This window comes from Acinetobacter sp. IRS14 (genome assembly GCF_034650275.1).
GTDB classification, from domain to species: Bacteria; Pseudomonadota; Gammaproteobacteria; order Pseudomonadales; family Moraxellaceae; genus Acinetobacter; species Acinetobacter oleivorans.
In genome coordinates, this window is the sequence record NZ_JAOVFN010000006.1 from 115,344 (window position 1) to 219,847 (window position 104,504).

At 39.1% G+C, this 104,504-nt stretch carries 89 protein-coding genes, 1 pseudogene and 1 riboswitch (1 of these 91 only partly in view); of the genes and pseudogenes, 57 read left to right on the forward strand and 33 right to left on the reverse strand.

The genetic code is table 11. From position 1 onward, the window contains the following. From ODQ17_RS08115 to puuE, 5 genes are all read right to left on the reverse strand, one after another. Positions 1–592, reverse strand: the 5' portion of a protein-coding gene (locus ODQ17_RS08115) for an outer membrane protein OmpK (RefSeq protein ID WP_322902845.1). 134 nt of this gene lie to the left of the window's left edge; 592 of the gene's 726 nt are visible here — the first part of the coding sequence; its start codon is at positions 590–592; the stop codon falls past the left edge of the window. A 121-nt stretch (positions 593–713) separates the two neighbouring features. After that, positions 714–2,081 carry a nucleobase:cation symporter-2 family protein gene (locus tag ODQ17_RS08120; RefSeq protein ID WP_013196583.1) on the reverse strand — a complete coding sequence of 456 codons (1,368 nt, stop codon included), beginning with the start codon at positions 2,079–2,081 and terminating at the stop codon, positions 714–716. A 24-nt stretch (positions 2,082–2,105) separates the two neighbouring features. After that, the gene (gene uraH / locus ODQ17_RS08125; protein ID WP_005300580.1) at positions 2,106–2,429 is read right to left on the reverse strand and encodes a hydroxyisourate hydrolase; all 324 of its coding nucleotides are present in this window, start codon (positions 2,427–2,429) and stop codon (positions 2,106–2,108) included. After that, complete coding sequence (gene uraD, locus ODQ17_RS08130) at positions 2,426–2,929, reverse strand: 2-oxo-4-hydroxy-4-carboxy-5-ureidoimidazoline decarboxylase (protein WP_005300582.1); 504 nt, start codon at positions 2,927–2,929, stop codon at positions 2,426–2,428. The genes uraH and uraD overlap by 4 nt, the downstream gene beginning before the upstream one ends. A gap of 100 nt (positions 2,930–3,029) precedes the next feature. Continuing rightward, the gene (gene puuE / locus ODQ17_RS08135; RefSeq protein ID WP_216070612.1) at positions 3,030–3,995 is read right to left on the reverse strand and encodes an allantoinase PuuE; all 966 of its coding nucleotides are present in this window, start codon (positions 3,993–3,995) and stop codon (positions 3,030–3,032) included. A 252-nt stretch (positions 3,996–4,247) separates the two neighbouring features. On the opposite strand from puuE, the gene ODQ17_RS08140 reads away from it, so the two are divergent. The 4 genes from ODQ17_RS08140 (at position 4,248) to dsbD (ending at position 7,922) form a co-directional block, all read left to right on the forward strand. Continuing rightward, positions 4,248–4,598: an HPF/RaiA family ribosome-associated protein gene (locus tag ODQ17_RS08140; protein ID WP_001019316.1), complete on the forward strand. Its 351-nt coding sequence runs from the start codon at positions 4,248–4,250 to the stop codon at positions 4,596–4,598. Positions 4,599–4,751: 153 nt separating this feature from the next. After that, positions 4,752–5,297 (forward strand): ankyrin repeat domain-containing protein, encoded by a 546-nt coding sequence (locus ODQ17_RS08145; RefSeq protein WP_004790092.1) that lies wholly within the window; start codon positions 4,752–4,754, stop codon positions 5,295–5,297. 12 nt (positions 5,298–5,309) lie between these two features. Next, positions 5,310–6,077, forward strand: a complete 768-nt coding sequence (locus ODQ17_RS08150; protein WP_023274357.1) for a transporter — start codon at positions 5,310–5,312, stop codon at positions 6,075–6,077. 18 nt (positions 6,078–6,095) lie between these two features. After that, entirely contained in the window at positions 6,096–7,922 is a 1,827-nt protein-coding gene (gene dsbD, locus ODQ17_RS08155; RefSeq protein ID WP_322902850.1) for a protein-disulfide reductase DsbD, read from the forward strand. On the opposite strand, the gene ODQ17_RS08160 is transcribed toward dsbD, so the two are convergent. Both ODQ17_RS08160 and ODQ17_RS08165 read right to left on the reverse strand, forming a co-directional pair. Continuing rightward, on the reverse strand, positions 7,917–9,110 hold the full coding sequence (locus tag ODQ17_RS08160; RefSeq protein ID WP_322902853.1) for a GGDEF domain-containing protein: 1,194 nt from the start codon (positions 9,108–9,110) through the stop codon (positions 7,917–7,919). The two genes, dsbD and ODQ17_RS08160, sit on opposite strands and share 6 nt — an antisense overlap. 174 nt (positions 9,111–9,284) lie before the next feature. After that, complete coding sequence (locus tag ODQ17_RS08165) at positions 9,285–10,196, reverse strand: alpha/beta hydrolase (RefSeq protein WP_174745722.1); 912 nt, start codon at positions 10,194–10,196, stop codon at positions 9,285–9,287. Between the two features lie 152 nt (positions 10,197–10,348). On the opposite strand from ODQ17_RS08165, the gene ODQ17_RS08170 reads away from it, so the two are divergent. Next, positions 10,349–10,786, forward strand: coding sequence for a DUF2147 domain-containing protein (locus tag ODQ17_RS08170; protein WP_002121971.1), 438 nt, complete (start codon positions 10,349–10,351; stop codon positions 10,784–10,786). Positions 10,787–10,825: 39 nt separating this feature from the next. Here the strand turns inward: ODQ17_RS08170 and ODQ17_RS08175 are convergent, their stop codons facing one another. Then, positions 10,826–11,176 (reverse strand): arsenate reductase, encoded by a 351-nt coding sequence (locus ODQ17_RS08175; RefSeq protein WP_151827220.1) that lies wholly within the window; start codon positions 11,174–11,176, stop codon positions 10,826–10,828. Positions 11,177–11,631: 455 nt separating this feature from the next. Continuing rightward, positions 11,632–12,456 carry an exodeoxyribonuclease III gene (locus ODQ17_RS08180; RefSeq protein WP_005300601.1) on the reverse strand — a complete coding sequence of 275 codons (825 nt, stop codon included), beginning with the start codon at positions 12,454–12,456 and terminating at the stop codon, positions 11,632–11,634. A 38-nt stretch (positions 12,457–12,494) separates the two neighbouring features. On the opposite strand from ODQ17_RS08180, the gene pyrE reads away from it, so the two are divergent. The 3 genes from pyrE (at position 12,495) to ODQ17_RS08195 (ending at position 15,216) form a co-directional block, all read left to right on the forward strand. Continuing rightward, positions 12,495–13,145 carry an orotate phosphoribosyltransferase gene (pyrE, locus tag ODQ17_RS08185; RefSeq protein ID WP_005300604.1) on the forward strand — a complete coding sequence of 217 codons (651 nt, stop codon included), beginning with the start codon at positions 12,495–12,497 and terminating at the stop codon, positions 13,143–13,145. A 279-nt stretch (positions 13,146–13,424) separates the two neighbouring features. Continuing rightward, positions 13,425–14,720 (forward strand): AAA family ATPase, encoded by a 1,296-nt coding sequence (locus ODQ17_RS08190; RefSeq protein WP_322902859.1) that lies wholly within the window; start codon positions 13,425–13,427, stop codon positions 14,718–14,720. Between the two features lies 1 nt (position 14,721). After that, complete coding sequence (locus ODQ17_RS08195) at positions 14,722–15,216, forward strand: hypothetical protein (protein WP_322902862.1); 495 nt, start codon at positions 14,722–14,724, stop codon at positions 15,214–15,216. A 132-nt stretch (positions 15,217–15,348) separates the two neighbouring features. Here ODQ17_RS08195 and ODQ17_RS08200 read toward each other — a convergent pair. The 3 genes and pseudogenes from ODQ17_RS08200 to ODQ17_RS08210 form a co-directional block, all read right to left on the reverse strand. Beyond that, positions 15,349–15,638 (reverse strand): annotated as a pseudogene (locus ODQ17_RS08200) (addiction module antidote protein). 366 nt (positions 15,639–16,004) lie between these two features. Then, positions 16,005–18,197 carry a TonB-dependent receptor gene (locus tag ODQ17_RS08205; protein ID WP_322902867.1) on the reverse strand — a complete coding sequence of 731 codons (2,193 nt, stop codon included), beginning with the start codon at positions 18,195–18,197 and terminating at the stop codon, positions 16,005–16,007. Positions 18,198–18,426: 229 nt separating this feature from the next. Further along, a complete protein-coding gene (locus ODQ17_RS08210; protein ID WP_002122004.1) occupies positions 18,427–18,639 on the reverse strand; it encodes a DUF1737 domain-containing protein in 213 nt (70 codons plus the stop codon). Positions 18,640–18,799: 160 nt separating this feature from the next. Here ODQ17_RS08210 and gshB point away from each other — a divergent pair, with 160 nt between their 5' ends. The 8 genes from gshB to lpxC all read left to right on the forward strand — a co-directional run bounded on the left by gshB (position 18,800) and on the right by lpxC (position 28,036). Next, positions 18,800–19,744 (forward strand): glutathione synthase, encoded by a 945-nt coding sequence (gshB, locus tag ODQ17_RS08215; protein ID WP_322902869.1) that lies wholly within the window; start codon positions 18,800–18,802, stop codon positions 19,742–19,744. Between the two features lie 237 nt (positions 19,745–19,981). After that, entirely contained in the window at positions 19,982–21,079 is a 1,098-nt protein-coding gene (gene murG / locus ODQ17_RS08220; protein ID WP_005300613.1) for an undecaprenyldiphospho-muramoylpentapeptide beta-N-acetylglucosaminyltransferase, read from the forward strand. Between the two features lie 11 nt (positions 21,080–21,090). Next, positions 21,091–22,539 carry a UDP-N-acetylmuramate--L-alanine ligase gene (gene murC / locus ODQ17_RS08225; RefSeq protein WP_322902871.1) on the forward strand — a complete coding sequence of 483 codons (1,449 nt, stop codon included), beginning with the start codon at positions 21,091–21,093 and terminating at the stop codon, positions 22,537–22,539. Positions 22,540–22,576: 37 nt separating this feature from the next. Continuing rightward, a complete protein-coding gene (locus tag ODQ17_RS08230) occupies positions 22,577–23,503 on the forward strand; it encodes a D-alanine--D-alanine ligase (RefSeq protein WP_005300616.1) in 927 nt (308 codons plus the stop codon). Positions 23,504–23,505: 2 nt separating this feature from the next. Further along, positions 23,506–24,360, forward strand: a complete 855-nt coding sequence (locus ODQ17_RS08235) for a cell division protein FtsQ/DivIB (RefSeq protein ID WP_005300619.1) — start codon at positions 23,506–23,508, stop codon at positions 24,358–24,360. Positions 24,361–24,420: 60 nt separating this feature from the next. Then, a complete protein-coding gene (ftsA, locus tag ODQ17_RS08240; protein WP_004790064.1) occupies positions 24,421–25,683 on the forward strand; it encodes a cell division protein FtsA in 1,263 nt (420 codons plus the stop codon). 164 nt (positions 25,684–25,847) lie between these two features. After that, positions 25,848–27,023: a cell division protein FtsZ gene (gene ftsZ, locus ODQ17_RS08245; RefSeq protein ID WP_005300624.1), complete on the forward strand. Its 1,176-nt coding sequence runs from the start codon at positions 25,848–25,850 to the stop codon at positions 27,021–27,023. A gap of 110 nt (positions 27,024–27,133) precedes the next feature. Next, a complete protein-coding gene (gene lpxC / locus ODQ17_RS08250) occupies positions 27,134–28,036 on the forward strand; it encodes a UDP-3-O-acyl-N-acetylglucosamine deacetylase (RefSeq protein ID WP_004790060.1) in 903 nt (300 codons plus the stop codon). Between the two features lie 97 nt (positions 28,037–28,133). Here lpxC and ODQ17_RS08255 read toward each other — a convergent pair whose 3' ends face one another. Further along, complete coding sequence (locus ODQ17_RS08255; RefSeq protein ID WP_151822037.1) at positions 28,134–28,574, reverse strand: DciA family protein; 441 nt, start codon at positions 28,572–28,574, stop codon at positions 28,134–28,136. A 107-nt stretch (positions 28,575–28,681) separates the two neighbouring features. Here ODQ17_RS08255 and ODQ17_RS08260 point away from each other — a divergent pair, with 107 nt between their 5' ends. The 5 genes from ODQ17_RS08260 to ODQ17_RS08280 all read left to right on the forward strand — a co-directional run bounded on the left by ODQ17_RS08260 (position 28,682) and on the right by ODQ17_RS08280 (position 35,555). Continuing rightward, the gene (locus ODQ17_RS08260) at positions 28,682–29,374 is read left to right on the forward strand and encodes a M23 family metallopeptidase (RefSeq protein ID WP_322902873.1); all 693 of its coding nucleotides are present in this window, start codon (positions 28,682–28,684) and stop codon (positions 29,372–29,374) included. 249 nt (positions 29,375–29,623) lie between these two features. Further along, positions 29,624–32,341, forward strand: a complete 2,718-nt coding sequence (aceE, locus tag ODQ17_RS08265; protein ID WP_013196595.1) for a pyruvate dehydrogenase (acetyl-transferring), homodimeric type — start codon at positions 29,624–29,626, stop codon at positions 32,339–32,341. 2 nt (positions 32,342–32,343) lie between these two features. Further along, on the forward strand, positions 32,344–34,326 hold the full coding sequence (locus ODQ17_RS08270; protein WP_322902876.1) for a 2-oxo acid dehydrogenase subunit E2: 1,983 nt from the start codon (positions 32,344–32,346) through the stop codon (positions 34,324–34,326). A 145-nt stretch (positions 34,327–34,471) separates the two neighbouring features. Beyond that, entirely contained in the window at positions 34,472–34,750 is a 279-nt protein-coding gene (locus ODQ17_RS08275) for a hypothetical protein (RefSeq protein WP_077163716.1), read from the forward strand. Between the two features lie 28 nt (positions 34,751–34,778). Continuing rightward, positions 34,779–34,964: riboswitch (yybP-ykoY riboswitch) on the forward strand. Positions 34,965–34,979: 15 nt separating this feature from the next. Continuing rightward, positions 34,980–35,555, forward strand: a complete 576-nt coding sequence (locus ODQ17_RS08280) for a TMEM165/GDT1 family protein (protein WP_013196598.1) — start codon at positions 34,980–34,982, stop codon at positions 35,553–35,555. Between the two features lie 61 nt (positions 35,556–35,616). Here the strand turns inward: ODQ17_RS08280 and ODQ17_RS08285 are convergent, their stop codons facing one another. Next, positions 35,617–37,755: a TonB-dependent siderophore receptor gene (locus ODQ17_RS08285; protein WP_322902880.1), complete on the reverse strand. Its 2,139-nt coding sequence runs from the start codon at positions 37,753–37,755 to the stop codon at positions 35,617–35,619. A 226-nt stretch (positions 37,756–37,981) separates the two neighbouring features. On the opposite strand from ODQ17_RS08285, the gene ODQ17_RS08290 reads away from it, so the two are divergent. The 5 genes from ODQ17_RS08290 (at position 37,982) to recJ (ending at position 44,294) form a co-directional block, all read left to right on the forward strand. Continuing rightward, on the forward strand, positions 37,982–38,779 hold the full coding sequence (locus ODQ17_RS08290) for an MBL fold metallo-hydrolase (protein WP_322902882.1): 798 nt from the start codon (positions 37,982–37,984) through the stop codon (positions 38,777–38,779). 194 nt (positions 38,780–38,973) lie between these two features. Continuing rightward, positions 38,974–40,440 carry an IMP dehydrogenase gene (gene guaB, locus ODQ17_RS08295; protein WP_004790042.1) on the forward strand — a complete coding sequence of 489 codons (1,467 nt, stop codon included), beginning with the start codon at positions 38,974–38,976 and terminating at the stop codon, positions 40,438–40,440. A gap of 148 nt (positions 40,441–40,588) precedes the next feature. Next, a complete protein-coding gene (gene glmM / locus ODQ17_RS08300; protein ID WP_322902884.1) occupies positions 40,589–41,926 on the forward strand; it encodes a phosphoglucosamine mutase in 1,338 nt (445 codons plus the stop codon). Positions 41,927–41,936: 10 nt separating this feature from the next. Further along, on the forward strand, positions 41,937–42,593 hold the full coding sequence (gene pdxH / locus ODQ17_RS08305; RefSeq protein ID WP_267531327.1) for a pyridoxamine 5'-phosphate oxidase: 657 nt from the start codon (positions 41,937–41,939) through the stop codon (positions 42,591–42,593). After that, positions 42,594–44,294: a single-stranded-DNA-specific exonuclease RecJ gene (gene recJ / locus ODQ17_RS08310; RefSeq protein WP_322902888.1), complete on the forward strand. Its 1,701-nt coding sequence runs from the start codon at positions 42,594–42,596 to the stop codon at positions 44,292–44,294. It begins immediately after the preceding gene. Positions 44,295–44,343: 49 nt separating this feature from the next. Here the strand turns inward: recJ and ODQ17_RS08315 are convergent, their stop codons facing one another. After that, positions 44,344–45,111, reverse strand: coding sequence for a putative porin (locus ODQ17_RS08315; protein WP_322902890.1), 768 nt, complete (start codon positions 45,109–45,111; stop codon positions 44,344–44,346). Positions 45,112–45,503: 392 nt separating this feature from the next. Between ODQ17_RS08315 and prfB the strand changes: the two genes are divergently transcribed. The 5 genes from prfB (at position 45,504) to ODQ17_RS08340 (ending at position 50,363) form a co-directional block, all read left to right on the forward strand. Next, positions 45,504–46,599 (forward strand): peptide chain release factor 2 gene (prfB, locus tag ODQ17_RS08320; RefSeq protein WP_107880456.1). Its coding sequence is split into 2 segments (ribosomal slippage): positions 45,504–45,575 and positions 45,577–46,599, totalling 1,095 coding nucleotides; the frame shifts between segments, so codons are not numbered across the junction. Positions 46,600–46,820: 221 nt separating this feature from the next. Continuing rightward, a complete protein-coding gene (locus tag ODQ17_RS08325) occupies positions 46,821–47,123 on the forward strand; it encodes an ArsR/SmtB family transcription factor (RefSeq protein WP_002121891.1) in 303 nt (100 codons plus the stop codon). Positions 47,124–47,151: 28 nt separating this feature from the next. Next, a complete protein-coding gene (locus ODQ17_RS08330; RefSeq protein ID WP_322902892.1) occupies positions 47,152–48,210 on the forward strand; it encodes an alkene reductase in 1,059 nt (352 codons plus the stop codon). A gap of 156 nt (positions 48,211–48,366) precedes the next feature. Beyond that, positions 48,367–49,659 (forward strand): 3-deoxy-D-manno-octulosonic acid transferase, encoded by a 1,293-nt coding sequence (locus ODQ17_RS08335; protein ID WP_322902894.1) that lies wholly within the window; start codon positions 48,367–48,369, stop codon positions 49,657–49,659. Then, entirely contained in the window at positions 49,656–50,363 is a 708-nt protein-coding gene (locus tag ODQ17_RS08340) for a 16S rRNA (uracil(1498)-N(3))-methyltransferase (protein ID WP_322902896.1), read from the forward strand. Before ODQ17_RS08335 ends, ODQ17_RS08340 begins: the two co-directional genes overlap by 4 nt. Here ODQ17_RS08340 and ODQ17_RS08345 read toward each other — a convergent pair. Together ODQ17_RS08345 and ODQ17_RS08350 are read right to left on the reverse strand one after the other, a co-directional pair. After that, on the reverse strand, positions 50,343–51,323 hold the full coding sequence (locus ODQ17_RS08345) for a mechanosensitive ion channel family protein (RefSeq protein ID WP_004790025.1): 981 nt from the start codon (positions 51,321–51,323) through the stop codon (positions 50,343–50,345). The two genes, ODQ17_RS08340 and ODQ17_RS08345, sit on opposite strands and share 21 nt — an antisense overlap. A 113-nt stretch (positions 51,324–51,436) precedes the next feature. Continuing rightward, entirely contained in the window at positions 51,437–52,012 is a 576-nt protein-coding gene (locus tag ODQ17_RS08350; protein WP_013196608.1) for a DUF805 domain-containing protein, read from the reverse strand. A 294-nt stretch (positions 52,013–52,306) separates the two neighbouring features. Here ODQ17_RS08350 and acs point away from each other — a divergent pair, with 294 nt between their 5' ends. Beyond that, on the forward strand, positions 52,307–54,256 hold the full coding sequence (gene acs, locus ODQ17_RS08355; RefSeq protein ID WP_049837519.1) for an acetate--CoA ligase: 1,950 nt from the start codon (positions 52,307–52,309) through the stop codon (positions 54,254–54,256). A gap of 40 nt (positions 54,257–54,296) precedes the next feature. On the opposite strand, the gene ODQ17_RS08360 is transcribed toward acs, so the two are convergent. Continuing rightward, a complete protein-coding gene (locus ODQ17_RS08360; RefSeq protein WP_322902900.1) occupies positions 54,297–54,839 on the reverse strand; it encodes a cysteine hydrolase family protein in 543 nt (180 codons plus the stop codon). 105 nt (positions 54,840–54,944) lie between these two features. Here ODQ17_RS08360 and ODQ17_RS08365 point away from each other — a divergent pair, with 105 nt between their 5' ends. Further along, the gene (locus ODQ17_RS08365; protein ID WP_005066843.1) at positions 54,945–55,358 is read left to right on the forward strand and encodes an Lrp/AsnC family transcriptional regulator; all 414 of its coding nucleotides are present in this window, start codon (positions 54,945–54,947) and stop codon (positions 55,356–55,358) included. A gap of 92 nt (positions 55,359–55,450) precedes the next feature. Here the strand turns inward: ODQ17_RS08365 and sfnG are convergent, their stop codons facing one another. After that, positions 55,451–56,563 carry a dimethylsulfone monooxygenase SfnG gene (gene sfnG / locus ODQ17_RS08370; protein WP_322902902.1) on the reverse strand — a complete coding sequence of 371 codons (1,113 nt, stop codon included), beginning with the start codon at positions 56,561–56,563 and terminating at the stop codon, positions 55,451–55,453. Between the two features lie 43 nt (positions 56,564–56,606). Beyond that, positions 56,607–57,347 (reverse strand): FMN reductase, encoded by a 741-nt coding sequence (msuE, locus tag ODQ17_RS08375; protein WP_005300671.1) that lies wholly within the window; start codon positions 57,345–57,347, stop codon positions 56,607–56,609. Between the two features lie 376 nt (positions 57,348–57,723). On the opposite strand from msuE, the gene ODQ17_RS08380 reads away from it, so the two are divergent. Further along, positions 57,724–58,374, forward strand: coding sequence for a response regulator (locus tag ODQ17_RS08380; RefSeq protein ID WP_013196611.1), 651 nt, complete (start codon positions 57,724–57,726; stop codon positions 58,372–58,374). Positions 58,375–58,417: 43 nt separating this feature from the next. Here ODQ17_RS08380 and ODQ17_RS08385 read toward each other — a convergent pair whose 3' ends face one another. Continuing rightward, positions 58,418–59,185 (reverse strand): hypothetical protein, encoded by a 768-nt coding sequence (locus ODQ17_RS08385; RefSeq protein ID WP_013196612.1) that lies wholly within the window; start codon positions 59,183–59,185, stop codon positions 58,418–58,420. Positions 59,186–59,574: 389 nt separating this feature from the next. Beyond that, positions 59,575–63,072, reverse strand: a complete 3,498-nt coding sequence (locus ODQ17_RS08390; RefSeq protein ID WP_013196613.1) for a hybrid sensor histidine kinase/response regulator — start codon at positions 63,070–63,072, stop codon at positions 59,575–59,577. A gap of 181 nt (positions 63,073–63,253) precedes the next feature. Here ODQ17_RS08390 and ODQ17_RS08395 point away from each other — a divergent pair, with 181 nt between their 5' ends. From ODQ17_RS08395 to ODQ17_RS08410, 4 genes are all read left to right on the forward strand, one after another. Further along, complete coding sequence (locus tag ODQ17_RS08395) at positions 63,254–63,586, forward strand: DUF485 domain-containing protein (protein WP_004790008.1); 333 nt, start codon at positions 63,254–63,256, stop codon at positions 63,584–63,586. A gap of 1 nt (position 63,587) precedes the next feature. Then, entirely contained in the window at positions 63,588–65,303 is a 1,716-nt protein-coding gene (locus ODQ17_RS08400; RefSeq protein WP_004790007.1) for a cation acetate symporter, read from the forward strand. Between the two features lie 171 nt (positions 65,304–65,474). Continuing rightward, the gene (locus tag ODQ17_RS08405; RefSeq protein WP_213066418.1) at positions 65,475–66,167 is read left to right on the forward strand and encodes an ion channel; all 693 of its coding nucleotides are present in this window, start codon (positions 65,475–65,477) and stop codon (positions 66,165–66,167) included. A 167-nt stretch (positions 66,168–66,334) separates the two neighbouring features. Then, on the forward strand, positions 66,335–68,302 hold the full coding sequence (locus ODQ17_RS08410; protein ID WP_151767049.1) for a BCCT family transporter: 1,968 nt from the start codon (positions 66,335–66,337) through the stop codon (positions 68,300–68,302). Between the two features lie 60 nt (positions 68,303–68,362). Here the strand turns inward: ODQ17_RS08410 and omp33-36 are convergent, their stop codons facing one another. Next, positions 68,363–69,268 carry a porin Omp33-36 gene (gene omp33-36, locus ODQ17_RS08415; RefSeq protein WP_005300691.1) on the reverse strand — a complete coding sequence of 302 codons (906 nt, stop codon included), beginning with the start codon at positions 69,266–69,268 and terminating at the stop codon, positions 68,363–68,365. Between the two features lie 1,004 nt (positions 69,269–70,272). On the opposite strand from omp33-36, the gene ODQ17_RS08420 reads away from it, so the two are divergent. Then, on the forward strand, positions 70,273–71,982 hold the full coding sequence (locus ODQ17_RS08420; protein ID WP_312821246.1) for a GGDEF domain-containing protein: 1,710 nt from the start codon (positions 70,273–70,275) through the stop codon (positions 71,980–71,982). 39 nt (positions 71,983–72,021) lie between these two features. Here the strand turns inward: ODQ17_RS08420 and uvrA are convergent, their stop codons facing one another. Then, a complete protein-coding gene (gene uvrA / locus ODQ17_RS08425; RefSeq protein ID WP_322902909.1) occupies positions 72,022–74,853 on the reverse strand; it encodes an excinuclease ABC subunit UvrA in 2,832 nt (943 codons plus the stop codon). Between the two features lie 297 nt (positions 74,854–75,150). Here uvrA and ODQ17_RS08430 point away from each other — a divergent pair, with 297 nt between their 5' ends. The 4 genes from ODQ17_RS08430 (at position 75,151) to ODQ17_RS08445 (ending at position 77,547) form a co-directional block, all read left to right on the forward strand. After that, complete coding sequence (locus tag ODQ17_RS08430; RefSeq protein WP_322902911.1) at positions 75,151–75,753, forward strand: TetR/AcrR family transcriptional regulator; 603 nt, start codon at positions 75,151–75,153, stop codon at positions 75,751–75,753. Between the two features lie 3 nt (positions 75,754–75,756). Beyond that, a complete protein-coding gene (locus ODQ17_RS08435) occupies positions 75,757–76,734 on the forward strand; it encodes a zinc-binding dehydrogenase (protein WP_322902913.1) in 978 nt (325 codons plus the stop codon). Positions 76,735–76,799: 65 nt separating this feature from the next. Beyond that, the gene (locus ODQ17_RS08440) at positions 76,800–77,153 is read left to right on the forward strand and encodes a DUF1304 domain-containing protein (RefSeq protein WP_002053763.1); all 354 of its coding nucleotides are present in this window, start codon (positions 76,800–76,802) and stop codon (positions 77,151–77,153) included. A 52-nt stretch (positions 77,154–77,205) separates the two neighbouring features. Next, the gene (locus tag ODQ17_RS08445; protein WP_312821241.1) at positions 77,206–77,547 is read left to right on the forward strand and encodes a GlpM family protein; all 342 of its coding nucleotides are present in this window, start codon (positions 77,206–77,208) and stop codon (positions 77,545–77,547) included. A gap of 42 nt (positions 77,548–77,589) precedes the next feature. Here ODQ17_RS08445 and ODQ17_RS08450 read toward each other — a convergent pair whose 3' ends face one another. The 3 genes from ODQ17_RS08450 to tenA form a co-directional block, all read right to left on the reverse strand. Continuing rightward, the gene (locus ODQ17_RS08450) at positions 77,590–78,396 is read right to left on the reverse strand and encodes an SDR family NAD(P)-dependent oxidoreductase (protein ID WP_322902914.1); all 807 of its coding nucleotides are present in this window, start codon (positions 78,394–78,396) and stop codon (positions 77,590–77,592) included. A gap of 103 nt (positions 78,397–78,499) precedes the next feature. After that, complete coding sequence (locus tag ODQ17_RS08455; RefSeq protein ID WP_049837507.1) at positions 78,500–78,871, reverse strand: MerR family transcriptional regulator; 372 nt, start codon at positions 78,869–78,871, stop codon at positions 78,500–78,502. Positions 78,872–78,936: 65 nt separating this feature from the next. Beyond that, positions 78,937–79,611 (reverse strand): thiaminase II, encoded by a 675-nt coding sequence (tenA, locus tag ODQ17_RS08460; RefSeq protein ID WP_151768131.1) that lies wholly within the window; start codon positions 79,609–79,611, stop codon positions 78,937–78,939. A gap of 262 nt (positions 79,612–79,873) precedes the next feature. Here tenA and ODQ17_RS08465 point away from each other — a divergent pair, with 262 nt between their 5' ends. The 6 genes from ODQ17_RS08465 to ODQ17_RS08490 all read left to right on the forward strand — a co-directional run bounded on the left by ODQ17_RS08465 (position 79,874) and on the right by ODQ17_RS08490 (position 89,153). Beyond that, positions 79,874–80,956, forward strand: coding sequence for a DUF475 domain-containing protein (locus ODQ17_RS08465; RefSeq protein ID WP_005300706.1), 1,083 nt, complete (start codon positions 79,874–79,876; stop codon positions 80,954–80,956). A 147-nt stretch (positions 80,957–81,103) separates the two neighbouring features. Further along, on the forward strand, positions 81,104–82,468 hold the full coding sequence (locus tag ODQ17_RS08470; protein WP_005300707.1) for an MFS transporter: 1,365 nt from the start codon (positions 81,104–81,106) through the stop codon (positions 82,466–82,468). A 51-nt stretch (positions 82,469–82,519) separates the two neighbouring features. Further along, a complete protein-coding gene (ssb, locus tag ODQ17_RS08475; protein WP_005300710.1) occupies positions 82,520–83,110 on the forward strand; it encodes a single-stranded DNA-binding protein in 591 nt (196 codons plus the stop codon). A gap of 259 nt (positions 83,111–83,369) precedes the next feature. Beyond that, positions 83,370–84,422 (forward strand): DNA cytosine methyltransferase, encoded by a 1,053-nt coding sequence (locus ODQ17_RS08480; RefSeq protein ID WP_322902917.1) that lies wholly within the window; start codon positions 83,370–83,372, stop codon positions 84,420–84,422. Positions 84,423–84,424: 2 nt separating this feature from the next. Continuing rightward, positions 84,425–87,469: an ATP-binding protein gene (locus ODQ17_RS08485; RefSeq protein WP_322902919.1), complete on the forward strand. Its 3,045-nt coding sequence runs from the start codon at positions 84,425–84,427 to the stop codon at positions 87,467–87,469. Between the two features lie 4 nt (positions 87,470–87,473). Continuing rightward, positions 87,474–89,153 (forward strand): response regulator receiver domain, encoded by a 1,680-nt coding sequence (locus ODQ17_RS08490; RefSeq protein WP_322902921.1) that lies wholly within the window; start codon positions 87,474–87,476, stop codon positions 89,151–89,153. 150 nt (positions 89,154–89,303) lie between these two features. Here the strand turns inward: ODQ17_RS08490 and ODQ17_RS08495 are convergent, their stop codons facing one another. Then, on the reverse strand, positions 89,304–89,627 hold the full coding sequence (locus tag ODQ17_RS08495) for an AzlD domain-containing protein (protein WP_004789977.1): 324 nt from the start codon (positions 89,625–89,627) through the stop codon (positions 89,304–89,306). Beyond that, the gene (locus ODQ17_RS08500) at positions 89,624–90,319 is read right to left on the reverse strand and encodes an AzlC family ABC transporter permease (RefSeq protein WP_322902924.1); all 696 of its coding nucleotides are present in this window, start codon (positions 90,317–90,319) and stop codon (positions 89,624–89,626) included. Before ODQ17_RS08500 ends, ODQ17_RS08495 begins: the two co-directional genes overlap by 4 nt. A gap of 68 nt (positions 90,320–90,387) precedes the next feature. Between ODQ17_RS08500 and ODQ17_RS08505 the strand changes: the two genes are divergently transcribed. After that, positions 90,388–90,936, forward strand: a complete 549-nt coding sequence (locus tag ODQ17_RS08505; RefSeq protein WP_322902925.1) for a helix-turn-helix domain-containing protein — start codon at positions 90,388–90,390, stop codon at positions 90,934–90,936. A 327-nt stretch (positions 90,937–91,263) separates the two neighbouring features. Then, complete coding sequence (locus ODQ17_RS08510) at positions 91,264–92,706, forward strand: amino acid permease (RefSeq protein WP_174765308.1); 1,443 nt, start codon at positions 91,264–91,266, stop codon at positions 92,704–92,706. A 60-nt stretch (positions 92,707–92,766) separates the two neighbouring features. Here ODQ17_RS08510 and pdxR read toward each other — a convergent pair whose 3' ends face one another. Beyond that, complete coding sequence (gene pdxR / locus ODQ17_RS08515) at positions 92,767–94,266, reverse strand: MocR-like pyridoxine biosynthesis transcription factor PdxR (protein ID WP_322902927.1); 1,500 nt, start codon at positions 94,264–94,266, stop codon at positions 92,767–92,769. A gap of 156 nt (positions 94,267–94,422) precedes the next feature. Between pdxR and gabT the strand changes: the two genes are divergently transcribed. Together gabT and ODQ17_RS08525 are read left to right on the forward strand one after the other, a co-directional pair. Continuing rightward, a complete protein-coding gene (gene gabT, locus ODQ17_RS08520) occupies positions 94,423–95,715 on the forward strand; it encodes a 4-aminobutyrate--2-oxoglutarate transaminase (RefSeq protein ID WP_199986819.1) in 1,293 nt (430 codons plus the stop codon). After that, on the forward strand, positions 95,712–97,160 hold the full coding sequence (locus ODQ17_RS08525; RefSeq protein WP_151988731.1) for an NAD-dependent succinate-semialdehyde dehydrogenase: 1,449 nt from the start codon (positions 95,712–95,714) through the stop codon (positions 97,158–97,160). The genes gabT and ODQ17_RS08525 overlap by 4 nt, the downstream gene beginning before the upstream one ends. Before the next feature lie 102 nt (positions 97,161–97,262). Here ODQ17_RS08525 and ODQ17_RS08530 read toward each other — a convergent pair whose 3' ends face one another. Then, complete coding sequence (locus ODQ17_RS08530; protein ID WP_322902948.1) at positions 97,263–98,198, reverse strand: LysR substrate-binding domain-containing protein; 936 nt, start codon at positions 98,196–98,198, stop codon at positions 97,263–97,265. Between the two features lie 59 nt (positions 98,199–98,257). Continuing rightward, a complete protein-coding gene (gene ycaC, locus ODQ17_RS08535) occupies positions 98,258–98,884 on the reverse strand; it encodes an isochorismate family cysteine hydrolase YcaC (protein WP_192836192.1) in 627 nt (208 codons plus the stop codon). Between the two features lie 276 nt (positions 98,885–99,160). Here ycaC and ODQ17_RS08540 point away from each other — a divergent pair, with 276 nt between their 5' ends. The 4 genes from ODQ17_RS08540 to ODQ17_RS08555 all read left to right on the forward strand — a co-directional run bounded on the left by ODQ17_RS08540 (position 99,161) and on the right by ODQ17_RS08555 (position 103,034). Continuing rightward, positions 99,161–100,033 (forward strand): pirin family protein, encoded by an 873-nt coding sequence (locus ODQ17_RS08540; RefSeq protein WP_174745466.1) that lies wholly within the window; start codon positions 99,161–99,163, stop codon positions 100,031–100,033. Between the two features lie 439 nt (positions 100,034–100,472). Then, positions 100,473–101,771, forward strand: a complete 1,299-nt coding sequence (locus tag ODQ17_RS08545; RefSeq protein WP_043961653.1) for an FAD-dependent oxidoreductase — start codon at positions 100,473–100,475, stop codon at positions 101,769–101,771. Positions 101,772–101,775: 4 nt separating this feature from the next. After that, positions 101,776–102,603 carry an SAM-dependent methyltransferase gene (locus ODQ17_RS08550; protein ID WP_322902932.1) on the forward strand — a complete coding sequence of 276 codons (828 nt, stop codon included), beginning with the start codon at positions 101,776–101,778 and terminating at the stop codon, positions 102,601–102,603. An 8-nt stretch (positions 102,604–102,611) separates the two neighbouring features. Then, entirely contained in the window at positions 102,612–103,034 is a 423-nt protein-coding gene (locus tag ODQ17_RS08555) for a GFA family protein (protein ID WP_322902934.1), read from the forward strand. 545 nt (positions 103,035–103,579) lie between these two features. Here the strand turns inward: ODQ17_RS08555 and ODQ17_RS08560 are convergent. Beyond that, positions 103,580–103,963 (reverse strand): hypothetical protein, encoded by a 384-nt coding sequence (locus ODQ17_RS08560; protein WP_322902936.1) that lies wholly within the window; start codon positions 103,961–103,963, stop codon positions 103,580–103,582. Positions 103,964–104,504 lie beyond the last annotated feature (541 nt).

The window sequence follows — 104,504 nt, forward strand, 5'->3', positions numbered from 1 at the left end:
ATTTCCACTGAGTTGTCCAGTTCAACTCGCTGGCATGGTCGCCTTCAGCAGTTGACCAGTCAAGGAAACCATCTACCAAGAAATCTTCAGATGCGATTTTAAATGGAATCCCATAAACGAATGTCATTTGATAATCGTCGTCAGTGTTCTCATTATTTGCACGGTAGAAGTTTAAATTCGCATATTGGAAATATGGGATATCTAAATCAACTGCAAAACCATAAAGGAAGTTATCGAAGTTATTGCCGTCTTCACTGTTACCTTCCCAAGTAGTACTAATTAACACATCTTTAATTGGGCCATACGACAGTTTTTTACCAGACACTTCGCCTAAACTTAGACGTGGTGATAACTCAAAGTAAGTACTCTTGTGGTCATTTTCACCGCGCATGTGGTCCATGAAGAAAAATACATCAGCGTATTTAACTTTCGCAGCATATTCCAAAGTAATCGTGGTTTCTTTGTCATCTACAACTTCATAGTTTTCACCATAAAGTCCCGTCACACTAAAATCTTGCCAGATTGGTTTTGCCTGAACCATGGCAGTTGCAGATAACAAGGCACAAGTCGCCGCAAGTTGCTTTAATTGCATTTAAATGATCTCCCCCCAAATAAAGCACGCTAAGGATACAGGGTCTTAAGCAAAAATGAAGCCAAATTTGATCAACGGTTAAAAAAAAGCCCACCGAAGTGGGGCGCTAAAAACTAAATCTTTAATGAGTATTTCTTGTGTTTATTGTTTGGCTTAAATGTGGGGTACGCGAGCCGCGAAATGAGGGTAAATGATTAAATAATAAATTCAACAAGATAGCAAAGATACATGTTGAACTAATGCCCGAATGGAACAAAGTTTGTACCCAAACTGGAAAATGAGCATAAAACTCATGGTTAATAATTGGGATCATCCCTGCTGATAAAGCAGTCGCGACAATAATCAAATTTTTCTGATCGTTATAATCTATTTTTGCCAAAGTGCGAATTCCACTCGCTGCAACCGACCCAAACAAGACCAAACCTGCACCACCAAGTACGGGCATTGGAATCGCGGCAATCAAACGACCCATAATGGGGAGTAGGCCCAAAATAATGAGAATGACACCACCTGCTGCGACTACAAATCGGCTTTTGATGCCTGTAATGGCAACTAACCCAACATTTTGGGCAAAAGCGCTTTGCATGAACGAACCAAAAATAGGCGCAAAAGCACTCGAGAACATATCAGCACGTACACCATTGGCGATCCGTTTCGAATCGACTTCAGTTCCTACAATGTCTCCGACAGCAATAATATCGGCTGTGGTTTCCGTCATAATCACTAAGGTAACGATCAACATCGACAAGATTGCACTAAGCTCGAAAGTCGGCAAACCAAATGCAAATAGGTGTGGAAATTGCAGCCATGTGCCTGAGCTCACCTGACTAAAATCACCAAAACCCATAAAGTAGGCGAGGGTGGTACCAGCAACAATAGCCAACAAAATCGATAAACGTCGGATGCTTGCTTGCGGCAGCATATTTAGAACAATCACAATGCCTAAAGTCAGTAAGGCTAAAGAGATATTTTCTACGCTACCCCAGTCAGGTGCTTTGTTGTTGCCACCCATTATCCAGCGAATCGCAACGGGTAACAGAGATAGCCCAATAATCGTGATGACGCATCCAGTCACAACGGGTGGGAAAAAACGAATAATTTTTGAAAAGTAAGGTGCAAGGCATAGTCCAATCAGAGATGCGACAATCACCGCACCATACACAGCAGGTAAGCCGCCACCTGTAGTGATAATGGCAACCATGGTAGCCACGCCAGCAAAAGACACACCCTGAACTAAAGGTAATTTTGCACCTAGATATTTGGTTCCAATGGTCTGAATTAGTGTTGCCAATCCACCTACAAACAGGGCAGCTGCAATGAGCATTCCGACTTGTGCTGAGCTTAAGCCAGCTGCTGTTCCAATAATGAGTGGCGGGGCTACAATGCCACCATACATGGTCAGCACATGCTGTAACCCGTAAGCAAAACTTTTGGAAATTCCTAAATATTCATGCTCTGGAGAAATCGCATTTTTTTGCTGATGATTCATATTTTTCTCCTATTTATATTTGAATTAACTACCGCGATAAGTGGAGTAAGCAAACGGGCTGATCAGTAATGGAATGTGATAATGCTGATTGATGTCTTCTACAAAAAATTGAATACAAACACGTGGGAAAAAAGTTTTAATTTGCTGCGATGAAAAATAAGGCGCAATCTCAAATTCAAGTTGATAAGCACCTGCTGCAAAGTCTGTTATTTCAAAATCACCCACTCGACCGTCTGGATTAGTGGTTGCGGTTGCAATCAACTCATGGGTTTCTGCATGAAACAACTTCACTTCTACTTGTGCAGCTGGTTTGCCTAAATTCGTATCTAAAATATGAGTGCTGATCATGCTTGTATTTCCTGAGATAGACGTAATAGAGCAATCGCTGAGAGTTGCTGATGTACAATTACTTTTTCGATAGCTAAGTCATGTTGTAAACGTTCTTGTAGCTTTTTTAAAATCTCATCGCTACTGAGGCCCGCTGCTTTAATTAAAAAAATAAAGCCAAACTTTTGTTCATAATCGAGGTTGCCTTGTAGCAGCGCTTGTTGCGTTTGTTCATCTAAAGAAATGCCAGCTTGTTCCTGATTTGAAAAATGTTGCTCTTTTGCATTGAGTTGTTTTTTTGCTTGTCGTTCACCAATTTTTGGATGGGTTGCTAAAGCAGTTTCAATGTCTTGCCATGACCACATTTGACTTAAATTTTCTGCATGCTCTAAAAGAGATGCTTTTGATGAATAGGGACGTCCTGAAGTGATTTTCTCGGCCCATGCTGGAATGTGGACACAGTTTTTTAACAAAGTCTTGAGTTGTTCGGGTGGGGCTTGATTAAACTCGGCTAAAAACACTGTTATTCCTAAACTCGTTGTCGTGATACAGAGTTTTAGCAATAACAGTGCCAAGAGGGGTTCATGATTCGCTTATGAATTTGGAAAATTAAAAAATCAATTATTTAGTTATGTGATTTTTATACCAATGTTCAGCAATGTCTTGACGACTACATATCCAGACTCGATCGTGCATTTGAATATAGTCGAGAAACTTTTGTAGTGCTTTAAAACGGCCTGGGCGCCCTAAAATACGGCAATGCATTCCAATCGACATCATTTTTGGTGCATTTTCTCCCTCTGCATACAGCACATCAAAACTATCTTTTAAATATTGAAAAAATTGTTCTGAACTATTAAATCCACCCGGTGAGCAGAATTTCATATCGTTACATTCCAAAGTATACGGAATAATCAGATGAGGGCGTGCCGCACCAGCAGCATTGGTGAGAGTCGTCCAAAAAGGCAGATCATCGCCATAATAATCAGAGTCGTATTGAATTTGCGGGAATTCTGCAAGTAATTGACGTGTATTAGGGCTGTCACGTCCGGTGTACCAACCGATCACTTTATTTCCAAACAAGTTTTCTAAAACAGATAAAGCTTGTTCTATATGCTGTTTTTCTAACTCAATATCAGTATCTTGATAGTGAAGCCAACGGTAACCATGAGAAACCACCTCATAATCAGCTTGCTTAATCGCCTCCACAATATAAGGATTGCGGACGAGTGCCATTGCAACTCCAAAAATAGTCATTGGAAGTTTGCGCTTTTGGAATTCATTATGAATGCGCCAAAAACCAGCACGTGAACCATATTCGTACATTGAGTCCATCGACATATGTTTCGCTGGGTAACTTGCAGCGCCAATAATCTCCGATAAAAACTGTTCTGAGCCTTCATCGCCGTGCTCAATATGTTTTTCGCCACCTTCTTCATAATTAAGAACAAATTGTACTGCAATCTTAGCATTGTTAGGCCATTTAACCTGTGGAGGCTGTCCGTGATAACCGATCAAATCACGTGAATAAGGAGACTTTTGAATTTGCTCAATGAGCTCGGCTCCAGATAGATAAGATTTGGACACGATTGCTCTCCTTTTGTTCAATTTTTCATAAAAATTTAAAAAATCAGCTTGCATATTTTTATAGATGGACTGATATTGAAGATATGAAGATCTTCAAAATAAATTAAAACCAGTACGTTTAAGTCAGGAGATAACAAACCATTACACCATCAAAATGTACAATTGAAGTCAGTTCATGCATGCTTAAAACATGCCAACATAAAAAAGTTTTGCATAGAAAAGATCCACAGTAAGAAAGAGAGGATGGTATTTATGAATATTGAAATCCGCACAGATAAAAACATCCATAACAGCGAACGTTTAATTACTTATGTACGTGCAGAACTTACTCAAGAATTCCAACGTCATAGCGAACGTATTACGCATTTTTCGGTTCATTTTAGTGATGAAAATGGGGACAAAGGTGGTGACAAAGATATCCACTGTATGATTGAAGCGCGTCCTTCAGGTTTAAAACCGGTTGCAGTGCACCATAAAGCAGGAAATATTGACGCTTCAATTCATGGCGCGATTGAAAAATTAAAACGTAGCCTCGAACATACTTTTGAGAAAAAAGAACACCCGAGAGGTGGGCAACCAGAATTCATTGATGATGAAGTTTAATTGAAAATGCTAAAAAGCCCTTCGGGGCTTTTTTGATATTTGATGAAAATAAAACTATTCACAACATTAGGTTTGCAATGCGATGCAATCAACCTCTAAAATCTGGAGAAGAGATTAGGCATAATAGTCCTAATATATTTTTGAGAGATGGTCATGTTAACCACCCAGCAGCAAGCTTTAATTAAAGCCATAGAAGAATTAGAACTCGCGCAAGTGCAGAAATTACTTGCTGACGGACTTGATCCGAACTTTATTGATCCGGAGCAAGGGCCACCTGTATCAATTATCTGTGACGGAATTTTTAAATGGTGGGAAAATGTATCAGAAGCTTATGAAGCGGGTACACCATTATCAAAAGAAGAGAAGCAACAAGCATTACAAGTTTATCTCGATATTCTTGAAGCCCTAATTCAAGCTAAAGCCAATGTACACCTTTGGGATGCAGAAGAGTTTTATGGCCCATTATGGGATGCTGCAAGTTCAGCATGTGCTCCAGCTGTTCAACGTTTACTCGATGAAAAAGTTGATCCAAACTCACGTGATGAAGAAGGACTCACCGTTTTATCTTCAATCAGTCAGTTGTTCTTTGATTGTGATTTTGATGAAATAGATTGGTCAGAATCACTTGAAGAAGAGCGTGAAACATTAGAATTATTGCGCCGTCATGGGGCTAAAATGACAAAAGAATTAACTACTTGATTGGACATTAAAATGAAAATAGTACAAATTTTAACTTTTGCCCTTACAACTGTTGCTGCTGGAAGTACTTTCGCAGCAGAGTTTTCCTTTGACCGTCCTGGAGCAGGCTTCGGAACAGGTATTACACCAGTGGGTAAGTTAGCTTGGGAACAAGGTTTACCTAGTGCGACTTATACAGAGTCGACTGTCGATGGCGTTAAAGAAAAAACCGTAACTGTAAGTGAAGATATGCTATTCCGTACGGGTTTGGCTGATGGCTTAGAATTACAATTAGGTTGGCAAGGTCCAGCATGGACTCAAACCAAACGTGCTGGTAAAAAAACTGACAATTCAGGCTTTGGTGATGTAAGCATCGGTTTGAAAAAAGCAATTGATCTCGATGATGAAAACTTATCAATGGCTGTGTTAGCTCAGGCTGTCATTGCAACTGGTAATGATGAATTTACTGCGCATGATGATATTTATAGCCTAAGCTCAGCAGTGGCTTATAAATATGATGACTTGATTGATACCTCAATTACCATGCGTTACGAAGTGCAAAACAGTAATTGGGCTGTGACTGCAATTCCAGCAATCAACTATAAAATAGCTGGTAAACTTTCTGGATATTCTGAATTCATTTATCGTAAAGCTGAAAGCCAAGACTATGAATACGGTTTAGGTACAGGTTTAGTTTACGCTGTAAATAATCGTACTCAGCTTGACGCAAGCATCGGGGTCGATTTAGAGGGTCAAGACAAGAGCTACAACGGTGGCTTAGGCGTGGCGTTCTTGTTCTAATCGAAGCAATTTAAATTTATGTTAATGAAAAAGTTTATTCATCAGGGAATTCTTTATTTTCTAGCCGTTGCTGTTTGTGTGTTTAGCCAGTTGGTTTCCGCACAAGACAAGCTGCTCTCGCCCGAACAAGCTTTTTCATTTTCGGTTGAATCTTCTGAGCCGCATACTGCGAGTTTATCTTGGCAGATTCAGCCAAATTACTATCTGTATCAGCATAAATTTACCGTACAACAAGGTACTCAACCTTTAGCTTTAAAGTTACCTAAAGCGATTGCCCAATATGATGAAAATTATGGGCAAAGTCAGGTTTACTACCATCAAGTTAATTTCAAAATTAAAACAAAGCCTTCAGAGCACTATAGTGTGACTTGGCAGGGCTGTGCCAAAGATCGTATTTGTTATCCGCCACAAACCATTGAGTTTCAAACTGATGCAGATGGCTTGGTTGGTGTGCAAAACCAAGCAGGAACAGCGCCAAAACGATTGCTAGATTTGGCAAATACTCAACCAGAAGCCTCTTCAGATTCAAAATTTTTAGAAAAAGAGCAGAGTACAGAGTCTGTAGTAGATCCATCTGCGCCACAAATTGCGCAAGATCAGATCTGGTCAGCTAAGTTAATTGAGCACTCGCTTTGGTATGGAATTTTATTATTTCTCGGTTTAGGCATGTTGCTCGCATTTACACCATGCTCTTTACCGATGTTGCCTATTTTAACTTCACTTATTATTCGAGAACATAAAGGTCTAAAGGCTTGGACCATTGCACTTACTTTCGTTTGCAGCATGGCGTTGGTCTATGCAGGTTTAGGTTTAATTGCTTCTTCAGCAGGTTTAAATTTTCAGCGCTGGTTACAACAGCCTGCGACTTTAATTGCTTTTAGTTTGTTGTTTATTGTATTTGCTCTGAACCTATTTGGCTTGTTTGAGATTCGTTTACCACAAACATGGTTAAATAGACTTGACCATATTCAGTCAATGCAACAAGGCGGCACTTTAGTAGGTGCAGGAGTCATGGGTGTGGTTTCTGCACTCTTGGTCGGTCCTTGTATGACTGCACCTCTCGCTGGAACTTTATTATTTATTTCTCAAACACAAAACCAATGGCAAGGTGCTTTGCTTTTATTTTGCCTAGGTTTTGGAATGGGAATTCCGCTACTGTTGGCAAGTATTTTAGGTGCAAAATTTTTGCCTAAAGCGGGCGACTGGATGCATCAGATTAAAGTTATTTTTGCTTTTCTGATGTTGGGTTTAAGCCTCTACTTTATTCGTCCTTTATTGCCAGATTGGGGTATGCAAGTACTTAGTTTAGTACTAGGCCTCGCTTTTATAGCCTATGCGGTTTATCAGTTTTTCTGGAAAAAAGGGCAGCTACAATGGCTCTATGCGATCTTATTATTAATCGTTACCCCTTTTGTAGCCTATAACCAATATCAACATATTCAAAATCGAACTTTGCAAAGTTCTGACCACATGGCCGAGTGGCATGTTGCGACTAGCGCGGCAGACTTCCAAAAGATTTTAGCAGCAGCGCCTACTGATCGGGCTATTGTGGTTGATGTCTATGCAGATTGGTGTGTTGCTTGCCAACCGATTGAGCACCGTATTTTAAAAGCACCCGAGGTTCAGTCTGCTCTTGCACCTTACTATTTAATTAAGCTTGATTTGAGTCATTATGACCAATCACATGAAGCGCTACTCAAACAATGGAATATTTTAGGACCACCGACCTATTTATTTTTAAGCCCCGAGCAAAAAGAAATTCGTGCTTTACGCTTAACGGGTGCTTTTAGTCAGCAAGAACTTTTGCAACAACTCGCGAGTTTGGCAAAACTAAAACAATCATAAGCTATTAACAGCTTCAGTCTGATGAAATGTACGTACCTGATTGCGACCTGAAGCTTTCACCGCGTAGAGAGCTTGGTCAGCCTGCCGAATAACGAGATAAGGGTCCTGTGCAAAAGCTGAACTGCTTATTCCAAAGCTTGCACTAATATGAATAGGACTATTTTGAGCACTACAAACAGGCAATTCTTGCAAAGCATGGCGACAACGCTCAGCAATTTTTTCTGCTTGAATAATATCGGTGTGGGGAAGTAATAAAATAAATTCCTCTCCACCAAATCGACCAATAATATCCTCACTACGCAAGTTCTCAGAAAGACATTGAGCGATTTCAATTAAGACCTGATCACCTTGGTGATGGCCATATATATCATTAATTTTTTTAAAATGATCGATATCAAGAAGTACCACCGCATAATCAAATTGCTGTTGGTGTAGCGACTCTAAATGCGTATTTAAACTACGTCTATTTAATACGTTAGTTAATGGATCAAGTTGGCTTAAACGTTGAATATAAGTTTCGCGCTGACGCCATTGAGTGAGTAGTATTTCAAATAAAATAAAACATGCCAATAAAATGGGCATAATAAAAAAAGCCATGCTTCCTAACCAAAAAGGATTGGTTTGAGCACGTTGCATGGCAATCAGATTAAATAAAGGTGCGTAAGGTAAAACACCTTTCATACTCAAATAAGTACATACCGTTAAAATAATTGTTGCAGGTATAAGGGCGCTATAAACAATTTTTCGGTCAAATAACACCAGACCTACCCCAATCGTGCCGACATAACCGACCATAGTGGCGGGGCTAATGCTGCCAATTAAATATCCATCATGGCATAGCATGAGCGTAAAAAATTGCACGCTCACTAAAGGAATAATTCGTTGAGCCCATTCATCATTTTTATAGCGATAGCAGGGGATAATCAAAAGAGCCAATAAAAATAAGGTTAATAAATTGAGCCAGATTTGCGACTCAACTAAAGGTAAATGTGTCCATTGCCAGACACTAGGGGTAATTAGAATATAGCCTTTCCATAAAATCCAACTGAAATTCATTGCACAGGCAAGTGTAAGCATCAGTGCACTTTTTTGTAGTGGCGTCCAGTTGATGATGTGATTATTGTAGATGAAATCGATTATCACCTGTTTTATTCTATGTATTGGATGAGTGATGAAACGACTTTTCATAATAAGTAAGGCCTCCTAAATATAGATGCCTCTTTGTTGGACCATCCTAAAATTGGATTGTTTAAATAATTTATGTTTTAAACATAACATGATTTTCAATTTATACATGATGACTTTTTATAAAGTAAATGATGTGAAAAGTTTTGAGGCCTATTCACATCATTTATAGATAAATTAAGTTTTATCTAGTTCGTGAGCAAATTCAGCAATATCTGCCAATGCTTGTTTGGCTTCATCAAACCATGCATTAAACATCTGGAAGTTATGCCACATGCCTGTATAAAGTTTGAATTGAACTTTAACGCCAGCATCTTCAGCTTTTTCTCTAAAACGTTTGGCATCGTCTAATAAGATTTCTTTAGACCCGACTTGAACCAAAGTGGGCGGTAGGCCATGCAAGTCATCGAAAATAGGCGAAACACGTGGGTCATCAGCTGCAATATGATTGCCTATATAGTATTGAGTTCCTGTTTGCAGCGCTTCAATAGAGAGTAAGGCATCATGTTTTTTATTAAATCTGAGAGACTCGCTGGTTAGGGTTAAATCTAAAAATGGAGATAGCAAAATCAGGCCACTTGGCATGAGCTCAGGTTGTTCTTTTAAACGTAAGCAAAGTGCTAGCGCTAAATTTGCTCCGCATGAATCACCTGACAAAATAATATCTTTAGGCTGAACACCTTGTACAATTAAAGATTGATAGATGTCATATAGAGCTTCAGTTGCCTCAGGATAAGGATGCTCTGGTGCAAGTGGATAATCCACATGAATAATCTGCATTTGAGTACGGGCAGCTAAATCCGTCATGAAAGCATGGTGTGTTTTGACACTACCAAGAAAAAAAGCGCCGCCGTGAATGTGAAAAATCAGTTGAGTGGCAGAATCTTGTGGCTTGATTTCTTCACCTTTAATGCCTGCTAGCCGAATTGGGCGCACAGAAACATTTTTTTGCCTTGGGAAAGCACGACACATCTGATCTAGAACGGGACGTAAGGCGGTAGCCGGCAAATTTAGCTGACTTGGCTTGCGAATTGTTGTTTTAAGAAAAGTTTCTGTAAAATAATATTTCCAAACATTTGATATATTCATAGAGCATCCATTTTTATGCTAGTTTCTTGTTTTCTTGTAAATTTTATTTTGCAAGATTACAAGGTTACACGAAACAGTCACATTCAAAAATTGCAATATCTTTGCGACTTCTGAATACTAAAAATCTTGAAAGACCCAAGGATATTACAAAAATGAAAAAGATTGCTTTAGCTTTAGGACTCATTGGTATGGCTGCATTTGCCAATGCGGCTGATTCACTCAATGGAACGGTATGGAAAACGATTGATGATCAGACCAACAAGCCAAAAGCCGTAGTGAAATTTACGGAACAGAAGGACGGAACCTTAACTGCAACCATTCAAAACATTTTGACACCAGGCGAAGAAAACGCTTGTACAAAATGTGAAGGTCCGTATAAAAACAAACCACTTAAAGGTGTCACCATTGTACATAATTTAAAAAATGTAGGTGGTAACAGTTATGAAAACGGTACGATTTTAGACCCCAAATCAGGTAAAACTTACAAACTGAAAGGTGAGTTAACCGATGGCGGCAAAAAGCTTAAACTGCGTGGTTATATTGGCGTTTCTGCACTTGGTCGTAACCAAACATGGATTCGCGCTAACTAAAAAGTTTTAATAAAAAAACGAGCCGTATGGCTCGTTTTTTTATGCTTGGATGTTTTGATAGGTAGATTCATCAAAACCTACAATGAAACCTTGTGAGGTTTGTAAAACAGGTCTTTTAATTAAACTAGGTTGAGCAATGAGTGCTTCAATAAGGTTATCTTCACTGCTTAAAGCACGATTTTGTTCTTCTTCTGAAAGCTTGCGCCAAGTCGTTCCTTTTTTATTGAGAACTGTATCTTGCCCAATTTCTTTTAACCAGATCTTTAGAGTATCTGCATCAATACCTTGTTTTTTATAATCGTGAAAATCATAGTTAAGCGATTTGGCTTGCAAAGCATCAAATGCTTTTTTCATTGAATTACAGTTTTTAATTCCATAAATTTTTAACATTTTATCGGACCATGTCAAAAAGAGAGAGCACACAGCCTAACCCAAAAAGCTTTTAAGCACTACTTTATACCGATACTTTTAAAACAAATGAAAATTAATGATTAATCGAAAGAGAAATGTCATGTTATTGTCATAAGACAAAGCGATAATGAGCTTAATAAGAAGAAATTAAAACTAAAAGAACTTAGCGCAAAAAATAAGAGACTTAAAAAGAGAAAGCCCGCATTTAATCATCCTGATCATGCGGGTCTCATTTCAACGTCCAATGTCACATCCTTGCAAATAAACTTATCATAAGTTTATTTTATCTTCCTACGGCGTCCTATCCTTTTGCGTCATCCTGACTGCTTCCCTGTGCCGTGCAGCTATAATGCCGTTAAAGATGTGTAAGAAAAATACTCAAAAACGACATATGCTGTAAGCTAAAACGACAATGCAAGTGAACAAGTGTTCACTTATTCTTGAATTTTATAGTCAATAATAACGGGTGCGTGGTCGCTAAACCATTGATCTTTAAAGACCCATGCGTTTGCTACGCGTGTTTTCCAGTCTGGTGAACACGCTTGATAGTCAATACGCCATCCTACATTTTTTGCACGAGCTTGACCGCGATTTGACCACCATGAATAAAGTTCTGCTTCGGCGCGAACTACACGGAAAGTATCGACATAGCCAAGCTCATCGTAAATATGGTCAAGCCATGCACGCTCATGTGGTAAACAACCAGATGATTTCTGGTTACCTGACCAGTTTTTGATATCAATTCGTTTATGAACAATATTGTAGTCACCACAAATGATGACTGACTTGTTTTCATCACGCCATTGTTTCAAGATTTTTGCGTATTCACCTAAAAATAAATCTTTACGTGCTTGCGCTTCTTCACCACTTGAGCCTGAAGGTAAGTATAATGATGCAATATGTACCGGATGTGACAAACCTAAATCGAATTCCGCAGAAATAAAGCGGCCTTGACTGTCAGCTAGCTCAAACCCTAAGCCATCTTTAACAGAGACGAAGGGTAGGCGGCTATATATCGCAGTTCCCGCATAACCTGCACGCTCTGCTGGAAAGAGATGGGTATGCCATCCTTCGGGTCTAAATTTTTCAGTCCATTGTTCATGGGTAATGCGGCTTTCCTGCATGCATACGACATCGGCATCTGATTGTTCTAACCATTCAAGTAAGCCTTTCGTTACTGAAGAACGTAAGCCATTTACGTTAATGGAAACGACTCGAAGAATTTTTACATCACTTGGATACTGATCCTTTGGTATCATGCGAAAATTTAACCTCAATTGTGAATTTGGAGCACCTCATGACAACGCCTGTGTCATTTCACCCGCAAGCATTTATCGAACTCGCATTATCACGCGGTGTGCTTAAATTTGGTGAGTTTACTTTAAAATCTGGACGCGTGAGTCCTTATTTTTTTAATGCAGGCCTACTCAACGATGGTGAAGCTTTATCTCTTTTAGCACAAGGCTATGCTGATAAATTAACACAATGCCAAAATGTTGATGTGATTTTTGGGCCAGCTTACAAAGGTATTCCTTTTGTAGCAGCGACTGCTGTTGCTTTGTCGCAAGTACATAACAAAAGTGTGCCATGGGGCTTTAACCGTAAAGAAGCGAAAGATCATGGTGAAGGCGGTGTATTAGTTGGTGCTGCTGTTGAAGGTAAAAAAGTCTGGATTATTGATGACGTGATTACCGCAGGTACAGCGATTCGTGAAGTTGTAACGATTTTGAAAAATGCTGGTGCAACTATTGCGGGCGTTTTGGTGGCATTAGATCGTCAAGAACGTGGTCAAGGTGAGCTTTCTGCAATTCAAGAAGTTCAAAAAGAATTAGAAATTCCTGTGCACGCATTGATTACCATGAAAGATTTAATGGATTATTTAGAGGCGAAAGGCGAAAAAGAAGCGCTAGCAAATATGCAAGCTTATCGCGAGAAATATGGTATCTAAGAGTTAGATGTAGAAAAAGGAAGCTATGGCTTCCTTTTTTTATAGTTGAATCAAATTATTGAGTTGGTTAAATAATAGTCATTTGACATGAAAAATAATAGAAAGCCGTTTTCAGTGCGCTGAACTCTGGAACGGCTTTGATGCTAAAAGGAAAACTTCAAGCATTTTGCATAAAGGGTGTTATGTTAACTTTAGAAAATAGAAAACTAAAATATTAATGGCTTTTAAGTTGTAAAATTATTATATTATTAATAATCAATGATCTAATAGTAGAATTTAATGAGAGTTTCAGTTGAAAATTATAAGTCCATATATAATAAAATGTCTATAAATATCAATGGGATGACAATAATCGCTGGTTCTAATAGTTCTGGTAAGTCCAGTTTTATGCAACCATTCATGATCTTAAAGCAAACGGTAGAAAATAATAGTGATGGAGAGTCACTTATTATTAATGGAGAGAATGCTAGTTTAACGGAAGGGCATCAATTATTTTGCAAGAAAAACAGTAATAATAATTCTTTTTCTATTTTTATAGAAAAAATTCATCCAAAAAAGAAGACTAATGAAGTTTCAAAAATTAAATTTGGCTATAGTAAAAAGGATGGTTTTACAGCAATAGAGTCTTCTAACAATGACTTTGTTATTAAAAGTGGAATGAGTAAAAGTGAAATAAATGAATTAATAAATAAATTAAAAGAAAAAGATGAAGTTTTTAAAAATATTTTCGATAAAATTAGTCCAGATACTCCTTTAATCCCACAACTAAAAAGTAAAAGATCTTTCTTGTCAATAGAGTTTTCACCTAAATCAAAATCAGAAGTACAACAACATGTCTTTTCATTTGGAATTTCACCAACTGGTAATATTGAGGAATTTGTTGGAAAACTTATACATATTCCAGGAATAAGAAGTAATCCTGAAAGACAGTATAAAATTGAGAGATATAATAAAAGATTTCAAGGAAGATTTGACAAGTATACTGCTTCTATTATTTATAATTGGGGGTTAAAAGAGAGAAAAAAATTAGAAACGCTTATTAGTTTAATTAGTGAATTAGGTTTAGCTTCAAATATTAAAGCCCAGAAGGTTAATGAAGCTCATATATCTTTAAATATTTCTAGATATTTTGGAGCAGAAGAGAATGATGTAGTTGACCTATCAGATGTTGGATTTGGCTTGTCTCAAATTTTACCTATTCTTATTGCGATCATAGAAGCGAATCAAGATAATATTATTTATATTGAACAGCCAGAGATTCATTTACATCCATTAGCTCAGTATAAATTAGCTAGTATATTATGTAGATATGTAAAAAAAGGAAAAAAACTAGTTATAGAAACTCACAGCTCCATTTTTATCAGAGGATTACAAACAGAAATAGTCAAAGGTAATATCTCAAACAAAGAAGTTTCTTTGAATTGGTTCTCTCAAGACTCGTCAGGAGAAACAAAAGTCTACGAATCAGCAGTGGATGAAATTGGTGCATTTGGTGATTGGCCATCTGATTTCGATGACACTTACTTAAAAGCTGATAGTGAGTATTTAGATGCTGTTGAAGAAAAATTGATATAAAATGAAATTTATTATTGATGCCGACATTATGAGATCAGCAGGTACTTCTGAACATCCTGTTTCCAGTACATCTAGACATCTCTTGAATGAAATAAAAGATGGGAAAGGGGTTGCTGTATATTGCCCAACTCTTATGCAGGAATGGAAGAAGCATAGATCTTCTTATGCTAAACAATGGACTGTTGCGATGATTAGTAGAAAAAAACTAATTGCAGTCAGCGTTAACACTGAAGCCAAATTGTTTTTAGAAACATTAGAAGATTCTAAAAATAAATCTATTACTTTAAAAGATGCGCATTTAATTGATCTTGCAATCGCAACAGATAAAATCATTTTTTCAAATGATTTAAATGCTAAGAATGCTTTTTCTACACTTTTGGATAATAGAGATAATTTTAATAATATTTATTGGTTATCTCCAAAAATTAATATGGATATTATTTTAAGTACTATACTTAAAAATAAAATTTCATATAAAAAAGATATAATTGTTTAAATTAAAAAATTATTTTTAAATTTAACATAATAGACCTTATACAAAAGGCCCAATTCATGGGCCTTATAGTTAGTTTTTAACATAAAACCTCTTATGCGAATAAAAAAATGGGAGCTAATGACTCTCATTTTTTTATGCATGCTGTACCGTAATCTTTAAACAAAGTGCATTCACTATACGATTAATCGTACAAAATGAGATGCAGAATTATTATGAAGAGCTTTATACAAGGCTTCACGAACAATTCCTGCTTCTTTGGTAATCTGCGTCATACCTCTAGCTTTAGCAATTATACGAAGAGCATGAGTTAATTCAGCAGGATCATTGTCTCCAAGTACTATATTGAGATACACCCCAATATCTTCTTCAGTTTTGAGTGACTCAGCCATATCAAAATTTGGTAAATCCGCAACTTTAACCATTTTAATCCTCTGATTTTTTCGATAGTTTAACGGCTTTCTTGATGTCCTCTTACTGTGTAGATTTATCTTTATTACCAAGCATTACAATTACAACGTCAATATGCTGATGTAATATATCCGCCAACTAGATCTAAAGAAATTTCTCATTTTCAAAACTCCTTTTGTAAGGAGTTGATATCCCTCAATTGCCACGCTGAACCTTATCTAATCGGCAATTCAAATGGATTTGGGTCATATTGCTTTGTTAAGTCATCACTAAAGGCGAAAAAGAAGCGCTAGCAAATATGCAAGCTTATCGCGAAAAATATGGTATCTAAAAATAAAAAGGCATACTTCTAAATAGGGGTATGCCTTTTTAATATTTACTTAAAACTGATAATTCAAACGTAATAACACATTACGTGGTGTGCCTGGCATGCTGTCTGAGCGCCAGTATTCTTTATTGGTTAGATTATTCACCGCAAGTGTGACATTCCATGGGTCTGCACTATAACCAATCGCCGCATCGACACGGTTAAAGCCTTCCATTTTTACTTGATTATTGATATTTGGATAATAAGACCCGACATAAGTCACGCCCACCTCCGTATACCACTGCTCGGTTGGTAAATAACGAACAAATAAATTACCTGTGTTTTTAGATGTGTTGGCTAAATAGTTGCCTTCTTGTTCAGGCTTTTGTTTATCTTCTTTCACTTTTGCATCTGTGTAGCCATAGCCACCGCGGACAAAGACATTATCAAGTACACGACCAATAAAACTAAATTCCAGACCACGAGATTGATGCTGACCCGCTGTTGCCCATACTTCTGGTTGCTCATTAGGATTTGGTTTATAGCGGATATTATTTTTACGAATATCAAAGACCGAAAATTGAGTATTTAAACGACTATCTAACCATTCGCTTTTTACCCCAACTTCATATTGCTCGTTATATTGAGGTTCTTTATCCATTTTTGTGACATCGGTGCTTCCAGTAACTTGGTTAACACCCATTTGTCCGCCAAATGGTGCAAAGCTCTTAGAGTAAGACGTGTAAAAACTATGTTCAGGAAGCGGTTGCCATACCAAACCAACATTTGGGCTAAAGCTGCCATCTTTTACATTACGATGTTCATTCTTAATTTTGTTAGTGGTTGAAAAGTCAAAGTAATCGTAGCGGACGCCCATCATTAGTTTAAGTTGGTCATTTAGACCAATTAAATCTTGAATAAATACGCCGTAAGTTGTGCCTTCATTATAGTTATGCTGACTAATTTCTAATGGGCCATTGCCACGACTGTACTCTCGTTCACCAGTGAATGGGTTAACGTAACCATAAATGGCTGACCCATTTTGAGTTTTATTGGCTAGACGTGGTTCTCGTTGTTCATACGTCCAGTCTGTACCCATCATGATTTGATGTTCAAGTTGGCCTGTTTTGAACTTGCCCTTAATATCAAATGTATTGGTGGTGGTCTTATTGCTGGTTTGTTGCCAGTAGTAAATTTGATTGATGTATCCTTTTTTAGTGTTGCATTCTTTACCTTTTAGGTCGTTTCCATCTAACCCACAATAAGTTCCAAAGTAAAAGTGATCAAAGTTTTGTTCTGCTTGTCGGTAACTTGCTGCCCAGTGAAAGTTCCAATCAGGCGCATATTGATAATTCACATCGGTGCGAACCACTTGCAAAATATCATCAACATAATCGCCGTCTTGGGCAAATCCCATTTTAATTGAGGTTCCCGTAGGCAAGTTTTCATATGCTGGACCACGATCAGGCACACGACCTAATTTGTCATAGGTATATTGTGTAGTCCAAGTGAGTGTTCCATCATCATTTTTATAAGTGAAACTTGGTGAAAACATTTCAATTTTATTTTCAATGCCAGAGCGGAAACTTCCTGACTCGCCATATTCTCCGGTCAAACGTATTGCTAAATTGTCATTAATGACTTGGTTGATGTCAGCCGTTGTTCCGTAGTTATCGTAAGAACCTGCGTACGCACCAACCGAACTTTTAGAGTCAAAGTTGGCGAACTTACTCACCATGTTCACAACCCCACCACCAGCGCTACGACCATATAAAACAGAAGCGGGGCCTTTTAAAATTTCTATACGTTCGATATTTGCTGTACTACGACGTACTTGTCCGCTTTCACGTATGCCATCACGGTAAATATCACCTGTATCGGCACCAAAGCCACGAATCGTGATGCCATCACCACGCATATCGTAACTGGTTGATACGCCAGGGGTGCCTTGTAGCATAACGCTTAAATCATTTGATCCATAAATTTTATATTTCTGAACATCAATCGTATCAATGGTTTGAGGAATATCTTTTTTGTCTAAACCATTGCGTGTGACATTGGCTTTGTCATAGTCGATATAACTTTTAATTGGGTCGAGTTCACTCATGGCCTCAATTTTTATTGTAGGCATGGTGGCTGCAACTTTTGCGGCTGAATCAGTCGCTTCCTCTGCGTAGGCACCTTGAATATTCAAGATCATTAAACTGAGTAAGCTCAGCGGGAAAAGACGCTTAATTTGGGGAGATGATATAGAAATTCTTAACATAAAAATAAAATCAATTAACAAAAATAAAAGTATAAATGATAATTATAATCATTTAATTGTTTAGAATAAAAGAACTATTGCCTCAAAAAATGACATATTTATTTTTTAATAACTATTTTTTAGAAATGTAATGAGTAAATTAAGCAAACTATGTGTATTAACTCTTTAGTTTTTCTTGTTAATTGGGCTTTGGAGAGAGGCTTTTACCAATAAAAACTCCTCCTTGGGATTAAGCGTTATTTTTCAGAACATCTAAAATATCCATTTCTGGATCATAATTCTCGTCAATTGTTTTGCAAATTGCTTGTCCAACAATGACATGCGTGCCATTAAAGGTCATGGTTGGCGCTTCATATAATTCCCAACCATGATTCAGTGCTTTAGTCACTCTTGCACAAAAAGCAGAGTCATCAGGGCCAGTTAAATAGCGATAAAGTTTCATGTTTAGCCTTTAAATATAATGTTTTATGCTCATAGTTTAACTGAATTTACTTAAATTCCAGATCAAGAAATAACAGATAATGTTTTACTGAAATTAAGAAAAACCAGTGAAAAATCTCAGCTATACTCATGTTAATTTAAATTTTAAGAAGAGCTTGAGCATGCGTGTACTTGTCGTCATGGATCCGATTGAAACCGTAAACCTTAAAAAGGATTCAACCATGGCAATGTTGTGGGCGGCGAGCCGTCGTGGACATGAATTAGGTTATGCATTACAGCAAGATTTATATATCGATCAAGGTAAGGCTTACGGTCTAATTTCACCGTTAAAAGTTTTTGAAGATTACAATCATTACTATGAGTTAGGCGAAAAGAAAAAAGAATCGATCGCGGCTTATGATGTAGTACTCATGCGTAAAGATCCGCCATTTGACATGAATTTTGTCTACACGACTTACGTGCTTGAGCAAGCTGAGCGTGAAGGTTCATGGATTATTAATAAACCTCAATCATTGCGTGATTGCAACGAAAAACTTTTTGCAACGCAATTTCCAGAGCTACAAGTACCTACACTTGTGACATCACAGCAAAGTTTAATTCGTGAATTTATTAAAGAACATGGTGATGTGATTGTTAAGCCGCTTGATGGTATGGGCGGTATGGGGATTTTCCGTTTATACCAAGACGGTGTAAATATTGGTTCTACCTTAGAAATGCTTACAGAGCTAGGCAACCGTCCGATTATGGCTCAGCGCTATATTCCTGAAATTGTAGAAGGGGATAAGCGTATTTTAATGGTGAATGGTGAACCTATTCCTTACTGTCTAGCCCGTATTCCACAAAATGGTGAAGTACGCGGCAACTTAGCGGCAGGTGGTTTAGGTCAAGCGCGTCCGCTTACTGAAAACGATAAGCTGATTGCTGCTAAAATTGGCCCTTTCCTACGAGAAAAAGGTTTGATTTTTGTGGGCTTAGATGTGATTGGTAATTATGTCACTGAAATTAATGTCACTAGCCCAACGTGTATTCGTGAAATTGATGCTCAATTTGGTACATCAATTGCAGATGATCTATTTGATGTATTAGAAGCTGGACGTTCAGTTTAATTATTTATTTCAGGTGATTTTCCGCGGTATTTATGGGAAATCACCTGAAAATATATGAATTAATAAAATAACAATACTAAATAGACCACAGCTTTGTAGGCATATTTTCAAAAAAGCACATCTTTCTGTTATAAACGAGTGAAATTAGCTTTTCGTTAATGAAGCTTTAGGATTAAAATAAACGGCTACAAAAATAGATGACAATTTCCATTGTTTTTTGAGTTGAAGAATTAGACCGTGACCGATTCACAGCAAAGCAAACCTAAACATGTCATGATGATGGCTGCCGGTACAGGTGGACATGTTTTTCCAGCCCTCGCCGTAGCCAAAAAACTTCAACAACAAGGTTGTCAGGTTTCATGGTTAGCCACGCCAACAGGTATGGAAAACCGATTATTAAAAGATCAAAATATTCCAATATATCAAATTGATATTCAAGGTGTTCGTGGCAATGGATTAGTCCGTAAAATTGCTGCACCTTTTAAAATTTTAAAAGCTACTTTAAGCGCAATGCGTTATATGAAACAGCTTAAAGTTGATGCAGTTGCAGGCTTTGGCGGTTATGTTGCAGGCCCAGGTGGTTTAGCCGCACGTTTGTTAGGTATTCCTGTACTTATTCACGAGCAAAATGCGGTTGCTGGTTTTACCAATGCGCAGTTATCTCGTGTTGCTAAAGTCGTGTGTGAAGCATTTCCAAATACATTTCCTGCGGGTGGAAAAGTCGTTACAACAGGAAATCCTGTTCGTCATGAAATCACAGATATTTTAAGCCCAAAGTGGCGTTATGATGAGCGTGCGCAAGCAGGGCAGCCTCTAAATATTCTAATTGTTGGTGGTTCTTTAGGTGCCAAAGCACTCAACGAACGCTTACCTCCAGCATTAAAACAATTACAAGTTCCACTTAATATTTTTCACCAGTGCGGTCAGCAACAAGTTGAGGCAACTCAAGCACTTTATGCAGATGCTCCAGCTAATTTAACCGTACACGTTTTACCGTTTATTGAAGATATGGCAAAGGCTTATAGTGAGGCAGATTTAATTATTTGCCGAGCTGGAGCACTCACGGTAACAGAAGTTGCAACAGCAGGTGTGGCCGCAGTTTTTGTGCCACTTCCTATAGCAGTTGATGACCATCAAACTGCAAATGCCAAATTTCTGGCGGATTTCGGTGCTGCAAAAATTTGTCAGCAATCGACTATGACACCAGATGTTCTAAATGAATTGTTCACTTCGCTGATGAACCGCCAGTTACTTACAGAAATGGCAGTGAAAGCGCGTCAACATGCCCAACCAAATGCGACTCAGCATGTGGTTGATCTTATCCAAAAAATGTAATCGGATTTACTATGTCTCCATCAACAGCTGCGAACCAAGCAAAAAAACTGATTAAAGTGCCTGAAATGCGCCGTATCAAACACATTCATTTTGTGGGAATCGGCGGTGCTGGGATGTGTGGCATTGCAGAGGTATTGGGTAACCAAGGTTATAAAATTTCCGGTTCAGACATTAAAGCATCTAAAACTACAGAACAATTAGAGCAAAATGGCATCAAGGTTTATATTGGCCATCAAGCGGAAAATATTAAAAATGCCAATGTGCTTGTAGTTTCTACAGCGATTGATCCAGAAAATCCGGAAATTAAAGCAGCGATTGAGCAACGTACTCCAATCGTACGCCGTGCAGAGATGCTAGGTGAGCTTATGCGTTACCGTCATGGTATTGCTGTAGCGGGTACACATGGTAAAACGACAACCACAAGTCTTTTAACGACTATGTTGGCTGAAGAAAACCTTGATCCAACTTATGTTATTGGTGGTTTACTTAACAGTACAGGCGTAAATGCTGCATTAGGTGAAAGCCGTTTCATCGTAGCTGAAGCTGATGAATCCGATGCATCTTTCCTTTATTTGCAACCAATGGCAGCGATTGTAACGAACATTGATGCTGACCATATGGATACCTATGAAGGTAGCTTTGATAAATTAAAAGATACGTTCGTACAGTTTCTTCATAACTTACCATTTTATGGTTTGGCTGTCGTTTGTGGTGATGATGCCAACATTCGTGAAATTATGCCGCGTGTAGGCCGTCCAGTAATTACCTATGGTTTTAACGAAGACAACGACATTCGCGCAATTGATGTTGAACAAGATGGCATGCGTTCACATTTCACTGTGTTACGTAAAGGGCGTGAGCCGCTACGTTTAACGATTAATCAACCGGGCATGCATAATATTTTAAATGCTTTGGCTGCGATTGGTGTTGCGACTGATGAAGGTGTTTCTGATGATGCAATTAGCCGTGCTTTAGCAGGCTTCAGTGGAGTTGGTCGTCGCTTCCAAGTACAAGGTGAATTTGAACTTGCTGACGGTAACGTTAAGTTAGTTGATGACTATGGACACCATCCGAAAGAAGTAGAAGCAACGATTAAAGCTGCTCGTCAGAGCCATCCAGATCGTCGTTTGGTGATGTTATTCCAGCCACACCGTTACTCTCGTACCCGCGATTGTTTTGATGACTTTATTGAAGTGCTTTCTCAGGTCGATCAATTATTATTATTAGAAGTTTATCCTGCCGGTGAAAAGCCTATTGTAGGTGCAGACAGCCGTACTCTAGCGCGTAGTATTCGTTTACGTGGACAGGTGGAACCGATTTTGATTGATCCGGTTGAAGGTAATTTACAAAACATCATGCAAAATGTGTTACAACCAAATGACTTGTTATTAACGCAAGGTGCGGGTAACGTGGGAGCAATTTCTGTAGAACTTGCACAACACCATTTGTATGTGAAATAAACAAAAAATATTGAATTATCGGGTTAAGGATTTAAACGTGTCAAATGCTACAAAATTCGGCAAAGTTGCCGTGCTATTTGGTGGGAAATCGGCTGAGCGTGCTGTGTCTTTAGATAGTGGTCAGGCAGTTCTGGATGCTTTATTGCGTTCGGGCGTTCAGGCTGAAGCATTTGATCCGCAAGACCGCAGTGTGACTGAACTTGTAAATTATGATCGTGCATTTATTGTATTGCATGGTCGTGGTGGTGAAGATGGCCAGATTCAAGGCGTGCTTGAATGGTTGAATTTGCCTTATACAGGAACTGGTGTGCAAGGTTCTGCGATTGGCATGGATAAAGTCAAAACCAAGCAAATCTGGCAAGGTAGCGATTTACCTACAGCGCCATATCGCATTATTACTAAAGAAACAGATTTAGATGCGGTGATTGCTGAGTTAGGCTTACCTGTCATTATCAAACCTGTACATGAAGGTTCAAGTGTCGGCATGAGTAAGGTTGAGAAAGCAGAAGATTTTGCAGCTGCAATTGAGAAAGCAACTCAGCACGATGCTGTTGTGATGGCAGAAAAGTGGATCACAGGTCGTGAATTCACAATCTCATTTCTAAATGGTCAGCCTTTACCGGTTATTCGTTTACAACCACCAGCAGATGTTGCTTTCTACGACTACGAAGCAAAATATCAACGTAATGATGTAGAGTATGGTATTCCTTGTGGTCTAAGTGAGACAGAAGAGAAGAATCTTCAAGCATTGTGCTTACGTGCTTTTCAGGCAGTTGGTGCAGAAAGCTGGGGCCGTATTGATGCGATGCAGGATGAGCAGGGTAATTTCTGGCTTTTAGAAGTAAACACTGTGCCAGGTATGACCAGCCACTCTTTAGTTCCAAAAGCTGCGAAAGCTGTTGGCTATAGTTTTGATGAATTGTGTGTTGCCATTCTTGAGCAAACATTGGAAGGTACGGCTTAAATATGGCACAACTTCCGGCTTCCATGCGCCGTAAACGTGCGGCCATCACCTCTATTCATGATAAACCACCTACACGTAAGCAGAAGCTTGCAAATGCTGGTGGATGGGTGCTGTTGGTTATTGCTTTTGTAGTGCTGGCAGTCGGAATTTATGGGCTATATAAAGTTATTACAGATGCAACAGTTGCAAAGTTAGAGGTTGTAGGGTCGACGTCTTCAGTTGAAACACAACAAGTGATGCAGCATGTTGCTCCAATTATAAAAGCGAATTATTTCACATCTGATTTAGAACAGATTCGTGATAAGACATTAGAAATTTCGTGGGTAGACCGAGTAGTCGTTTCTCGTGCTTGGCCCAATGGTATTCGTGTTCGTGTCATGCCTCGACATGCTATCGCCCGTTGGGGAACAGGTCGCTTGTTAAGCGATGGAGGCGATGTATTTAGTGAGGCAGAGCCGACAATTCATCCTGAGCTTCCGTTACTCCATGGTCCGGTAAGCCAGTCGAAAATGATGATGCGACGCTATAATGAAATCAATCAATTATTCCACCCTGCCAATTTGCGTCTAAAAGAGTTATATCTGACGGAGCGAATGACTTGGTTTATGCAGTTTGACTCAGGTTTACGAATTATTGTTGACCAAGATCAAACAATGAATAAGTTGCAACGTTTAAGCCATCTGGCACAATCTGACTTAAAACCAGTGTGGTCGAAAATCTCAGCCATTGATTTGCGATATCGTAATGGATTATCTATTCAATGGAAGAACGCAACACCACCTAAAATTGTGAATGGTCAGTTTGTTGTAACGATTGATGACACAAGCATTGCAGGCGGAACAAAAGCAAAGCCATAATACGTGGCTTTAAAATAGGCAATTTGCCTGGTATTAAACAACAAAGAAATGGTATGAGTGATGAATGAAGCTGTTCCCTCAGTTGTTGCGATTGACATTGGGACGCATAAAGTTTCAGTTTTGATTGGAAAAATTCATGCGCCGGATAACATTCAAGTTATCGGTATGGCAACTGCTCGCAATCGTGGCATGAATAAAGGAAAAATCGTAAGCCTCGATAAAGTTATCGCTGCGATTAAAAATGCTGTCGCTGAAGCGGAAAATATGGCCGAATGTCGCATTCATAGCGCATGGGTATCGATTCCGAGTACCGAGTTGCAAAGTTTTTATGCCTCTGGCCGCACACCAGTTGCTAATCCCGCACATGTTATTACAACAAATGAAGTCGTGCGCGCGTTAGAATTGGCAAAAGCAAGTCATGTGACTTCTGATTACTATTTAGCAAGTGCAGTACCGTTAGGCTTTGAATTAGGTGATTCTGCTGAATGGGTGCAGAATCCAATTAACATGACTGCCCATAGTATGACCGGACATTATCAGTTAATGATGATGCCGATTGCGACTATGCAAAACCTTGATCGCGCTATGAAAGGTGCAAATATCGGGGTTGAAAAAATGGTGGTATCTTGTCTGGCAACCGCTGAGGCAAGCTTGCTTAAAGATGAAAAAGAGTATGGTGTTTGTCTGGTCGACATTGGCGCAGGCATTACCAATCTTGCGGTTTATCTAGATGGACGTTTGGCTCTGGCACGTACATTGCAACGCGGTGGTGAGCACGTTACGCGTGATATTGCTGCTGTATTGCAAACTACGACAGAAGAAGCTGAACGTATTAAAATTCTGTATGGTTGTGTTGATTTAAGTGCTGTTAAGCCAGATCACATGATTCAGGTGGAAGGAATTGATGGCCCTCAAACTATTAGTCGAATTGAGTTGTCAGAAATTATTATTGCCCGCTATGAAGAGATCTTTAGCCAGATTCGTGATGAGCTCGAGAACAGCGGTGCAATTCATGGTTTATACCATGGTGTAGTGTTGACAGGGGATGCTTGTCAAATCGAAGGTATGGTGAGTTTGGCTCGCCGTATGTTGGGGGTATCTGCCCATTTGGGTAATCCGCCGTTACAGGTTTATGCTGATGATCAACATCAGGCAGCATTACGTCGTTCGATGTATGCAACAGCAGCTGGTTTGCTCATGTTTAGCCAAAGTGAGTTGCAAGAAGCTGTTGAAGAGCCTGAAGAGGCAAATGACCGTTCGGTATGGGAGCGAATGGTAAATGGCTGGAATGCATTTAATAGCAAGCTAAAAGCCATTTTTTAGGATGTATGGATTTATTGGTAGAATTGTTAGGAAGTTGTAAGAGAAAACCACTGTACTTGACAAGGTTTGTATTGCACAGCATTCTTAAAATTAGTTATTTTTGAAAATCAAGGCAGTATACGGGCTGAAGTGACTGCCATAATGTATTAGGAACCCTAAAGGTCATGGCCTCATTTGAATTTATAGAAGATGAACTAAACGATGGCAACGGTCAAGCCCGTTTCACTGTATTTGGTGTAGGTGGTGGTGGCGGTAATGCCGTTCAACATATGGTGCAGTCTGATATTCAAGGTGTTAAATTCGTTTGTGCCAATACAGACAAACAAGCACTAGACTGTATGAATGCACCTTTCAAAATTCAGTTAGGCGAGCAAAGTACGCGTGGTTTAGGTGCTGGTGCTAACCCTGAAGTTGGGCAAGTTGCAGCAGAAGAAAGCCGTGAAATTATTCGTCACCATCTTGAAGGTACGGATATGGTGTTCGTTACCGCTGGTATGGGTGGTGGTACGGGTACGGGCGCGGCTCCTGTCGTGGCTGAAGTTGCCAAAGAAATGGGTATTTTGACTGTTGGTGTTGTAACAACTCCATTTAACTTTGAAGGCCGTCGCCGTTTAAAATCTGCTGAGCGCGGTATTGAAGCGCTTGAAGCACATGTTGATTCATTGATTATTATCCCGAACCAACGCTTACTTAGCGTATATGGCGATATTTCAATGAAAGATGCTTATAAAAAAGCTGATGATGTATTGTTAAACGCTGTACGTAGTATCTTTGACCTTGTTGTAAACCGTGGTCACATTAACCTTGACTTCGCCGATTTGAAAACTGCAATGAGTACTCGTGGTTACGCAATGATGGGTGCTGGTTTAGGTCGTGGTGAAGATCGTGCACGTCAAGCAGCTGAACAGGCTATTCGCAGTCCATTGCTTGATAACGTAAATATTATTAATGCTAAAGGTGTGTTGATTAACATTACTGGCGGTGATGATATTACTCTACGCGAAACTGAAATCATTACTGATGTCGTGAACCAGATTGTTGACCTTGATGAAGGTGAAATTTTCTACGGTACAGTATTTGATCCAGATGCGCGTGATGAATTGCGTGTAACAGTAATTGCAACTGGTTTAACTCGTAATGCTGCAGATGCAGAACCGAGAAAACGTAATACAGTAAGTCATGCATCGACTCAATCAGCTCAATCTGTTGATGAAGATGACGTTCCTGCTATTAATAAGCGTCAAAATGCAGACAATGAAGTGAGCAGTAACGCAAGTTCTTCTCCGCGTTCTTCTCCGATGAGTATTCAAGATTACTTGAAAAATCAGCAACGTAAGTAAAAAATTATTAAATTTAAAAAAAGGCAGTGTTTAAACACTGCCTTTTTTTGTTTTTGATCAATGACTAAATATGCTAACGTATAGCGGTTTTAAAAAAGAAGTTACAAAGCATGGTGAAACAACGTACTCTCAATCGTGTGGTAAAAGCGAGTGGAATAGGTCTTCATAGCGGTCAAAAAGTGATGATCAATTTCATTCCACATACCGCGGATGGAGGTATTGTATTTCGTCGTATCGATTTAGACCCGCCCGTTGAAATCCATGCGAATGCTTTACTCATTCAAGAAGCTTTCATGTGCTCCAATTTAGTGATTGGAGATATAAAAGTTGGAACAATTGAGCATGTAATGAGCGCAATTGCAGGTTTAGGAATTGATAACCTTATTGTTGAGGTATCTGCGTCCGAAGTTCCGATTATGGATGGAAGCGCCGGCCCATTTATTTACCTGTTAATGCAGGGTGGATTACGTGAGCTAGATGCGCCGAAAAAATTTATAAGAATATTAAAACCAGTTGAAGCATTAATAGATGATAAAAAAGCGATTTTTAGCCCGCATAATGGTTTTCAATTAAATTTTACGATTGATTTTGACCATCCTGCATTTGCTAAAGAATATCAATCTGCCACTATCGACTTTTCTACTGAAACTTTTGTATATGAAGTCAGTGAAGCTCGTACTTTTGGTTTTATGAAAGATCTAGATTACCTCAAAGCAAATAACTTAGCCTTGGGTGCAAGTTTAGATAATGCCATTGGGGTAGATGACACAGGTGTTGTGAACGAAGAAGGCTTACGTTTCGCTGACGAATTTGTGAGACATAAGATTTTGGATGCAGTAGGTGATTTGTATTTACTTGGTCATCAAATTATTGCCAAGTTTGATGGCTATAAATCGGGACATGCTTTAAATAATCAGTTGTTACGCAATGTTCAAAGTGATCCGAGTAATTATGAAATTGTAACATTTAATGACGAGAATGAATGTCCAATTCCATATGTCAGTGTGACATAAGTCATTGTCTTTACTTGGCTACGTTATATTGTAACGTTTCAAAGTGTGATTATTATCACATAATAAGAACGATTCTAATTAAGAAATAGAAAGCTCATCATTTTTTATTGCTTGCCAAACGTAGTAAAGCTTGGCTAAGCTTAGGGTCGCTCACAAAGTCGGCTGCACTACGTAACATTTCTTGTGTTTCCGGGGGGATGGGTTTAGATGGCTCAGATGAGGGTATATTGGGAGTGTTTTTATTTCTCAATCGAACCTGAATTCTTTGTAAGTCTTTTAACCCTTCAAGTTGAGATAATTTAGATACATATTGGTTCTGTAAATAACTGAGTTGACTAATCATCGCCTGATTTTCACCAGTAATGATTAAAGAACCATTTTGATAACACACGACCTGCCATTGTTCCGGTTGGGGCAATAAGGGTTGGATTATTTTCGTAAGTCTTTGCCATTGCGCGACTTGCGTTGTTAGAAACGTAAGGTTTCCTGTTTTTATGTGTTTTCCGGTTTGTTGAAAAACGTTATCGGGTTTAGACATGGGTCATTCTCGGATAGATTCTTGTCTTCATCTTAAGCGTTCATTTCGATTGATATCAAGGAAGAGATCATAAGGAACTTGAGTAAGAACAGTTTCAAGAGGTTTTTATGCACACGCGTCGTATTTTATTAGCGTTTTCACTTGCCGCTTCGGCAGCATCAGTTGCTTTTGCAGATTATCAAACAATTAACCAATCTACTGATTCAGATCGATTGGAAAAACTATCAAAAACATTATCTCAAGGTTCATACACCCATCCTGATGATTTAGATCTTCCGGCAAGTGCGAAAGTTTCAGTGACCTTACGCCAAAAAACGGTTGAGCTCAACAATGAATCGCTCGCAAAAAAATATGGCAATACGAGTGCAAAGAATTCTTTTAATGCCTCTTCTTCGAATGCTTACTCTTGGTTAGTTTCGCATCCTCTTCCTGATACTGTACGAGTTTCTTCGAACTTCGGTGGTCGTACAATGAGCGGTCGTGCCGAACATCATGGTGGTTTAGATATGGCTGCTCCGAGTGGCACGCCAATCTATGCAACAGGCCCAGGTATTGTAACGAAATCTGGCTGGGGCACGGGCTATGGTCAATATGTTGAAATTAACCATGGTAATGGTTACTTAACACGCTATGCTCATGCTTCGCGCTTAATGGTACGTGTAGGCGACCAAGTATCTGCAGGTGAACATATTGCCAATGTAGGCTGTACTGGTCGCTGTACTGGCCCACATTTGCACTACGAAGTAGTAAAAGATGGTCAACGTAAGAATCCAACGACTTACTTGGCGATGCTTCCTTAAAAGCATAGTTAAAAAGTTAAGGTTATTAAATTTATGAATCTGAAATTAGCCTAAACCTTTTTTAACGTAAAGATTGTATAAAAAAACGCCATTATTGGCGTTTTTTTGTTATTTTGTTTAATGCTCGGTCAATGACTATTCATTCAGAAAATAATAGGCCCCCCTCACATTCACCCGTGGCAATAACTAGAGAGGGGTAAAACGTGGTAAAAATACAAAGTAGATTAAAGAACAAGGAACAGGTGAATTATGGCGTTTTACGGTGACTCCGATGCACAAGAAACCCAAGAGTGGCAAGATGCATTCGATTCAGTTTTACAACATATGGGAACTGAGCGCGCAGCATTCTTATTGGAAAAACTTTACCAACAAGCAATTGCTAAGCATGTTCCAATTCAACGTCTCAATACACCTTACTTAAATACAATTTCTGTTGAAGAACAACCTGCAATGCCAGGCGACCAAGATATGGAACGCCGTATTCGTGCATTGATTCGTTGGAATGCCTTAGCAATGGTACTTCGTGCGAATAAAACAGGTGATGATTTAGGTGGACACTTGGCGAGCTTCGCATCAAGTGCAACATTATATGACGTAGGTTTTAATCATTTCTTCCGCGCAAATAGCGATAACTTTGGCGGAGATATGATTTATTACCAAGGACACTGTGCTCCTGGTATTTATGCACGTTCATTCCTTGAAGGACGTTTAACTGAAGAACAGTTAAGTAATTTCCGCCGTGAAGTTGGCGGTAACGGTTTACCAAGCTATCCACATCCATATTTAATGCCGGACTATTGGCAATTCCCAACTGTATCAATGGGTCTTGGTCCAATCATGTCGATTTATCAAGCGCACATTCAAAAATATTTGATGAACCGTGGCTTGATCAAAGAAGAAAATCGTAAAGTCTGGGCTTATCTTGGCGATGGTGAGATGGATGAGCCAGAAAGTACTGGTGCAATTTCACTTGCTGGTCGTGAAAAACTTGATAACTTGATCTGGGTTGTTAACTGTAACTTACAGCGTCTAGATGGTCCTGTACGTGGTAACGGTAAAATCATTCAAGAATTAGAATCTTTATTCCGTGGTGCGGGCTGGCGTGTTATTAAAGTGGTATGGGGCCGTCATTGGGATCCGCTACTTGCAAAAGACAACACAGGCGCTTTAAAAGCGGTAATGGAAGAAACTGTTGATGGTGAATACCAACGCTATCAAGTGAAAGGTGGTGCATATACACGTGAGAAATTCTTTGGCAAGTACCCAGAAGCTGCGGAACTTGTAAAAGATTTAAGCGATGAAGACATCGATAATCTCAACCGTGGTGGCCATGACCCTTACAAAGTTTTTGCAGCCTATGCAGAAGCAATGAAAGCCAAAGGTCAACCAACAGTTATTCTTGCGAAAACTGTTAAAGGTTACGGTTTGTCTGAAGAAATTGAAGCGGTGAACAAAACTCACCAAATCAAAAAAATGCAGATCGACTCTTTAAAATATGTACGTGACCGTTTTAACCTGCCATTTACAGATGATAAGTTAGAAGAGCTTCCATTCTATCGCCCAAGTGAAAACTCTCCAGAAATGAAGTACATGAAAGCGCGTCGTGAAGCGTTAGGTGGTTACCTGCCAGCACGTCGTCGTGAGAGTGAAATTTTAGCGATTCCTGAATTATCTGTATTTGATGCAGTATTAAACGGTTCAGGTGGTAAAGAGCAATCTACTACGATGGTGATGGTTCGTTTAATTGCTGCTTTACTTAAAGAAAAAGCAATTAAAGACCGCGTAGTGCCAATCGTTCCAGATGAAGCACGTACATTTGGTTTAGAAGGTATGTTCCGTCAGCTTGGTATTTATGCTGCTCACGGTCAAAAATATACCCCAGAAGACCAAGAACAGTTAATGCATTACCGTGAAGCAAGTGACGGTCACATGCTTCAAGAAGGGATTAACGAAGCTGGTGCGATGAGCGCATGGGCTGCGTTAGCAACAAGTTATTCAACCAATAACTTACCAATGATTCCAATGTACATGTACTACTCAATGTTTGGTTTCCAACGTATTGGTGACATTGCGTGGGCTGCGGGCGATGCACAAGCTCAAGGTTTCTTGTTAGGTGCAACTGCTGGTCGTACCACATTGAACGGTGAAGGTTTACAGCACCAAGATGGTCATTCACATATCTTAGCGAACACGATTCCAAACTGCGTATCTTATGATCCATGTTTTGGTTACGAATTAGCTGTAATCGTACATGACGGTTTACAACGTATGTATGTGAATCAAGAGCGTGTGTTCTATTACTTAACAGTAATGAACGAAAACTACGAGCATCCTGCAATGCCTGAAGGCGCTGAGGAAGGCATTAAACGTGGTATGTACTTGTTCGAAAAAGATGAAAAAGCAACTGTTCAATTACTTGGTTCAGGTGTAATTCTTCGTGAAGTGATCAAAGCTGCGAAAATCTTACGTGATGAATACCAAATCCATTCAAACGTTTGGAGTGTAACAAGCTTCAATGAATTGTCGCGTGATGGTATGGCATGTGAAGAATACAACCGTTTACACCCACTTACTGAAGAAGTGAAAGAGTCTTGGGTATCTAAACAGTTACGTGGTACAGAAGGTATTGTTGTTTCAGCAACAGACCATATGCGTGCGTATAGCGAACAAATCCGTGCTTATCTTCCAGATGGTCGTCCATTTGTTGCGTTGGGTACAGATGGTTATGGTCGCTCAGATACACGTGCTAACTTACGTAGTTTCTTTGGTGTTGACGCTGCACATATCGTTGTTGCTACTTTGAAAAAATTAGCTGACGAAGGTGAAGTAGATGCACGTTTAGTTAAAGATGCAATTTCTAACTTTGAGTTAGACACTGACCGTCCAGTGGCATGGGCTCCACAAGCACATCCAGAAGTTCAGGCAGTGGCTGAATACAATGAAGCGCAAACTGGTGAGGGGAACTAAGCATGCAAATTAAGACCCCTGATATTGGTGTAGATAAAGCAGTTGTTGCTGAAATTTTGGTAAAAGTTGGTGACAGCATTGCTGAAAATGACAGCCTTGTTTTGCTTGAGTCAGATAAAGCATCTGTTGAAGTGCCTAGCACTTCAGCAGGTGTGGTAAAAAGTATCTTAATCAAGGAAGGCGATAGCGTAACTGAAGGTACGGTATTGTTTGAACTTGAAGCTGAAGGTGCTGCACCAGTAGCTCAAACAGAAGAAGTTGCAAAACCTGCTCCAGCAGCTGAACAAACAGCAGCACCAGCAGCGGTACAACAGGCTTCAACTGCTGCACAACCAGCATCGGCAACCACGAGCCAAGTGGTTGAAGTTCAAGTTCCTGATATTGGTGTTGAAAAAGCACTCGTTGGTGAAATCTTAGTAAAAGTTGGTGAGCAAATCGATGTTGAGCAAAGCATCGTTGTTGTTGAATCTGACAAAGCAACTGTAGAAGTACCAAGCAGTGTTGCGGGTACCGTAGAAAGCATTCAAGTTAAAGAAGGCGATACAGTTAAAGAAGGTGTTGTGCTCATTAAAGTGAAAACAACATCTGCATCGAGTGCGCCAGTTGAAGCTCCTGCTTCTACAGCAGCTCCAGCGGCAACGCCTGCACCAGTTCAACAAGAAACTGTAGCTGCGGCTGCTGGTCAATCTGGACCAGTTGATATTAACGTTCCTGATTTGGGCGTAGATAAAGCAGTTGTTGCTGAAATTTTGGTACAAGTTGGCGATAAAGTTGATGTAGACCAAAGCCTTGTTGTGGTTGAGTCAGATAAAGCGACTGTTGAAGTTCCAAGTACTGTTGCGGGTGTTGTGAAAGCGATTCACTTGCAAGCAGGCCAACAAGTTTCACAAGGTATATTGCTTGCAACAATTGAAGCTGAAGGCCAAGCACCTGCTGCGGCATCAGCGGCAAAAGCAGAAGTAGCTCCGGCTCCACAGGCAGCAGCGCCTAAAGCGGCAGCTCCTGCTCCGACTCAGGCTGTATCTGCTCCAGCGTCTGGCAGTGACAAGCTAACCAAAGAGCAAGAAGCCGAAAACGCTAAAGTATATGCAGGTCCTGCTGTACGTAAGCTTGCTCGTGAACTTGGTGTGATTTTGTCACAAGTTAAAACTTCTGGTGAGCATGGCCGTGTTGTTAAAGAAGATATCTTTGCTTATGTGAAGACTCGTTTAACTGCGCCACAAGCTGCACCAGTTGCTGCGGCTGCACCAGCGGTTTCGGGTTTGCCAAAGCTTCCTGACTTCACTGCATTTGGTGGCGTGGAAGAAAAAGTACTGACGCGTTTGCAGCAAGTATCAATTCCGCAATTGTCATTGAACAACTTTATTCCGCAAGTCACCCAGTTTGATTTAGCTGACATTACTGAGTTAGAAGATTGGCGTAATGAGCTGAAAGGCAACTTCAAAAAAGAAGGTATCAGCCTGACGATTATGGCATTCATTATCAAAGCAGTTGCGTATTTGTTGAAAGAAGAGCGTGAGTTCGCAGGCCATCTATCTGATGACGGTAAATCAGTGCTCTTGCGCAATGAAATCCATATGGGAATTGCAGTAGCAACACCTGATGGTTTAACTGTGCCAGTACTTCGTAACCCAGACCAAAAATCAATTAAGCAAATCGCAGTTGAATTGGGTGTGTTAGGTCAAAAAGCACGTGATAAGAAATTAACACCGAAAGACTTACAAGGTGCGAATTTCACCATTTCAAGCTTAGGCGCAATTGGTGGTACAGCATTTACACCACTTGTAAACTGGCCACAAGTTGCGATTTTGGGTATTTCACCTGCAACGATGCAACCGGTTTGGAATGGTAAAGACTTTGATCCACGCTTAATGTTGCCGTTGTCGTTGTCTTATGACCACCGTGTAATTAATGGTGCAGATGCCGCTCGATTTACCAATAAACTTACGAAACTTCTTAAAGATATTCGGACTTTATTAATCTAATATTCTGAAATGAATCATTAAAACCTCGCTTCGGCGGGGTTTTATTTTGGTATTTAATTTAATTGATTTTAGGTTAATCTAAAGATGAAGAAGGAGTGATCGAGAGAGGAAAAATTTCTCGTTTTAGGTAAAGGAGAAATAATAGATGGCGGGTTTTTTAAAAATCATGTTGCCGATTCTGTTGGTTGTATTTTTATTGATGGGATTATGGGTCAGTTTTTTGCACTTTCCTTGGGAGTGGATGACCTACGTTGCAATCGGTTTGGAGGTATTTGTGGCAACGCTTATTTTGCCATTTGAATTTCAATCCCAACATATAGCTGGCATTAACAATTTTGGTTTTATTAACTTAAGTATCTGTTTAGCTTTACTACTAGGCTTGGGGCGGCTGTTAGTATGGGCATGGATAAAATTTTTTGTTTGAAAAATAGAACTGCTAGAATATAATGAGCACATACTTCATTGGGGAGTAGCCGCTATTCATTTCTGAATGAATAGGTGATGATCAACATAATTGTTCAACAGAACATGGTCATCATAGCTTAAACGTCTCATCGTTTCCGAGTTGGCAAGACCTTTGATTTACCACTCTGCAGATATTTGGCTAGCAGGAGCGGTAGGTCATGGGCATTTATGCTAGCCAGAGAAACGACATGCAAGAATTTCTGATTTCTACCTCGATTGTTGCCCTAGCTGAAATGGGCGATAAAACTCAATTATTGGCCCTTTTACTGTCTGCACGTTTCCGTAAGCCAATCCCTATTCTGATTGCTATTCTTTTAGCCACTTTAATTAACCATGGTATCTCTGCTGTGCTTGGACAGTGGATTACAACCGTGTTGAGTCCCGAAATTTTAGTTTGGGTACTTGCGGGTGGTTTCATTGGTATGGCCTTCTGGATGCTTATTCCAGATAAGCTAGATGATGAAACAGATAGCATTAACAGATGGCAAAAATTTGGTGTTTTTGGTGCAACCTTTATCCTGTTCTTCTTAGCAGAAATTGGTGATAAAACCCAGATTGCGACAGTGGCTTTAGCTGCACGTTACGATAGTATTTTCTGGGTAATGCTAGGCACAACCTTAGGTATGATGATTGCCAATGCACCAGCTGTATTTATTGGTAATAAATTAGCTGAACGTTTATCTATCTCTCTCATCCATAAAATTGGTGCTGCGATTTTCTTAATTGTAGGTATCTCTACTTTAGTGCAGCATTATTTCTTCTAAAGTATTTAAAGCTGCCATAAAAAACGCACTTAATTCGAGTGCGTTTTTTGTAGGCCATTATTTAGTAGTTAAATTTCACTGTGAAGTTAATTTGGCGTGGGTTGCCGAGCGTCACCAAATTCTCGTTCAGCGCACCTGCATAGTAATCTTTATCAAATAAATTACGGATCGCAAGTTGAGCACCCCAATGTCCTGCATCGTAGCCAGCTTCAGTGTCAAAGACTGTATAGCCTGGAATGTGAACATCTAAGCCATCGACAGTTTTATATGTTTCACCACGGAATCCACCACCAACATACCAACCAAGTTTTGATGTAGGGTCAAATTTATAACGTGCTGACAAGCTATAAGCATGCTCAGGAATATTATCGAGTGCTTTTCCTACATTGCTTGAGTTTGCATCTTTACTAATTTCAGCATCAATGGTGTAGGTATATGCAGCTGTTAATTTTAAGCCTTCTAAAATTTCTGCGCTGAGCTCAGTTTCAATACCACGTGTTAACTGTTCACCACGCTGAGCTTTATAGCCACTATTCGCAGTATCAGTGACTAAAACATTTTGACGTTTTAAATCATACCAAGCGATAGCACCTTGAACTCGTTGATCAGGACTTTGTAATTTCATTCCGACTTCAACCTGTTTTCCTTCTTCAGGTTTGAATGGATTGTTATTTACATCAGTACCACTGTTAGGTGTAAATGAAGTGGCATAGCTGACATAAGGGGCAACAATGTCATTAAGGGTATACATGACAGAGGCGCTACCCGTAAAAGCATTGTCTGATTGTTTACTTGCACTACTTGTAACTAAACTTGTGCTTTGGGTTTGTGCCCAGTCTTGGCGTCCAGACAAGCTTAAAAGCCATTGGTCATTAAGTTGAATGCGATCACGTATATAGAGTCCCAAATATTTGAGACGGTTGATATCCCGAACATTTTGTTTCAATGTCACGTTTTGACCATAAACGGGGTTATAGATATTTAAATTACCAATATCGTATTTATCATTGGTGTAGTCACTTTTTTCCTGAAAAGCATCTGCGCCAATATTAATGTCGTGCTGCATGCCATATAAATCAAACTGTTTGTTTAAACGGTTATCGATGGCAAAACTTAAGTTATCAATCTCTTGATGCCGACTATTATTAGCTCGGTTAATGGTTGTATAAGATGAGTCTGCCCAAAACTTTTTGGTTTGAGCAAAAACTGCAGTGCCATCCATTTCGGTTTTTTGTACGGCAAAATTCTGGTTAAAGTTCCAGCCATTATCAAAGGCATGTTTAAACGTATAACCCGTACGGTAAACATCTGCTTCATATTTACCAAAATTAGGATCGCCAATATATAAACTTCGGTCTATAGCGCCGTTAGGATTGTCTTTTAATGTGCCAATCACAGGCAAACCTTGCTGACGAATATATTCACGATGCTGATAACTTGCGATTACAGAGAGGTCAGTGTTATCACCTAAGTCGAAATTGTAAGAAGGGGAGATATAGTAATTTTTAAAATATACATAATCTGTCGGGTCATCTTGGTCAGCGATGCGGCCATTTAAACGAAAAGCACCTTTCTCACTATTATTAGGGCTATAGTTTAAGTCGAATGTACCTTCTTTTAAGTTATAGCTGCCATAAGTCATGCTAGCACGTGCAAAGTTTTCTGCTTCAGGTCGTTTAGTGACTAAATTGACCATACCGCCTGGTGTAACCAAACCGAAATTAATAGAGGCAGGGCCTTTTAAGACTTGGACCTGATCCATGCCTGATAGTTCAGTGGCAACATGAGTATTTTGTCCAACTCTTAAACCATCTATATAAACCGAATCGGAAGAGGTCTGGCCTCGAATAACAAAATCATCCCAACCACGACGACCAAGTTTTCCAGCTTCAACACCTGCAACACCTTCAAGCGCATCTGCTAGCGTTCTAGCTTGTTTCTGGTCGAGCTGTTCACGAGTCACCACCGAAACCGATTGAGCCGTCTTAAATAAGGGTGCATCTGATTTTAAGGCAGAAGTTGCTTTTGTTGCGACATAGGCAGAGCTGGGTTCTTTTTGCGCCTGAATAGAAATTGTGGGTAGCACATTGGTCGAATTCTGTTGTTCTGCTGTTTCATCAGCATGACTTGCTGTCATTAAGCTAAAAATAGCAACTGCTAACAATGTTTTAGAGCTTGAAAAATAAGGTGCTTGGTTCATGGGAGGTCTAGACAGCGCAAAAGACAAAGTGATAATGAGAATTATTTTAATTTATTGTATGTGAATTTTAAATAACATTATGATTCATTTATAAAATAAGAAAAGCAAAAGCTATTTTAAAATATTATGAGAAAAATAAAGCAATTTATTGCAAGAGTTATCGAATCCCTTTATTTTAGTATGGATATAAAAATATCTAATATTTAAAGTTTTTTTGGGGAATTGTATGGGGTTTGAAAAAACAACATCGCAGATATTATTTGATAATGGCGTACATAAATGTATTAGTTTTACCAGTTTGGTCAAAGGGGAAGGTATCCAAGCCAATCAATTTTTAATTATTGATCATGAGCGTGCTGCTGTAATCGATCCGGGTGGCGATTTGACCTATGTTCCATTAACGATGGAATTAAATAAATATACACGTTTGAAAAATCTGGACTATGTGATGGCTTCGCATCAGGATCCAGACATTATTACCTCAATGCCACGCTGGTTAGTCTATACCGACGCTAAAGTGGTGGCGTCAAAATTATGGGCACGTTTTCTACCGCACCTAAATTCCTCATTTATGAGTGAGCGTATGAAAGGGAATTGGGAAGACCGTCTTATTGAATTACCTGACCGTGGCCAAGTGATTCAATTGGGGGAATCAAAGTTAGTTGTAGTTCCTGCCCATTTTCTACATTCGGTCGGTAATTTTCAGTTTTATGATCCAGTCGCTAAAATTTTATTTTCTGGCGATATGGGGGCTTCGATTGTTGAGGATGCTAACCAACCTTTAACAGATTTCGATACGCATGTTCTAAAAATGAAAGCTTTTCACCAACGCTATATGTGTTCCAATAAGGTTATTCGTTTATGGGTAAACATGGTCCGCCAGATGGACATTGAAATGATTGTTCCACAGCATGGCAGTCCATTTATTGGCAAAGGAATGATTAATCAGTTTTTGGACTGGATTGAGGTTTTACCTTGTGGTGTCGACTTGATGACAGAACAAGTTTTTAGTTGTCCTGCCTAAATATGATGTCTAATGATCAACCCAGATAAAATTCTGGGTTGCAAAAACATGGGTTAAAAAATAACGTTAAAACGATAATAAGTGGGAATTATTTAGAGCAGCTCTACATCTATTGCTGAAAAAGGCAAAGATAATATGAAAATTGCATTGAAATTTGTTTATAATAGCTCACGGAATTTACCAGTGAGATTGTTATGCTGACCATCGTTCAAGAAGCGCTAACCTTCGATGATGTCTTATTACTTCCTGCCTACTCTACTGTTCTCCCAAAAGATGTCTCTTTAAAGACACGATTAACTCGCGGCATTCATTTAAATATCCCATTAGTTTCAGCTGCAATGGATACAGTGACTGAGTCACGTATGGCGATTGCGATGTCACAAAATGGTGGTATCGGGATTTTGCACAAAAACATGGATATTGCTGCTCAAGCTGCAGAAGTACGCCGTGTAAAGAAATTCGAAGCGGGTATGGTGAAAGACCCTATCACTGTAACGCCTGAAACTACGGTACGTGAACTGATTGCAATTACCACTGCTAATAACATTAGCGGTGTACCTGTTGTTAAAGACGGCAAGGTTGTTGGTATTGTGACAGGCCGTGATACGCGTTTTGAAACTAATTTAGAACAACCTGTTAGCAACATCATGACAGGCCAAGATCGTTTAGTCACTGTACGTGAAGGCGAGTCTAAAGAAAATATTCAAGCATTATTGCAAAAACACCGTATTGAAAAAGTCTTGGTCGTTGGCGAGAGCAACGAACTTAAAGGCTTAATTACAGTGACTGACTTCCGCAAAGCTGAAAGTTATCCAAACAGTTGTAAAGATGACCTTGGTCGTTTACGTGTTGGTGCTGCGGTAGGTACAGGTGCTGATACACCAAGTCGTGTGGAAGCATTGGTTGAAGCTGGTGTTGACGTCATTGTTGTTGATACAGCACACGGTCACTCAGCTGGTGTAATTGAACGTGTACGTTGGGTGAAACAAAACTTCCCTCAAGTACAAGTGATTGGTGGAAACATTGCAACTGGTGATGCTGCATTAGCATTATTAGATGCTGGTGCAGATGCTGTAAAAGTGGGTATTGGTCCTGGTTCTATCTGTACAACACGTATTGTGGCAGGTATTGGTATGCCACAAATTTCTGCGATTGACAGCGTTGCTAGCGCACTAAAAGATCAAATTCCTTTAATTGCAGATGGCGGTATCCGCTTCTCTGGCGATATGGCAAAAGCGATCGGTGCGGGTGCAAGCACGATCATGGTTGGTTCATTACTTGCAGGTACTGAAGAAGCGCCTGGCGAAGTGGAGTTTTTCCAAGGTCGTTACTACAAAGCATATCGTGGTATGGGTTCATTAGGTGCAATGGCGGGAGCAACTGGTTCTGCTGACCGTTATTTCCAAGATTCAAAAGCGGGTGCTGAGAAATTAGTACCAGAAGGAATCGAAGGCCGTGTTCCATATAAAGGTCCAATGGGTAACATCGTTCATCAAATGATGGGTGGTTTACGTTCATCGATGGGTTATACCGGTTCAGCTGTGATTGAAGATCTTCGCCAAAATGCGAAATTTGTGAAAATTACTTCAGCAGGTATGTCTGAGTCACATGTTCACGATGTAACGATTACTAAAGAAGCTCCAAACTATCGTGTTGGTTAGATTTTGGTAACCAAAACAATGAAGAAAGCCGTCATTACACTGACGGCTTTTTGTTTTTGGTGTAAAGTAAATCCGAGAAAAGAAATATGGCGGAATTGCCATATATGAAGTGAGCCACCGCTGAAGTGGCGTAAGAATGAGATAAGCTATGAGTTATTTTGGAACGGATGGTATTCGTGGAAAATTTGGGCAAATGCCTATTACTCCAGAGTTTGCTTTAAAACTCGGTTTTGCTGCAGGGAAGGTATTAAAACGAACGAGTCAAAAAAATAAACCACTCGTTGTGTTAGGAAAAGACACTCGTTTATCTGGCTACATTTTAGAATCTGCTTTGCAGGCGGGCTTAAACGCTGCTGGCGTATATGTTCATTTACTTGGTCCATTACCAACACCAGCCATTGCACACCTTACTCGTGCTTTACATGCACATGCAGGTATTGTTATTTCTGCATCGCATAATCCATATTATGATAATGGGATTAAATTCTTCTCAAGTGAAGGCAAAAAATTACCGGATTCGTTACAAGAAGAAATTAACCGCGAATTAGAAAAAGATTTATTCATTGAGGACACTGCAAACTTAGGTAAAAGTGTTCGTGTAAATGATGCAAATGGTCGCTATATTGAATTCTGTAAATCTACATTCCCTTACCACTTTGATTTAAATAATTTAAAGATTGTGTTGGACTGTGCTCATGGCGCTGCATATAGCGTTGGGCCTTCAGTTTTCCGTGAGTTAGGGGCAAAAGTTGTTGCTTTATATAATGAACCAGATGGCTTAAATATTAATGAGAGCTGTGGTTCAACACATCCTGAACACTTACAAAAAGCAGTAGTTGAGCACGAAGCAGATTTAGGTATTGCCTTTGATGGCGATGCTGACCGTGTTGTGATGGTTGATAAGTTTGGTAACTTAATCGATGGCGACCATATTTTATATATTTTGGCGACTCAAGCTCAAAATAAGCCAGCGGGTATTGTTGGTACTGTCATGAGTAATATGGCACTTGAAGTTGCACTAGCAAAAGCAAACGTTAACTTTGTCCGTGCAAAAGTCGGTGACCGCTATGTATTACAAGCTTTAGAAGAAAATGGTTGGGGGATAGGTGGCGAACCTTCTGGTCATATTCTAACTTTAGACAAGAGTACGACTGGTGATGCCATTATCGCCGCTCTTCAAGTTTTAACTGTGATGGTTGAGCAAAACAAGGCTCTTCATGAATTGGTTCAAGACTTTAAATTATTCCCGCAAGTTCTTTTGAATGTACGTTTAGAACAAATGCTTGATCCGTATTCTATTCCGGCATTGGTTACTGAATTTGATAAGGCAGAAGCACAGCTCAAAGGGCGTGGCCGTATCCTGATTCGTAAGTCTGGAACAGAGCCTGTGATTCGTGTCATGGTTGAAGGTGATGATGAGCAAGAGGTTAAAGCTTTAGCTCAGCATTTAGCAGATTCAGTTCGTTCACAAGCACAAGTCGCATAAGGTGCATGACATGAGTGATGTCATCAAAGATTTAAGTGAATTACGCTTAAGTTATGAGCAAGGTGAGTTGCATGAGGGGCAGGTTGAATCTAACCCTCATCAGCAGTTTCTGGGTTGGTTTAACCATGCTCTAGCAGCCAATTTGCATGAACCCTATGCAATGTCATTAGCAACTGCAAGTGCAAATGGCAGACCTCATGTTAGAACAGTTTTGTTGCGTGGGGCCACAGAAGCTGGTTATGATTTTTATACGAATTATGACAGTCAAAAAGGTATTGATTTGGCAGAAAATCCATATGCCGAATTATTATTTTACTGGCCAAGTCTAGAGCGTCAGGTGCGAGTGGGTGGTCGTGTAGTTAAAATTGCTGAGCAAGAATCTACAGATTACTATCTTAAACGACCACGTGATAGCCAGATTGCAGCGCATATCAGTACTCCACAAAGCGGTAAAATTGAAAGCCGAGAGCTGTTACAGCAACGTTTTCAAGACTTACAACAGCAAGTTGAAAGCCGTGAAGTGCTTGATAAGCCGGAGTTTTGGGGCGGTTATCGTCTGCAACCAGATTATTTTGAATTCTGGCAAGGACGACCAAATCGTTTACATGACCGCTTGAGTTATGAAAAAATCGACGGTCAATGGACGCTGCACCGACTGATGCCTTAAATGACAAAAATACAAATCAAACAAAGACCTTTATTAACACGCCCTGAACAATTTCAGGGCGTGCCGCCGTTTATTGCCGAAATTTTGGCAAGGCGGGGAGTACAATCTGAACAGGAATTAGAGCTAAAGCTTAAGAATTTACTTGCTCCTCAGCTCAAAGGATTAGAAACTGCTGTGGCATTAATAGATCAAGCTATTGATGCACAAAAAAAGATTGTTATTGTCGGTGACTATGATGCTGACGGTGCAACCAGCACAGCGTTAATGGTATTGGTGCTTCGCGATATGGGAGCACAAGTCGACTATTTAGTTCCAGACCGATTTAAATACGGTTATGGGCTTACCCCCGCAATTGCAGAGCTTGCGCATCAAACTTATCAACCCGATTTATTAATTACAGTCGATAATGGAATTTCCAGCCATGCTGGAGTAGATACAGCCCATTCTCTGGGCATGCAAGTTATTATTACTGATCACCACTTAACAACAAAAGAAACTCCTCTAGCAGAAGCGGTGGTTAACCCAAATCAGTTAGGCTGTGATTTTCCAAGTAAGGCGCTTGCTGGTGTTGGTGTGGCATTTTATGTGCTGGCCAATTTAGCAAGTTTACGTAGTAGACAAAGTAAAAGCACAAGTAAAGTCACTCAATATCTAGATTTAGTCGCTTTGGGAACTTATGCGGATGTTGCTGTATTAGATTATAACAACCGCATTTTAGTGGATGCAGGCGTGAAGCGCATTCAGCAACATCAATGTCGAGTTGGAATATTGGCACTGTTGGATATTGCTGGCCGAGAGGCGTCGTCTTTGCGTGCACAAGATCTAGGTTTTGTTTTAGGTCCGCGTATTAATGCTGCTGGGCGTATGGAGAGCATGCGAATCGGTATAGAGTGTTTATTAGCAGACTCTATGGAAACAGCTTACCCGATTGCTCAACAATTAAATCAGTTGAATATAGAGCGGCGACAAATTGAAGGAGAGATGAAGCAACAAGCTTTATCTGCTTTAGATAGCTTGCAAATTTCAAAAGAAGATATTCCTCCGGCACTTGTACTGTTCGAAGAAAACTGGCATCAAGGGGTGATTGGGATTGTCGCAGGGCGTTTAAAAGAACAGTTTCATCGCCCAGCTATTGTCTTTGCACCAGATGAAGATGGTGTCCATATTAAAGGATCTGCACGTTCAATTGATGGTGTGCACATTCGAGATATGATTGAAAAGGTTGCTGAACAACATCCGGAATTGGTGAGCCATTTTGGTGGACATGCGGCGGCGGCAGGTTTAACGATACGTAAAGAAAATTTTGATGCTTTTAAAACAGTGTTTACTACCTGTGTTGCAGCTATGGAAGAATCTTTGTTTCAAGCAACGCTATGGACGGATGGGGAATTACCAGCTTCGGCTTTGCAACTAGACACATTGGACTGGATAGAGCAGCTTGGGCCATGGGGGCAAAAATTCCCTTTTCCTCAGTTTGAAGGACATTTTAAAGTTGTCGATTATCGCTGGCTTAAAGAAACACATCTAAAACTTAGATTGGCTCTTGATCAATATACTTTTGATGCGATTGCTTTTAATGCCGCTGGACGATTTGAATTTAATCCTATGCGAGATGAAGTTCATTTGGTCTATGAGATTGATCGTAATGTATTTAAGGGTAATGTAAATTTACAATTGCGTATTGTGCATTTAAACCAATAAAAAAAATCCGCTCATTTGAGCGGATTTTTTTATAAACTTTTAGGTAAGATTAGAAGCGGTAGCCTGCACGAATACCATAAGTGTTATCGTTGTCACCGAAACCAATACGACCTTCAAGACTTACTTGTTGATTTAAGAATTTTTTAGCATTAATACCAAATTCATCTTTATCAGTTAAGTCGTTATTGTAGTAATCCACACCAAGACTTAAAGTTTTATCGATGTAGTAGTCACCACGAACTTTATATTCGTCTAGGTCACCAAACGCACCGAACGCTTCAAGGTTTACGTCATGTTGACCTACTTGAGTTACGTATTTAGCACGAACTGTTGGATCAGCGCCGTCTTTACCGTCTTTTTCGTCGTAACCTTTAACACCTAGTGCAAGTAATAAACCTGGAGCTGGTAAATAACCTACTTCAGCTGCATAAGTAGTTAATTTACGATCAATGTTGGTGTTATCAATTTCAGTCTCATTTCGACCTACATCACCGCTAACATAAAAATCTGAGTTAGGAACATAGTATTCAACACCTACGCCATACTGAGTATCTTTAGTACCGCTGTTATCGCCATAGTTGATAAGTGCGTTAACATTACTTGCACGGCTTAAAAATGCTGCTTCTGCAAGTGGAGCGTTACGAGTTTGAACAGGATTAAAGTAATAAGTCCCGTCAACACCGAATTTACTTACGCTGCTACCGTTGTCTGGATCAAGATAATTGTAAGAACCACCAACTTCAGCTTGGTAAGCGTTTGCTGCGCCACTTACTGCGAGTGCAGATAAAAGAGCTGATGCAATTGCTAGTTTTTTCATGGAATCTCTCCCCTCTAAAAAGCGATTTTATAAATGTTTTGTTACAACTTTTAGTCTAGAGGAAAATCGGGTAGCGTCAATCTTGTACAAGTAACCACACTGTAACTATGTGCTTTTTTTGTAAATATGTTTAACTTAAATATTTGATTTTAAACTGTAAAAATAGAATGTTTAATTTTATTAAAATTGAGGAGATTTTGTGTAGATCATAAAAAATGCTGTAAAAGTACCCAATTTTGTATGAGGATGTTACTGGTTAAGCTTAAAATGAACTGAAGAAAATTTAGAAATTAGATGAGTGAAATATAATGAGAAATACAAAGCAGGTTCGAAGATAACCGCAGCTATGCTAAAATAATTGACTGTTTATCTGCTCTTATGGGAACACTCGCGTGGAAATTAATCCTTATCTAAACCAATTGAAAGACTTAACTGATCGTAGCCAAACACTACGGGGGTATCTTTGACTACGATCTGAAAAAAGAGCGTTTAGAAGAAGTTTTACGTGAGTTAGAAGACCCTGCGATTTGGAATGATCAAAGCCGTGCTCAGGCGATGGCAAAAGAAAAGGGTGAACTAGAAAACGTTATTAATGTATTGGATGGGTTGTCAACACAACTTGAAGATGCAAAAGCGATGTTAGATTTGGCTGTAGAAGCTGATGATGAAAGCTTGCTTGAAGATGTTCAGTCAGAGCTTAGTGCTGCTGAAGATGAACTGGCTAAACTTGAATTCCGTCGTATGTTTAGTAACCCAATGGACCCGAATCCTTGCTATGTCGAGATTCAATCAGGCTCAGGCGGTACCGAAGCACAAGACTGGGCATCTATGTTATTACGTATGTATATGCGCTGGATTGAACGTCATGGCTTTAAAGCAGAACTCATGGAAGTATCTGATGGTGACGTAGCTGGTATTAAATCTGCAACAATTCGTGTTGAAGGTGAATATGCCTACGGTTGGTTACGTACAGAATCTGGTGTACACCGTTTAGTGCGTAAGTCACCATTCGACAGTGGTAACCGCCGTCATACTTCATTCTCTGCGGTGTTTATTTCACCAGAAGTTGATGACAATATCGAAATTGATATTAATCCTTCTGATGTTCGTACAGATACTTACCGTGCATCTGGTGCAGGTGGTCAGCATATTAACAAAACCGATTCGGCAGTACGTTTGACTCACACTCCAACAGGTATTGTTGTGGCGTGTCAGAACCAGCGTTCGCAACATGCTAACCGTGACCACGCATGGAAACAGTTACGTGCGCGTTTGTATGAATTGGAAATGCAAAAACGTAATGAAGCGGCTCAAGCTCTAGAAGACTCGAAGTCTGATATTGGTTGGGGAAGCCAAATTCGTTCATATGTATTAGATGATTCGCGTATTAAAGATTTACGCACGGGTGTTGAAAACTCTAATACAGGTGCTGTTCTTGATGGTGACCTTGATCGCTTTATTGAGGCGAGCTTAAAACAAGGTTTATAAGAGTCTGCTGAACTTTTAGTTTAAATACAGTTCATCTATGAATATGTAGAACTCTTGGATTTTTAGCGATTAAAACGGCAAAGCAATTCAGCCTTCGGATCTTAATCGAAAAAATGCGATATGAATATCGAAAAAAATAGATATGAATATCGCAAAAGTGCGATATGATGTCTTCGAAATGCTGAATAAAGCTTTGTTCGTTTAAAAGACGTGTTGAGCCTATGGATATTGATGCAATTAGCAAAGCCCTTTCCAATCCGCTACGTCGGCAGATTTTGCAATGGTTGAAAGAACCTGCGCATTATTTACCAGTGGAAGAGTGTGGTGGTAGTTTTGAGAAGGGTGTTTGTGCAGGTCATATTGAACGATTGGGCAAAGTAGCACAGTCTACAATGTCGAATCATTTGTCTGTTTTACAACAGGCGGGTCTGATTCAGGTCCAAAAATATGGTCAATGGTCTTATTTTTCACGTAACGAAGCTTTGATTCAGCAATATATCGAACATTTAAAACAAACACTTTAACAATATTAAAGTGTAAGTCGAGGCGACTATGGCTGAACTCAATACTCCTTTAACGGTTGGTGATTTTGAAATCAAAAATCGATTGGTAATGGCTCCATTAACGCGTGCGCGTAGTGGTGAAAGCCGAGTACCTAATGATTTGATGGTTGAATATTATCAACAGCGTGCAAATGCTGGTCTTATTTTGACTGAAGCAACAGTGATTGGTTCAAAAACTGTGGGTTATGCAGAAACCCCGGGATTATGGTCAGAAGAACAGGCACAAGCTTGGAATAAAATTATTGAGGCAGTTCATGCTCAAGGTTCAAAAATTGTAGCTCAGCTTTGGCATGTGGGGCGTATTTCGCATCCTGAACTTTTAGATGGTGATATTCCTGTTGCACCAAGTGCAATTCAACCTGCGGGTGAAGTGAGTTTATTACGTCCTAAACGCCCGTATGTAACACCACGCGCACTTTCATTAGAAGAAGTGAAAGAGGTTGTTGCTCAATATAAACATTCAGCAGAATTAGCTAAAGCAGCTGGTTTTGATGGTGTTGAATTACATGCAGCGAATGGTTACTTAATTGACCAATTCCTTCAAAGTAATACAAATCAACGTGATGACGAATACGGTGGTCCTGTTGAAAACCGTGCACGTTTATTATTAGAAGTCGTTGATGCATTTATTGAAGTGTGGGGCGCTGGCCGAGTAGGTGTACATATTGCACCACGTGGTGATTCACACGATATGGGTGATGAAAATCCATTAGCAACTTTTGGTTATGTTGTTGAACAACTGAGCCAACGTAACGTTGCTTTCATCTTCTCTCGTGAATACGAAGCTGCTGATAGTATTAGCCCTAAACTTCGTGAAAAATTTAATGGTGTATGGATTGCGAATGAGAACCTAACACCAGAGTCAGCAAAACGTATTTTGCGTGATGGTGAAGCTGACGCAGTATCTTTTGGTAAAGCATATATTGCCAACCCAGATCTTTTACAGCGTTTAGAGCAAGACTTACCTTTAAATGAACTTCAACCAACAACTTTATATGCAAAAGGTGCTGAAGGTTATACAGACTATCCAACGCTAGAAGCTTCGTAATTTTTTAAACTGATAATTTACTGACCTCATTCATTTATGGGTTCAGTAAATCGCTTTTCTTGTAATGGTAGAGTTTAGGTATCGAAACTCTGCCATTTTTTCTATCTATGTTATATTTTCCCCAGTTTTAAACTTTGACTATTTGAGGCAAACCGCTTGGCGACCCCATTTTGGTACAACACCGCACTCCATTTATTAAAACCTTTTTACCACTGGCGGATAAAAAAACGTGCAGAAAGCCAGGAATTATATAATCAGGAATGTCTGGAAAGATTTGGGCCGTTTGAATCTCCAAAAAATGTGAGAGCAATTTGGTTCCATGCTGTTTCGGTTGGAGAAACCAATGCTGCGCAGCCTTTAATCGAGCATTATCTTAAACTCGGACAACCTGTGCTAGTTACTAATACGACTAAAACTGGGCAGGCACGTGCCAAATCATTATTTTTAAAAGCACCTTATTTAGATTTATTTCAAGCAGTTTATTTGCCTGTTGATCAAAAGCATCTTTTAAAACAATTTTTTGAATTGTATCAGCCAAAACTTTTAGCATTGGTTGAAACTGAACTTTGGCCAAATTTAATTGATCAAGCCAAGCTACAACATGTTCCTTGTTTATTGTTAAATGCACGCTTATCAGAAAAATCAGCTAAAGGTTATAGCCGAGTCTCAGGTCTAACAGCAGGAATGCTGAGACAAATTGACTGGGTATTGGCACAAGATAATGCTACTCGCCAACGCTATGTCGAGCTTGGCTTAGATCAACAAAAAAGTCAGGTGGTTGGAAATATTAAATTTGATATTCACGCACCAGAAGCATTTATAAATCAGGCAGCAAAGTTACACCAGCTATGGTATTTGGGCCAACGTAAAGTACTGACAATTGCCAGTACACATGCACCCGAAGAACAACAAATTTTGCAAGCACTTCAGCCTTATTTAAAATCAGATCCAGAGTTAGTCTGTATTGTCGTACCTCGACATCCTGAACGTTTCGACGAAGTCTTTGAAATTTGCCAAAACCTAGATTTAATTACTCACCGTAGAAGCTTGAACCAAAGTATTCATACGAGTACACAGGTTTATCTAGCCGATAGTATGGGAGAGCTTTGGTTATGGTATGCCTTAAGTCAGGTGTGTTTTGTGGGTGGTTCTTTAAATGAACCAGGTGGTGGACATAATATTTTAGAGCCTATGGTTTTGAATGTACCGACCGTCATTGGACCTCGTTACTTTAATTTCCAAACCATTGTCGATGAATTCATTGACGAAAATGGTGTGCTCATCGCCCAAGACGCTGAGCAAGTTGTAGCAATTTGGATGGCGTGTTTAGCTGAACCTGATCAGGCCCAACAAGTAGTAGAACAAGCACATAAAGTCTTACAACGTAACCAAGGTTCATTGCAAAAACATATTGGCGTAATTAACCGGTATTTGGCCGACAAATCATGAATATTGTTTTGCTAGAGCCTGAAGATATTCAGTCAGACACATGGGTAATTCACTCAAAGCGCCAATTACAACATTTACGTGAACATCTTGATATTACGGTTGGCCAGAATCTAAAAGTTGGTGTTCGTAATGGCGCACGTTATACCACTGAAATTATTTCGATTAACGAGCAAGAAGTTTGTATACGACCTACTAGTGAAGAAGCTGTCCCTGCAAAAATTCCGGTTCATTTAATCGTAGCTTTACCAAGACCCAAAGTTTTACGCCGTTTAATCATGGACAGTGTGACTTTAGGTGTTGAAAGAATTAGTTTGATTCATAGTTATCGCGTAGATAAAAGCTATTGGCAAACTCCATTTTTGCAACAACTCGATAACTATGTGACTTTAGGGCTTGAGCAAGCAGGTGACACGATTGTTCCTGAAATTCACATGTACAAACGCTTTAAACCTTTTGTTGAAGACGTTCTGCCAAGCTTGATCTCGAAAGAAACACCCGCCTATGTGGCTCACCCTTATGCCGAGCAGAGCATGCCAGTTAATATTCCACATGCTTGTAGTGTAGTCGTGGGCCCCGAAGGTGGCTTTATTCCCTATGAAGTTGATTTGCTCAGAAAAAACGGCTGCCAAGCTGTGAGCTTAGGCAACCGTATTTTAAGAACTGAAACGTCTATTTCTTATATTTTAGGTCGTCTCTTTAGTTGATGCCTCAGGGTTTAAAAGTGGCTGATTTGCTGCCATTTTTAATTCCTGAATTGGATATGGAATATTAATTCCGTTCGCATTAAAAGCTTGCTTGACCTGAGCTTGAATGGTGCTCGTAGATGACGAAATATCAGTTTCAGTTGTATCAACCCACCAGCGTACAGTCAGGTTAACCGAGAAATCTGCTAACGCTGTAACGTTAACCGAGAAGGCGGGCTGGCTGAGTACATTTCGGTCATTGTTAAGAATATCTAAAATAATCTGCTTAGCTTTTTGTTCGTCATCGTCATATCCAATTCCGACTACAAACTCACAGCGTCGTTGTTGATAAGCAGTATTTACAGTTAAAGCACTTGTATAAACAGTTGCGTTTGGAATAACAATTCGACGACCATCTGGCGAGCGTAAGAATGTTGCACGAATTTGAATATCTTCAACAGTTCCTTCAAGCGAATTTACAACAATGGAATCGCCAATGCGGAATGGTTCGCTTAATAAGATTAAGATGCCTGACAATAAGTTTTGAAAGATATCTTTAAATGCAAAACCGATAGCGACAGAACCAATTCCAAGTGCACTCATGAGTTGCCCTGGTGTAAACCCTGGAATCATAATGACGAGAGCAATTAAGAAACCAAAGAATAAAATTGTTGTACTGCCTACACGGTTTAAGACCAAAACTAGGTTTTGGCGCGTGTAAGAGCGGTTTTCTAAGGTTTTACGAACAAAGAACTTAAATAATTTGGTCAGTAGCCAAAAAATAATAAAAACGATAATCGCAATACATATATAAGGCACACGTTCCCAGAAGCTATCCACGATTTTGTCGATAGTGGTATAGGCATCATGATACTTTTCAGTATGGGCTAAAACCGTTTGAGTGGTTTTAGTGCCCGCTTCTTGCAAAAGTTCGCCTGTATTTTTTGCGACATCCGTTAAGGATTTTTGTTCATCAGCCACGGCAAGTCTCAATTAAAAAAATTTATGAAAGCGATTTTCGGCTTTCATCATAGTAGGAGATAAAATGTGCGCCTACTATAATGAGTTCATCTAAATAATAAAGTGTTTTTTAATTAAAAGTATTCCGTTCCTTTTTGTAAGATTTGTGTCGGTGTTTCTAAGGTATCAGTCCCTGAGAAATAATAAAAAATTCCTGCTGTTGAAATAAGGCTAACTAAAATAGCGACTAAAATAAGCCAAGCCATCAGTTTTTCTATAAACGTTGCTGGTCGAACAGGACCGTATTCGTTTGGACCTGCTGTACCTGAGGCAAGCAGTAAATAAATCATAAAAAAGAACTGAACAACTGGAATGAACAATAGCAATCCCATCCAGCCACTCTTATTTAGATCGTGCAAACGTCGAACAACGAGAACAATATTTAAATAAATCAGGAACAGCGAAAAAGCCCAGACTACCAAGGCACTGGCTCCAGAAAGAGAGCTATAAAATTCAAAATTAAATAAATTGCTTGAAAGCTGAAAACTTCCAAGAAATGAAGCCAAAATGAAATAGCCCAAGAGGGTGACTAAATAAATCAGTCCATAACCACCTAAATAGCTCATACGATTAAAACGTCCATGAATTGAAAACGGACTATCTTTAAAAGGGAGTTGTGGTGGGCGTGAGGAGCTTGTTTGGGCAAACATATTATTTTATTCCTGTGTTGCGTATGAGAGACAAAATAATCTTTGTTGATGATCAAAACCATCAAATCTTGCAAAAATTATAAAAGTAAAAGCTATAGACAAATGTTTTAAATCAACTTAATTTTATAAAAATGTTCACAATTTCGTGTGCTTGAGTAAGTGATCAATATATGACCAAAGTCGCATTGTTTAGACTTTGAAAGAGTCATCATACTGCAAAGGCATGCAAATAAGATCCAGTAAAATAATAGCCACAGTCTCGAGATGGGATGCACAAGATCAAGGAAGTTGCGTATGAATGAGATCTATCCAGTACCAGAGGAATTTAAAAAAACAGCTCGTACTGTTGAAGCAGACTACTTTAAACGTTATCAACACTCTATCGAGAACCCAGATGAATTCTGGGCAGAGCAAGCTAAAATTGTCGATTGGATAAAACCATTTACCCAAGTTAAAAATACGAGTTTTGACAAAGACAATTTCAAAATTGAATGGTTTGCTGATGGTGAGTTGAATGTGTCAGCAAACTGCCTAGACAGGCATCTTAAAGAACATCCACATAAACCTGCAATTATTTGGGAAGGGGACCATCCTTCTCGTCATAAGATCGTTTCTTATAAAGAATTACACGACGAAGTCTGCCGCTTTGCCAACGTTTTAAAGAAATATGGTATTGGTAAAGGCGACCGTGTTGTGTTGTATATGCCAATGGTGACTGAGGCTGCAATTGCCATGTTAGCCTGTGCCCGTATTGGTGCTGTTCATTGCGTGGTGTTTGGTGGGTTCTCGCCAGACTCTTTAGCAAGTCGTATTGAAGATAGCCAAGCTAAACTGGTGATTACCGCAGACTCAAGTCTACGTGCCGGAAAACTATTACCACTCAAAGAAAATGTCGATTTGGCTCTAGAATTGCCGGGTACAGAGTGTGTTGAAAATGTAGTGGTGGTTTACCGTAATGCGAACCCGATTGAAATGAAGCCGGGGCGTGATTTGTGGTATCACCTCATTATTATGGAGGTTGATGCAAACTGTCCTCCAGAACCGATGAAGGCAGAAGACCCATTATTTATTCTCTATACCTCGGGCTCGACAGGTAAACCGAAAGGTGTTCTGCATACTACAGGTGGTTATTTAGTCTATGTAACAAGTACCTTTAAAGAGGTCTTTGATCTAAAACAAGATGATGTGTACTGGTGTACGGCCGATGTAGGCTGGATTACAGGGCATAGTTATTTGATTTATGGCCCACTTGCAAATGGAACTACGACTTTAATGTTTGAGGGTGTACCTCAATATCCAACATGGGCACGTCTTGGTCATGTGGTCGATAAGCACAAAGTTTCTATTTTATATACAGCGCCAACCGCGATTCGCGCCATGATGCGAGAAGGGGATTCATTTGTACGTGAAAGTAACCGTAGCAGCCTGCGTTTACTTGGTTCTGTCGGTGAGCCTATTAACCCTGAAGCTTGGAATTGGTACTACAACGTTGTTGGTGAGGGCCGCTGTCCGATTGTTGATACATGGTGGCAAACCGAAACAGGCGGTATTTTGATTGCCCCATTGCCGGGTGCAACAGCTTTAAAACCGGGTTCGGCAACACGTCCGTTATTTGGTATTCAACCTGCCATTGTAGATGGTGAGGGCAATGAGCTAGAAGGTGCGGCCGAAGGTAATCTGGTGATTAAAGATTCATGGCCGGGCCAGATGCGTACTATTTGGGGCGATCCTGATCGCTTTATTGAAGCGTATTTCTCGACCTTTAAAAATACCTACTTTACAGGTGATGGAGCTCGTCGTGATGAAGATGGCTATTACTGGATTACAGGTCGAGTTGATGATGTCTTGAACGTTTCAGGCCACCGTTTAGGTACTGCTGAAATTGAAAGTGCTTTGGTGTCACATGAAGCCGTAGCAGAAGCCGCGGTGGTGGGTATGCCGCATGATATTAAAGGACAAGGTATTTGTACTTTTGTGACTCTACAAGCGGGTGTTCCAGAGTCGGAAGAACTGCGTAAAGAGTTAATTAACTGGGTACGTAAAGTACTCGGGCCAGTAGCTTCACCAGATGCACTCCATTGGGCACCAGCATTACCTAAAACGCGTTCGGGTAAAATCATGCGCCGTATTTTAAGAAAGATTGCAGCGAATGAATTAGATAGTTTAGGTGACACTTCAACTTTGGCTGAACCTGCTGTAGTAGATCAGTTAATTGCAACGGTTTATCCTGATAAGCAAAACTAATTTTAAAAAGTCCCATTTGGGGCTTTTTTATTAAGCTTTATTAAGAGTTTGCTAAAAAGTCAGCAGTATTTTGTACATTCGCGAATGTACTAAGCGCAGTTAAAAAAGCAGTTTGTACATCTTCAGCTTTTACAGTCTTTCCAGCATAACTTAAATCACGAGTTGCCGTTGCATCTGCAATCAAGATTGGTTGATAGCCCAGTTCTTTGGCTGCGCGTGTGCCTGAATCAATACACATGTGAGTCATCATGCCTGTAATCACGAGTTGTTCAATTTGATGTGCTTTTAAAAGCTCATCTAAATTGGTTTCTAAAAAACTGTTTGGATAATGCTTTGTCACGATTAATGATTCATCGTGAGCGCTAAGTTCAGGGTGAAGTAAAACCCCATCTGTATTTTCTTGGAAGAAGCTGGCTTGTGGCGGATTAATATGTTGCACATAAATGATTGGCAAGTTTTTCTCGCTAAAATATTGTTCGAGTTGTTTTATTTTTTCTAGCGCTTGCTCTGGCCCAACCAATTCCATTTTGCCATTTTTAAAATAATCATTTTGTACATCGATAATTAATAGTGCTTGTTTCATGAGATCACTCTTGTTGATATGAGATAAAACAAGATTATTCTCTGCCAGTAAAATCGGCTATAGTCAGATGAAAGCATTACCGCCAGATTTCTTTCGCCATGAAAAATGAATATTGAATTAGACCCGATTGATCTAAAAATTATTGCATTGCTTAAACAGGATTCTCGACTAACCAATAAAGAAATTGGACAGCGAGTTCACCGGACAGGGCAGGCAGTGGGCGCTCGAATTGCTCAGTTAATGGATGCTGGTGTCATTAAAAATTACACAATTGCCGTGCAATATTCGCATAAACAATTTATTCATTTGCATTTAAATGAACAACGCGCTTTTGAAGAAATTGAAAATTTGGTTAAGCAATATGAACAAATAGATGAATGCTTTAAAGTGATGGGCAATGCGTGCTATATGATCGTCAGCCATTTTGAACCCGCAGCATTAAATGAATTCATCGAGAAACTTTCAAAATGGTGCCGTTACTCGGTTGAAACAGTGATTCGAGAAGTCGAGAAATCTTAAAAATAAAGGCTCCAAGCCGAGTCTTGGAGCCAATAAGTCTTTATTTTTAATTTATTGTTTTTATTGTCTTGCGCTGCTTTAAATGAAGTTTTTTAGGCTGATTTCGCTTGAATTTCTATCTCCTTTTCTTGTTGAAGTTCTAATTGGCGAACGAGTGGTAGAACTTTTTCCCCAAAATATTCTACTTCTTCAATGAAATGTAAAAATCCAGAAAGAATCAAATCAACACCTACATTTTTAAGCGCCACAATACGCTCTGCAATTTGCTGAGGTGTACCAATTAAATTGGTTTTAAAGCCATCATTATATTGCACTAAATCTTCAAAACTTGATTTTGCCCAGTTACCTTGTTGCTCTGGAGAAGCTGCACCTGCTTCACGTGTTGCATCGCCAAACGCATTTACGGCTTCAGTGTTGGCTTTATCAATAATTTCTTGAAGTACCGCTTTTGCTTCTTCTTCGGTATCTCTAGCAATAATGAAAGCGTTCACACCAATTTTAACCTGATGGTTATTGGCTTTAGCTTTGGTACGGATGTCTTCGACTTGTTTTTGAATTTCCTCTACAGTATTACCGTTAGTGAAATACCAGTCAGAAACACGTGAAGCCATGTCACGTGCAGCACGTGAGCTACCACCTTGAAATACTTCAATATAAGGCTTTTGCAGTGGTTTTGGCTTAAGTGTGTAGTTTTGGAATTGGTAATATTTACCATCGAAACTATAGTTATCGGTAGTCCAAATTCCTTTTAGCGTGCGAATGAATTCTTCAGAGCGGACGTAGCGCTGATCATGTTCTGGCCACTCTTCACCAATCGCATCAAACTCTCCTCTAAACCAACCACTCACCACATTAATGGCAATACGGCCTTCAGTTAGATAATCAATTGTTGCAAGTTGCTTAGCTGCGAGTGCCGGTTTCCAGGGGCCGGGCAGAATAGCCGCAATCACCTTAAGTTTTTCAGTTTTTGCCAGTAATGCATGACTGAAACTTACTGATTCATGCTGGTTTTCTGCTCCGTACCCCGCCGTAAAACGAATTTGAGTGAGCGCATATTCAAAACCATTTTTTTCGGCAGCCTGTGCAAGTCGAACATTGTAGTCATAACTCCAGTCTGTACGCTGTTCGATGTTACTTACTACAAGGCCACCGCTTACATTTGGTACCCAATAAGCAAATTTAATTGGTTGTTGTAATTGCGTCATGGTGTGCTCCCCCAATTCGTATTTTTATTTAGCGATATTGCACTTAGGCAACATGCGTTGTTAATGATTTGCCAGACTTGTGATGCAAGCGAGACTCTGCCGCATCAAGATCAGGCACAGCCGCTGAAGGTAATACTTCTTCTTGCTCAATTTGCTTGTTAATACCAAGCTCTTGATTTGCTTGCTGAGTCTTAGATTTGACTACTTCAGCACGTTCACCTTTCGCTGGTGCCCATTCTAAAATTGGCAATGCACGTGCCACGGCTAACGTAATACGATCTGATAATTGCTCGCTTTTCACCGTGTATTCAGGGGTAAAGTCACGATCAGTTGCATATACGCCAATTGGTAAAGTTTGTGCTTGGAAGAAACTGAACAATGGACGAAGTTGATGTTCAAGTACCAGTGCATGACGATCACTACCGCCCGATGCTGCTAAAAGTACAGGCACATCGACCAATGCAGTTTGTTCAACAAAATCGAAGAAATGTTTGAAAAGACCTGTAAAAGATGCACGGTAAACAGGTGTACCTACAATTAAAGCATCAGCTGCTTCAACCGCTGCAAGATCATCTTGCACGCGCTGTGGAAGTTGGTTGCGATAAAATGCACCGCCTAATAAAGGCCCAATTTCGCTTAATTTAATAAAATGAACTTTAATATCGGTTGCTTCGGATAACTCATCAAGAATGGCTTGAACCAGACTTTCCGTTTTAGATGGGGTATTTAAGCCACCAGAAACAGCAACAATATTCAAAGGTTTTGGTGATGTGATACCAGTCATAATTTGGTTCCTAAGCCTAAAACAAGAGATTGGACTTATTAATCAACAACGACGGCGAACTGTAAAATAACGAAATTGGTCAACCTTATCAGTTTTAAATATAAAAGATAAATAGTGGATTTTTATACTTTATTTATCTATTAAGTTGCTGTTTTTATTTTATATAATTATTGGTGATATATTTTTTATAATAAAAAGTAAGCTTATATAAAAAACAGATTAATTTTGATTAAATGTTAAAAAACATCTGAAAATTTTAGCTAAGTTCTGCATTTATCATCATTTTGCATAAAAATGGATAAGATGAACGTATCTTTCAACTAAATAGTAGGGTTACAATAGGCCATACTTATGCTCAAGATTACTTTAATCGCTTATGAATATTTTAATCGTTGATGATCATCCTTTGTTTCGTCATGCTTTAATTCAAGCAGTACGTTATAGCCTGCCACAGGCACAAATTCATGAAACAGCTTCGGTTGATGAGTTTTATGAGCGTTTGGAAAATGGGGCAGAACCTGATCTAGTATTACTCGATTTAAATTTACCGGGTGCTTCAGGCTTTTCTGCTCTAGTCTATGTACGAGCACAGTATCCAGCTATTCCAATTATTGTGGTTTCTGCACATGAAGAAACTTCAATTATTCAGCGTGCGATTGCACATGGCGCGATGGGTTATATTCCTAAATCTGCTCATCCAAGTCATATTGGTGAAGCGATTCGTCAAGTATTAGAAGGTGAAATCTGGTTACCACCTAATTTGCCACCTAACCTTAATCTTGATCCGAGAGCGGCAGATGAAACTGCTTTAGCTGAACGTATTCAATCTTTAACACCACAGCAATTCCGTGTTTTGATGATGGTTGCGGAAGGTTTGCTTAATAAACAGATTGCTTATGAACTTGATGTTTCGGAAGCAACAATTAAAGCCCATGTGACAGCAATCTTTAGAAAATTAGGTGTGCAAAACCGTACACAAGCCGTATTGGCCATTAGTGCATTAAATATTGAAGATAAGAAAATCTAAAAGTAAAAAAGACCTCAGTTGAGGTCTTTTTTATGTGTGCCACTTAAGCAAGGCAATCCTGCTTTGGTGTTAGGCTGTCGCAGTACAAAGGATTGAGTGCACATTGCAAATCATCAATTTGATCTTGAGTCACATAACCTTTCATTTTTAAATATTCAGCCACGCGGTCATCACGCAAGCTTAAAAACGCTGCATCATAAACACCTAAATCTACAAAAAGTGCAGCTGTTTCTAGGCTATTGAAGCGATCAAGGAAAATATCATTGCCATACATTAAGAAGATATGGTCGAGTTTTGCTTTTTCATCGACATGTAGTCGTTCAGCAAGTTGATCTGGATGAGTTTTAATAAAGAGTAAGTCAGAAAGCTCATCAAACTGAGTCATATCTAACTGATTTTCTCCGAGTTTGACATGGCCAAGCCAAGCTTTGAAAACCAGTACAGCTCCACCGCGAAGTAACATGCTCCAAATTTGATGACGTGTGTCGTGATCAAGATTTTCACTTTCAGCGCTAAGCACTTTTAAGAAGTTTTCTTCTTGTTGTGCCAATTTATCAAATAAGCCCAATCCTTGAGGATGATAAGCCGCAGGTGCAAATACATCAAAATTTAGATCATGAAATACATTAAGTGCGAGTGGGACTGCACTTTGATAAATCGTATTTAACGCTTTGATATGGGCTTCATTCAGTTTGCTGTTGGGAAAAATACTTTGCCAATCTAGTTCAGGAAGTAAAGCATTGGCACTGTATTGACGATAAAACTGTTGAGACGAGAGTTGGTTTTGTGGGCTGTTATCAGAAATATTCATGGCAATTGTCCTTTGCATTAATTCGTGAGCAGGGGTGCTTAATATAGAAATCGGTTAAAAAATGGTTATACATTTATCAAATGCGTTTGGAGTAGTTATGTGTCATCAAGAATGCAAGTAGAATACGACTAAAGTCGTATATAGTGGTTTTGGCTATATAATAATTTTAAAAAACAAATATTTATTAAATTGTAACTAAGTATACAAGTGTTCACTTACAAAAAAGATGGGCTTTGCCATAGAAAAAGGGCTGTTGGAAAGTTTAGCCAATTATTTAATCAACAAAAGTAGACTTTTTGAGCAGTTCTGCCTATTGGCTTAAATTAAACCTATAACTTTTGCCAAAATATCTCTCCCAAACTTATAAAAAGCTTGGGAGAGGAAAAGGTTTAATCTGCCGCGCTGGCAATTTTAAGTCCCGATAGCCATGCTCTTAGAGAAGCTGGTTTAAGCGGTTTTTTGAGTAAAACGATATTCAGTTCTTTCAATTGCTGAGGTAACTCTGGATGGGAGTCTGCTGTAATTAAAGCAACCGGAACGTCATGCTGTCGATTTTGCATAATAAAATCGACACCGAGTTGGTTGTTATTTAAATGCTGATCGATAAGCCAGACCTGAATATTCTCTTTTTGAATAATTTCTAGTGCTTGTTCTGGTTCAGTGGCTTTAAAAACCTCATAACCCCATCGACCTAATAAGCTACTCATTCCTTCTAAAATAGTTTCATCATTGTCTAAACATAAAATCCGGTAGGCTTTAGTTTTTAAAGGCACTGCCTGTACGGTTGGGGTTATCACTTTTGGCGCTTCTACGACTGGAACCTCAATCATAAAGCAAGAGCCTTTATTGAGTTGAGAGTAGACATGAACAGGGTAATTCAACAAACCTGTCATACGCTGCACAATTGCGAGACCCAAGCCTAAGCCTTGCTCACCCCACGGTGATAAATGCCCACAGCGTTCGAACTCTTGAAACAGTTTAATACGTTGTTCTTCGGCAATTCCGGGACCTGTATCCCAAACGCCAATACGAATATGATCAGGTTTTTGAGCCGAACGTAATACACCGACAATCACTCGGCCTTTGGCGGTATAACGTAATGCATTACTCACAAAGTTTTGAATAATACGTCGTATCCACTGTGGATCTGTGTCAATCCAGAACGATACATCGTGAACTTTGAGTGAAATATTTCGCTGAGCAGCAATCGATTTAAACTGTAGTTCAAGATCACTGAGTAAATCATGCAACGGGTAAGGTTGTCTTTTTGGCTGTATGCTACCACCTTCCAAACGCGCAATATCGAGTAGGGCAGAGAGCATGCTTTCTGCACCATATAGAGCACGGTCAAGTTGTTGCAAAGTTTGACGGTCTTCTTCGGTCGCAATGCTTTGTTCAAGAACAGTACTAAAGAGACGAGCCGCATGCATGGGTTGTAATAAGTCATGACTTGCCGCTGCAATAAATCGGCTTTTTGACATATTCGCCATATCGGCTTGTTCACGTGCGAGCTGCTGTTCGGTTAAAGCACCAGCAAGTTGTTGAGTTCGGTCTTTTACTCGGGCTTCAAGTATTGCCTCATTCGCACGGAAAGCAGTAATGTCAGCGAATGTTGTAACAAAGCCTCCACCTGAAATAGGATTACCGCGCATTTGAATAACGCGTCCATCTTTACGGATTCGTTCAAATTCATGTGCACTTCCGACTTTCATCCAGTGTAAACGTTTACGAACATGTTCTTCGACTGAACCAGGGCCGCATTCGCCGCGTTCAGCGTTATAACGAATCAAATCGGCAATTGGACAACCCACATAAACTAAATCTTTTGGGTAGCCAAACAGTTTTAAATATTGGTTATTCCAAGCCACCAGACACATATTTTTATCAACCACACTCACCCCTTGGGTCATGTGGTCAATCATGGTCATGAGCAAGTTTTGATTGAAACGTTGCCACTGTGAGGCTTGGTCTAAAATATTAGCGACTTGTCCTAATGCGAGGCCATTATTGATCATTGCTGTAGTGAGCAAAGTACGGGCAGAGGCTGCACCGATAATGCCAGCTAGATATTGCTCGGTAAAACGCCACCACATGCCATTGGCGATGCTATTGGGGTTGAGCGTGAGATGATTTTGCTCGCAAAAGTTTTCAAATGCCTGTGTTGTTGGTTGCTCACCTGTAATTCTTTTAGCAAGCGCGAACAGGTCACCTACTTTTAAACGTGCAGCATCGTGCGGTAAATAAGTTAAATCGGTAGAGGTATGCGGTGATGGCAGGGGTTTGGTTTCATAGTAGAAAAAGCTTTCTGCCTGAATTTGTTCTGCCACACTTGGGCGGTAAAGTTTAGAAATCCAAATATATAAAACAATATTTAAACCAAGCGACCAAATAACGCCGTGGGTTAAAGGTGCAAATGATTCAAAACCAAAAAGTGACTCTGGTCGTAAGGCGTTAATTCCAAAAGGGCCAAAAAGCAAAATACTTTGGGCAGTTTCCTGATAGGCCTCTGGCAAGCTACGTAAAATCGTTGGAAATAGTAATGTGTAACTCCACATCAAAAATCCAATAATGAGGCCAGCATAGACACCTTGACGGCTTCCACCTCGCCAATACAAGCCTCCAATAAGCGCAGGTGCAAACTGGGCAACTGCACTAAACGCCAATAAACCAAATACTGAAAGCTGGTTAATATCATTAAAGAAATGGAAGAATAAAAAGCCAAGTAGCATCACCGCGACAATACTAATACGACGGCTGAATTTAAGAACTTTAGGTAAATGCTTATCGTGACGTGACAGCAACTTAAAACGCCAGAGTGCAGGCATAATCAAGTCGTTACTGAGCATGATAGATAGGGCAACAGATGAAACCAGTAACATACCTGTTGATGCAGAGAACCCACCTAAAAAGGCCAGTAAAGCCAACCACTCTTGGTTATAACTCAGGGGTAATGAGAGTACTGCAACATCAGGTACAGTTAAGAACTTCGGTGCAGCATGCAATGCCCAGCTTGCGATTGGAATAATGGCTAAAATTGTTAAAATCAGATAAACCGCAAACCATTTGCGTGCACCGCGAATATGCTTTTCATCTCGTAATTCGACTACTGCTACATGAAACTGGCGAGGCAAGCAGATAATTGCCAAACCTGCCAATAAGGTCTGAATCCAGAAAGTTTCAGGCACTCCAAATAGTTGAACCTCCTGAAAGGTTTGGTTCACATCGGATGTGACTTGGACAAGGTTCGCTGGTGTTTCAAAAATAAAAAATAAAGCAACGCAAATCAGCGCGAATAATTTTACAAAAGATTCAAATGCCACAGCTAACATGAGGCCGCCATGTTGCTCGGTATTGGCAATTTGCCTTGTACCAAAAATCATGGCCAAAATAGCCAGTACACTGGTTAAAAGCAAAACACTATTGGTGGTTGTATGGATATGAGCATTCTGTTCCATAATGACAGAAGTACTTAAAGCAATCGCACGTAACTGTAGAGCCAGATAGGGAATAATTGCGATTACAGCCAAAATGGTGACCAGTGAAGCCAATACCCCACTTTTCCCATAACGTGCCGCAACAAAGTCAGCAATTGAGGAAATTGCGTGGTGTTGGCGTACCCGACCTAAACGTCGCCAAATGTCATAGCCAAACCAGACAAATAAGAGAGGGCCTAAGTAAATAGGCAAGAAAATGACGCCTTCTCGAACAGCTGCTCCAGTCGCGCCGTAAAATGTCCATGATGAACAGTAAACGCCTAGCGTTAAGCTGAACAAGAACATGCGGCCACGTGTACTCAGACGGCTGGCATGCTTTTCACCAAAAAAAGCACAAATAAATAAGAGTGCTATATAAAGGGTGAGTACCCCAATAATCAGCCAGCTGTTCATATGACTCACATGATTAAAACCTTGTGCCTATCATACCCCAAGCAGAAACAAAGCTATAAATTGATTAAATTTTAACGACCAAAGTCTAAGTTACGAATTACACGTAATTTTGCTAACTTTAATCCTGAGAAACTACTATTAAAAAGTGGCCAAGGCTGGGCACAGGGCAAGGAGTTTGGTTATGGATCAGAACCAAGTAGAACAGATTCTACGCAATCCAAAGTTTCAAAAGATGGTCAAGAAAAAAAGTACATTAAGTTGGACACTCACAATCATCATGTTAGTTCTTTATGTGGGTTTTATGCTGCTTGTTGGCTACAACAAAGAATTTTTGATGAGTTCATTTAGTGGTGGTGTAACGACATGGGGAATCCCACTAGGTTTAGGAATTATCGTTTTATCTTTCCTATTGTGTGGTGTGTATTCTTTTATCGCGAATAGTACCCTTGACCAGTTGAGTGAAGAAGCGTTGAAGGAAGTTGAAGCCATCACGCATGAGAAAGGACTACACTAATATGAAATGGAATTCATTAAAAGCGAAAGCCTTATTGGCAGCAGCATCGCTATATTCAACAGTGGCTATGGCAAGTCCAGATCTGGGGGAAGCTGAACAACAAGCAACCAACTGGCATGCTATTATTATGTTTGTCATTTTTGTTGGTTTCACTTTGTTTATTACGAAGTGGGCTGCGAAGCAAACTCAATCAACACAAGATTTCTATACAGCAGGTGGTGGTATCAGCGGTTTCCAGAATGGTCTGGCAATTGCGGGTGACTATATGTCTGCTGCATCTTTCCTTGGTATTTCTGCACTTGTGTTTAGTTCAGGCTTTGATGGCTTGCTTTACTCGCTTGGGTTCATGGTAGGTTGGCCAATCGTTTTATTCTTGGTTGCAGAACGTTTGCGTAACCTAGGTAAATATAACCTTTCAGATGTGGTTTCATTCCGTCTTGAAGAGAAACCAGTACGTACTTTAGCTGCAGTCAGTTCACTTGTTGTAGTGGCATTCTATTTGATTGCTCAAATGGTAGGTGCGGGTCAGCTCATCAAATTACTCTTTGGTTTGAACTACAATATCGCTGTTGTCATCGTTGGTTTATTGATGATGGCATACGTAATCTTTGGTGGCATGTTAGCAACAACATGGGTACAAATTATTAAAGCGGTCATGTTACTCAGTGGTGCAACCTTCATGGCATTCATGGTGATGAAAGCGGTTGGTTTTAGCTTCAGCAACATGTTTAGCCAATCAATTGAAGTATTCAGTAAAGTACACGACATCAGTTTGGCCGATGCTTCAAAAATTATGGGGCCGGGTAAACTTGCGGCAAATCCAATTGATGCCTTGTCTCTAGGTTTGGCGTTGATGTTTGGTACAGCAGGTCTTCCACACATCCTGATGCGTTTCTTCACTGTAAAAGATGCAAAAGAAGCACGTAAATCGGTTGTGGTTGCAACAGGTTTTATTGGTTACTTCTATCTTTTAACTTTCATTATTGGTTTCGGTGCGATCCTTTTCGTATCAAACAATCCGCAATTCCTTGACGTTGCGAAAATGGCAGTAACAGGCAAACTTGAGCTTGTTGGTGGTAACAATATGGCAGCCGTACATTTAAGTGACGCTTTAGGCGGTGACTTATTCATGGGCTTCATTTCAGCAGTAGCATTCGCAACGATTCTTGCTGTTGTTGCTGGTTTAACACTTTCAGGCGCATCTGCAATCTCTCATGACTTATACGCTAACGTATTCAAAAAAGGTCAAACGACACCTGCTTCTGAACTTCGTATGTCAAAAATTGCGACATTGGGCTTAGCAATCTTCGCAATGGTTTTGGGTATCTTATTTGAGAAGCAAAACGTAGCATTCATGGTTGGTTTAGCGTTCTCTGTAGCTTGTTGTGCAAACTTCCCGATTCTTGTTCTTTCAATGTTCTGGAAAGGCTTAACAACTCGCGGAGCGGTTATTGGTGGTGTGGTTGGTCTTGTAACAGCAGTAGTACTTATTGTTCTTTCTAAAGCAGTTTGGGTAGATACTTTAAAAATCTCTGATACACCAATCAACCCGTTTAATGGTCCAGCGTTATTTGCTATGCCATTGTCATTCCTTTGCTGTTGGTTCTTCTCGGTAACTGACAACTCTGCACGTGCAAAAAAAGAGCGTGCTGCTTTCGATGCTCAATATGTTCGTTCAATGACAGGTATTGGTGCATCTGGTGCATCGGATCACTAAGACTAATATTATTAGCTCATTCTTTAAAAAGCCCTACGGGGCTTTTTTTATACTTATTTTATTTCCAATCCAGAGTTTAGATATTAATAAAGAACAACTTGTTTGCCTGATTTTGTGTACAGTATTATTTGTTAAATCTCAAAAAAGCATAATGAAACAAGGAAAATAATAATGCGATCTATTATTGAGTTTTGGGCAAGTTTTCGCTTACTGCCTTCTGCATGGCTGTTACTGGTTCAGTTTATTTTATTGATTTTAGCCATGCTGACATTTGATAGTTTGCCTTATCGGACTTTAACCTGGTCATTAGGTGTCCTTGCTTTATTATTGATTGCTAAAGTTATTCGCCAGACCCCGATGTTTACTTTTTTGGGCTTAACATTTGTGAGCGGTGCAATTCTGTCATCAGTACTGATTGTGTTGGGATATAGCAATTTATATATTCAGTTATTTGCCCATAGCTGTGAAGCTCTGGCCTATTTTTCGGCGGCTTATGGTTTATTTCGTTATATGTTCGCTGACCGATATTTAACAAGAGATGAACTATTTGCGGCGGCAGCAGTCTTTACACTGATTGCATGGGGTTTTGCATTTTTATATAACATTTGCCAGCTCGTTTTCCCTTATAGCTTTCAAAATCCAAATAACCCCCATGCTTTCCAAACTTGGCTAGATTTACTCTTTTTAAGCTTTAGCTTGCAGTCTGCTACAGGCTTATCCGACCTCATGCCAATCACTCCACCAGCGCGCGTTTTAGCCATGTTGCAAATGTTCTGTGGAGTCATGTACTTAGCTTTAATCGTCACCCGTCTAATTGCTTTACAATATATTACCCACCTCCCTAAAAAAAATTCAGATAAATAATGGAGGAGGTGTTTTAATTTATTTACACCTTTGTAACTGCAATATTCTTTAAGTTTATTTAGAGTGTTATCGGCTTTCTCTATTGAAAGCCCTAGCTTTGTTCATTCTATGAATATCTTATTGGCATTTAAGCCTGTCACTCGTCATTAAAATAACATGGAGGATTTATGCCTTCCAAACAGTCCGGTTGGTTCGCAAACGTTAATCCTAACGTATTTTTGGGCACGGTCATTATTATTGCTTTGTTTTTAGCAGTGGTTGTGATCGCCCCGAGTTCTTTTGAGCTTCTAACACAGCAATTAAAACAGTGGATCACTGATTCATTTAGTTGGTTCTATGTTTTATCTGTTGCTTTCTTTCTCATCTTATTGATTTACATTGCCTGCTCCTCGATTGGACGCATTAAATTAGGACCAGATCATAGTCAGCCTGATTATAACAATGGGTCTTGGTTCGCCATGCTGTTTACAGCAGGGATGGGGATTGGGTTGATGTTCTTCGGCGTTGCCGAACCTGTCATGCATTATGTTAATCCACCAAGTGGTGAGGCTCAGACTATTGATGCAGCACAGCAAGCATTAAGAGTTACCTTTTTCCATTGGGGACTACATGCTTGGGCAATCTACGCTGTAGTTGGGTTAGCTTTGGCTTACTTTGCCTATCGGCATAATTTACCCTTAAAGACCCGTTCAGCACTCTATCCACTCATTGGTAAGAGAATTTATGGAGTGTGGGGCGATGGTATCGATATATTCGCAACTATTGGTACGGTATTTGGTGTAGCGACCTCTCTTGGCTTTGGGGTAACCCAGATCAATTCTGGTTTGCATTACTTATTTGGTGTAGAGCAAAGCACCAATATTCAAGTCTTACTCATTATTTTCGTGAGTATGTTAGCTTCCTTATCTGTGTTCCTCGGTCTTGATAAGGGTGTAAAACGTTTATCGGAGTTAAACTTAGTTTTAGCTTTAATATTATTGGTATTTGTTTTTATTGCTGGTCCGAGTATTTATTTACTTCAAACGACGATTCAAAACACTGGGCAATATATCTCTAACCTATTTACCATGACATTCAACTTATATGCCTATCAGCCGAATGGCTGGATTGGTGGTTGGACAATTTTGTACTGGGCTTGGTGGATTTCTTGGTCACCGTTTGTGGGAATGTTTATTGCCAGAGTTTCTCGTGGTCGTACCATTCGAGAATTTATTGTTGGGGTTTTACTCATTCCAACAGGCTTTACCATTATCTGGATGGGTTTCTTAGGAAATGCTGCCTTATTCAGTATTATTCACGAACATCAAACAACATTAATTCAGGCTGTTCAGCAAGATTCGTCAGTTGCATTATTTGAATTCTTAGGTCACTTACCGTGGTCTGGAGTGATGAATGTCTTAGCAACTATTTTGGTGGTTTTATTTTTTGTGACATCTGCTGACTCAGGGGCATTAGTCACTGACTATTTAACTGCTAAATCTGAAAATTCACCAACTTGGCAGCGTCTGTTCTGGACGGTACTCATGGCTGTGCTCGCAATTATTTTATTGCTAGTCGGTGGCTTGGCTGCACTTCAGGCTTCCATCATTATGAGTGCGTTACCTTTTACTGTCGTCATGCTCTTAATGAGTTGGGGATTAATAAAGGCCTTGCATCTTGATGTCACAAAAATGACAGCCATTCAGGAAGCACGCATTACACCACGCGCGATTCATAATCCAAGGAGCTGGCAACAGCGTCTAGGGTTAATCATGCACTATCCTCATAATGAAGAGGAAGTGCGTGAATATATTGAGAAGCAAGTGGCTGGTGCATTTGAAAATATTCAACATGAATTTAGACGCCGTCATCTTGAGGTTTCAATTAGCCAACTTGAAGATGGTATGCAGCTTCGGGTGGACCATCACAATGAAATTAATTTTATTTATAAAGTTGTTCCACGTGAAACAGTACCACCAAGTTTTTTAATTGGGCGTACTGAAGCCGAAGACGGACAATATTTCCAAGCAGAAGTTTTCTTAAGAGAGGGTGGTCAGAACTATGATGTAATGGATTGGACGCAAGAAGATTTAATTCAAGACATTATTGATCAATATGAACGTCATCTGTATTTCTTAAATATTGTGCGAAGCTAATATTTAAATATAAAAAAAGGACTCAATTGAGTCCTTTTTTAATTCGATTTCTAAATTAAATTAGAAACGGAATTTAGTATTTAAGCCGATAGTTTGTGTATCGTAGCTAGTAGAAGCATTTTTAACGTCAGCTTTCATGTACGATGCACCAACTGCTAAAGCTGGAGTAATGAAGTAGTTTACGTTACCACCCCAAGCTTGACGGAATTCACCAAGGTCATTACCTTTGATGTCAGCTACGCCATCGTTACCAATGAAAGATGCGCCAACACTTAACTTAGGAGTTAAGTAAAGGTCAGTTTTCAAACCGTATTGATTTTCTTGACCGAAAGCACCAGCAGCTTCAAAACCAATCGCCATGTTAGTTCCATCGATTGGACCTACATATTTAGCACGTGCTGTAACAGCATCTTGGTCGTCTTGAATCGCAGCAGTTTGGTTTACAGCAGAGTAGATACCGTTGCTGATGATGCCAAAGTTGTCTAAAGCGAATTGGTTAGCAACACTTGTATAACCAACAGTCATCAAGAAGTTAGGTAACAACATAGCACCAACTTCTAATGCATAACGGTCACCGTTGTCATCTTTAGAGAAGTTGTTTTTACCATCAACATCAGTGTGGTTGTAAGTTGCGCTAGCATATACAGGAAGGTAAGGAGTAGGAACATAAGCCTCACCTTTAACACCGTAAGTACCAACGTGGTAGTTTACGTTGCCTTGGTCATACTGTTGGTAGCTGTAACCTACAGATACGTTAGAAGCTTGGTTCAAGAAAGCTGCTTCAGCTAAAGGACCTTTAGTGGTATCAACATTTTTTAAATAGTATGTACCAGCAACGTCACCAGTGAAGTTTTTATCGTTTGCAGTTGTGTCAACATATTCAGATTGACCTTGAACTTCAAATTGATAAGCATGAGCACCGGTCATGGCTAATAGTACAGCAGTGGCTAAACCAAGTTTTTTCATAATCATTTCCAGCAATAACAAGAGATAAAGCTGGGGTCATTGTATTGTAACAATTTATGAAGTCAACAATGAAAAAAAGGAATGTTAAAGATATTTGACACTTATGTTAAAATTGGTGAAAAACTAATCAAATGAAAAGTAAATTGTCAACCTGATAAAAAAATGAACATTTACAAGAGGCTAATAATTATATTTCATAACGAATTTAGAAATAAATGTTTAAAAGTTATTACAAATACGATTGGAAAAAATGATTAATATGATCGGTTTTAACATTAAGTAAATTGTAGAGTTGCTTACATGTTGAGTAAAAATTCACCAATTTATTATCGTATTCATACTATTTTGAGGAGTAGTTAACAATATTTAGATTAGTTTAACTAAAAAATTTAACTATTTTTAATTATTATATAAGTGAATAAAATAAAAGAAATCTCTATTTTAAGTTGAAAAATCGATTAAATTTTTAATTCTGATTAATTTAATCGACTTTACAAAAGTAGAGATAAGTCACATAATTCAATCGCAAAGTTCACTGCCTAACGTTTTTAGGATTTAAAGTGCTTTCCCAGATACGATGTGTGTATCACATCAGACTTTACGAGCTCAGCTTTCCCCAAGGTTGAGCTTTTTTTTATCTATAAGAAAATCTTAAAATTATAAGAAAATTTATATGAACTTTATTGGAAAATAATAGAACAAAAAGAACCCAGCTTAAAGCTGGGCAGTGGATGCTGGGAGAAGCGCATCCAAGAGGATAACTAGATATGTTTATTATCATTGCTAAAAATTTTTAATCTGTAAAATAGAGTTTTTTTATAAAAATCATTTAATTTTTCGATACTATTTATTTAAGCTTACTAAAATCTAGAAGCCGTATAATTATTAAAAGAGAAATGAAGGTTTTATTGATGAAATTCTAGTTATTAAAATGCTAGGATGGATTTAAGCCTAATTTATATCGTATTAAAAATGGCAGGACATTTACGGAGTACCAGCTAGAAATGTCAGGATTACGTTCAGAGCATATTAGTAATCGACTGTTCTTTTTTATGCTGGTTATTATTTTGTCCTTATTATTCATGGCTGTACCACTTATTGTGGGAAGCTATCAGGATTATATAAAAACTAGACAAGCCTTAGCCGAAATAAAAAGTTTAAGAGCAGTAGCAGATATTGCCTATAAAATTTCTAAGGAGCGTGCTCCTGCCAATAAGATGATGTCGAGCAGTCCTAGTGATTTATTAAAGAATCAGCAAGAATTAAAAAAGTTTCGTTTAATTGTTGATGCGCAAATTGATACAAGCATTCTTATCTTAAAACAAGCAGGCTATGTTTCATTAGCAAATGAGCTGCAAACCAATTTCAAAGAAAATCTTAGACAAGCCCGACGTGTCGTTGATTATTACGGTGAAACTCCCTATGGAGCCAGAACTTCCGTTCAAATGGATAATGCTATTTTAGGAATGTTTGGAGTCTGGGATCATTGCAGGGAAATACTGCAAAAACTGATGTTGCAGCTAAAAAGTAAAGATAGCCGTATTTCTAATTACTTTACGCTCATTATAGTTTTAACCGATATGCGCGATCAGGCGGGACGGATGGCGTCTAATATTATTGCTCCTGTGAGCTTTAATGAAGAAATTCCAAGTAATAATCGCGCACGTTCTCTGCAAACTCAGCATCAATCTAGATATTTATGGATTTTGGTCGATACCTTACAGCCTGAACAGGCAAAGACTCCTGAATACCGTCGGTTATATGCCCGAGTGAAATCAGAATTTATAGATAAGGGTATTCCGATTGTACAAAACCTATTAGATGAAAGCCAAAAAGGGGAGCCATATGATTTAAATGGCACCCAATTGACAGAAGCAATCGTAGGTAAATTTACTACAGTGGTTGATTTACAAAGTTATATTCTTGATGAAAGTGTAGCAATTGCAACTCAAGAAAATATAAGTGCCCGAAAAGGTTTTCTTTTAACTTTATTAATATCTTTAATTTCTTTAGCTACAGCTTTACTTACGCTTAATTATGCACAAAGAAGGGTTTTTTCTCCTTTAATAAAAGCAAGGACTTTAATTTTAGATTTATCGCGTAGTTCTAATCATTGGACAGATGAGATGAATATGACAACAAAAGGTGAATTTCTTTCCCTGTTTGAAGCGATTGATCGATTACAGCGTATGTTGCAGCAGCGCGATGCTTTTGAATTTCAATTAAAGAATATTGCTAATACAGATCCATTAACTGGTGTGTCCAACCGCTTAGCTTTATCTGAATATTTAAAAATTGTTGAAAGTTATCCTCAAAAATTTACGCAAACCTGTTTAATGATTATAGATATTGATCGTTTTAAACAGGTGAATGACCAATATGGGCATATTGTAGGTGACCATGTCATTGTCAGTATTGCCGAGCAATTAAAGCAAAATATTCGAAGTTCGGATTTAATTGTTCGTTATGGTGGAGATGAGTTTTTAATATTATTAGAACAGGTGCAATTTGTAGATGCTCGTCTTTTAGCAGAGAAAATTCGGATTGCGATTTCTTTAGAAGAGATTTGTTTATCTGGTTCAGATGAAAAATTGCATGTGTCTGTAAGTATTGGTTTTGCCATAGGCGCGGCGAGTTGGATAGAGCTTTTAGAGAAAGCCGACCGTTCACTATTAAGAGCTAAAGCCCGAGGACGAAATGCAGTTGAAGGATAAAAAAGCCGGAAATGAGTTCCGGCTTTTTTATTCAATAAATTATTTCAACATCGGTTTTAAGAAGCGACCCGTATGGGAAATCTCAACCTCAGCCACTTGTTCAGGTGTACCTTCGGCAATGATCATACCACCGCCTGAGCCACCTTCAGGACCTAAGTCCACAACCCAGTCCGCTGTTTTAATGACGTCAAGGTTATGTTCAATCACCACAATGGTATTACCCTTGTTGCGTAGCTCATGCAAAATGTCGAGTAACTTAGCAATATCGTGGAAATGCAGACCTGTTGTTGGTTCATCCAAGATATATAAAGTTTTACCCGTATCTCGTTTTGCTAACTCACGTGCAAGTTTTACACGCTGTGCTTCACCACCAGAGAGAGTGGTCGCAGCTTGACCTAAACGAATATAGCCTAAGCCCACCTGAGTTAAGGTTTCTAAACGGCGGTGAATGACTGGAATTGCACTAAAGAATTCAGCAGCATCTTCAACCGTCATTTCTAAAACATCAGAAATGTTTTTGCCTTTATAACCGACTTCAAGTGTTTCACGGTTATAACGTTTGCCATGACATGCATCGCAAGGTACATACATGTCTGGCAAGAAGTGCATTGCGACCTTAATCATGCCATCGCCTTCACAGGCTTCACAGCGTCCGCCTTTCACGTTAAACGAGAAACGGCCTGCACTATAACCACGGGCTTTTGCCTCTGGTGTTTGAGCAAATAACTCACGGATTGGCGTAAATAACCCTGTGTACGTTGCAGGGTTAGAGCGTGGTGTACGTCCAATCGGGCTTTGGTCAATATCAACGACTTTATCTAGATGTTGTAGGCCATCAATTGAATCAAACTTCTCAGCTGTTAAGGTGGTTGCACCATTGAGCTGTGTTGCAGCCAATGGAAGTAACGTACGGTTGATTAGTGTCGATTTACCTGAACCTGAAACGCCAGTTACACAAGTCATAATGCCGAGCGGAATTTTCAAATCGACATTTTTAAGGTTATGACCACTTGCACCAGAAAGTTTAATGAACTCATCTGGACGTGGCGATTGAGTCCGTTGTTTTGGTATTTCAATTTTGAGTTTGCCAGAAAGGTATTGACCTGTGAGTGAGTCAGCATGGCTAGCCAATTCATCATAAGTTCCTTCGGCAATAATCACACCACCATGTATCCCAGCTCCCGGACCGATATCAATAATATGGTCGGCTGCACGAATAGCATCTTCATCGTGTTCAACGACTAATACCGTATTACCTAAATCACGTAAGCGAATCAGTGTTTGTAATAGACGATCATTATCGCGTTGATGTAGGCCAATCGATGGTTCATCAAGGACATACATCACACCCATTAAACCTGCACCAATTTGTGAGGCTAAACGGATACGCTGTGCTTCACCGCCCGATAACGTTTCGGCAGAACGAGCTAAACTTAAATAGTTAAGTCCAACACTCACCAAGAAATGTAAACGCTCTCGAATCTCTTTAAAGATTTTATCGGCGATTTCACCTTTAGCACCTTCAAGATTTAAATCTTGATAATAACTTTCAGCATCACCAATCGACATGCGGGTAATGTCGGCAATCGTTTTATCTTTAACGCGGACATGACGTGAAATTTCATTAAGACGTGAACCATCACATGCATCACACGCTGCATTAGAAAGATATTGCGCTAAATCATCTCGTACATAGTTACTTTCAGTTTCACGGTAACGACGTTCAAGGTGCGGCAAAATTCCTTCAAATGGTTGCACGCGAGTATGTTTACGGCCACGCTCATCGATATAGCTTAAATCAACTTTTTCTTTGCCAGTGCCTTGTAAGAATTTCTTTTGAGTGTCTTTATCTAGCTGGTTCCAAGGTGTATCAAGTTGAAAACCAAAATGATCGGCAACTTTTTGTAGCATCGAATAGTAATATGGACGTTGACGATCCCAGCCACGAATAGCCCCTTCACTAATTGCAAGATCTGGATTTGGAATGAGCTTTTCAGAACTAAAATGACTGCGTGTACCTAAGCCATCGCAAACAGGGCAGGCACCGAACGGGTTATTAAATGAAAATAAGCGAGGCTCAAGCTCTGCGACTGCACGATCACACTCAGGACATGAATGCTTCGCAGAAAAAACGCGATCAGGATGTTCGCCATTCATCCATGACAAAACAGCAATATCGCCACCTAAACGCAGTGCAGTTTCAAATGATTCGGCAATACGGTTACCTAAGTCTTCACGCACTTTAAAGCGGTCAACGACAACTTCGATAGTATGCTTTTTCTTTTTGTCGAGTTCGGGTGGCGTATCAATATCAATGATTTCACCATCAACACGGGCACGAACAAAACCTTGACCTTGTAGTTGCTCGAACAGGTTACTGTATTCACCTTTACGTTCACGAACGACAGGGGCAAGCAACATGAGTGCTGTGCCTTCTTCAAGTGTTTTTACCGCATCGACCATTTCAGAAATAGTTTGCGCAACCATCGGCAAGTCGTGTTCAGGGCAGTAAGGTGTGCCGACACGTGCATAAAGCAAACGCAAATAGTCATAAATTTCGGTAATCGTACCAACCGTTGAACGAGGGTTATGACTCGTTGATTTTTGCTCAATGGCAATCGCTGGAGATAAACCTTCAATCGAGTCGACTTCTGGCTTTTCCATTTGCGATAAAAACTGGCGAGCATAGGCCGAAAGCGATTCGACGTAACGGCGTTGTCCTTCGGCGTACAGGGTATCGAAGGCAAGAGAAGATTTTCCTGAACCTGATAACCCCGTAATTACCACAAACTTATCGCGTGGAATATCGAGAGACACATTTTTTAAATTATGGGTACGTGCGCCTCGAATACGGATATGACTTTGGCTCATAAAACATCTCAATTATGTATTAATGAAAATTTAGGTGTTGTTTTGATTAGCACAGGGAGATGTGGCTATTTATAAACAACAGACCATATATATGATAACGATTTAAAATTGTTCAAGTGGTACAAAATGATTTAAAGCGACAAATTGTGACGGTTAAACGACAATCGACAAAATTTGTTTAAATAAGCAGGTTGTATTTTTAACATTCCTTTCTTTTGATTTCTACTTCTTAGCAAATTTTATTGAGCAACATAATTTTACTAGACGACTGGTCTAATAGTGGAGTATGGTGTTTACATGAAACGATTAAATAAAAGCGAAAATACGCGACAACATATTTTGGATACGAGCTTTGAGCTGGTATTACACAAAGGATTTGTCGGTGTTGGTTTGCAAGAAATTTTAAAGACTTGTGACGTACCCAAAGGTTCGTTCTATCACTACTTTGCTTCGAAAGAGGCATTTGGTTGTGCTTTGCTAGAGCAATACATGGCCAATTATAAGGTTCGTATGGAACAACTTTGGCAGCACAGTGAACAAAGTGCTCATGCCCGTTTAATGGCGTTGTGGCAGGCGTGGATTGATGATCCCGTATATGGCAGCTGGGCTGAAAACTGCTTGATTGTGAAATTGGCGGCAGAGATTTCTGATTTGTCGGAAGACATGCGCCAAATTCTCAATGATGGTGTGTACAAATTAACGCAGCGTCTAGCTTTACTACTCAAAGAAGGGCAACAAGAAGGGTCAATTCCAAAACATATTGATCCTTTGAAAACTGCGCAAGTCATGTATCAGTTATGGTTGGGTGCAGCTTTACTCACAAAATTGTCTCAAGACAAAGCACATCTACATTTAGCTTTAGAAACGACCCAACAACTCTTAAAACCGATAGAGGAATAAAGAATGCGAAGTATTATCCATGGTAATTTTGGCGAACCTGTAGACGTTTTAGAACAGGCGGATATACCAAAGCCAGAACCAAAAGCAGGTGAAGTGCGTATTAAAACCATCATGTCTCCAATTCATAATCATGATGTATGGACGGTACGCGGAAGTTATGGCTACAAGCCTACTTTACCCGCTATTGGTGGTAGTGAAGCCGTTGGTATTGTTGATGCGTTGGGCGAAGGCGTTACTCATGTACAGGTAGGGCAACGTATCGCAGTTGCATCTGTTCATGGCAGTTGGGCTGAATATTTTATTGCACCAGCGCAAGGGCTTATTCCACTCAATAATGAAATTGATGATGAAACAGCAGCACAGCTGATTGGTATGCCAATTAGTGCCCTGATGCTTTTAGATTTTGTTAACGTTCAACCGGGTCAATGGCTCATTCAAAACACGGCAAATGGTGCAGTAGGTAAAACAGTTGCGATGATTGCACAGGCACGTGGTTTACCTGTGATTAATCTGGTTCGTCGTACTGATGCAATTGCCGAGATGCAGGCATTAGGTATTCAACATGTTGTTGCGACTGATCAGCCAAACTGGAAAGAGCAAGTTAAACAGATTCATGGCGACCAACCTCTTATTGCTGGTGTGGACTCGATTGGTGGCAGCGCAAGTGGGGAAATGCTGAATTTACTCAGTGAAAATAGTCTATTGGTTTCGTTTGGCAGTATGACTGGTGAAACCATGCAAATTTCATCGGGCGATTTGATTTTCAAACAAGCGACAGTAAAAGGTTTCTGGGCGAGTGTAGTCAATAAAGAAATGCCAGCAGCTCGTAAAAAGGAACTGATTGTTGAGTTATTAACTTTAGCAACTCAGAAAAAATTAATCCTACCTGTAGAAGGTGTGTTTAGTTTTGATGAGATTAAAACAGCTGCCCAAAGAGCAACACAAGGTGCTCGCCAAGGCAAAGTATTGCTAAAGCCGTAACACACTAAAAGATCAGTCGAGAGACTGATCTTTTTTCATATCTTTAAAATAAAAAGGAAAACTATATGATCGGACAAATATTCATTGCGCTTATTGCCATATTACATGTCTACATTTTAGTGCTAGAGATGTTTTTATGGGACAAGCCTTATGGCATGAAAGCATTTGGAAATAATGCAGAGAAAGCAAAACTCACCAAAGTTATGGCACAGAACCAAGGGCTTTATAATGGTTTTTTAGCGGCGGGTTTGTTTTGGTCTTTATTGGCTGATGCACCGTTTGCGACATCAATCGCTAATTTCTTTTTAGGCTGTGTACTCATTGCAGGTATCTATGGTGGTCTGACTGCCAGTAAAAAGATTATTTATATTCAGGCAGTTCCAGCATTGATTGCTTTAGTCGCTGTTAATTTTCTTTAAAAAGCGCAGAATACAGCGTTTTGAAATGGAAATGATCGGGTAGGATCAGTGTATGTGGGCGTTATTTTTAAAATGTATGTTGGGGGCTGGGGTTGTCCTCATTATTTCGATTTTATCGAAAAGTAAGGCATTTTATATTGCTGGTTTAGTCCCACTTTTTCCTACCTTTGCCTTGATTGCTCATGTGATTGTCTATCAGCAAAAAGGGGCGGAGGCATTACAAAAAACCGCTCTGTTTGGCCTATGGTCACTTATTCCTTATGCCATTTATTTAGTTGCTGTTTATGTGCTGGCAACACGGATGTCGATGTGGTCTTGTCTAGAATTGGCAACCCTTTGTTGGGTCGTGGCTGCAGCAGGTTTAATTTATGGTTGGCAGCTATTTCAGCATTAAAAGATTAAGAGAAATCTCTTAATCTTTTAAATTGAACTATTTTTATGAATGCTCAACAACACGGGTTTTGAGCATACCTTCAACTAAATTAATCATCTTTTGGCGAGAAAGAATTCGAGGCAATTGAGACGTCAAATAGTTGCTACATCCCACCACAACTGTTGCTTTATTCTTATCTAATGCTTTAACGGTTGCCGACACAACGTCCTCAACTGTAGAGCTTTTCATACCACTCGTATCTGCATTTGCGACCTGAGTAAAATTGGTTTCGGTATTGCCCGGACAAACTGCCAGAAATTTAACTCCTGAAGAACTATATTCTCCTGCAAGTGCTTCAGTAAACTGCAATACGTACGATTTACTTGCACCATAGACAGCAATATAGGGTAACGGCTGGAACGCGCCTGTCGATGAAATATTAATCATGATGCCTTTTTTGTTCGCAAGCATGTGGGGCAAAAATAAATAACATAAAGACGTTACGCTGCTGATATTAAGCGTGATCATTTCTTGATAGGTAGATATAGATTGATCTAGAAATTTAGTCCATTTACCAAACCCTGCGTTATTAATTAAAATCTCTACCGATAAGTTTCTAGCTTGTATTTCATCAAATAAGTCTTGAGCTGAATTGAGTTGAGCTAAATCTAAAACGATCACCTCAACATTCACGTTATATTTTTTTCTGAGTTCATCGGCTAAATCATTTAGTTTTTGTTCAGAGCGTGCTGTTAAAATTAAATGAATTCCTAAAGATGCAAGTTCTTGAGCATAGGCTTTACCTATTCCTGAAGATGCGCCTGTAATTAATGCTGTTGAATTTTTAAATATTGAAAGATGAGCACTCATTTTATTGGTCCGTAATAAAAGAAGTCATTACGATAAACCTTGTCCCTAAGGGCAGAGTCAAGCACTCATTTTGAAAGCTATTTGCAGATTTTAATCAGCTGTTTTAGGCAGAAATCTTATTTGTAATATAAGTCTGAATAATCTCATCTTCCAGTTCTTTTAAATCTTCTTGTAAACGGTTTAACGCTTTTTTTTGCTCAATAATTTGTTGGTTCTTTTTTTGAATAAGCTGCTGTGCAATTTCTACAGGAAAGCGATTATTTTTATATTTTAAAGCTGACAGGTCATAAAGCTCAGAAAGACTAAATCCAACAGCTTGTGCAAGGCGGATCATCTTAACTGATTTAACATCAATCTCTTCATAAATACGATAATTGCCTTTTCTTTTTGCGACTGGTAGCAAGCCTAATTTTTCATAATGCCGAATGGCTTTAGGAGTGGCTCCAGTTAAAGATGCTAATTCGCCGATATACATATTTATCTCGCATTTTATTAAAAACGGTCAGCGTATTGAACGATCTGACCGGTTCTTTTGAAGTTTTAAATATGGTCTAAACCTAGCCATTGTCTTTGGTGGTAGGCGCTATCCCAAAATAACCATTCAAGTTTTGCACCCATAGTATACGCGGCATGCATTTTCTCTAAAGTGTCTGCATCACAACGTGCGGCAACCTTGTCTACCGTCGCAATCACATTCCGAACGGCTATATGAAACTCTTCACCGGCATAGGTATCAATCCATGCTTGGTAAGGGTTATTAGGAATTGATTTATCTACAATATCTTTACCGACTTCGGCATAAATCCAGAAGCAAGGTAACAGTGCAGCGAGTACAACAGGGTAGCTTTCAGACCAAGCAGTTGCTGTTAAGAATGAAGTGTAATGATGGCCTGCTAAAGTTAATGGGGTGTTTTTAAATTCTTCTTTGGTTACCCCAAAGTTTTTCATGAAGTCATCATGCAAACTACGCTCCACCACAATTGCAATTTTAGCGGCATCTGAAAATTGCATAATATCGTCAGCCTCGAACGCTTTTGCTGCTGCAATAGCAAGTACGCGACCATAAGCCACTAAGTATTGAGCATCTTGGATGACATAATGACAAAAAGCTTCTTTATCTAAAGTACCGTTAGCAAGTTCCTGATTAAAAGGCAGGTCGAGAATTTTCTGATATAAATTTAAATTACGTTGCCAGAGTTCTTGAGAAAAAAGCATAAAATCATTCCATTTAAAATAAGACAGCTGAACCTGATTTTAAATCAATTTTAAAATACAAAAATAATAATGATAGATATATCGCAAGAAAATATTTAATACGATTAATAAGTTAATTAAAAATTATAAATTTCTTTATTAAACAGAGAGATAAAGTAACGGGAATAACGGCACAAAACAACATCGTTTTGTGGTTAATTATCGATATAATAGCCGCGGTTTTAAGAAAGATTAAATTTAGTTCTTGGTATAGGTCTGATCCATGAAGCATTTCCGATTTTCGATATTTTTTACGGTGGTGTGTTTAGCACTATCCGCGTATTGGGGTTTTACCCATGGACCTGAAGCTGGCGTGTCTACCATGCTTAAAGCTTTAACAATTACAGCGATTTTAGCGGTAATGGAGGTCTCTTTATCTTTTGACAATGCTGTCGTAAATGCATCGGTTCTACGTAATTGGGATCCGTTCTGGAAAATGATCTTTTTAACGGTAGGTATTTTAATCGCCGTTTTTGGTATGCGTCTGATTTTCCCTGTCGTGATTGTTGCTGTAACCGCTGATATGGGTGTTATTGAAGTGGCAAAATTGGCACTCAATGATCCGAAAACTTATTCTGAGCGCTTAATGGCGCACCACGCTGAAATTTCAGCTTTTGGTGGAACATTCCTATTATTGGTTTTCTTAAACTTCTTCTTTGATGATGAAAAAGAAACCCATTGGTTTAGATGGCTTGAATCTAAACTTTCAAGTTTAGCTAGCGTACCTGCAATGTCTGTTTTTATTGCTTTGATCGCTTTAATTGTGATGGCTGGTTATGTAGATGACCATCAACGTTTAGCAGTGACCATGGCCGGTATTTGGGGCATTGTGGTTTACATTGGCGTTGAAGTATTAAGTCATTTGTTAGGTGGTGAGCCTGAAATTGATGAAAATGGTAATGCTGTATTACAAGATGGCTCGGGTGCTGCGTCTGGTGTGGTTAAAGCTGGTTTAGGTGGTTTCTTATATCTTGAAGTATTAGATGCATCATTCAGCTTTGACGGTGTGATCGGTGCTTTTGCAATCACCAGCGACGTTGTTGTGATTATGCTAGGTCTTGCAATCGGTGCTATTTTTGTCCGTTCAATGACTGTTTACCTTGTTGAAAAAGGCACGCTAGATGCTTACGTGTTCTTAGAGCATGGTGCGCATTACGCGATTGGTGCTTTAGCATTCATTATGATTGCAAGTGGTACAGGTGTACATGTACCTGAAGTTGTCACAGGTTTAATTGGTGTAGCGTTTATTGTGTGGGCTGTTATTGCTTCAATTCAATATTCGAAGCGCGAGCAACAGTCGCCTTAAGCTAATTTTCAGTAAAGTTGTTTAGAATAAAGAGGCTGAATGCCTCTTTATTTTTTTAAGCTGAAATCGTTAATTTAAATAAGGTGTCCCGTATTTTTAGAAACGAATCGGCTTATAATTTGCCTAGTTTGATAAACGTGTATTGATATGATGAATGCTTTGGAACGTCGCTCAACTTTTGCCTTAAGTAGTATTTTTGCGCTACGCATGTTGGGTTTGTTCATGATTATTCCTGTCTTTTCTGTAGTCGGGCAGTCATATCAATATGCAACTCCAGCACTCATTGGTTTGGCTGTAGGTGTCTATGGTTTAAGTCAGGCTATTTTACAAATTCCTTTTAGCTTACTGGCTGACCGTTTTAGCCGTAAACCTCTCGTGGTACTTGGCTTATTGCTGTTTGCTATTGGCGGTGCAATTGCTGGTTTATCTGACACGATTTATGGCGTGATTATTGGCCGTGCCATAGCAGGTGCGGGTGCAGTTTCAGCAGTCGTGATGGCACTTTTGGCCGATGTGACGCGTGAAGAACAACGTACTAAAGCCATGGCTGCGATGGGCATGAGTATTGGTCTGTCTTTTGTGGTGGCGTTTAGTCTGGGGCCTTGGCTCACAAGTCTTGTCGGCATTTCTGGTTTGTTCTTTGTCACGACCATTATGGGTTTAATCGCGATTTTGATGTTATTGCTTGTACCTAAAGTAACTCGTCATCATCGTAATTATCAGCAAGGCTACATAGCGCAGCTTAAGCAAGTCATTCAAATGGGTGATTTAAACCGTTTACACGTTTCGGTTTTTGCATTGCATTTATTGCTTACAGCCATGTTTATTTATGTGCCTTCACAACTTATCGAGTTTGCCCATATTCCTTTGGCAAGCCATGGTTTGGTATATCTACCGTTATTGGTTATTAGCCTGTTTTTTGCATTTCCAAGCATTATCGTGGCTGAAAAATATCGCAAAATGCGAGGCATTTTCTTAACGGCAATTACAGGCATTATTGCAGGTTTGTTGCTGCTTATATTTGGTTATCAATCAAAATATGTATTACTCGCAGGCTTAGGTATTTTCTTCATTGCTTTTAATGTGATGGAAGCTTTATTGCCATCTTGGTTATCAAAATGTGCGCCAATTCAATCAAAAGCAACTGCTATGGGTGTAAATGCCAGTAGTCAGTTTTTAGGTGCTTTTTTTGGTGGCACGCTAGGTGGTCAATTATTGATGTTACATAATACTGCGATTGGATGGAGTGTCTTAACAGGGATTGCTATAATATGGTTGCTAATTAGTTTTGGTTTAGCTCAGCCGCGGTATTTGTCATCGATTGTGTTGCCATTACCGCAAGTGCAACAGGTGAATGAGTGGACCACACAGCTATTGGCAATTCGTGGTATAGAAGAAGTTGTGGTGATGCCTGACCAGCAAGTTGCTTATATTAAAGTCGATAAACAGACTCTTGATGAGGCTGCGCGACGTGATTTAACGCAATTGTTCGGTAAAGAGGTAGCCATTTAAGCATAACTCTTATAAAGTAAAACATAGAAATGAATAGGATGAAGACAGCTAATGCGTGGTGTAAATAAGGTTATTTTGGTTGGTACTTTGGGTCGTGATCCTGAAACAAAAACTTTTCCAAATGGGGGCTCGCTGACTCAATTTTCAATCGCAACAAGTGAAGCTTGGACCGATAAAACTTCAGGTGAGCGTAAAGAACAAACTGAATGGCACCGTATTGTTTTGCATAACCGTTTAGGTGAAATTGCTCAGCAGTTCCTACGTAAAGGTTCTAAGGTTTATATTGAAGGTTCATTACGCACGCGTCAGTGGACTGATCAAAATGGCCAAGAGCGCTATACAACAGAAATTCGTGGCGAACAGATGCAAATGTTAGATGGTCGTCAACAAGGTGAACAAGGTTTCGCTGGCGGTAATGATTTTAACCAACCACGTTTTAACGCACCTCAACAAGGTGGTAATGGTTATCAAAATAATAATAACCAAGGTGGCGGCTATGGCCAAAACAATGGCGGTGGTTATGGCGGCCAAGGTGGTTTCGGTAATGGTGGTAACAGCCCACAAGGTGGTGGTTTCGCTCCTAAAGCGCCACAACAACCTGCGTCTGCACCAGCTGATTTAGACGACGATTTACCGTTCTAATGGAATTGATAGAAATAGTTTTATAAAATTATTTCTATCAACCCTACATTAAAAGAAAGTTTGCAGACATTATAAAGAAATCTGCAAACTTTTTTATTGCTATAAGATTTAAAAAAATGCATTTATAAGAAACGTTTCTTTATTTTATAAGACAAAACTATTGTTCATATCTTATGAATTAATTTGATGGTTGCATTAAAAAAATATAACTTCTGATATCATATGGCGTATTATTAAAACGTAAATATTGGTGTTGGTTTTGAAAGTAATAGATTTCTTTTCTGGTTGCGGTGGGGCGAGTGAAGGACTGCGTCAAGCTGGATTAGATATTACTATAGGTCTTGATTTTGATAAGAAAGCAGCTGAAACGTATCAAGCCAATTTTTCTGAGGCCTTATTCTATAATGTCGACATTAAAGAATTAAATGAGAAAGAATTAGCAAAAGCTTTTAAAGCAAAAAATAAAAATAAAGAACCACTTTTACTAGTTGCATGTGCTCCTTGTCAGCCATTTTCAACGCAGAATAAAGCAAAAAGCGAAGATGATATTCGAAGAACCTTATTGGATGAAACCCACCGATTTATTGCTGAATTAGAGCCAGAATATATCCTTATAGAAAATGTTCCTGGTTTGCAAAATATTGATAAAGATAAGGAGGGTCCTTATAAAAGATTTATCGAGTTTTTAAATAACCAAAACTATAAATTTATTGAATTTATTGCTAAATCTGAAGAGTACGGTGTCCCTCAGCGTCGTAAACGTTTTGTTTTACTGGCAAGTAAATTTGGGCAAATGCCAATTCCATCCAAAACTCATGGAGAGGGGCTTTTACCCATAGTTACAGTTAGAGATTTTATTGGTAGTTTCCCAGCGATAAAAGCGGGTGAAATACATTCTGATGATCTTTGGCATAGATGCCCAACTTTAAATGAACGTAATTTAGAAAGAATTAGAAATACACCAGAAGGCGGTGATCGACGTCACTGGCCAGGACATTTAATTAATGAATGTCATAAGAAGCATTCTGGACATATGGATACTTATGGCCGTATGAGTTGGGACAAGCCAGCTCCTACTCTTACAACACGTTGTTATAGCTATTCAAATGGACGTTTCGGGCATCCAGATACTACTCAGCACCGAGCAATTAGCGTAAGGGAAGCTTCTCGATTACAAACTTTCCCTAAGAATTTTATCTTTAAAGGTAGCGTAGTTGAAGCTTCACGACAAATTGGAAATGCTGTGCCCTGTGAAATGGCTAAGCAGTTTGGATTATCAATTCTTAAGCATTATGAAGAAGTGAAAAAATAAAAATGGCAAAGATTAAGACACGTGCACGTACTTTAGATATGTTAGGGCGTCAGCAGATTGCTGGTATTCCGACAGCATTAAGTGAGCTGTTTAAAAATGCTCACGATGCCTATGCGGATAATGTAGAAGTTGATTATATAAGAAAAAAGAATTTACTGATATTAAGAGATAACGGCTTGGGAATGACTCGTGAAGAGTTTGAGGAACGTTGGCTAACGATAGGTACGGATAGTAAATTCGATGATGAAGATGCTATCGAAAAACCAGCCGTTGATATTACTAAAGATAAACGTCCAGTTATGGGAGAAAAGGGAATTGGACGTTTAGCAATTGCTGCGATTGGACCGCAAGTTTTAGTGATGACACGTTCTAAACGCGGCGATGAGTTAGGCAATTTAGTAGTAAGTTTTATTAATTGGAGTCTTTTCTCTTTAGCAGGTTTAGATTTATCCGATATCGATATTCCAATTGAAACAAAAAAAAATGGTGAAAACTTTACATTAAATGATATCGAATTATTAAAACAAAAAGCATTAACTAATGTAAAAAGTCTTTCTCATAAAATTTCTTTATCTAAAATTGATTTAATCTGTAAAGAAATAGAAAGTTTTAATTATGATCCAGAGTATTGGACTAAAGCTTTAAATAAACAAGATGATGAAAATAAACTTGTTAGACAAAAAAATGAAAAAATAGATCAGCAAGATGATTGTGAAGATATCTCAAAAAAAAGGGATTATCTACAACTTGTTGAGTCTGGATATGGTACACACTTTATAATTTCCCCTGTTGATTCTATCATTAATAATGAAATTGATGATTATGATGAAAAAGAACTTTCTAAACTAAAAAAGGTTTTACTTGGATTTTCTAATACAATTCAAAGTAGTAGAAAACCATGTATTTATACCAGTTTTCGTGATCATAATTTAGCAGGTGACACAATTGATCATATTGCCGAACAAGAATTTTTTACTCCAAAAGATTTAAAATTATCAGATCATTATTTTGTTGGTGAAATAAATGATCAAGGGCAATTTAAGGGAAAAGGAAAGATTTTTGATAATTTATTAGATGAAGTTTTTGTTCCGTGGGAGAATATAGGTAATAGTAAGATTAGTTGTGGTCCATTTAAAATAGTATTGGGTGCTGTGCAAGGAAGTAAGAAAGAGAGCCTATTATCACCAGAATTACATACTTATTTAAGGGAGAAAGCTAGAAAAATTGGTGGTGTATACATTTATAGAGATGGTATTCGAGTCTTACCTTATGGCGGACCGGAAGTTGACGTTTTTCATGTAGAGTTCAGACGTTCACTTAGAGCAGCGGAATGGTATTTTTCTAATCGAAATATGATTTGTTATATTGAGTTAACTAGAGAGAAAAATTCCACCTTACAGGAAAAAGCAGGACGAGAAGGATTTATTGAGAATAAGGCGTATAAGCAATTTCGTTCAATTATTGAGAATTTCTTTAAATTTTTGGCGAAAAAATATTTTACTGATTCGGGGGAGTTAGCTGAAATCTTCCAATTAGAAAGAATTAGAAATGCAAAAAATTTTGAAGCTTTAGAAAAAAGAAATAAGCTCAAAAAAGAAAAGAAAAAACAAGTTATTAAAGATCTAAATATTTTCTTTGAAAATTCAGAATATGAAAGTTTTAAATATTTGTTTTTAGATAAAAAAAATGAAATAGAAAATAAATTAATTTTATTTAATGAAGATCAGTATGACTATGATTCGTACATAAGTAATTTGGAAAAAGATAAGTTAATTTTTATTACTGATCTGAAACTAAAATTCGATATAAAAATTCCAGATGGCTTAGGGTTTTCCCGTGAGATCTCAAATCTTATTGATAAATATAATTTGATTAAGCAAGATTTTCAGAATGAGCTCGAAAATTTTAATAGCAATTTAAATACTCTTTTTATTGATTTTGAAAATAAATATGGAAATAAAGTTGATCTTAAAAGGCGTATTACAGATTCACTAATTCAGCAAGAAGAGTCTTATAAACAAAATATAGCTCAACTTTATAGTGAAACTCATAAAGCTATTAAAGATTTAACAGAATGGGCAACTAAAGAAATTAGAATTAATAAAGAGGATGGTTTCAAGGCTCTAATGCAGCTACAAACTGAAGTTGCTTCTGTAGATTTTTCTAGTAAATCAAATGCGGAATTAATTGAACTTAAATCATCCGTAGAAAAGCAATTTCAAGATTTATCTGAAACAGTATCGAATAGTTTAAAAGATATTCAGACTCAAATTAATGCAAGTAGAGAGCAGTCTGAAGAAAATACCTTATCTTCGGCAAGATTAGTTTCTATTTTAGAGACAGAATATGAAGTTTTGAAAGAACAACAAGAAGAGAATTTGGAGATGATACAACTTGGTATGGCTTTTGGTGTGATTCACCATGAGTTTAATCATAATATTCTTCGTGTACGTAGAGGAATCAAAGACTTAACCCCTTGGGCTAAAGCGAATCCTAAGCTTCAAGAAATATATGACCATATACGTACTGGTTTTGATCATTTAGATGGTTACTTGAGAACATTTACACCACTTTCTAGAAGACTTACTCGCCGTAAATCTGTCATTACAGGTGTGGCTTTACGTTCTTTTTTAGAAGAGATTTTTACAGAAAGGTTAGAAAAAGAAAAAGTAGAAATGCTTTTCACTAATGAGTTTCTGAACTTTAAAATCCAAGCATTTAGTTCCACTATCTATCCTGCAATTGTTAATTTGGTTGATAACTCAATTTATTGGGCAAGTAAAGGTTCATCATTACACAAGACGATCAAGCTACATGCATATAATGGAAACCTATTTATCGCTGATACAGGGCCAGGTGTAGCGCTTATAGATAGAGAAAATATTTTTGAATTCGGTTTTTCTCGCAAGATAGGAGGACGAGGAATGGGGCTTTATATTGCGAGACAAACATTAGAACGTGATGGATTTAAATTACAATTAGAAGAATTTGATCCAGAAATTGGTGCAGTTTTTAAAATTAGTCAAATTGAAGTTGAGGGAGAATAATCAAATGAATACTCAGGTACAAGGGGCTATGACTCAAAATTTCTTTGACATTTCTCGTTCAATTGCTGAAAGATTTATCCAAACTGTGGTTGCGGTTGATGACAAAATTACATTTGGTGAAGTTCGAAATAAGTCAGCAGAAGGATCTTTTGAGCTCATAGTACCACCCTTAGATGAAAGTGGTATAGGTGAAGTCCAACAAGATCAAGTCATACAATTAGCTAATTTAAAAACAAATGATGAAAATGAATTAAATTATCAAGAGTTATCTGAATGTTTTGCTGAAAAATCTATTCTATGTACAGCATTAAAAACTTTCAGTGGTGCTGATAGTGAAGAAAAAACAATAGTTGCGACATTCAACTTATCAAAAAAGGCTGATATTACAATTTTAGATTGGCAAATGGAGAATAATTCAGATAATTATGGAAAGATTGCAAAAGGTTCCGTAAGTAAACTGATAGAGTATGATGTTAGTTGTAATGGACGCTTACGTTTAGTATTAATTTATACAAGTGCTGATATAGCACTCGTAATGAATGAGTTGCTTGAGGAACTGAATCAATACCATCCTGAAAGAGAAAATGAAACTTCAATAATATTTCCAAGCGAAGATTTAAAACTATGTAAGATTTTGGTTATTAACAAAACTGAAAATATACAGCAGTTGGTTGATACATCCATTCAAGAATTTGCTGAGATGACATGTGGTTTACTTTCTAATGCTACATTAGCTGCGATTACGGAAATTCGTGATAAAACACATCATTATTTATATAAATTTAACAAAAAATTAGATACAGCTTACTTATCACATATTTTGAGTCTTATCACTTCTGAAGATATGAGAGAAAGTTCACATGATGTCGCTTTTGATTATGCTGTGGATCTAATTTCAGAAGAAATTAAAAGCAATTTACAAATAAGTAAGATTATTAAGGAATCTCTAAGTCGTGAATGTTTAAAAAAATGGCCGCACCATATCAATCCAGATAATCAGGCGATCCATTCATTTAATGTATCTGAACGGCCAACGTTTAGTTGTAATAATGAGCGAATGGAAAAATTTCTAACAGTAATTGATGAAAATGAATTAATAGATGTGTTAGATGAACTGCCTAAATATCCTGGTGGTATAAATAAATTTAAAGGACAATTTATTCAATTCCAATTAAGTAGTCCAAGTGAGGCAGCTCATTTAGAATTAAGTGCTATTGAGTGTTTAAGACGAGATATTTTAAATCTTAACGAAGTGATTCCTGTTTTAAAACAGGGAACTATTATCAAAAAAGATGAGACATATTTTGTATGTATTCAACCAATATGTGATAGCGTACGTTTAACTTGTGCCACTAGCTTTTTATTTTTGAAAACTGCAGATATTGGAGGAATACAATTTTCACATGTAGTTCGTAAAGATAGAAATCAATATGAGAAAGTTAAATTTAAACCAGTCTCAAAAGAAGTATGTTTAATGAAATTTATCCCTGATAATAAAATGATCCGGGCAAAAAGAGAGCATGGCAAGTTTGTATTTGAATCCACAAATAGTGAAAAATTTGAGTGGTGTGGTGAATTTAAACAAGCAATTACTCAAGAAATTGTAAATGCAGTATCTGGTAGTATTTCAAGAGTTGGGTTCGATTCTTTCGAGTGGTTACGTTTACGTAAACCTAAATTATAGTAGTTTATGCTTTCCAAAAAATATTAATTTAAATATGTTTTATAAGTAGTTATATAACTTAAAAATGTTTCTAACCTTACTCTATTTTATATATGGACTTCTGTTCTAATCAAAAGTTTAAAAAAAGGCGAGTTTATCTCGCCTTTTTTATTACTCAATTCCGAGCAAACGTATCAGAGCCGTGCCAGCCGCTGCTAAGCAAATTACCAATAAAAGCGGTACTTTTTTCCAAACCAAGAGAAGTGCTAGCCCAACGCCGAATATACGTGCGAAACCTGCGAAATCTTGGCCTTCAAAAAATGTCGTCGTGACTGCAATCGCACAGAGTAAAACAGTTGCGCCGTTTGACAGTAAAACTTGGTATTTTTCAGAAAAAGTAAACTTGGCGCCTAAGTGAAAACCAGCAAAACGAATCCCATATGTTCCAAGTGCTAGCAAGCCTATTCCCAAAATAATGAGTAATTGTTGATTCATTTTTTTCTACCCCATATTAAGCCAAAAAGTGAAATCAGAATTGGAAGTCCTGAGGCCAAAAAAGGTGTAGTAATCAGTGCCAAAGTTGATCCGGCAAATGCCGCTTTTCGGGTAAATTTGTTTTTTAAAGCATTAAAAGTAAGTGCAATTAAAATGGCAGGGAAAATGGCATCTAAGCCAAATGTTTTTGGGTCTGGAATAGCGCTTCCAATAAAATAACCCGCAGTGACACCAAGTGGCCAAGTCAGCATGATGCCTATACCACATAGCCAGTAAGCGGCTTTTTTTGTCTCGAAATCGGGCTGTGCCATACCAAACAAAACGCTTTCATCGTTCATGATATGAGCACCGAAATATTGAGAGAATTTACCTCTGATTAATTCATTGACCGCAATCCCAAAAGGCAAATGTCTTAAATTAACGAGTAGTCCTGCAATCGCAGCAGCAATTGGGCTACCACCTACAGCCAAGAAGCCAATAAAAATAAATTCAGCAGTTCCTGCGAGCACAAATACAGATAGGCAGAGCGGGATCCAGAGCGCTAAGCCATAGCTTGCGGCGAGTGAACCTAAAGACATACCAACAACACTGGTTGCTAGACACACAAAGAAAATTGAGCGGGTGGTGTCTTTACTAAGTTTCTTAATGAGAGCGTATGTGGACATAGCATGATATAACGAACGATTTTCCATTATAATGAATAAGTCTGATTTTTTTGTCAAAACGAACGATCGTTTTTTTTATAGAACGGATGTGGTGAATGTCTCAGCCAATTGAAATTATTGCCAAAGGTTTAAATCGTGAACGTCAAAGAGCAGGGCTTTCTTTGGCAGAGGTTGCCCGTCGTGCAGGCGTTGCAAAGTCTACACTTTCTCAATTAGAAGCAGGGCAAGGGAACCCAAGCATTGAAACCTTATGGGCACTTTGTGTGGCATTAAATATTCCATTTGCACGTTTGATGGAAGAGCCGAGCAATCAGGTACAAGTCATTCGCTGTGGCGATGGTCCAACAGTGAGCTCAGAGATTGCTAATTACAAAGCAATTTTGCTAGCGACTTGTCCACCGCATGCACGCCGTGATGTGTATTTATTGATTGTTGAGCCGGGTGAAGACCGTCTTTCTGAACCTCATCCTGTTGGTTCTGTGGAGCACATTATTGTGGTCGAAGGTAAAGCTTTAGTAGGCTTAGTTGGTGAAGCTGTTGAACTCGGTGTCGGAGACTATATTTGTTACCCTGCCGACCAGAAACATATCTTTAGAGCCTTGGAAACAGGTACAAAAGCGTTATTAATCTCTGAACAAAACTAAAGAATTCCAATCTTATTAAAGTAAAACTTAATTATTTTCAGAATAAAAACTTAAAACTATTTATCAGCATTTCAGACAAAAAGAGCCAATTTTGCGTATAAATTTTGCAATTGGCTCTCTCTTTTATTCCAAAAATGGCTCTCGTTTCTTGACTGCCGAAACGACAAATTAAAGCCATTGGAAGTATGCATACGGAAGCGCCGGATAAGCTCAGTGATTTTTCTGTTTTAGGAATTGGGCAGAACGGCTAAATTTTTAGGGGATATTTTTTGGCTTCGGAGGTTTTCCGAGACTAGCCGATATCCTCCATATATTAAGGAAAATGATATGGCAGCTCATCAAAATGGTTCTGAAGCCAATCACTCCCAAAGTTTAAAACATGGACTCAAATCACGCCACTTAACGATGATCTCGATTGCAGGGGTAATTGGTGGCTCTTTATTCGTAGGCTCGGGCAGTATTATTTACAATACGGGACCTGTAGTTTTTCTAACTTACGCTTTAGGTGGTTTACTCGTTTGGTTCATCATGCGTATGTTAGGCGAGATGGCCGTTTTAAACCCTGATAGTGGCTCTTTTTCAACATATGCTGATCGTGCGATTGGCCGTTGGGCAGGTTTCTCAATTGGCTGGTTGTATTGGTGTACGCTCGCAATGCTCATGGGCTGGGAAGCCTATGTAGCGGGTAAAATTTTAAATAATTGGTTCCCATTTATACCGATCTGGGCCTATATGGTTGTTGTGATTGGTGCCTTAGTCGCAGTCAATTTACAAAACGTGAAAAACTATGGCGAGTTTGAGTTCTGGTTTGCACTCATCAAAGTCATCGCGATTGTAATCTTCTTAGTGATTGGTAGTTTAGCCATCATGCATTTGTGGCCTTGGGGCAATCCGGCTGCTTCTGGTATTAGTAATCTAACCTCTCAAGGCTTTATGCCTAATGGTGGTTCATCCGTTATTACCGCTTTGCTTGGAGTCATGTTTGCTTATATTGGCGCTGAAATTGTCACTGTAGCGGCAGCAGAATCGGCAAATCCATCTAAAGAAATTCGTAAAGCATCAAATTCGGTGGTTTGGCGAATTATTTTATTCTATGTCGGCTCAATGTTCGTTGCGGTATGTTTGATCCCTCATAACAATGAACTTTTGAAAGATTCAACTTGGGGAACTTATAGCGTGACTCTGTCTGCTCTTGGTATTCCGGGTGCACGCCATATCGTAAATTTTGTAGTTCTCACCTCGGTATGTAGTTGCTTTAACTCAGCACTTTATACGTGTTCACGTATGTTGTTCTCTTTAGCTAAACGTGGCGATGCACCGAAAAGTTTTGGGTCTGTAAACAGTAAAAGCAGTCCGTGGGTCGGTGTGATTGTGTCATGTTTCTTCTCTGTGATTGCGGTGGTTTTAACTGCAACTAAGAGTATGGATGTTTACGACTTTTTCATGCTAACGACGGGTGCAGCAACACTGTATGTATACCTGACCATTGCTTATTCTCAGCTTCGTATGCGTAAAAAGTTGGAAGCTGAAGGCGTGAAAATTGACTTTAAAATGTGGATGTTCCCTTATCTAACTTACGTGGTGATCTTTGCAATTATTGGTGCAATTCTGACTATGTTGATTGAAGGCACATATTTTAAAGAAGTGATTTACACCACCGCATTGTTCGGCATTATTGTGTTCTTTGGATTGTTGTCTGAAAAATTGGGTTGGGGTAAAGAGCGTAGAGCGACTCATTTAACTCATAGCCATGAAGAAAAGTTAGTTTAAATTTTTAAATAAAAAAGAGCCTCACAATGAGGCTCTTTTCTTATTTAGGACAGAAAACAGTTAATTCAGCGTAGGTACGCCTGCTTCACGTAAGCACTGGAGCAACACGCCGAAAGCCATTACCATGTCTTTTTCATTTACACAGGCAAAGCCCATCAGTAGTCCGCGCTCTGCGTGAGCATGCGATTGCATGTAGTACTGTGAAAGTGGTCGAACTTTGACACCACGTTCAAGTGCGGTTGTTGCAATCGCGACATCATCGCAAGAGTTTGGCAGTTTTAAAATCAAGTGTAATCCTGCTGCTTCGTCATATTCATGAATAAATTCGGGGCCAAGATAGCGTTTAATCAGACTGACTAAATAATCGCGTCTCTTTCCATAAAGTAAACGCATACGACGAATATGCGCTTCGTAATGACCTTCACGAATAAATTCTGCTAGCGCCTTTTGCTCAAGCAAATGTCCACCACGATACAGTTCAGCTGCCACAATACGTAGGGGTGAAAAGAGTGGTTTAGGCACCACTAGATACCCAATTCTTAAAGATGGATAAATGGTTTTACTAAACGTGCCCATGTACAGCACAGGTGCATCATTTTCTAAGCCTTGTAAAGACGGATACGGTTGGCCTGAGAAACGAAACTCACTGTCGTAATCATCTTCTACAATCCAGCTATTATGCTGGCGGGCAATCTCAATCAGTTTGCGTCGACGATCTAGGCTTAAATGTGAACCCAGTGGATATTGGTGTGATGGCGTGACAAAAATTAATTTGGGTGGTTTAACTGGATTTTCTTCGGGAATAATGCCTTCGGCATCGATTGGCATGGGTTGAATGTCTACGCCATTAATACGTAAAGTGTTGCGCATTCCCCAATACCCCGGATCTTCAATCCAGACGCGATCACCAATATCACTAAGCGCACGCGAAACTAAGTCAATCGCTTGGTGAATACCTTCGGTAATAATAATCTGGTCAGCATCACACTGAACTGAACGTGCAACGCGTAAGTAATCTGCCAACGCACTTCGAAGCTCAATACAGCCACCCGCATTACTGTAAATTAAACGGTTAATGTCAGGCTCTCGGCTTAAACGGGCCTGAATGCGACTAAAAATATGATGTGGAAACTCGGTAACATCGGGCGCTCCTGGCACAAAAGCTCCCCATTGGTGTGGCGACGCTGCTGCATAGCCTAATAGGTTTGAGCCACGATTTGAGAGCGCATAAGAGTTTTGAACTTTCGGACTTGAAACTGCTTTCTTCTTATTTTGTGTATTTAAAAAACTCTCTGGTAGTTTCTCGGCAACCCATGTGCCATGACCTGTACGAGCCTCTAAATAGCCTTCAGCTTGTAGCTGTTCGTAGGCAGTGAGCACAGTATTTCTCGAAACATGAATTTCACTAGCTAAGTCACGTGAAGCGGGCAAGCGAGTTTTAGGCTGAACGACGCCATCAATAATGGCACCACGCAGACAACGGAAAAGGCGTTGATGTAGTTTACCTTCGGTGTCCTGTTGGAGCCGTTGTAATAAATGATCTCCAAGTAAACTACGCAATTGGCTCTCTCCTACAGTTAAAAAATGGCTCTCGTCAGTTGCCGCCAGACGAGCGAAATTACATGCATAGGCAGTCGTTGTAAAGCACCCTGAAAATTAAGCACAGGATGCAAAAAACCAAAGCTGCAACTGATGATGAAAATATGAGGGAATCAAATGGATAATCAACATTCTGCACTTAACGCACGTAAACAGCAAGCAACTCCACGTGGTGTAGGCGTGATGTGCCAGTGGTACGCAGAAAAAGCTGAAAACGCGACGCTTTGGGACAAGGAAGGCAACCAATTTATCGACTTTGCTGGTGGTATCGCGGTTTTAAATACAGGCCATCGCCACCCTAAAGTCATTGCAGCGGTGACAGAACAACTTACTAAATTTACTCACACTGCCTATCAAGTAACACCTTATGAAAGCTATGTGGCTTTAGCTGAGCGTATTAATGAGCGTGCGCCAATTGCTGGTCCTGCGAAGTCAGCTTTTTTCACAACAGGTGCAGAAGCTGTTGAAAATGCTGTGAAGATTGCTCGTTGTTACACAGGTCGTCACGGCATTATCACTTTTGGTAACGGTTTCCACGGTCGTTCATTTATGACCATGGCAATGACAGGTAAAACGGCACCTTACAAACGTGATTTCGGTGTGATGCCAGCGGGTGTGTTCCACGCACGTTACCCTGTGCCTGCTAAAGGTATTTCAGTAGACGCAGCAATTGAAAGCGTTGAAGATATTTTCAGTGAAGATATTGCTCCACATGACGTTGCAGCAATTGTACTTGAGCCAGTACAAGGTGAGGGCGGTTTCAATGTTGTGCCAGCTGAGTTCTTAAAACGTTTACGTTCAATTTGCGACAAGCACGGCATTTTACTTGTAGCTGACGAAGTGCAATCAGGTTTTGCCCGTACTGGTAAATTGTTCGCAATGAACTATTACGAGACTAAAGCAGACCTCATCACCATGGCGAAAAGCTTGGGTGGCGGTTTCCCTATTTCAGGTGTTGTTGGCCGTGCAGAAGTGATGGATGCACCAAATCCAGGTGGTCTAGGCGGTACTTACGCAGGTAGCCCAATTGCGGTTGCAGCTGCGCACGCGGTTATTGATGCGATTGAAGAAGAAAACTTATGCGACCGCGCAAATGAATTAGGTGCAGAGTTGGTTGTTGCACTTAAAGATATTCAACAAGCAACAGGCGACATCGTAACTGATATTCGTGCATTAGGTTCAATGGTTGCAGTAGAACTTGAAACAGCTGAACAAGCAAAAGTTGTACAAAACTATGCAATGGAAAACGGGTTGTTACTTCTTACTTGTGGTAAATACGGTAATGTAATTCGTTTCTTATATCCATTAACCATTCCTGCTGAGCAATTCCGTCAAGGTCTTGATATCTTGAAACAAGGTTTTGCGACACTCAAAGCAGGTAGTGCAAAAGCAATGGAGCAATCTGCATGATTCAAAATAATTTGCAGTATTTATTAAAACATCCTGATATTTCATTAGAAGCACCTGCTTCAAATGATTATATCGAGGTAAATGATGCTGCTACGGGTGAAACTTTGGCATGGGTTAAAACCTATGACCGTGCAGGGGTTGAAGCCGCAATTAATCGTTCAGCAAAAGCGCAGGCTGCTTGGAAAAAGCAAACTGCCTTGGCTCGTGCTGATGTGTTATTGGCATGGTACAACCTCATGCTTGAGCACAAAGAAAATCTGGCTCAAATCTTAACAGCTGAGCAAGGTAAACCATTGGCAGAAGCACGTGGTGAAATTGGTTATGCAGCATCATTCATCCGTTGGTTTGCTGAGCAAGCCCGCCGTGTTGATGGTGAAGTCTTAACACCTACATTGCCAAACCAACGTTTGCTCGTAATTAAACAAGCGATTGGGGTTACTGCTGCAATTACGCCGTGGAACTTTCCAGCTGCCATGATTACGCGTAAAGCAGGTCCAGCCATTGCTGCCGGTTGTTCAATGTTGGTTAAACCGGCCGAGCAAACACCGTTAACAGCGTATGCACTTGAAGTATTAGCGTTACAGGCAGGCTTACCAGCTGATGTTTTAATTAACATTAGTGGTGATGCGGTTGAAGTGGGTAAAACCCTATGCGAAAGCGATATTGTTCGTAAGTTAAGCTTCACAGGTTCAACCCAAGTTGGTCGTATCTTGATGCAACAATGTGCGCCAACCATTAAGAAGCTTTCACTTGAACTCGGTGGTAATGCACCAGTTGTGGTATTTGATGATGCCAATCTTGAACAAGCAGTTCAGGGCATCATGGCAAGTAAATATCGTAACAGCGGTCAGACTTGTGTTTGTGCGAACCGTATTTATGTTCAAGATGGTATTTACGATGCTTTGGCAGACCGTTTGGTTGAAGCCGTGTCTAAATTGAAAGTTGGTGACGGACGTCAAGAAGGTTCAACTCAAGGACCTTTAATTGATGAAGATGCGATTGCAAAAGTTCAGTCTCATATTGCAGATGCAACTGAGAAAGGCGCAACAGTTCGTATTGGTGGTCAGCGTTCGGCACTTGGCGGTACATTCTTTGAGCCAACAGTTTTAACTGGCGTAACTCAAGACATGAAAGTGTCTAAAGAAGAAACTTTTGGTCCACTTGCACCACTATTCCGCTTTAAAACTGAAGATGAAGCAGTGGCAATGGCGAACGATACCGAGTTTGGTTTAGCTGCTTATTTATTTACTCAAAGCACAGCTCGTCAATGGCGAGTGGGTGAAGCACTTGAGTACGGTATGGTCGGCATTAACACGGGCGCGATTTCAAATGAAGTTGCTCCGTTTGGTGGTGTAAAACAGTCAGGTCTAGGTCGTGAAGGTTCAAAATTCGGCATTGAAGAATATGTTGAAATGAAATACCTATGCGTAGACTTATCTGAGTAAGGAACAAAGCGAATTCGTTTTGTTCTGAACGAAAACATGCAGTTATGCTGTATGTGATGTCTCACAAAAACCGGTCATGCCCATTCATGACTGGTTTTTTATTTAAGTTGGCAGATATCCTTCATGGCTTTCGGGTAAACGTCTGAGTTCTTCAATCAGCGTTTCAATGAGTTTTTCGACCACAAGGCGTTGACCTTTTCTAGACACATAAACCAGTTGTAGCATGCCGATATTCGATTTCCAGTCAGGAAGAATATGAATAAGTGTGCCTTTACGAATTTCCGATTCAACAGTTAAAAAGGGAAGGTCGGCAATGCCTAAGCCATCCATCACTGCATAGTAGACCCCTGCTAAGTCATTACTTTTGATTCGTGGTTGATAAGGTACATCAACTGATTCACCATTTCGAATATTGCATAAATGCCAAATAGGATTTTGCTTTTGAGTACCTAAGCTAATACTCGGAAAGTCCTGTAATTCAGAATAATGTTCAATGATGCGACCTTGCAGTAATTCAGGCGAAGCCACCAGACAGTGATCTGTTTTAATCACATCACGAACAATTAAATTTGAATCTTCATTGGGTTCAAAATTGGTCCGAATCGCGAGATCGATGTCATCATGCAAAATATCAACTCGACGGCTCGTCAGCTCAAGAGCAATCTCAACTTTTGGGTAGATTTTTAAAAACTGATTTAAAATTTTTCTAATCTGAAAATGCATCATTAAAGGTGGGCAGCTTACTTTCACTAACCCTTGAGGTTCACTTTTTTGCTTTAACAAAACGTTTTCTGCACATTCAACTTGAGCTATAACTTTGCAGCATTCTTCATAGAACTCTTGGCCTAAATCGGTCACTTTAAAATGGCGGGTTGTTCTTTGAATGAGGCTAACGTTAAATTTATTTTCAAGGTCAATAATGCGTCGGCTGAGCTTAGATTTACTAATATTTTCAGCATCACTGGCCGCACTAAAGCCGCCGTGTTTTACGACCAAATAGAAATAATAAAAATCATCAAAAGAACTTATCAATGTCAGATCAACCTATTTAAATTTAAGATTAGAGCGCTTAAGCACTCTAATCTTGGCCATAGAAATTATTTTTGGCTAGTGTTGTGATTGTAGCTTGAAATCAGGTTGCGGTAGTCAGGAATGTGATTTGAGAAGAGTGCACCTAGACCTTCAATATCATTACGCCAGTCACGGTGTAACTCACAAGCCATACCGAACCAAGTCATAAGCTGTGCGCCAGCTTTAGACATACGGTCCCAAGCAGCATCACGGGTTAATTCATTGAAAGTACCAGAAGCATCGGTAATCACAAACACTTCAAAACCTTCAGCGAGTGCAGATAAAGCTGGGAATGCCACACAAACCTCAGTTACCACACCAGCAATAATCAATTGTTTTTTTCCTGTTGCTTTGACTGCTTTTACGAAGTCTTCATTGTCCCACGCGTTGATTTGGCCTGGACGAGGAATAAAAGGAGCATCTGGGTGAATTTCTTTTAACTCAGGAACTAAAGGACCGTTTGGACCAGTTTCAAAACTGGTTGTCAAAATCGTTGGAAGGTTGAAATATTTTGCTGCATTTGCAACAGCAAGTACATTGTTTTTAAATTTATCCGGATCGATATCTCGAACTAAAGAAAGTAAACCTGCTTGGTGGTCAACTAAAAGAACCGCAGCATTATCCTTATCTAAACGTACGTAATCTTGAGCCATTTTTATATCCTCGTGTTATCAAAATAAATAATCAAAAATTATTAAGTAGGTCATCAGTGCCTAAAATTATGCTAGATGAGTTTGTTGTCGTGATTAAGTCTAAAAAATAGGATTAAGAATTTTAAAAATAGGACGATCTTAAAAAGAGTACCTCAAACTTTATGATTGTCTCATAGATGAAATAATGTGTTGCTAATCCTGATCTATAAACTGCAATTATTGAGGCGTAAAATCAATCTCAGTTCAAGAAAATCCTACATATATAGGAGAGATCAGATGAAGAAATTTCTTGGTGCATATCAAAATAACCACATGCATTGGGTGGGTGATGGTTTCCCTGTATATAACCTATTCTCTTATGACCGTTTAGGCCAAACCCTAAGCCCATTTTTGCTACTCGATTATGCAGCGCCTTATACCTTCTCGCCAACGACTGAACAGCAAGGTGTAGGCTCGCATCCACACCGTGGCTTTGAAACAGTGACCATCGCCTATCAAGGTGAAGTGACTCATAAAGACTCAAGTGGCGGCGGCGGAACCATTAAAACTGGTGATGTGCAATGGATGACTGCGGGTGCAGGCGTGTTGCATGAAGAGTTCCATTCTCCTGAATTTGCAGAGCATGGTGGTCTTTTTGAAATGGTGCAATTATGGGTAAATTTACCTGCTCATTCAAAAATGACGCCTGGAAAATACCAAGCAATTGAAGCGAAAGAGATTCCAGACATTGCGTTAGACGAGCATGGTAGCCATTTACGTGTGATTGCTGGTGAATATGCAGATGCAAAAGGTGCAGCAACGACATTTAGCCCATTAAATGTATGGGATGGTAAATTGGCTAAAGGCCAAACACATACCCTCTATGTACCTGAAGGTCACACCACGCTTGTTGTGATATTAGATGGCGCGGTTGTGGTCAATGATGCAAATCGTCTTGAAGGTAAAACCGTTGCGATCTTGTCTCGTGAGGGTGTTGAGTTTAGCTTAAATGCAGAAGAAGACACTAAATTCTTAGTGTTGACTGGTCAACCACTTAACGAACCAATCGAAGGTTATGGTCCATTCGTAATGAATACCAAAGCCGAGATTATGGAAGCGATTAATGATTTTAATCGTGGAAAATTCGGTTCAATTATGCAAGAAGGATAAATTGTTTAATTGCGCTTAATCAGCTATTAAAACAAAGTAATAAAAAGCCCGCTATCAAGTGTGAATAGCGGGCTTTTTCGCTGTAAAGATTCTGTTTTTATGATGGTTTTAATTGTTGTTGCGGCATTGTTTTATGTGATTTGGTTCTCATTATTGTGGCTCTATGATATCTCAAAAAAAGATAGTTGTAAAACATATGATATAAATATAGTTAAATTATCTTATTTTATTTAAAAGATTTTTTTTAAATTTATAAAAAATATCAGTTTTTATATGACTGTATATTTTTGTAAAAAAATATACAAAGCCAGCCTGTCCATTAGTTAAATATTTTCTATATAAATTGATGCAAAAAATAAAAATCTGGTAGTTTTTAATACGGTGTTTTTTTAGGGTATGAGTGATAATCAAAAAAATTCTCGAAAAATGGGACATCATTTTGAATATCGCAATTATTGGCAGTGGAATGGCAGGTCTTGCGGCAGCAAGAATTCTGAAAGATGCAGGGCATACGATCACGATATTTGAAGCACTTCCTGGCCGGGGAATGGATAGCCATAGCATTGAATTCGATGGTGGAATTATTGATGCACCGCTACGTGTGATGAATCCACATCTGTGGAAGAATACACTCAGCCTTGCTGCTCATTTAGGCATTAAAACTTTCCCAGTTCGTACTTATATGTCATGTAGCTGGTTATTCGAAGATCGTACGGAAACATGGTTAACGACATCTCGTAGTCGTATTGGTAATTTTCCAATTATCAATAACCGTAAAGGCATCCAGCAATATGGCTGGCGTCTTGTGAAAGGAATGTTGCAATTAAAAACTGCAATTCATCAGTTTTTCAAATCTAAAAATCAAGATATTACCCTCGCTGAATTTATTAATCAGAACGATATAGAAGAAGTATTCTGGCATGGGGTTGTAATGCCGGTGCTCTATACAATTTGTACGTGTAATCCAAAAACAATTGGCGACTGGCCTGCAAAAAACTTACTTGAGTTTTTACGTCACTTAACTGATGGCGATATGCTTTTACGTATGAAAGGTGGTACACCTGCATTTGTAGATAGCTTAATTAAAGATATCGACATTCATAGCGGATCAGCGATTAAGAACGTTGAATTACAAGGCGAAAAAGTACTGGTTGAAAACAGCCAAGGTGAAAAGAACTTATTTGATCGAGTGATTGTTGCAACGCCAACGTCTAAAATTGATGAGTTTTTAAATCCTGAACAATTTGCTGAAGATATGAATTTGCTTAAGCAATTCCGTTTTGAGCAAGGCGATCTTGTGATTCATACAGATGCAACAGTAATGCCGCCACGTCGTAAAGACTGGTCAGTGCTGAGTTATATGATGGATCGTAAGTTTACCCGTCAGCAATTTACAGTTTGGATGAATGCAGTTGAACCATCACTTGTGGGTAAAAATCCAGTGTTCCAGACGTGGCGTCCAGTGACTGATATTGACCCTAAAAAAATCATTTCAAAAGTGACTTTAACGCGTGCTGTTGTAGACTCGCAAACAATTGCTCTAAATAAAGAATTGCAACAACGCCATTTAGACTTAAACCGTAAAGTATTTTATTGTGGTTCATGGTCATGTGATGGTTTACCAATTTTAGAGTCAGCAGTTACTTCCGCGATGCATATCGCTGAAATTTTAGGTGCACCTTTACCATTTGTAGGTTTAAAACCTCAGGTTGAAGTTGCTCCTGAGCTCGGTTACTAAAATTGTGAAAATAAAAGTCCGAGCGGCTCTTTCTCGACTTATTCCCCATAAATATGCAATTGATGCATCAAGTTTGGGAGATGACGAAGAGCTTGCTTGGACAAATTTGGGTTTTTGGAAAAATACCCAAAATTACCGTGAAGCTTGTTGCCAATTGGCAGATCATTTGGCACAAGCTGTCAATTTAAATTCAAAAGATCATCTCTTAGATTTAGGCTGCGGACAGGGTGCAAGTTTGTTGCACTGGCTACAGCACTATCAACCCAAAAGCCTCAGTGCAGTTGACTTACAACCAGAGTGTGTTAATAAAATTCAAAAGCTTATTCCTGAAATAAGCCAGATTTTTTGTGGTTCATTTTTAAATTTAAAACAATTTGAATTTAAACAATATTTCGATGCTGTGTTATGTATTGATTCAGCTTATCACAGCAATTTAAATTCATTTCTAAATTCGGTCACGCCAGTTTTAAATTCAAAAGGCCGATTAGGTTTTCATTACCTAATGCGTGCTGACTCATGTCAAAACATGAGCGTGTTACAAGAACAAAAGCATCGTTATTTACTTAAAGCAGCAAATGTCGCTTGGGATGCTGTACCGACTGAAAAAATATTAAGAACAACCTTGGAACAACAAGGTTTTGCCGATATTCAAATTGAAGATTTATCCGAGCCTGTATTACTCGGTTTTTCGCGCTATATTCAAAATCAGCAAGGACAAAATCAAAGCCGAGGATTGGCAAATTTTAAAATTCAAATGACTGCAAAGTTATGCCAACAACTCTACCAAAATGGATATGTACGTTATATTCAAATCACAGCAATAAAAAAATAGGATGAGCCATGTCAGCTAAATATCAAGGATCGTGTTTATGTGGAGCTGTGAGTTATCAAAGCGAAGCGGAGCCACGTTATAGCTTTAATTGCCATTGTCGAGATTGTCAGAAGGCAACAGGTTCAGCATATGCACCAATCGCTTTTTTTCACCAATCTGAATTGAAAGTAAGTGGTGAGCTGAAATATTTTGAGACTTTAGGATCTTCTGGCCGACCTATTAAAAGAGCATTTTGTCCGACTTGTGGTTCTCAGCTTTTTGGCTTACCTGAAATTGCCCCTGAAATGATTTCAATACGTGCAGGTACGCTTGATGACCCGAGTCTCTATCAGCCTAGAGCAGAGGTGTTTGTGAGCCACGCCTACCCTTGGGATACGTTGAACCCAAACCTTAAACACTTTGAAAAAATGATAGAGAAGAGCAAGAAATAAAGCTTAATTAAAAAAGCCAAATATTCCTAAAATAATCATTAAAGTAAGGCTGCCAATAGCTAGAAATAATATAGTTTTTCTATATTTTAGCTGCGGCATTTTACTTACAATGAAAATAAGGCAGGCGAGTATGAGCGCTAAGGGCTGAAAAATATTTGATGGCAAAGTAAACATCTCAGTTCCTTGTTGTTTTTAAATTTATTTTAGAAATAAAGTAATAATCTCATTATATCGTCTTCTTATTTAATTGACGAACTGAACTTCTTCATAAATTCATATTTTCGTTTTTTATTTTCAAATATAGGCAAATCAAGTTTTAAATTTAAAAGCACTATGTACGCTTTTTCTTACATACATTCGGGAAATTGGCGTCTTTTTATGACCTCACGAATTGCCTATGATGAACTCATCAGGAACAGGAAGTTCCGAAACGTAAAACAACAATAATAAGTTTAAGCATCAGGACGTGAGGTATTACAGGAAGTGTACCTAGTAACGAAATACGAAAAAAGCCCAACAGGATGTTGGGCTTTTTTCATTTCTTATTAACGAATTTCTTTACCGCCTAAGGCAGCACAGTTAAAAGGTGTATTCCATTTCACGGCAGTTCCTGTAAGTACTGGACGTACAATACGCCACGGCCAGAAACCAAATCTTTGGCTTTGATGATAATTAATCACCACATCTGCACCGTATTTACGAGCAACGATCGCTAATTTAGGTTTTACTTCTTCAAAACCACCATAGGTTCCTTTCGCGGCTTTAATACGTTTAATAGATTTATAGTGCTCTGCTGAAGGAGTACCCTCAATTAAGCAAATGGGTGGGTTGGCAGTAGTTTGCATTTGAGCTTGAGATGTAGTGTCTTGAGCGTGGGTTGTTAAAGGCAAAGTTAGAAATAAAGCAGGTAAAATAAAACGAAGTTTCATACTTTTCCGTATTGGTATCTTAATGAATTAAAGTTTATAAAATAGGTCTTATTCATATGACCTTATTTGGGGGCGCATTATAATCATATCTTTTTAATATTTCTTATTTTAATCTTATATTTTTTAATAAATTAGCAGCATCCTGTTTTACTTTTAAAAGAGAAAATGTGTTTTAGAAATTTATTTTGAAGCTTAAGTTTATAATAAGTATTTATCAAATTAAAAAAACATATTTTTAGACAACAGCTTTTTATCGAAAAAATATTCTTGAAAATATTATTAATATGTTTTGCTATAAAACTCTAGTCGCAGCAAATGAAATGGTTATTGAATTAGAGAAATATGAAAAATAATTTGAAGGGTGTGGATCAATAGGTCTGCACTCAATTTTCTGGTAATAATTATAAATCTTTAAGTATTTCAAAACCTACAGGCAACAAAAAACCCCATAAATCAAATATTCATGAGGTTTAATGATGGTGCCGACACACGGATTCGAACTGTGGACCTACTGATTACAAGTCAGTTGCTCTACCAACTG

Bases quoted from the DNA above. Each gene is read 5' to 3' on its own strand.
- ODQ17_RS08430 (WP_322902911.1), top strand. From the start codon at position 75,151: ATGAAACGATTAAATAAAAGCGAAAATACGCGACAACATATTTTGGAT.
- ODQ17_RS08260 (WP_322902873.1), top strand. From the start codon at position 28,682: ATGCACACGCGTCGTATTTTATTAGCGTTTTCACTTGCCGCTTCGGCA.
- ODQ17_RS08275 (WP_077163716.1), top strand. From the start codon at position 34,472: ATGGCGGGTTTTTTAAAAATCATGTTGCCGATTCTGTTGGTTGTATTT.
- pdxH (WP_267531327.1), top strand. From the start codon at position 41,937: ATGAGTGATGTCATCAAAGATTTAAGTGAATTACGCTTAAGTTATGAG.
- ODQ17_RS08180 (WP_005300601.1), bottom strand. From the start codon at position 12,456: ATGATACCAAAGGATCAGTATCCAAGTGATGTAAAAATTCTTCGAGTC.
- ODQ17_RS08485 (WP_322902919.1), top strand. From the start codon at position 84,425: ATGGCAAAGATTAAGACACGTGCACGTACTTTAGATATGTTAGGGCGT.
- ODQ17_RS08410 (WP_151767049.1), top strand. From the start codon at position 66,335: ATGCCTTCCAAACAGTCCGGTTGGTTCGCAAACGTTAATCCTAACGTA.
- ODQ17_RS08285 (WP_322902880.1), bottom strand. From the start codon at position 37,755: ATGAACCAAGCACCTTATTTTTCAAGCTCTAAAACATTGTTAGCAGTT.
- gabT (WP_199986819.1), top strand. From the start codon at position 94,423: ATGGATAATCAACATTCTGCACTTAACGCACGTAAACAGCAAGCAACT.
- ODQ17_RS08190 (WP_322902859.1), top strand. From the start codon at position 13,425: ATGAGAGTTTCAGTTGAAAATTATAAGTCCATATATAATAAAATGTCT.
- ODQ17_RS08400 (WP_004790007.1), top strand. From the start codon at position 63,588: ATGAAATGGAATTCATTAAAAGCGAAAGCCTTATTGGCAGCAGCATCG.
- ODQ17_RS08555 (WP_322902934.1), top strand. From the start codon at position 102,612: ATGTCAGCTAAATATCAAGGATCGTGTTTATGTGGAGCTGTGAGTTAT.
- ODQ17_RS08255 (WP_151822037.1), bottom strand. From the start codon at position 28,574: ATGTCTAAACCCGATAACGTTTTTCAACAAACCGGAAAACACATAAAA.
- ODQ17_RS08500 (WP_322902924.1), bottom strand. From the start codon at position 90,319: ATGGAAAATCGTTCGTTATATCATGCTATGTCCACATACGCTCTCATT.
- ODQ17_RS08235 (WP_005300619.1), top strand. From the start codon at position 23,506: ATGGCACAACTTCCGGCTTCCATGCGCCGTAAACGTGCGGCCATCACC.
- ODQ17_RS08170 (WP_002121971.1), top strand. From the start codon at position 10,349: ATGAAAAAGATTGCTTTAGCTTTAGGACTCATTGGTATGGCTGCATTT.
- ODQ17_RS08420 (WP_312821246.1), top strand. From the start codon at position 70,273: ATGTCAGGATTACGTTCAGAGCATATTAGTAATCGACTGTTCTTTTTT.
- ftsA (WP_004790064.1), top strand. From the start codon at position 24,421: ATGAATGAAGCTGTTCCCTCAGTTGTTGCGATTGACATTGGGACGCAT.
- aceE (WP_013196595.1), top strand. From the start codon at position 29,624: ATGGCGTTTTACGGTGACTCCGATGCACAAGAAACCCAAGAGTGGCAA.
- ODQ17_RS08405 (WP_213066418.1), top strand. From the start codon at position 65,475: ATGCGATCTATTATTGAGTTTTGGGCAAGTTTTCGCTTACTGCCTTCT.
- ODQ17_RS08165 (WP_174745722.1), bottom strand. From the start codon at position 10,196: ATGAATATATCAAATGTTTGGAAATATTATTTTACAGAAACTTTTCTT.
- ODQ17_RS08150 (WP_023274357.1), top strand. From the start codon at position 5,310: ATGAAAATAGTACAAATTTTAACTTTTGCCCTTACAACTGTTGCTGCT.
- ODQ17_RS08450 (WP_322902914.1), bottom strand. From the start codon at position 78,396: ATGAGTGCTCATCTTTCAATATTTAAAAATTCAACAGCATTAATTACA.
- gshB (WP_322902869.1), top strand. From the start codon at position 18,800: ATGCGTGTACTTGTCGTCATGGATCCGATTGAAACCGTAAACCTTAAA.
- murC (WP_322902871.1), top strand. From the start codon at position 21,091: ATGTCTCCATCAACAGCTGCGAACCAAGCAAAAAAACTGATTAAAGTG.
- ODQ17_RS08210 (WP_002122004.1), bottom strand. From the start codon at position 18,639: ATGAAACTTTATCGCTATTTAACTGGCCCTGATGACTCTGCTTTTTGT.
- ODQ17_RS08140 (WP_001019316.1), top strand. From the start codon at position 4,248: ATGAATATTGAAATCCGCACAGATAAAAACATCCATAACAGCGAACGT.
- ODQ17_RS08455 (WP_049837507.1), bottom strand. From the start codon at position 78,871: ATGTATATCGGCGAATTAGCATCTTTAACTGGAGCCACTCCTAAAGCC.
- lpxC (WP_004790060.1), top strand. From the start codon at position 27,134: ATGGTGAAACAACGTACTCTCAATCGTGTGGTAAAAGCGAGTGGAATA.
- ODQ17_RS08325 (WP_002121891.1), top strand. From the start codon at position 46,821: ATGGATATTGATGCAATTAGCAAAGCCCTTTCCAATCCGCTACGTCGG.
- ODQ17_RS08120 (WP_013196583.1), bottom strand. From the start codon at position 2,081: ATGAATCATCAGCAAAAAAATGCGATTTCTCCAGAGCATGAATATTTA.
- msuE (WP_005300671.1), bottom strand. From the start codon at position 57,347: ATGACTGGTATCACATCACCAAAACCTTTGAATATTGTTGCTGTTTCT.
- sfnG (WP_322902902.1), bottom strand. From the start codon at position 56,563: ATGACGCAATTACAACAACCAATTAAATTTGCTTATTGGGTACCAAAT.
- tenA (WP_151768131.1), bottom strand. From the start codon at position 79,611: ATGCTTTTTTCTCAAGAACTCTGGCAACGTAATTTAAATTTATATCAG.
- ODQ17_RS08350 (WP_013196608.1), bottom strand. From the start codon at position 52,012: ATGTTTGCCCAAACAAGCTCCTCACGCCCACCACAACTCCCTTTTAAA.
- uraH (WP_005300580.1), bottom strand. From the start codon at position 2,429: ATGATCAGCACTCATATTTTAGATACGAATTTAGGCAAACCAGCTGCA.
- ODQ17_RS08385 (WP_013196612.1), bottom strand. From the start codon at position 59,185: ATGAATATTTCTGATAACAGCCCACAAAACCAACTCTCGTCTCAACAG.
- ODQ17_RS08195 (WP_322902862.1), top strand. From the start codon at position 14,722: ATGAAATTTATTATTGATGCCGACATTATGAGATCAGCAGGTACTTCT.
- guaB (WP_004790042.1), top strand. From the start codon at position 38,974: ATGCTGACCATCGTTCAAGAAGCGCTAACCTTCGATGATGTCTTATTA.
- ODQ17_RS08440 (WP_002053763.1), top strand. From the start codon at position 76,800: ATGATCGGACAAATATTCATTGCGCTTATTGCCATATTACATGTCTAC.
- ODQ17_RS08445 (WP_312821241.1), top strand. From the start codon at position 77,206: ATGTGGGCGTTATTTTTAAAATGTATGTTGGGGGCTGGGGTTGTCCTC.
- ODQ17_RS08175 (WP_151827220.1), bottom strand. From the start codon at position 11,176: ATGTTAAAAATTTATGGAATTAAAAACTGTAATTCAATGAAAAAAGCA.
- ODQ17_RS08360 (WP_322902900.1), bottom strand. From the start codon at position 54,839: ATGAAACAAGCACTATTAATTATCGATGTACAAAATGATTATTTTAAA.
- ftsZ (WP_005300624.1), top strand. From the start codon at position 25,848: ATGGCCTCATTTGAATTTATAGAAGATGAACTAAACGATGGCAACGGT.
- ODQ17_RS08330 (WP_322902892.1), top strand. From the start codon at position 47,152: ATGGCTGAACTCAATACTCCTTTAACGGTTGGTGATTTTGAAATCAAA.
- ODQ17_RS08465 (WP_005300706.1), top strand. From the start codon at position 79,874: ATGAAGCATTTCCGATTTTCGATATTTTTTACGGTGGTGTGTTTAGCA.
- ODQ17_RS08495 (WP_004789977.1), bottom strand. From the start codon at position 89,627: ATGAATCAACAATTACTCATTATTTTGGGAATAGGCTTGCTAGCACTT.
- ssb (WP_005300710.1), top strand. From the start codon at position 82,520: ATGCGTGGTGTAAATAAGGTTATTTTGGTTGGTACTTTGGGTCGTGAT.
- ODQ17_RS08435 (WP_322902913.1), top strand. From the start codon at position 75,757: ATGCGAAGTATTATCCATGGTAATTTTGGCGAACCTGTAGACGTTTTA.
- ODQ17_RS08340 (WP_322902896.1), top strand. From the start codon at position 49,656: ATGAATATTGTTTTGCTAGAGCCTGAAGATATTCAGTCAGACACATGG.
- ODQ17_RS08540 (WP_174745466.1), top strand. From the start codon at position 99,161: ATGAAGAAATTTCTTGGTGCATATCAAAATAACCACATGCATTGGGTG.
- ODQ17_RS08145 (WP_004790092.1), top strand. From the start codon at position 4,752: ATGTTAACCACCCAGCAGCAAGCTTTAATTAAAGCCATAGAAGAATTA.
- glmM (WP_322902884.1), top strand. From the start codon at position 40,589: ATGAGTTATTTTGGAACGGATGGTATTCGTGGAAAATTTGGGCAAATG.
- dsbD (WP_322902850.1), top strand. From the start codon at position 6,096: ATGTTAATGAAAAAGTTTATTCATCAGGGAATTCTTTATTTTCTAGCC.
- ODQ17_RS08290 (WP_322902882.1), top strand. From the start codon at position 37,982: ATGGGGTTTGAAAAAACAACATCGCAGATATTATTTGATAATGGCGTA.
- ODQ17_RS08490 (WP_322902921.1), top strand. From the start codon at position 87,474: ATGAATACTCAGGTACAAGGGGCTATGACTCAAAATTTCTTTGACATT.
- ODQ17_RS08280 (WP_013196598.1), top strand. From the start codon at position 34,980: ATGCAAGAATTTCTGATTTCTACCTCGATTGTTGCCCTAGCTGAAATG.
- ODQ17_RS08380 (WP_013196611.1), top strand. From the start codon at position 57,724: ATGAATATTTTAATCGTTGATGATCATCCTTTGTTTCGTCATGCTTTA.
- ODQ17_RS08395 (WP_004790008.1), top strand. From the start codon at position 63,254: ATGGATCAGAACCAAGTAGAACAGATTCTACGCAATCCAAAGTTTCAA.
- ODQ17_RS08390 (WP_013196613.1), bottom strand. From the start codon at position 63,072: ATGAACAGCTGGCTGATTATTGGGGTACTCACCCTTTATATAGCACTC.
- ODQ17_RS08525 (WP_151988731.1), top strand. From the start codon at position 95,712: ATGATTCAAAATAATTTGCAGTATTTATTAAAACATCCTGATATTTCA.
- omp33-36 (WP_005300691.1), bottom strand. From the start codon at position 69,268: ATGAAAAAACTTGGTTTAGCCACTGCTGTACTATTAGCCATGACCGGT.
- ODQ17_RS08160 (WP_322902853.1), bottom strand. From the start codon at position 9,110: ATGAAAAGTCGTTTCATCACTCATCCAATACATAGAATAAAACAGGTG.
- ODQ17_RS08470 (WP_005300707.1), top strand. From the start codon at position 81,104: ATGATGAATGCTTTGGAACGTCGCTCAACTTTTGCCTTAAGTAGTATT.
- ODQ17_RS08560 (WP_322902936.1), bottom strand. From the start codon at position 103,963: ATGAAACTTCGTTTTATTTTACCTGCTTTATTTCTAACTTTGCCTTTA.
- recJ (WP_322902888.1), top strand. From the start codon at position 42,594: ATGACAAAAATACAAATCAAACAAAGACCTTTATTAACACGCCCTGAA.
- ODQ17_RS08505 (WP_322902925.1), top strand. From the start codon at position 90,388: ATGTCTCAGCCAATTGAAATTATTGCCAAAGGTTTAAATCGTGAACGT.
- ODQ17_RS08510 (WP_174765308.1), top strand. From the start codon at position 91,264: ATGGCAGCTCATCAAAATGGTTCTGAAGCCAATCACTCCCAAAGTTTA.
- ODQ17_RS08315 (WP_322902890.1), bottom strand. From the start codon at position 45,111: ATGAAAAAACTAGCAATTGCATCAGCTCTTTTATCTGCACTCGCAGTA.
- uvrA (WP_322902909.1), bottom strand. From the start codon at position 74,853: ATGAGCCAAAGTCATATCCGTATTCGAGGCGCACGTACCCATAATTTA.
- ycaC (WP_192836192.1), bottom strand. From the start codon at position 98,884: ATGGCTCAAGATTACGTACGTTTAGATAAGGATAATGCTGCGGTTCTT.
- ODQ17_RS08365 (WP_005066843.1), top strand. From the start codon at position 54,945: ATGAATATTGAATTAGACCCGATTGATCTAAAAATTATTGCATTGCTT.
- acs (WP_049837519.1), top strand. From the start codon at position 52,307: ATGAATGAGATCTATCCAGTACCAGAGGAATTTAAAAAAACAGCTCGT.
- pyrE (WP_005300604.1), top strand. From the start codon at position 12,495: ATGACAACGCCTGTGTCATTTCACCCGCAAGCATTTATCGAACTCGCA.
- ODQ17_RS08270 (WP_322902876.1), top strand. From the start codon at position 32,344: ATGCAAATTAAGACCCCTGATATTGGTGTAGATAAAGCAGTTGTTGCT.
- ODQ17_RS08205 (WP_322902867.1), bottom strand. From the start codon at position 18,197: ATGTTAAGAATTTCTATATCATCTCCCCAAATTAAGCGTCTTTTCCCG.